The sequence below is a fragment of the Luteimonas sp. MC1828 genome (assembly GCF_016461615.1).
Taxonomy (GTDB): domain Bacteria; phylum Pseudomonadota; class Gammaproteobacteria; order Xanthomonadales; family Xanthomonadaceae; genus Luteimonas.
The window spans coordinates 281167-388581 of the sequence record NZ_JAEMNY010000001.1; the positions used below are offsets into that span (position 1 = coordinate 281167).

Genomic DNA, 107415 nt, shown 5'->3' on the forward strand with positions numbered 1-107415 from the left:
CCAGCAACGGCCGCCGTGGCACGCATCGTGCTTCTCCGTGGCCGGGGACAGGAGGAACATCGAATGGAATCTTTCACCAGCGTGGCGATGGCTGCGGCTGCAGCGATATGTGTCTTGGCCGGCTGCTCGGAAGCCGCGCAGCCTGCGCAGCCACGCCCGCAACAGGCCGGCAAACCGATGGACCCGCTGCGCACGGCCGGCCATCTGGCATCCATCCGCGGGTCCGCCCTGGTGGGCGACCAGGAGGGCGTGCACGACGGCCTGATGGCAATGCACGAGGACTTCCGCAAGGCGATCAAGCTCGCCGACCCTGCGCGCCGTGTGGACCGCGAGGCGGCACGCGCGGCGCTGCACGGGGTGGAAGGCCTGGCATCCGTCGTCTGGCTCGACCATGAAAACCTGTTCGTGCTGGTGGACCGCAATGAACTGCGCACGCAGGCCGTGATAGACGCGATCTGCATCCGGCTTGAACCGCTTGGCGACACGCTGGGCGTGGTGGTCAACCTGCAGAGCACCGCCGCCCGCACGGGTGAGGAACAGGCAACGCTCAGCCGCAATTGCCAGCTGCTGCCCGGCGATCGGGCCTTCTTGCAGCGGGAGCGACAGGTCGACGTGGTGCCCGGGCACATCCGTGCCCAGCAGCAGCGCGCGCAGGCCCAGGCCGACGCGCGGGGCGACCGCAGCCGGCAGGCGCAGGCAAGCCTGGAGATCCTGATGGAGTCGACGCCGGAACTGCCCGCCGATCCACGGAGGCAATGAGCGGCGGGCTGATGCCTCGCTGTAATCGCTTCCGGAAAACGTAATTGGTTCGTCAGTCAATCAAGGGGAAATGGATGAGTGCTCAAGTAGAAGCGGTACCGCAGCCCGCAGTGGAACAGCGTGGCATCGTCGCAAGCGTGGTCGGCTTCTTCGAGACCTTGGTAGGTCTGGTTATGGTGGCTTTGATCGTGGTTGGACTGGTTGCCTTGACGCTGACCTGGCGGACGAGCGACGTCGAGTTCATGAGCGGCGGCAAACTTCGTATTACTCAGCACACCTGGTGGGGTCTGCAGGCGGATGTCAACGTGATTCATGCCTCACCGTCCGACGGCTGGACGATCGAACGTCCGAACGAGGACAGGGTGCCGATGAAGACTCAGGCGATTCGTTTGCGGAACTGAAGGGCGTCACGAAGTACCGAGAACCGCCGTATACCGCCGCTGCATCTCCTCGGGGCTGACGGTCTCGAGATGGTGACCGATGTTCCAGCGGTGGCCGAAGGGGTCGCGGATCGCGCCGGAGCGTTCGCCGTAGAACGCATCGCTTGGCGCCATCAGCAGGGTGGCACCGGCGGCGACCGCGCGCGCGATGACGGCGTCCGCATCGTCCACGTGCAGGTGCATCGTCGCGCTGTAGCCGCCGGCCGGGTCAGGGCTTCGGATGTCGAACTCGGGAAACTCGTCGCACACCATCAGCGTGGTGCCGTCAAAGTCCAGTTCCACGTGGCCGATGCGGCCGGAGGGCTCCTGCAGGCGGAAGAGTTCGGTGGCGCCGAATACCTGGTGATAGAAATCGATGGCGGCGGTGGCGTCGGCGACACAAAGGTAGGGAAACAGTACCTGGTTACTCATGACAATCTCCCGGGTGGCGTCCGCCGACAATACGCCCTGGGCCCCGTGGTGCGGACCGCTTCCCCGCAGGCGGCCCGTTTAACCTGTCGATCCACACGCAACGTCCGGGCACGGCTCCCGCAGCCGGCATTCGACGGAGGCTCGCAATGCTTCAATTCATTCCCGGCCCCGACAACGTCATCGCGGTGTCCATCGAGCATCGGCTCACCAGCGCCGATCTCGTCGCGGTGATGGACCGGCTGGATGCCTGCCTGGCAGCGCACGACACGGTGCACGTGTTCGTGGAAACCCGTTCGCTGGATGCCATCGAGGTCTCCGGCCTGGGCGCGTACATTGCCCGGGCCATGCCTCTGTTCGGCCAGCTGCGACGCTTCGGGCGGGTCGCGGTGGTCGCCGACCAGGCTTGGGTACGCGCGGGCACGCGCATCGAGAGCGCGCTGCTGCCGTTCGTCAGCTACCGGGTGTTCAAGCCGGAGCAGCGTGATGAAGCGCTGGCCTGGGTTCGCGAAGGCTGAGCCGCGTTGCCAGGGTGGCGCGCCACTACCTCCTGATTTCCAGCAACTCCACTGCGAAGACCAGCGATGCGCCGGGCGGGATGGTCCTGCCGGCGCCCTCGGCGCCGTAGCCGAGGAACGCGGGGATATGCAGTTCCCGTGCCCCGCCAACCTGCATGCCCACCACGCCCTCGTCCCAGCCGCGGATGACCCGGCCCAGGCCGAGCTCGAACGCGAAGGGCTGGCCGCGATCGCGGGAGCTGTCGAACTTCGCGCCACGCTTGTCCGGCGCGTGCTGGTCGTAGAGCCAGCCGGTGTAGTGCACGCTGACCTCGTCACCGGCCACGGCCGCAATACCTTCGCCCGTCGTCACTTCGATGCGCTGCAGTTCGGCCACGTCACCGCCGCTGTAGGGCGGAGGGCCGCCGCAGGCGGCGAGCAGCAGCAGCACGGACAGGGTGGCGGCGTGGCGGAGCAGGCGATGGGTCATGGGATGCGGCGCCCCTCAGTCGCCCAGGATGCGCGCGACTAGTCCGGAGGCGAGTTCGATCATGTAGTAGGTGTCGTCCTGCGGATACGGGCGCACGTAGGTGTAGCCGGCCGGCGGCGCGTCCCAGCCGTAGCTGCGGTAGTCATGCACGTAGTAGCGCGGCTGCCGGTACTCGACGGGGATGTACTGGCCGCGCGCCCAGCGGCGGTACGCCTTCTCGTCTTCGCGGACGGCCTTCCTGTAGTCGCGCTCGGCTTTCTCGTAGTCCTTGCGGGCGCGCCTCTCGGCCTTCTGGCGGTCCTTCCAGTAGTCGCGCTCGGCCTTCTGGTCGTAGCGGTCATGGCGGTCATGGCGGTGGTTGTCCCGCGCTTCGACAGTACCGGCGGCGGAGACGGCAACGGTGGCGAGCGCGGCGGCGAGCAGGAGGCGTTTCATGGCAGCGACCTCATGGGGTGGACGGGATGGGTCCCATCCTGTCGGACGCAAGGTGAATGTACGGCCGACGGGCGCACGGAACTCGATCCGGGTGCAGGTAGCGGTCAGGTACGTCGAGGCGGGCGCGCCAGGCTCAGCACCACGGTGCTGGCAATGATCATGGCCACCACGGCCAGCGACCACAGCACCGGGATCTTGTACGCGTCGATCAGCAGCATCTTGGCGCCGATGAACACCAGCACCACCGCCAGGCCGTATGGCAGCAGGTGGAAGCGCTCGGCCATGCCGGCCAGCAGGAAGAACATCGCGCGCAGGCCCAGCACCGCGAACACGTTCGAGGTCAGCACGATGAAGGGGTCGGTGGTGATGGCGAAGATCGCCGGGATCGAGTCCACCGCGAAGATCACGTCGGTGATGCCGATCATCACCAGCACGATGAACAGCGGGGTGAATTTGCGACGGCTGCCGCTGCCCAGCCACAGCGCGCTGCCGTGATAGCGGCGCACGAAGGGCACATGTGCGGTGAGCCAGCGCAGCAGCGGATTGTTCTCCAGGTCGGGCTCCTTGCCCGCGGCAAACCACATCTTGACGCCGGTCAGCAGCAGGAACGCGCCGAACACGTACAGCATCCAGTGGAAGTGGGCCAGCAGCGCGGCGCCGGCGAAGATCAGGATCGCGCGCAGCACGATCGCGACGAGGATGCCGATCACCAGCACGCGCTGGCGCTGCACCTCGGGCACGGCGAAGTAGGTCATCAGCATCAGGAACACGAAGATGTTGTCGACCGCCAGCGCCTTCTCCACCAGGTAGCCGGTGAGGAACTCGAGGCCCACGCGCCGGGCCTCGTCGGGGCCGGCGGTCTGGCCGATGTACCACCACAGGGCGGCATTGAAGGCCATCGCCAGGGCCACCCAGCCCAGGCTCCACCACGTCGCTTCCTTGAACGTGACCTTGTGCGCGCCGCCATGGCGCATCAGCACCAGGTCGACCATCAGCGCGATCAGCACCAGGCCGGAGAAACCGGCCCACAACCAGGGATTGCCTATCGTTTCCATCGTGATTTCCGGGCAGGGGGAGAGGTCGGCCGCGGACGCAGGCGGCACGGAACCCTTGCTCGGAGATCCGGGGACGCACCTTCGCCATCGCGGCGAAGGTCTTGCTCACAGCCCTGTGGGCTGCCGTGGGACCGGAGCATCGCTGCTCGTAATGACGGCCTGCACGCTGGGAGCTACTCCCCTTCGGCGCGCATTGTGCGGTGCCCCGGCTGCGGCGCGCAACCCGCGTGGCCCGGGAGATCGTTCATGCGATCACAGCCGCATTGATCAGCATGCCGGCCAGGGCGTCCGCCGACACACGCAGCAGCGACGCGTTCACCTCCATCGCAAACCGGCCGGTGTCGGGGTGGCCGTGCGACAGCACAACGCCCTGCTTCGCGAGCCGTTCGCGGAACAGTTCCGGCGCGACCCCCGTCATTGTCATGAAGAACCGGCTGGTACCGCGTGGCAGCTTCTCGAACGAGAACCGGCGGTCGTCCTGCAGCAGTGCGATCAACCGGTCAGCCACCTGCCATGACTTCGCGTAGTCCTCCAGGTAGCCGTCGACGAACCGCAGTGCCACCGCGGCCTCGGGCCAGGCATGCGGCAGGGCGCCGCCAAACATGCGCCGCTGGTGGTACAGGCCCTCGATGAACGCGGCATCCCCGGCGAGGATCGCGCCCGAGGCGGCGTTGAAGTGCTTCCACAGCGAGACGTACACGGTGTCGAACAGCGCGCTGTACGCGTGGAGACTCTGGCCCGAGTGCAGTGGCAGGTTGAACATGCGCGCGCCGTCCAGGTGCAGGCGGATGCCGCGCTCGCGGGCGAGGGTGCTGGCGCGCTTGAGTGCATCGAAGTCGACCATTTCGTGATGGCGCCGACGCACCGGCGACTCGATCGCGATCACGCCGACGCGGGTCTCGACGCGGCCGCTGCTCGAGCGTGCCAGCCAGCGCTCCACCTCCTCGACGGGGAGGGTGCTGCCGCCTTCGGCCATGGGTACAAGGTTCAGCCCGCTCAGGGTCTGCGCGCAGTCGCCGCTGTCGTTGTAGAGGTGGCTTTCCGCCTGCACGAGCACGCGCCGATCATCCCCGGCGAGCTTGCGCACCGCGAGGTGGTTGGCCAGCGTTCCGGTGGGCAGGTAGATCGCGTCGTCCTTGCCTAGCAGCTTGGCGAACTTGCGTTCCAGTTGGCGGATGGCGCCGCCCTGCGAGTAGTAGTCGGGCTCGAAGCCGTCCTGCGCCACGACCTCGCCCAGCAGTGCTGCGTACTCGGCGGGGCTGAGCGCAAGCCCGTCGGACGCGAAGTTCACGCGCTTGAACAATGTCGTGGCGGCGTTTGCCGTGGCGGGTGTGCCCAGTGCGGCCAGCATCGGCGACGCGGCGGCAGCTCCACTCACGCCAAGGAAGCGGCGTCGATCCATGTGTGGTCCTCGGGGCAGGGCGTGCGGGCAGCTACGCCTGCCATGAAGCATAACCAACGCCATGACCACCTCGCCGCCACGCTGGATCGAGGGTGCGATGGCCGGCAGTTCCCTGATCGCGCGTTGCCTTTCTCTGGGCCACGCCGTGCCCGCCACCCAAGTGAGACCACTTAATGTCCATGCACACACGATGCGTGACCGGGCTGCTGCTGTGCGGATTCTTGGCCGCGAGCGGCGCCGTGCTGGCGGCGGACCCGCCCCCCGCCGGCCAGTGTTTCGTCGCGGCCATGAAGGCCGGCGATGCCGATGCCGTGGCCGCCTGCTATGTGGAAGACGGGATCATCTGGTTCCCGGGCGGGCCGATGGCACAGGGCCGGCCCGCGATCCGCGACGGGTTTGCGCACTACTTCAGCGAGCACGAGATCAAGGACGCCAGCCTGAGCCAGATGGGCGAGTCCGCCTCGGACGACACGCGTACCGCATGGGGCACCTACGCGATCACGGCCGTGCACAAGGCGACGCAGACGGCCTCGGTGGAGACCGGCCGCTATGTCGACCTGCAGAAGCTGGTCGACGGCAAGTGGCTGTACGTGGTGGACCACCCTTCCGGCGATCCGGCGCCGGTCGCGGATGACGCAACTCCGTAGCAACTTCGGAATTCACTCAATCAGGTCGCACCAGCTCCTGCACCGCAAGCGCCACATCCACCGCCCGCCGGTTCGTCATCGGCTGGCCTTCCTCGATCTCGTTGACCAGCATCGCGCCCATCTGGGCGAGGCCCACGGAGACGTTGCCGATGACCACCTGCGGTCCCACGGCCGACAGCTGCCCGCTGAAGTCGATGCGGCCGGACGGGAAGACCAGATGGCCGCCGAGTGCCTGGACGGCGGGATCGTCGACGGCCCAGCCGATGGAGCGCACCTCGGACTCGGACTGGGTGTCGAGGTCGGCGGTGACCATGACGCCGAAGCTGGCGGCCTGGATGGCCTCGAACGGGTTCTCCGACTGCGCGCGCGGCGACAGCCAGGTGCAGCTCACGCCGTGCTTGCGCTCGACGGCGCTGCCCCAGGGTCCGCTCTCGCCATCCAGCGTCCACCCTTCGAGGAATGCGCCCGCGGCCGCGGCGATGCGACTGCAGTCCGGCAGGTCGGCGGGCGCCGGCAGCGCGCTTTCCGGAGCCGGCCCGCTGACATTGCCGAGCGACGCCGCAGGAATGGCACCGCTGTCGGCGCCACACCCGACGAGCGCCAACGCGAACGGTGCGACAAGAAAAGGCAGGCGCGATGCGCGCTGCGACAGGCGAGGGTGGTGCACGGGCGCGTCCATGGCGTTCTTCTCCGATGCGCCCGGCAACGGTGCCTGGGCAAAATGACGACAGGGGAGTCTAGCCGGGCCCCGCCGTCCCTCCAGGCAACCCGCGTTCCACTTTGGCAATCGCGTCCGCCGCGCGCCCATGGCAGGCCGAAGGCAGTCCGCAGCAGCAGCCCCAGCACCAGCACCAGCAGCGGCAGGCCGTGCAGGGTTCACATGGCTGCGCGCGCGATGCGTTGCGCGCGTTATCCTCGCCCGACGCGGGCGGGGGCCCGCGCCAACCAGGGGATGTGCGATGCGTGGAATCTGGCAGGCGGCGCTGGCCGCGGCGGCGTTGCTGTGGGCGGGACAGGCCGGTGCGGTGCAGGGCACGTTCGTGCTCGCCGACGGCAGCTACTCGATCAACGTCGAGGAAGACGGCGGCAACCTGGTGGTGGTGGAGCCGAACAAGCGCTCGGTCTATACGCCCGACGGCAGCGGCGCCTACGTGTTCCACAACGCGAACACCGGGTCCAACTTCTACCTTCGCGTGCACGACGAATCGACCATCGAGGCGGGGCGCGTGGGGACCGACTCGCCGTGGATCCTGAAAAAGGTGGACGTGGCCGGCGCGATGGCGGCGCTGGAGACCAACGAGGAACACGTGGCGATCGCCGAGCGCTACGCGGCGCTGGCGGAGTCGGACCCGGACAACGCGCAGGCGTGGTCGATGTGCTCGGCCGTGGCGTTCAAGCGTGCGATGGACGACGGCCCGCAATTCGCCCAGTACGCGCAGCAGACCGCGCAGATGCTGCAGTTGATCATGACCAGCCCCGCGAATCCCTGCGACGACGCCATCCCCGCACGCTACTGGTAGGCCGGGACGCTGCTGGTGTGGCCTTCGGTGCGCGTGCAGCGGGCGGGACTGGCGGCGCTGGGGCTCTACACACTCGCACTGATGCTGTGACGTGCGGAAGCGTTCCCCGCCCTACGGACTGCCGGGGGCGGGGAGGCTGATCCGCTTGACCGCCACGTTGTTGGCCGGCCGCAGGTCGGCCGCGAACCGGTCGATGCGCGCCGTTCCGATGAGGAAGTTCCGCTGCGAGGTTGTGCGGATGCGGAAGGGAAACTCCACCAGGTGGTGCGCGCCCGCCGCGATCGAGGGCAGGCGGCAGGTGACCTCGAGCGCGCCGTCCTCTTCCGGCGGCCAGCACCCGTCCGGCACTGCCGTGGCGTGGACCGATCCGAGGCGCGCCTGGAGGTGGAACGTGACGTCGTACGAGCCGCTCGGGCCGGTGCCGAGGTTGTCGACCCGCACGGCGCCGGCGGCGGCGTCAAGCTCCAGGGCGATCGCCAGGTCGCTGCCTGCCACCGTGCTGCGGCCGGCCATGAAGGCCACCCCGCCGTAACTGCCCAGCAGCACCAGGTCCTGGATGCCGTCGCCATTGACGTCGCCCAGCGCGAAATCCCAGACCACGCCCACCTCGTGCAGCACCGGCGGCGCAAAGCCACCGTTGGGGCGCGCGAGCCGGGTCACCACCGCGCGATCAAGGGACTGGGTCAGCATCAGCAGGTCCTGGCGGCCGTCGCCGTCGAGGTCGTGGCCGCGCATGCTGGCGATGGTCCCACGCCCGCCACCCAGCGGCTCCCTGGAGCGATACCTGCCTTGGCGGTCCTGCGGATGGAGGACCATCGTGTGCCTTGGCCACCAATTGAGTGCGATGGCGATGTCGGCGCGGCCGTCCCCCGTGAAATCCGCGGCGGCGATGCTGGCGGTGTGTTGCGTCGTCAGCAGGGTGCGCGGGGTTGCGGAGAACCCGGTGCCGTCGTTGATGCGCGCTTGCACCACGCCCTGTGACTGGTAGACCAGGTCCAGCCGCCCGTCGCCGCCGACGTCGGCCAGCTGGAAGGTGGAGGGAGAGCTCGTGATCCCCAGCCAGGTCGCCTCGCCGAAGCGGGCGCCGCCGAGGCCGGGCAGGACGCCGATGGAGCCGTGGCCGTCGTCCCCGACCAGGTCCAGGTGACCGTCGCCATTGAAATCGGTGAACTCCATCCGGCCGAACGACTTGGTGGTGGGAAAGGATTCGCGGCTGAAGGCCCCGCCGTCGTTGCGGAGCACGGTCAGCATCCGGGTTTCGTAGTGGGACACCAGGATGTCCAGGTCACCGTCGGCGTCGAGGTCGGCCACCGCCATGTACCGGGCGTTCGCCTGGGTGCTCAACGGGTCGGGGTGGTATTCGATGGCCACGGGCGGGGCGAATCCGCTCGCGGCCTGGGCATACAGCACGACGCGGTTGCGGAAGTAGGAGGTGCCGGCGGCGAGCACCAGCACGTCGTCGAGGCCGTCCCCGGTGACATCGCCCACTGCCACCGACCATGCGCCCAGGGCGTCGGGCGCGATCGCGGCAATGGGTTCGAACCCATGTTCCGCGACGGCCGGCGCGCACGCGCAGGCAAGGACCATGGCGACCGCTATCAGCTTGTGCACTGCGCTTCTCCCCGTTGATTCACCGCGTGATCTCGAACACCGCCGACACGCGTTCGGTGAAGTCGATCGTCGGCTGCAGGTAGCGGCCGCTGTCGATGCGCGAGCCAGTCACCTGGATGCGGTCGAGGGTCGTGTTGCCGTAGCCGTCCGCCTGCATCGAGTTGAGGCTGTTGATGCTGTACACCGGTCCGAGGCCGCCGCCGAATGCCACGGCGAGACCTGCGGCCTTCTCGCGGGCGTGGGCGACCGCGCGTGCGCGCGCGTCCTCGCGCAGGCTGGCTTCCTTGCTGGACTTGAAGGTGACATCGGAGACATCGGTGAAGCCGGCGGCCAGTGCGGCGTCGAGCCAAGCGCTGAGCCTGTCGAGATCGTCGAGGCGCACCTTCACTTCGCGGCTGGCGACATGGCCACGCGACAGGGGGCGATCGTTGTCGTCGTAATCGATGTCCTCGCGCAGTGCGAGGTCGGACGCCGTCATGTCATCGGCTGCCACGTCGAAGCCCGGGGCCACCTTGAGCAACGCGTTGACCGCACGGTCCACCACCCGCTTGGCTTCGCCGGGATCGGCGGAGCGCTGGCGCACCACCATCGTGACGGTCGCCGAGTCCGGCGCCACGCTGACCAGGCCTTCGCCCTGCACGACGACATGCGGGGCATCAGGGAGCGGGGTGCCGGCCACTGCGGTGGCGGAGAGCAGGGAGAGGAGGACGGCGATCATCCATGGGTGCATGTCTGGACTCCGGGTGCAGTGGTTGCGGATCGGTCTGCCTTGCTCGGCGCGCTGGTTCAAAGCTCGGAAAGAATGCGTTGCTGCTGCGCCTGGTAGGCGCTCTCGTCGATAGCGCCACTTTCGCGCAGCTCTTTCAGCGCCGCCAGGCGGGCTTCGATCGTTTGACTGGGCGTCGCAGGTGCCGCGGGCGCCGGAACCGTCTCGGTCCTCTCTCCTGCGAGACCGGCCAGGACAACCGGCGAGGCAAGGAAGCGATCGAAGATGTCCTGGTAGAGCTCGGCATAACGCCGCTTGAAATGCTTCCACCCGCCCCTGGGCATGGGGTCGACGCCCTTGAAGTCCTGTGTCGCAAGCCAGTCGCCTTGCGCGTCATAGCTGTCGATGGTGACGTCGTGGGTGAACTCGGGGCTCGCGAATCCCTGGTCGTAGGACCACTCGCGCAGCGTGATGACCATGAGCAGCCCCGGTCCGTCGTGGCTCATGGCGCGACTGCGCTCCGCGGCTGCAGTGCCCTTCGGACTGGGCACAAGCGTGGCGGAGTACCCGGCTCGCTCGAATCCAAGGCGCAGCCGCTCGCCGATGTACATCGCCAGCGGCGTGCGGTCGGCGGTGTTGCGGCTGATCGGGATGCCATAGAGTTCGCGTGACATGCCCTCGTAGGATTCATCGCTGTCGCCGTCGAGCACATAGGGCCGACTGTCGATCAGCGTGATGCGGATATCCGTGCCGGGCGTGGATGCCGCAGGAACGCGCATGGCGTAGTCCTCCGCCACGATCTTGGCCGCGAAGGCCGGTGCGGCAACCAGGCATGCTGCGAGCAGCATGATTCGCAATGCAGTCTTCATGTTGGATATCCCCTGGATTCGTGGCCCCTTCCACATGCGAAGAGTAACCCGCTGCGGCGTCGACTTCAGGAGGGGGCGCCGTGTGGCGCCGGGCGCGTCGGCACTCACAGGATTGAAGCGCAATCTGCACTAGCGTCGATGCCCCCGCTTCCGGATGTCCGCCATGCACCTCGAAGGCTCCTGCCACTGCGGCAAGGTCCGCTTCCGCTGCCAGGCGTACGCGCCGGTGCCGTACCAGCACTGCTATTGCTCGATCTGCCGCAAGACCGCGGGTGGCAGTGGCAGTGCGGTGAACCTGGGTGCACGCGCCGACACGCTTGAGGTCGAAGGCCGCGAGCACGTGGCCATCTACCGGGCCCGGATCCGTGACGACGAGGGCCGCCACCGCCTCAGTTCCGGGCGCCGGCACTTCTGCAAGCACTGTGGCAGCGCGCTGTGGCTGTTCGATCCGGAGTGGCCGGAGCTGGTGCACCCGCATGCATCGGCCATCGACACGCCACTGCCGCGTGCCGTCGAGCGGGTGCACATGCTGCTGGATTCAAAGGCGAACTGGGTGGAGGTGCCCGACGGGCGTGGCGACGTGCACCTCGACGGGTATCCCGATGAATCGTTGGAGGACTGGCATCGGCGCCACGGCCAGTTGGACGAGAACGGCGCGGCTTGAGAGGCCGGTTGGTGCCGGTGTGCTCCTGCATACTTGCTGGAGGACCGCGGAGAGGGTGTTCTGGTCGTAATGATGAGAATGATCGTGCTGCTTGCGGCGTTGTCGGTTGCCGCCGGCTGTGCCGCCGTGCCCGGACCCGTGGCGGGTGCCCACGGTGCGCGCGAGACGGTGCAGCACCGGCTCTCCGGTCTCATGCCACGCACGGTGGTGCGCGCGAGGGAACCGTCAGCCGGCCACGCGCCGGCACCGGTCGTGCCGATGTTCGAGTACGCCTACACGCCACCGCACTCGCCCGGCCTGCAGCAGATCCATGTCCGCGTGCGCGACGCCGATCTGTTGCGCCGCCTGCCGGAAGTGCAGGCGATCGACGGCCTGTTCGTGCTGCCGCGGCGCCTGCGTTATGTCACCGCCGAGTGCGGCGAGTTCGGTGCCTTCTACCGGCCGGCCGAGGCCGAGGTGGTGCTGTGCTACGAGACCCTGCGCACGCTCTACGAGCGCGGCCGCGAGCAGCAGCGCATGGGCGGGCTGGGTGATGACCATCCGCTGCGTTACGTACGCGCCAACATCCGCTTCATCGTGCTGCACGAAACCGGGCACGCACTGGTGCAGCTGCTGGACCTGCCGGTCACCGGGCGCCAGGAGGATGCCGTGGACCAGCTGGCGGCGATCCTGATGCTGCGCTTCGCCGGCCTGGACGAAACCTCCGACCAGGTGATCGGCAACCTGCGCATGGCCGCGGACTGGCTGCTGTCGCGGAGTACAGGCGCCTACAACCTGGACGCGTATGCCGACGAGCACGCGCTGGGCGAACAGCGCTACTTCAACCTGCAGTGCCTGATCTACGGCACCGACCCGGCCGCGTTCGCCAACATGGTGGATGCCGGGGACCTGACCCCCGCACGCGCGAAGGTCTGCCCGCGCGAGACGCGGCTGGCCACCCGGGCCTGGCTGCGCCTGCTGTTGCCGCACCTGGCGCCGGGCTTCGAGCTGTACCTGGAGGAGGCGGCGCGCTACCTGGAGCGACAGGGGTGAGCCCTGGACGGTCGCGCGGTGGCGGCTTGCGCCCGGTGGGGGCATCCTGACCGGCCCACACCGAGTGCCCCCCGATGCATCCGAACCTGCTTTCACCCGTCCAGGCCGGCGCCGTGGCGCTGCCCAACCGCGTGCTGATGGCGCCGCTGACGCGCTCGCGCGCCGGCCAGCCCGGCGACGTGCCGACCGCCATGAACGCCGAGTACTACGCGCAGCGCGCTGGCGCCGGGCTCATCGTGTCCGAGGCGACGCAGGTCTCGCCGCAGGGCCAGGGCTATGCGCTCACGCCCGGCATCTACAGCGACGCGCAGGAAGCCGGCTGGAAGCTGGTGACCGATGCGGTGCACGCGCGCGGCGGCCGGATCGCGGCGCAGCTGTGGCACGTCGGGCGCATCTCGCATCCGCTGCTGCGGCCCGATGGCGCCGTACCGGTCGCGCCATCGGCGATCGTCGCCAAGGGCGCGACGTGTTTCGTGATCCAGGCCGACGGTACGCCCGCCAACCTGCCGTCGACCCTGCCGCGTGCGCTGGAGACCGGCGAGATTCCGGCGGTCATCGAGGAGTTCGTACAGGCGGCCCGGCGCGCCGACCGCGACGGTTTCGACATGGTCGAGATCCACGCGGCCAACGGCTACCTGCTGCAGCAGTTCCTGGCGACCAACAGCAACCGGCGTACCGACGGCTACGGCGGCTCGCTCGAGAACCGTGCCCGCATCGTGCTGGAGGTGGTGGATGCGGTGATCGCCGAGCTTGGCGCGGGGCGCGTGGGCGTGCGCATGTCGCCGCACTTCACCGGCCACGACATCGCCGACCTCGAGCCCGAGGAAAGCGCGCTGTACCTCGCGCGCGAGTTCACCCAGCGCGGCATCGCCTACCTGCACATCGCCGAGCCGGACTGGGCCGGTGGCCCGAAGCTGAGCGACTCGTTCCGCCGAGCTCTGCGCCAGGACTTCCCGGGCACGCTGGTGTTCTGCGGCGGCTACACGGCCGAAAGCGCCGAGGCGCTGATTGCGGGCGGCGTGGGGGATGCGGTGGCCTTTGGCCGCCTGTACATCGCAAACCCGGATCTTGTTGAGCGTTTCCGCACGGGTGCCGACCTCAACACGCCGGACCGGTCCACGTTCTACGGCGGTGATGCGCGTGGCTATACCGATTACCCGACGCTCGGCGCGTGAGCGGAACGCGCGGCGCTCAACCGCGGCGCGCCGCCTCGATCGCAGCCACGTCGATCTTGCGCATGGTCATCATGGCGTTGAAGACGCGCTTGGCGGCGGCGCGGTCGGTGCCGGTGTAGGCCTCGGTGAGGACGCGCGGAGTGATCTGCCAGGAGACGCCCCACTTGTCCTTGCACCAGCCGCATTCGCTTTCCTGGCCGCCGTTGCCGACGATCGCGTCCCAGTAGCGGTCGGTCTCGGCCTGGTCAGCAGTGGCCACCTGGAACGAGAACGCCTCGCTCTGCTTGAACGTGTCGCCGCCGTTGAGGCCGAGGCAGGGGATGCCCAGCACGCTGAACTCGACCGTCAGCACGTCGCCCTCCTTGCCCGACGGGTAGTCGCCCGGCGCGCGGTTGACTGCGGTGACGGCGCTGTCGGGGAAGGTCTTGGCGTAGAAGGTGGCGGCACCGAGTGCGTCGCTCTCGTACCAGAGGCAGATGGTGTTCCTGGCGATCATGGCTGTGGCTTCCAATCCGTCGCCGGGATGGTGTTGACCATCCACGGCACGCCGAAGCGGTCGACCAGCGCGCCATAGCCCGGAGACCAGAAGGTCTCGGCAAACGGCATGACCTGCTTGCCGCCTTCGGCCAGTTGTTCGAACCAGCGCCGCGCCTTGTCGATGTCATCGGTGTGCACGGTGACGTCGAAGCCGTTCTTGGGCTTGTCCACATTGGGCGCCCAGTCGACGTCCATGTCGGCGCCCATCAGCGCCTGGTCACCGACCTCGAGCCAGCAGTGCATCAGCCACGTCTTGTACTTCTCGTAGCTGATCGGCATGTCCGGCGGCGCATCGGCGTAGGGGAACGCGGCGGTGATCCTGCCGCCGAGCACCTTGGCGTAGAACTCGAACGCTTCGCGGCATTGCCCCTGGAAGCTCAGGCTGGTGACGATTTTCACGGGGTCTCCCTTGTGGTCGGCAGGGTGAATCGCCTTCGTACGCCGGCAGCCGTTAACGGGCCGCGAGAGCGTGCGCGAGGGCGCGCTGCGGGCGCTGCAGCACGCGCTGGGGCGCCATGCACGGGCCGGGACGGCGGGACCAGCGGCCGTACTTCGCGCGGCATCGCGTTGGCCCTTTGACCGCAACGCGAGGACGCCGCCGCATGAATCCCACCCGCCGCCTGTGCTCCCTGCTGCTGGCCAGCCTCTGCCTGCTGCCGACGATGGCGCTCTGCGCGCCGCAGCTGGCGCGCGTCAACGGCGTCGACATCGCCTGGACCGACGCCGGCAGCGGCGAGCCGCTGGTGCTGATCCACGGCTTTGGCGACTGCGCCAGCGTGTGGACCCCGTTTATTCCGGGCCTGTCGAAGCAGTACCGGGTAATTACGATGGAATTGCGCGGTCACGGCAGTTCGGGCGAATTCGAGGGGCCGTTCCTGTTCGAGGATTCCGCGGGCGATCTGTTGGGTCTGCTCGACCACCTGGGCCTGGAGCACGTCAAGGCGATGGGCATCAGCGCGGGCGGCATGACCCTGCTGCATGCGGCGGCCAGGCAGCCGGAGCGCATCGAGGCCATGGCGGTCATCGGCGCGGCGCACCACTTTCCGGAGCAGGCGCGCCAGATCATGCGCGGCACGCCGGGCAACCTCCCGCCGCCGGTGCGGGCGTTCTTCGACGCCTGCGCAACGCGTGGCCCGTCGCAGGTGGACGGGCTGCTGAAGCGGTTCCACGACTTCAAGGACAACGACGAGGACATCGGCATGTCAGCGCAGGAGCTCGCGCGGATCCAGGCGCGGACGCTGATCGTGCATGGCGATCGCGACGAGTTCTTTCCGGTGGACATCCCGGTGGAGCTGTACACCGCGATCCCCGACGCCCAGCTGTGGATCGTGCCCGGCGGCGACCACGTGCCGCTGTTCGACCACAACGCGCGTCCGTTCGAAGACGCGGCGCTCCGCTTCCTGGCCGACCCGGTGGAGTGAACCGCCGGGCCGCGCCAGCCCTGTCGCGCCGGCTAGCATTGCGCGACAGCCGAGGAGCACGCCATGCCCATGCCAGACCCGCGCATCGACGCCTACATCGCCCGCCAGGCCGACTTCGCGCGGCCGATCCTCAACGAACTGCGTGCGCGCGTCCACGCCGCCTGTGCCGACGTCGAGGAAGCCATCAAATGGGGCGCGCCGGCCTTCCTGTATCGCGGCAAGCTGATCGCGGGGATGGCCGGCTTCAAGCAGCACGCGGCCTTCAATCTCTGGCTCGGCAAGCAGGTGGTGGAGGCGAATGCCGCACTGGGGCAGGGGATGGGGCAATACGGCCGCCTCACGTCGCCCGCGGACCTGCCGGCGAAGCGCGAGACCACCCGCCACGTGCGCGCGGCGATGGCGCTGGTCGAAGCCGGCGGCGCCGCGCGCGCGGTGAGCGCACCCAAGCCGCCGCCCAGCCTGCCGGACGACCTTGCCGCGGCAATGGCGACCAACGCGGCTGCGCAACGCACCTGGGACGGGTTTCCGCCCGGCAAGCGGCGCGAATACGCGGAGTGGATCACCGAGGCCAAGCGTGACGAGACGCGCGCGCGCCGCGTTGCGCAGTCGGTCGAGTGGCTGGCGGAGGGCAAGTCCCGGCACTGGAAGTACGCCGGCTGCTGAGCAGGGACGCCTGTCTGGACAGGCGCGCGTTCCGCGGCCCGCATGCCCGTACACTCCGCCGACACCTCCGGGGGATAGGGCATGAGCGCAGCGGCGAAGTGGATGCTTGTCGTGCTGGCCGCGTTGGGCCTGTTGTCCGGAGGGTCGGCCGCGGTGGCGGGAGACGGCCATGGAGCCGGGGCCGCCGGAGTGGCCGATCCCGCCGTCTGGGGGATCTACGCCAGCCTTGCCGGCACGGAATGGAATGGCAGCGAGTCCGACGTGACGTGGCGCTGGGGGCCGGATGACACCCTCATCGAGGCCCGACCGTTCCAGATGAAGAGCGTGATCCGCCCCGGTGCCAACCGCGGCGACCTCGTGTCCACTTATGGCGGCGGCCTGCACACCTACGATGGCCGGATCGCTGCGGACGGCTCCGTGGTCTGGGTGCGCCGCGGACGCTTCCTGAAGCTGATATCGCGCGTGATGCTTGTCGACGGCATGTTCGTCGAGGAGATGGTCAAGCTCGATGACGCCGGCCAGGTCGTCAAGGTCAACAGTACCCAGCGCTTCGAACAGACCGGTGGCCCGCAGATCGCCGCGCGCGCAGCTCCCGTGCCAACGCCCGTCGCCCAGCCCGTCGCGGCAGTGGTCATTGCGGAAGCGCCCGCGCCGGCAACGACCGCGCCGCCCGCCGCCATGCCGGCTGCCGACGACCTCGACCGCAAGTGCGCGGCGAAGGACGCGGAATCGTGCTCGCGCATCGGCTACTACCACGTGCTTGGTGCGCACGGCCGCTCGGAGGATGCCGCCAGGGCCGTGCCCTACCTGCAGCAGGCATGCGAGATGGCTCCGCCCACGGGATGCTCCGGTCTTGCGGATGTCCTCCGGCGGGGAAAGGGCGTGCCGGTGGACGCGCCCCGCGCGCTGGCGCTGCACGTCAAGGCCTGTGAGCTTGGCGACGCCTCAGGCTGCTACGGGCAACTCGGCATGCAGTCGGACCAGCTGGCGCCGGTCGCCGACCCGGCGCGGAACGCGCGGCTGGTGGAGCAGGTGTGCCGCGCGGACCAGGGCTCCTGGATGTGCGTGGATGCCAGGAAGCTGGTGGCGAAGATCGCGCTGCCCCTCCCGGTTTACGAGGCCCGGCAATGCGACGCCGGTGAAGCGTACGTATGCCTGGCCATGGGCAATGCGCATGCCACTGGCCGCGACGGCGCGGTGGACCCGGCGTCGGCTGCCGTCGCCTACGGGAAGGCCTGTGATCTGGGACTTGCCATCGCCTGCAACGCCCTGGGCGAGTATGTCGCTCGCGGCTCGGGGGTCGCCCAGGATTTCGTGCGCGCAGTGCGGCTTTTCGAGCAAAGCTGCAATGAAAAGTCCGTCGACGGCTGTGCCAATCTCGGTGCGATGTACTTCAACGGCACGGGCGTTCCGCAGGATTACGGCCGTGCCGCGGCCCTGAACAACCAGGCGTGCGCGGGCGGCAACACCCGGGGCTGCGATTACATGGAGCGCGCCACCGTCGCGATCATGGGCACGCCCGAGCAACAACGTGCGGAGAACGCCGCGCAGGAACGCGAGAACAAGGCCCGGGGCGCCGAGGCCCTGCAACGCGCCGTCGCGGTCCACATGGGCGACCTCGCAAACCATTTCGAGCGCGAGGCGCGGACGCAGGCCGATGCCGACGCCATGCTCGATGGCATCCGCGCCAGGGCGAACGAGGCGGAGACGGTGCCATCGACGATGGATGCCCACCGCATCGCCGGCAGCCCTGGAGCCGACTCCGTGGAGTCTCGCGATGCCCCGGGTTCGCCAGCACCGCCTGTCCCTGTCCCCGGCGCCACGCCGGCGAGCAGCGCGTCCAGCTGCCCGTTCACGCCGCGCCGTCAGAGTGGCACGTCCGGGTTCCACGAGACCCGCGAAGCGGCCGAGGCACAGGCCAGGGACTACGTGCGCTGCGGGGAAGGGGGCGTCGCGACGTTGGACGCGCCGGTCTGCAGCCAGCACATGCAGTCCATTGTCACGATGACCGGCGGCAGGACGAGCACAGTCTCGACACCGCGGTGGAACTGCTCGGTCACGGCCACGTGCACGATCGGGACGCCCACCTGTGCGGATGACAACCGCGAGCGGGGGTCGTCGAGCCAGTAGCGGCGCGGAGTTCCGATCCCGCACGGTTGGCGGCACAAGGATCACCAGCGCTCACATCAATTTTGTTCTTGCCACGAAATTAAAGATCTGTTAAACGCCAAGCGAGCCGGTACGGGCAGGGGCGAACGGCGAAGTAGCGGTACCCAATCCATCCAAGCGAGAGGGAACTTCGATGACGCACTTGACTGCCAGGCGCTGCCTGGCGCGGCACTCCATGTCCGTGGGCGTCCGGCTCGCGCTGGCCACCACGATGTTGTCGGTCGCCGGCATTGCCAGCGCGCAGGCACAGGCGCCGGAGCCGCAGGATGAAGCAAAGCGGACCACCACCCTGGGTACCGTCTCGGTGCTCGGTTCGCGCACCAGTCCGCGGTCGGAAACGACATCGGCGGTGCCCATCGACATCATCGAAGGCGCGGACTTCCACGCCCAGCCTTCCGTCGACGTGCTCGACAAGCTGCGCACGCTGATTCCCTCGTTCAACGTCAGCACCGTGCCGATCGACGATGCCGCCACCCTGGTACGCCCGGCGAACCTGCGCGGGCTGCCGCCGGACAGCACGCTGGTGCTGGTCAATGGCAAGCGCCGCCACCGCGCGGCGGTCATCACCTTCCTCGGCCATGGCCTGTCCGACGGTTCGCAGGGGCCGGACATCTCGGTGTTCCCTTCGCTGGCGCTGGAACAGGTGGAAGTGCTGCGTGACGGCGCGGCGGCACAGTACGGCTCGGACGCCATCGCCGGCGTCATCAATTTCCAGCTCAAGCGCCTGGACACGGGTGGCACCGTGGAGGCCTTCGGCGGCCAGTTCTACGACGGCGACGGTTTCACCCAGCAATACAGCGCACAGCTGGGCCTGCCGCTCACGGCGAATGGCTTCGCCACGTTGACCGCGGAGTGGCGCGCCGCCGACCCGACCTCGCGCAGCGTGCAGCGTGACGATGCGGCGGCCACGGCCGCGGCGGGCTACCCCGGCGTGCTCAACCCGGTGCAGGTCTGGGGTTTGCCGGAGACCGACCACGACCTGAAGTTCGTCGCCAACATGGGCATGACGACCGAGGTCGCGGACTTCTACCTGTTCGGCAACTACGCCAAGCGCGAAGTGATCGGCGCGTTCTACTACCGTGATCCGACCTCGCGCGCCGGCGTGTACACCAACGACGAAGGCGCGACGCTGCTGATCGGCTCGCTCGACGGCGCCGCGTGCCCGACGATCGCGCTGCGCGATGCCGCCGGCAACCTGATCCCGTATGCCACGGTGGGCGCGCAGGTGGCGGCGCTGCCGGCCAACTGCTTCACCTTCCTTTCCGGCATTCCTGGCGGCTTTACCCCGAGCTTTGGCGGCGAGATGGAAGACCGCGCCGTCACCGCGGGCGCCAAGGGCATGTGGGCCGACAGCTGGAGCTGGGACTTCAGCCTGTCCTACGGCCGCAACAACGTCGACTTCTTCCTGCTCAACACCGTCAACGCGTCCCTGGGCCCGGATCAACCGGCCGGCCTGCGCTTCAATCCCGGCGGCAACGTGCAGACCGAGCGCAACGTCAACTTCGACGTCGGGCACGACATCGAGACCGGGTTCACCGACGGGCCGATCCGCCTGGCCATGGGTGCGGAGTGGCGCGAGGAGGAGTTCGAGATCAAGGCCGGCGATCCCGCGTCGTTCGGGATCGGACCGCTCACCGAGCAGGGCTTCAGCATCGGATCGAACGGCTTCCCCGGTTTCAATCCGCGCATCGCCGGCACCTTCAACCGTGACAACTGGGCGCTGTACGTGGACGCGGAGGCGCGTCTGACGCCGCAGTTCCTGCTGGCCGCGGCGGTACGTCACGAGGACTACAGCGACTTCGGCGGGACCACCAACTGGAAGCTGACCGGCCGCTACGACTTCAGCGAAGCGCTCGCCCTGCGTGGTGCGATCAGCACAGGTTTCCGCGCGCCCACCCCGGGCCAGTCCAACGTCAGCCAGGTCACCAGTTCGTTCATCGATGGCGAGCTGCGCGACACCGCCACCCTGCCGTCCACCAACCCGGTGGCCGTGTTTTACGGTGGCGAGCCGCTGACGCCGGAAGAGTCGAAGAACGTCTCGCTCGGCCTGGTCTGGAGCAGTGAGGGCTGGCAGGCGACGCTCGACGCCTACCGGATCGAAGTCAGCGACCGCATCGCGCGCAGCACCGACTTCACCCTCACCGACGCCGACCGCGCCGCGCTGATCGCGGCGGGCATCAGCGAGGCGGCCACCCTCAGCCGCGTGGGCTTCTTCGTCAACGATTTCGACACCACCACGTCGGGCGTCGACCTGGTCACCAGCTTCACCGGCGACCACTTCGGCGGCGCCACCACGTATTCGCTGGCGGCCAACTGGAACCGGACCGAAGTCGACAGCTTCACGCCGGGGATCATTTCCGAAGCGCGGGTCAAGAAGCTGGAGGATTCGCTGCCGAGCACCAAGGGCTACTTCAGCGTCAGCCACCAGCGCGAGGTGTTCAACGCCAACCTGCGGGTGAACTACTACGGCGCGTTCTACGAGGACCACCTCGACAGCGACGTGATCCTCGCCGAAGACGGTGGCCTGCCGATCTACGGCGACAGCGCCGTCACCGTGGATGCCGAGATCGGCTGGAAGTTCGCGTCAGGCCTGTACTTCAACGTCGGCGCGCAGAACATCTTCGACGAGGTGCCCGAAGAGAACCCGTGGGGCGGCGTCGCCGGTGCGCGCTACCCCGTGCATGCACCGTACGGCTTCAACGGCGGCTTCTACTACGCGCGCGTGGGCTATACGTTCTGATTCCGTCGGGCGGCGGCACGGAGGTGGCCAGCTGCTGGCTGCCTCCGTGCGCGCGGTGCGACCGGCCGCCCGGCCAATCCGTGCGACGACGCGATCTCGTCGCGGCACTGCTAATCAGGCCGTCGTCATCCGCGCCAGGAACACCAGCACGGTCGCGGTCGCCAGCATCATGAAATAGATGAAGCCGAGCACCAGGTATTTGAGCAGCGTCAGCCACCAGGCCTGGCCATACACCCGCTTCTGCATCAGCAGCAGGTAAAGCGGCATCCACAGCAGCACGGCCGCCATGCCCAGGCCGAGAAGGGTGTTCGCCGTGGTGGAGGCCACCAGGCCGTCCAGCACCGACAGCACGAACGCCAGCGACAGCATGATCAGCAGGAACACGTGGCTGTAGAGCGCCACGACCAGGTGCTCCAGGTACAGGCGCCGCGTGAACAGGTAGGCGACCTTCAGCAGCAGCGCGAACACCGGCACCAGCAGGAACAGCGCCGACGGTGCCGCGGACATCACCGCTTGCAGCCAGGTGTCGGCGCTGGCGCTGTCCAGCGACCGCATGTTCTTTTCGAGGTTGCCGATCTTGCGGTTGAGCCAGTCGTTGGCGAACCCGGGCCACCAGCCGACCACGACGGGGTTGTCCCGGGCATTCCACTCGCCGCGGTGCCCGAGCATGTTGAACTGCAGGCCTTCGGGGCCGGCCGGCGGCGCGCCCGCACTGGCACCGGCGGCGCCGGGCTTGGGTCGGCCGCCCAGTTCGACGACGCGGTTGGCCGCCGCCCCGCGAATCCGCACTTCCGCGGCCACCAGCGACGGCATCACGCCGGGGGTATTGCCGGCCGCCGTGCGCGCCCGCTCGATGTCCCCGACCATCCGGTCGCGAACACGCTCGACTTCTTCGACGGTGCCGGCCGAGGTGATCGCCTCGATGCCTTCCACGTCGACAGCACCCTCCTCGATGTGCACGGCCGCCGAGCCGATGAAGAACGTGAGCAGGCTGAGCACCACGAACAGCCGCAGCGGCGCGATGTAGCGGGCGCGGTGGCCGGCCAGGTAGTTGATCGCGACTCTTCCCGGCAAGACGAGGTCGCGCAGGGTGCGGAACAGCCGCCCGTCGAGGTGCCAGAAGGCCTCGAAGAATTCCTCCACCGCATGTCCGGCATGCCGGATGGGGTTGTGCATGGACTGCCCGCAGTCGTGGCAGAACGTGCCATGCAGTGCGGCCGCGCAGTTTTCGCACCAGGTTGGCGCAGGCAGCGCAACGGTCGGGATGGCCTGCTCTGTCACTCGCGTTTGCCCCAGGATCGTGAACGGCGGCGCACACGATAACGGGCGGCGGTGATCCGGCGCCAGAGGCGCGAATCGTCCGGACTCAGGGATAGGTGAATTCCAGGTCCAAGGTGCGATTTTCGTGGTTGTAGATCGAGTAGGCATCGTCTTCGACGTAAACGCTTCCCATGTACGAGAATCGCTCCCGTCTTTCTTCTGCTCGACATGCCTGCATGTCCTGCGGGTTCCACGAGAACTCGTCAAATGCCTTCGTGGGATGCAGGCAGACGTTTGCATCCTGGCCTCCGGCACCGCTGAAGTAGATCTGGGTTCCGCCTGCGACCAGCACGTGCAGCCAGATTTCGTAGTTCTGGACGTCCCGAAGCGTCATGGTGTTTTCGCAGCGGCCCGCCGGAATGGTCCACCAACCTTCCCGGCGCCAACCGGATGCCATCAATGCGGCGATGCCACGGGGCACCGCTTTGGTCGCGATGGCCAGTGCAACGTCGTAGGTCTGGTTCTTGTTGCAGATGATCAGGGCATCGCCGGGCGCCGCGGCTGCTGGAGATGTGGGTGCCAGCAGTGCCACGCTCAGCAGAGCGATGGTCCAGCGCATTGTCGAACTTGCGGTCATGACCAGTCTCCTTGCATGGCGGCGCGAGGTCAGTACTGCCGCCAACGCCGGAAATGTGCGGGGACGGACATGTGGCTGCTCGTCCCGCACCATGGGTAGCGCCAAGAGTCGCGACGGCGCGCTGCTACCGCCGCAGGCCTTTGATTACGCACCGACGACGCACAACACGGTCGCGCTTGCGGTAGACGATCTCTGCGGCGACGGCTGCCTTGGCGTGGTGGTCGGCCACGACGGCGGGTTCACGGTTTTCGTCAATCGAGGATGCTGCTGCACCTGATGTCACGCTGTCCGCACGGCTGGACCTGCGCTGTGGCGGCTTGTCGCTGGGCATCCTTGCTCCCCCGATAGGTGGACAGGCGCACCCGCCGGCCCATTTCCCCCGCGGTTGGCGTGTTTACAGCTGGAGGCGAGGGCTTCCGTCGCCCGGAGCGTCCATGGCCGCCAATCCCGACATGCCCCTGCTCGCCAGCAGCCTGGTGATCGGCGTGACCGGGCATCGCAGGCTGCGCGCGCAGGACATCGCCGGGCTTGAAGCCGATGTGCGGACGTTCCTGCAGGACCTGCAGGCGAGGTTCCCAGGATTGCCGCTGGTGGTGTTGTCGCCGATGGCCGAAGGCGCCGACCAGCTGGTCGCGCAGGTCGCGCTGGACCTGGGGCTGTACGTGGTCGCGCCGCTGCCGCTGCCGCTCGCGCTGTATCGCGAAGACTTCAAGGATCCCGCCAACCTGCAGCTGCTGGACCGCCAGCTGGCGCAGGTGGAAGTGCTGGAGCTGCCGCTGGAGCGCGGTGAGACGCCGGGGACGCTGGCGCTGCCCGGACCCACGCGCGACCGGCGCTACCGGCAGGCGGGGATCTTCGTGTCCAGCCATTGCCACGTGCTGCTCGCGCTGTGGGATGGCCGGCAGACGGGGCGGGTGGGCGGAACGGCGGACATCGTGCGCTTCCACATGGAGGGCGCGACGCAGGCCGACCCGGACAACCGGCGCGCCGCGGACACACTGCTCGGGCCGGACCAGGAGAACGTCGCCTACCACGTGCCCGCGGCGCGGGAGGGCAACGCGGACGTGGCGGATGCCCGCCCGCGCTGGCTGGCGGCCGGCGAGGACGCGCAGGCCGGACTGGCCTTGCCGGACGCGTTCGCGCGGATGTTCTCGCGGCAGGCGGCATTCAACGCCGACATGCGCAAGTACGCGGCACCGATCGCCGCGCAGCCCGCGCCGTCGCCCGCGGCCGCGGCGTGCCCGGTGTGGCGCACGTTCGTCGCAGCCGACTGGCTGGCGCGCATCTACCAGCGCCGCGTGGCGCGCGTGCTGCTGACGACCTACGTGCTGGTCGCGCTGATGGGCTTCGCGTTCTTCACCTACACCGACGTGGTGAGCAATGACCTGGTGATCTATGCCTTCCTGCTGCTGTTCGCCACCGGTTCGGTGGTGATGACGATCGCCAGCCGCCGCGAATGGCAGCGCAAGTACCTGGATTACCGCGCGCTCGCCGAAGGCCTGCGGGTGCAGTCCTATTGGCGGCGCGCGGGCATCGTGGTGGCGGGCGCGCGCGCGTTCGCGCACGACAACTTCATGCAGAAGCAGGACGTGGAGCTGGGCTGGATCCGCAACGTGATGCGCGGTGCCGGCATCGACGGCATGCGCGTGCCGCTGGCCGCGGACGGCGGGGATGTGCAGGGGGTGGTCGACGAGTGGGTCGGCGAGCCCGGCGGCAATGGCCAGCTGGGTTACTACGCCGGCAGCTCGCTGTACCGGGCGCGGCTGCATCGCCGCGGGGAAATGCTGGGGCACGTCTGTCTCGGGTTGGGGGTGGGGCTGTGCGTGGTGCTGGCCATCTTCGCCAGCCGGTTCGACGCCTCCACCAAGCAGGTGCTGGTCTCGGCGATGGGCATCCTGTCGGTGGCCGCCGCCGTGCACGAGGCCTACATGCACAAGAAGGCGGACAAGGAGCTGATCCGGCAGTACCGCTTCATGCAGCGCATCTTCACCTCGGCGTATCGCCGGCTGGCGGCGGTCGCGGACGTGGTGGGCCGGCAGCGCATCCTGGGCGCGCTGGGCGAGGCGGCGCTCACCGAGCATGCCGAGTGGACGCTGCTGCACCGCGAGCGTCCGCTGCCGCAATCGCGCATCTGAAGCGCATGGCCGTGGCCGGCGACGGAACGCGTTGGACCTCGGACGCCCGGGGTATTTCCCTACATGCGCTTTCGTGCTTTCCTGAGTTACAGCCATGCCGACGCCGCCTGGGCGCGCTGGCTGCTGCGACGACTGGAAACCTACCGGGTGCCGTCGCACCTGGTCGGTACGCAGGGGACGCACGGGGTCATCGGGCGCCGCCTGGGCAGTTTTTTCCTCGACCGCGACGAGCTGCCCACGGCCGGCGACCTTGGCGAGACGATCCACGAGGCGCTCGCAGGTTCCGATGCGCTGGTGGTGCTGTGTTCGCCCGCCGCCGTCGCCTCGCGCTGGGTCAACGCCGAGATCGAAGCCTTCCAGGACAGCGGCCGCGGCGACCGCGTGCTGTGCTTCGTGGTGGGCGGCGATCCGGGCGGCGCGGATCCGGCGCAGGCCTGCTTCCCGCCGACGCTGCTGCGACCGGCGGCCGGCGGCGCCGCGCACGAGCCCCTGGCGGCCGATGCCCGCCCCGAGGGTGACGGCCGCCAGCGCGCCTTCCTCAAGCTGGTGGCGGGGCTGCTCGGTGTCGGTTACGACGCACTGGCGCAGCGCGAAGCGCAGCGGCGCATGCGCCGGATGGCGATCGTGTCGGTGGCATCGGTCGCGGGCATGGCACTCGCGCTGGGCCTGGCGGCGACCGCGTACGTGGCGCGCAACGACGCGCAGCGCCGGCAGGCGCAGGCGGAGGACATCGTCGGCTTCATGCTCGGCGACCTGCGCGCGAAGCTGGCCACGGTGGGCCGGCTGGACCTGATGCGCGCGGTGGACGACAAGGCCACCGGCTACTTCGCCGCACTCGATCCGCGCGACATGAGCGACCGCACGCTGGAGGAGCAGGCGCGCTCGCTGACCGGCATCGGCGAGGTGCGGCTGGAAGGCGGCGACCACGACGCGGCGATGGCCGCGTTCCGCGAGGCGCACGCGCGCAGCACGCTGCTGCACGAGCGCGCGCCGGCCAGCGGGCAGCGCCTGTTCGACCTGGCGCAGGCCGAGTTCTGGATCGGCTACGTGGCGCTGCAGCAGGGACGCTACGCCGACGCCGGCACCTGGCTGCGCCGCTACAGGGACAGCGCGGAGCGGCTGGCGGCGATGGACCGCGACAACTTCGACTGGCAGCGCGAGGTCGCCTACGCCCACCACAACCTCGCCGTGCTCGACGAAGCCCAGGGCCGCCCCGCCGAGGCCGAGCGCGCACTGGGCCAGGAACTGGCCCTGTACCGCGGCTGGTTGCGCGCGCGACCGCACGACACCGCGCTGCGCGACGAGGCAGCCAACGTCGCATCGTGGCTGGGCACGCTGTCCGACCGCCGCGGTGCGCTGGCCCAGGCCGAGGCATTTCTGGCGGAGCACGTCGACGGCATGCGCCGCAACATGGCCGACGAACCGGAAGTCGCCGAATGGCGCGTGCAGCACGTGGACGCGCTGCTGTTGCTGGCGCAGGTGCAGACCAGGCGAGGGCGATGGGAGGAGGCGCATGCGAGCCTCGCCCTGGCGTCGCCGCGCGCCGCGGCGCTGGCGCGCCAGGATCCCGGCAACAACAGGTGGCAGGTCACCCTGGGCGTCACCCGCCTGCTGCAGGCGAGGCTGCAGGAGGCAGCAGGGAAGCCGGGAGCCGATGCGCTGGCGGCCGAGGCGCGCGCCATCCTGTCGCGCGCGCGGCAGGCGGAACCCGAGTCCGACCGGGTGCTGCACCTGCTGGCGGCCACGCACAGCCTCCAGGCCCAGCTGGCGCTGGGGCGCGGCGACGCGACCGCCGCGCGCGCGCACGTGCGCGATGCGGCGGCGCTGCTGGCACCCGCCTGGCGCGGCGAACGCAGCGAGCGATTGCGGCTGCTGCTTGCCTACAACCTGGACCTGTCCGCCGAAGCCGCCAGCATGGCGTCCGACACCGATGCCGCCCGCGCTGGCTGGCAACAGGTGCGCGACCTGCTCACCGCGGATGCCGGCGACGCGCCGCCGTTCGATCGCCTGGACCTGCTGGTGCGCAGCCTCCACCACCTCGGTTTCGACGACCAGGCGCGAGCCTACATGCAGCGCCTGGAAGCCGCCGGCTACGTGCCGTCGCGGCCATGGCCTTCAGATGCAGGCGGACGCCTGTCCCCCCTGGCCCCGGACGGCCCCCACGCAGCAGGAGTTCGTCATGATCAACGCCAATGAAAACTTCGACGTCACTCTCGACGTCCGCAACTCGCCAGCGCGCGGAAAAGACGGTTACACCACCACCACCGCCAGCAACGGAAAGAAGTACAGCTACCGCTACACCGGCGGCAGCGATGGCGCCGGAGGCGTGGAGCAGATCGCCGACGGCCACAGCGGGACGATCACCGTGACCGTGGGGCCGGACGCCCGCTACGAGGTCACCCGCGTGGACTTCAGCGGTGACATCGAGTCGCAGCTGTCGTGGGCCGTCGGGTCGTCGCCCCGCGTCGTCGTGATCACCGACCGCGACACGTCCACCGGCGAAGGCGACTACGTGGTCATCGTGAAAGACACGTCGGCCGACTGCACGGTGCCCTGCGACCCGCCCATCAAGAACAAGCCGGTCGCACAGACACAGACCAAGTGACCACGCCCCCGGCCGTGGCGCGCTGCGCCATGGCCGGGCGTTGATGGCCGCGGCGCACGCCGGCAGCGATGGTGTGGCAAGCTCGGCAGACTTCCACGGAGCTGCCCGATGACACATCGCATTGGATTGATGCTGTTGTTGCTGTGCGTTGCGGGCGCCGCGGTCGCGGTCGAAGCCCTGCCGGCCGTGCAGCCTGAAGGCAGGTACATCGACGACGACCTGGCGGCGACCTACCTTCCCACGCCGCCGGGCGACCGGGCGCGCTTCCGTCGTGCGATCAATGCGTCGATCCAGAAGAACCCGCGCAACGTCTCGGCGCTGTCCCACCGCGCCTATCTGTTCATGGAAGGCGGCGACCTGAAGCGTGCGCGCCGCGATTTCGACGCGGCGCTTGCTGCGTCGGAGCCGGGCGGTCCGCACGAGCGGCATGTGTTGTGGTCCAGGGGCTGGGCAAGCTACGACCAGGACGATTACGCGGCGACGTTCGCCGACTGGCAGCGTGCCATCGCGCTGCACGGCGGCGAGCCGTACTGGGCGGCCTACAGCCTGGCGCTCCTGTACTGGACGACCGGGCAGTCCGATCTCGCCATGCAGTGGTTCTCCACCGCGGCGGCGGCAGATCGGAAATGGCGGACAGCGGATGGCGTGGCCGACCAGATCAAGCGCTGGGCACCACCCCAGCGCGAGCGTATGCAGGCGCTGTTCGCGGCATGGGAACGGCGTTGAGGCGGGGCTAGCGCTCGAAGTCCCTGCGCGCCGCCGCCCAGCACGCGGGCACGACGACCAGCTGCGCAAACAGCCAGATGCCCGCCGCCAGTCCGGGCCACCTCGCGCCGGGAGCCATGAGCACCCAGGCGGCGAACACCAGCGTCACGCCCACCGGCGCCAGCACGATGGCCGCCGCGCGCAACGAGTGACCGAACGGCCCCGCGCGGAGGCTGCGCGCGATCGCAAACAGTGCGGGCCATCCGAACAGCATCGCGAGCACGACGCTCGCCAACAGCCGTTCACCCGCGCCCAGGTGCGCCTGGCCGGCGAATTGCAGCGCCACCAGGGCAAGGAACAGGACGAGCGCCAGCGGAGCCAGGACCGGGATCCGCACGAAGGCCGTGTCCAGCGTGCCGGTGTCACCGGTATCGGTCGGGTCATGGCCCGCGCCGTGGCAGTGGCGGCATACGCCGGGCGGGAACCGGCCGGAGCCTTTGCACAGGGGACAAAGCCGCTGCATGCGGAGTTCTCGTGTTGATGGAGGTGGACACACTGGCACTGCTGTCGCGGGTGTGGCGGCAAGCTGCGGAGACCTTCTCCTGCCCGGGCACTCCCATGCAACTCCAGGGGTCCGCAGCGCGTGCACATCCGCTGCGCGCTGCGGCGCCGAGCTGGTACCCGCCGTTGCGATCGCAATTACCCCGCGTTCACGGGTGCCGGTGCATATGGCAACTCTCGAAGATCTTCGGAGCATCTCCATGAACTACGCGATCCGCGGCATCGGGCTGGTGCTGGCCACGGGTGTCCTGCTGCTCACCGGCTGCGTGAGCCCGGGTGGTTATGGAAGCTATCCCGATGGTTACGGGCAGCCCGATCAGGGATACCGCTCGCAGTACGGCAGCCAGTTGCAGGGCACCGTCGACAGCGTCGACACCGCCTACGATCGCATCCTGCTGGTCGTCGACGACCCCCGCGCCGGCCGTGCACAGCGCACGGAAGTGCGCTACGACCAGCGTACCCGCCTGTTCTACCAGGGGCGCGAGAGTTCGGTGGAAGGATTGGAGCGGGGTGACGTGGTCCGCATCGATGTCACGCAGTCGGGGCGAGAACTCTGGGCGCGCCAGGTCGAGGTGGTGCGCAATGTGCGTGAAGGTGGCTACGGCGGCGGATACGGCCAGGACCTGCGTGGCTCGGTCGCGTCCGTCGACACGCGCGCAAGGCTGATCCGCCTTGATGGCGCCGGTGGGTACGGCAACAACGCGCAGCTGCGGTACGACGGCCGCACCACGGTTGAGTACCAGGGCCGCAGCTACCGCCCGGAAGACATGCAGCGCGGTGACCTGGTGCGCGTCCAGGCGCGGCAGGTCGGCAACAACGAATGGCTGGCGGAACGCATCTTCGTGGAGCGGTCGGCGGGGCGTTGAGCAGGCGCCTGCGCTTCGCGGGCGCTGTCGCGGATTAACAAACCATCCATATGGATGGTGCTAGGCTGGCGCATGCCATCCAAGAGCGTCCGTCCATGACCGACCCGCGCCCGCGTGCCATTGCCGACAGCGAGAAGATCACCATCAATCTCGGTGTCGTCGACCTGGGCCAGATCGACCTGCTGGTGCAGGAAGGCTTCTATTCCAACCGCACCGACCTCATCCGCACCGCCATCCGCAACCAGCTGGCGGTGCACGGTGACGTGCTGCGGACCACGGTCGCGCGCCGCACGCTGGTGATGGGGCTGCAGGACTACGGGCGCCGCGAGCTCGAAGCCGCGTGCGAAGCCGGCGAGCGCCTGCGGATCCAGGCCCTGGGACTGGTTCGTATTGCAGACGACGTCTCGCCGCAGCTGGCGCTTGCGGCCATCGAATCGATTTCGGTGCTCGGCGTGCTGCATGCAAGCGCCAAGGTCAAGGCCGCGCTGGTCGGCCGCATCCACTGATCAGGACACCCGATGACACCTGCAAACAACACCATGCGCCAGGCGATGCGCCTGATGCAGGCCGGCGATCTGCAGGCCGCGACTCGCACCATCCAGGACGCGCTTGGTGGCAACGCTGGCGCAGCTCCAGCCGCTTCCGAGGACGGCGGACATGACGTGCGCGGCAATGCAGCCGCGCGCGGGCCGTACATCGAGGGCGAGTTCCGCGTGGTCGAGGGCGGCAAGGCGCAAACCGCCGGGGTGCCAAGCAAAGCGCGTGGCGGCCGCGACTCGCGCCACCGCTTCTCCTGCGACGCAGGCGCGTTGGACTATCGGCTGCACATTCCCGCGGGCCTCGACACGGCCGGCGCGCCATTGCTGGTGATGCTGCACGGCTGCACGCAGACACCTGAGGATTTCGCCCGCGGCACGCGCATGAACGAGCTTGCGGGCGAGCAGGGCTACGTCGTGGCGTGGCCCGCGCAGTCGGCCCAGCGCAACCAGAACCGATGCTGGAACTGGTTCCGCGGCAGCGACCAGCAGCGCGAGCAGGGTGAGCCGGCGATCCTCGCCGCACTGACCAGGGACCTCGTCGCTTCCCATCGACTGGACGCCGGTCGCGTGTATGTAGCCGGCCTGTCCGCGGGCGGCGCGATGGCTGCGGTGCTCGCCAGCACGCACCCGGATATCTATGCCGCCATCGGCGTGCACTCCGGCCTGCCGATCGGGATGGCCAGTGACGTGCCGTCGGCGTTCGCGGCCATGCGCAACGGTGGTGGACGCAGTCGGGGTGCATCCGCCGCGGGCACTGCGCCCGTGCCTGCGATCGTGTTCCACGGCGACAGCGACACCACCGTGCATCCGGGCAATGGCCACGGCGTGGTGGAACAGAGTCTCGGCCGTGGCAGAGGAGCAGGCGGCGCAGCCGCGGCCAGCACTGTCGAACGCACCATCGCGCCGGGCGGACGCAGTGCGACCCGCACCGTGCATCGCACCGCCGATGGCCGGATCGCGGCCGAGCACTGGGTCATCCATGGCGCCGGCCACGCCTGGGCCGGCGGCGATGCGGCGGGCACATACACCGATCCGCAAGGGCCGGATGCCTCCGCGGAGATGCTGCGGTTCTTTGCAGGTTGCCGGAACGCTTAAAGTAGGCTTCCGCCGGAGCAGATGCCGCGATGCCGAGCTGGCCCTTCCCACGCGAAGTGCTTGAAGACAGCAATCCGCTCGCCGGCCTGCGCAGCGAACAGGTCGCCGCGCGCCGGCGGCGTTTCGGCGACAACGATGTGGCCGAGGCGACGCCACGGCGCTGGTGGACGGCAGCCGCGGCATCGGCGCGCGATCCGATGTTGTGGTTCCTGCTGGTGGTGAGCCTGCTGTTCCTGGCACTCGGCGACCGTGCCGAAGCGCTCGTGTTGCTGCTGGCGATCGTGCCCCTGCTGGGCATGGATGCCTGGCTGCACCGGCGTACGCAGGCGTCGACCGAAGGTCTGGCCAGCCGCCTGGCCGCCGAGGCACGCGTTCTGCGCGACGGCAGCTGGCAGGTGCTGCCGGCCCGCGAGCTGGTGCCAGGCGACGTGGTGGAGGTGGCCGCGGGCGACTGGATCCCGGCCGACGGCCTGGTGCTGTCCGGCGGCGATCCGCAGTTCGACGAATCGTCGCTCACCGGTGAGTCGCTGCCTGTCCGCAAGCGCGCGTTCGAGGTTGCCGGCGCGCTGCCCGACAGCGTCGATGCGGCGCACTGGGCACACGCCGGGACGCGCCTGCTCACCGGCAGCGCGCGCTTGTGGATCTTGCATACCGGTGCGCTGACCCGCTATGGCGAGATCGTGCGCCTGTCGCGTGCCGGCGTGCAGGCGCGCACGCCGCTTCAGCAGTCGGTGACGCGCCTGGTGCGCGTGCTCCTGGTCGCGGCGCTGGTGCTGTGCCTGTTGCTGGCGGCGGTACGCCTGGCGCAGGGACACGGGCTGGTGGACGCGTTGATCAGCGCCCTGACCCTGGCGGTGGCCGCGCTTCCGGAAGAGTTTCCGGTGGTGTTCACCCTGTTCCTCGGGGTAGGCGTCTACCGCCTCGCGCAGCGCCAGGCGCTGGTGCGGCGCGCGGTGGCGGTGGAGAACATCGGCCGGGTGAGCGCGATCTGCTCCGACAAGACCGGCACGCTCACCGAAGGCGAGTTGCGGCTGGTCGAGACCGTGCCGGCCGATGGACTGGATGCGGCCGGCCTGCTGGCGCTTGCGGCGCGCGCATCGGCCGCCGCCAACCACGATCCGATGGACCGCGCGATCCGCGAGGCGGCGCCGCCATCGGCGGACCGCGAGGAACGCCTGGCCACGTTTCCCTTCACCGAGGAGCGCCGTCGCGAAACCGCGCTGCTGCGTGGCGGTGACGGCGTGCTCGCCGTGGTCAAGGGCGCGCCGGAGACGGTGCTGGCCATGTGCACCCCGAGCCCCGAGGGCCACGACGCCTGGCGCGCGCAGCTGCACGCGCTGGCAGGGCGCGGCTGCAAGGTGATCGCCTGCGCGCAGCGCATGCTGCCGGGTAGCCACGACCCGGCGCGCGAGCCGGACTCGGGCTATGCCATGGCCGGGCTGCTGGCCTTTGGCGACCCGTTGCGCGAGGGCGTGCGCGAGTCGGTGCAGGCCTGCCTGGCCGCTGGCATCCGCGTGATCATGGTGACCGGCGACCATCCGCTCACCGCCGGTGCCATCGCGGGCGAGATCGGCATCGGTGGCGGCCAGCCCGTGGTGCTGAGCCTGGAAGGACGCCAGGAAGCGGACGTCGAGGCCGATGAACTCGCCGGCGCCGACGTCATCGCCCGCGCCGCGCCGGCACAGAAGCTGCAGCTGGTGCAGGCGCTGCAGGCGCGCGGGCACACCGTTGCGGTGACCGGCGATGGCGTCAATGACGTGCCGGCGCTGCAGGCCGCCGACATCGGTATCGCCATGGGCGAGCGTGGCACGCGCAGCGCGCGCGAGGCGGCGGCGATCGTGTTGCTGGACGACAACTTCCGCACCCTGGTCAACGCGATTGCCGAAGGCCGGCAACTGTTTTCCAACCTGCAGCGTGGTTTCGCCTACCTGATCCTGGTGCACCTGCCGCTGGTGCTGTCGGCGGCGCTGGTGCCGCTGCTCGGGTTTCCGCTGCTGTACCTCCCGATCCACATCGTCTGGCTGGAACTGCTGATCCACCCCACCGCGATGCTGGCATTCCAGCTGCGCAGCGACGCGCGCCTGGAAAGGCGTCCTCCAGCGGTCGGGCCGGTGCGCTTCTTTTCCGGGCGGGCGTGGCGGGCGCTGGGGGTTGCCGGTGCAGCCGCGACCGCGGCGGTATTGGCGGGCTACCGGATCGGCAGCGTGTCCGGGGCTGCGGGCGATCCGGCCGCGGACGGGCGTTCGCTCGCGCTTGCGGTGCTGATCCTGTGCAACGTGGCGTTCCTGGTTGTGCTCACCGCGCTGCGCGGGAGGATGCCGCAGGTCATTGCCGCGGCCGGGCTGGCCAGCGTCGTGCTGATCCAGGTGCCGGCGCTCTCGGGGCTGCTGGAGGTGCGGCCGCTGGGCGCGACCGGCCTTGCCACAGCGATCGCGCTGGCAGGAGTAGTGGCGCTGGCGGCGCTGCCGCTCCGGCGTGCGTTGGACTGAAGATTGCGGGCGTGGCTGAGTAGACTTGCCGCATCCCCACACCGCACCCGAATCCATGATCAACAATGACGTGCTGCGCAGCATCCGTTACATGCTCGACCTGGGCGACAGCAAGCTGGTCGAGATCGTCCATCTGGCCGATCCCGCATTTGCCCTCGAAAAGGACGACGTGCGCCCCTTCCTGCTGAAGGAAGACGAGCCCGGGCACGTTGCCTGCAGCGACGGGGTGCTCGCGCATTTCCTCGATGGGCTGATCCTGTACCTGCGCGGCCGGGACGAGAGCGTGCCGTCGCGGCCGGTGGAAAAGCGCATCAGCAACAACGTGGTGCTGAAGAAGCTGCGGGTGGCGTTCGAACTCAAGGACGTGGACATGCACGACATCTTCGCGGCGGCCGGGTTTCCCGTGTCCAAGCCGGAGCTGTCGGCGTTGTTCCGCCAGCCCGGGCACAAGAATTTCCGCCAGTGCGGCGACCAGCTGCTGCGCAATTTCCTCAAGGGGCTGACGCTGCGCGTGCGCGGCGCCTGATCCGCACGTGCCCGATGGGCGCGTCAGCGCTGGTCCAGTGCGTGATGCACCAGCACGACGCACTGCGACGCGAACAGCATCTTCGATCCCAAGGTGATCTTCTTCGCGCCCATGCGTTCGAGGCCGGGGATGGTCTTCCTGGGCATCGGGATATGGTCGGTCAGCAGGAAGCAGGGATTGGACCCGAACACCTGTTCAGCGATCGGCGTGCCCTTGGGATCCAGCAGGAACAGCTGATGGTCTTCGGCAAGCGCCTGCACCAGCCGCTCGAAGCTTGACGTGCGTACGGTGACGCCCGATTCCACCGGCCGCGCCTCGTCCTTGCCCATTCCATTCGAGGCATCCAGCGCTTTCGCGATCTTGCCCAGCAGCGCGCGTTCGTCGAAGCCACCGATCTCGTGCATGGCGTTGACGTCGAAGTGGATGGTGCGGGAAAAATCGCGGGTGCTTTCCAGCACCAGGTAGACCACGACATCCGGACGATGCGATTGCGCCACGAAAATCGCATTCATCAATGTATGCGCGAGGATTTCGGTGTGCGCATCCTTCCCGACCGAGGCCAGCAGTGCCTGGCTGTCGGTGGGTGCTGCGCGCGCTCTCAGTACGAAGGTTCGCATGGGTGTCCCGGGTGGAAGTCGTCTCGCGCGGCACACTGCAGGCCGCGCGGCCATTGTCCCGGCAAACCGGTTGGGGGTCGAATGGCCGATCGGCAGGCGCCGATCCGTTGTGTCGATTTGCAGCGGCGCGATCGTCAGCGCCAATCCCCCAACTGGAGTGCCCACATGACCTACGTCACCGGTTTCCTGGTCCCTGTCCCCAATGGCAACAAGGATCGCTACATCAAGTCCGCCGAGGCCGGCTGGGCGCTGTTCCAGAAGCACGGCGCGCTGAAGCAGGTCGAGGCCTGGGGCGAACACATCGAGGACGGCAAGACCACCGACTTCAAGCGCGCGGTCAAGCTGGAAGACGGGGAACAGGTGGTGTTCTCCTGGCTCATCTGGCCCGACAAGGCCACCGCCGACGCGGCTTGGGAAAAGATGCAGAACGACCCGGCCATGAAGGAAATGGACATGCCCTTCGACGGCAAGCGGATGATCTGGGGCGGGTTCCAGACCATCTTCGAAAGCTGACCCGCGACTCCCAGAAAAAGGCCCGGACAAGTCCGGGCCTTTTCAATTGATCGTGCGAAGCGCGGTCAGGCCGGCCCGAAGACCTTGGCGGCGTTCTTGTCGCGCTTCTCGGCCTTCTTTTCCTTCGCGGTCTTGGCCGGTTTCTTCTTCGTTTCCTTCTTCTTGTCCAGACCCTTGCTCATTTCATTCTCCTCGGCGCGTTGATAAGGCACTGCGGGTGCAGGCGGCCTGCCCAGTATGCGCCAGCCGCGGTCGCGTCACGGGCGCAGGTAGCCCGAGTACACCCAGTCCGCCACCTGGTTTCCCATGCGCAGGCCGGCGGTGCATCCCTCGAGGAAGTGCAGGCCGCCGTACACCCGGCTGAGCGCCTGCTCGTTCTCCGCCAGCGTGAGCCTTGCGTAGCCGCGGGTGATGGTCTTCGGCGGCAGCGCGGTCAGCGGTGCGGGCAGCGGCGTGGCCGGCGCAGTGACGGTCCGGGTGAAGGGAAGTACATCGGTGCCGAAGAAGCGCCGCAAGGTCTGCGTGACGGCGCCGGTCAGGCCGGTCGAGGCGCATGGGTAGTCCGGATACGGCGGCGTCTGCAGGAACGGCCGCCACCAGCGGTCGCTGTGGGTCCACGGGTTGCCGTCGTTGCGCCAGCGGATCGCGGTTACCGGGCGCCAGAAATTGTAGAAATACTTGCTCTCCATGTTGGTGACGTGGGTGTCGGAGGTGGCGATGTTGACCAGTGCGAACAGCCGGGCATGCTCCCAAAGGTCCAGGCCGCGCGGGGCGACCGCGAGGCGCACGTTCGCGTTCCATTCCAGCCCGCCGCCGGCCCAGAAGCGCGCGATGTCGCTCGGCTCGGAGTCGGGCTGCGCGCCGCGCACGCGCGCGTCGCCAACCTGTTTCACGAACGCGTACTCGGCGGTGTAGCGGACGCCGCGCAACCTGAAGATCGCGGCCCGCGGCGCGCGGAAGCGCGTGGCGCTGTCGAGGGCGAAGGGCGTGACCGCGGACCAGCCGGTGAAGGCAGGTGTGGTGACGGCGGGAAACTCCGGCGCCGGCGTGGGCTGGTGCACGCCCAGCCTGGGTGGCAGCGTGTACGGCGGCGAGTTGGGCGTGCCCGAGCCGTCGATCGGCACCAGGCCCGTGGCGGTGGCGTCATAGCGCAAGGCGATGATGGCGTCGGCCGCTTCTTCGCCCGCGGCAATGCCAGCCGCCTCGGGGAGGGTCGGTGCGCCCGGGCCGATCGCGGCCGCGTAGGCGGCTTCGATCGCCTGGATCGCGAGCGCGCGATTGGTGTCTTCAGGCGGCGTGGCCGGCGGCAGCGCCGACATCATTGCCAGCAGCGCGGTGCGTGCGGCCGCCGCGACGGCGGCGTCGGGCGCAGCAATCGGGGAGGCGAGCGGCAGGTCGTTATAGGTCTCGAAGCGCGGCTCGATGCTGTTCAACGCGTCGTGCACGGCGATCTGGGTGATCGCCATCATGCGGGCCTGCTGCTGCGGGCCGCCGAAACGGGGCCCGACCACGGGGCCACTGGCGAGCGCGTTCCAGTCGGTGACCGAGTCCGCCTGCACCGGAAGGGCGAAGGCGAGCAGCAGAGCGGTGGCAAGCAGGCCCCGGCGTGCGGGGCGGGCGGCGCGGGTGGGGGAGACGTTCATGTCGGAGGTTCCTGGCACGGGGGAGGAGAGCGCCTCCCCTGTGTGTCCGTTGTCCGGACCAGCGCACCTTGTCCAACGTCCAAAACCCGACGTTCCGGCAACCCGATGGTGAGGATGTCTCAGTCCTGCTCCCGGGACGCCTGGGCGGGGTCGAAGGCGAGCAGGTCGCCCGGCTGGCAGGCGAGCGCGGCACAGATGGCCTCCAGCGTCGAGAACCGGATTGCCTTGGCCTTGCCGGTCTTCAGGATCGACAGGTTTGCCAGCGTGATGTCGACGCGCGCGGCCAGCTCGGTGAGCGTCATGCGCCGCTCGTGCAGCAGCTCATCGAGGCGGACGAGGATGCCCATGTCACACCGTTCCTTCGAGGTCGCTGCGCATGCGCGCGCCCTCGGCGAACACGCGCGCGAGCACGAACAGCAGCAGCACCGCCAGCCAGGGCGCCACGGAGAAGTGCAGGTCGAGGTCCAGCTCCGGCATGGATGACGTGGTGGCCAGTGCGATCGCGCCGATCAGCAGCCGCAGGCCCTCGCCCGCAAGCACCCACCAGGCGATGGCCTCCAGGCGCCGTGCGTTGCCGGACACGAACGGGTCGCCGGCACGCACGGTCTCGACGATGGCCAGCAGCTGGCGCAGGACGCGATCGACAACCGCGGCGGCGGCTATGCCCAGTAACAGGATCGCGCGCAGGCCGACGACGATCCGGTCGCGGTGTTCTGCCGGGAACAGCATGCCCAGCGCGTCCCAGAGGATGGTCCCGGGAATCAGGCTCAGGACCAGCATCACCAGCACGCCGACGGCGTAGGCCAGGTTGAGGACGATCAGGACGCGGATCAGCGGCTGCGACCACGCGAGGGCAGCGGTCGGGGCATTCGGAACGTTCATGGGGCAGCTCCTGCGCATCGAGGATCGATATTAAGCATATCGAAAAACAATATGCAAGAGCCGCGTCGCGCATGTCTGAAAACGTGCTGCAGAGCAAGATGCACAACTGTTCATTTTGTGTACAGTCGTATATGAGTCGACCGCGAAGCCTTCCCCCGGTGTTCTGGCGGGGGCAGCCAGGTCGGACTCGGGGGTCAGGTTGTTCCTTGGTTTTCCGCGTTTTCGTGGTCCAACGACACAGCACTTAGGGGTACATCGAATGAATCGAATGGGAAAGATGGCGGTCGGCATCGCGCTGGCCATGGGCATGGCGTTTACCGGGGGCACCATGGCCGCTGGCGTTGAACGCGCCGCAAAGCCCGACGGCAACGTGAAGTTCTTCCTGGCGGATCCGGAGCTGGGCGTGGCCGGCGTTTACACCGTCAATGGCACCGAGCTGTACTTCGAGGCGCGCAGGACGCTGGACGCCGCCACCGGCGCGCCGGGTGCACTCAGCCTGCGGGTCATCGACAGCGAAGCCCGTACCGTGGCCCTGGGCGGCGAGCCCTACGCCAAGCAGTGGGAGCCGCAGCACGGCGAGTTCACCAAGTCCGACGGCTTTGCCTATTCCGACCTCCTGTCCGGGCTGGGCGGGGCGCTTGAAGCCGCCAACCTGCACGTGGCGCTGTCGGCCGAGAAATCGGCACTGGCGGACCTGGCGAGGCAGGCTGCGGGCGCCCCGGCGGCGCGCTACCCGGTGCGTGCGGGCGTGGATGCCCGGCGGTCTTCCGCTCCGGATGCAGCGCAGGTCGCCGATTTCTACGTGCGCTCGGCCAAGGACCTCGGGATCGCCAGGGAGCGCGACGGCACCATCCAGGCCAACCTGGGCAACGGCATCACGCTGCTGGGATCGCAGAAGTTCATCGCCGACGAGCCTGGCGCCGACGGGCAGATGGGCCGCATCGACGCCTATTCGATGGTGAAGGCCGCGGACGGCTACGTGCTGGCATCGGAACTCGGTGGCGACGAGGTGCCGAAGGGCTGGCTGGAGTCGATGGAAGCCGAAAACGCGCGCGACCACCACGCGCTGACCACGGATTTCGGCCGAGCGGCGACCGCGTTGAACGCGCTGGCCTACAGCGGCACGTGGGCACAGGGCGTCGCACAGGGCAATCCCGCCGAACAGGCGACGATGCAACGCCTGGCGCAGACCCTGGCCACGCACCTCCTGCCGGTACGCGATGACGCGGTGGCTGCGGGCGATGTCCGGCGCGCGGCCGGCGGCATGTACCAGACCTACATCCAGGTGTGGCGCAAGCCGTTCGTGGTGATCGCCGAGCATTCGGGCACGCGCGTTGGCAAGTGGCGTTACAACAGCGCGACCTCGACGGTGAAGACGCACCAGGGCTGGACCAGCTACTGCAACCACGGCACCTGCGCGGCCACCGAGAACATGACCCACAAGTGCACGTTCACCGGCCCGCGCCTGACGTACTACCGCGTGCCGGCGCGGCGCACCGATGCCGGCGGCCACACCTGTTCCACGCCGTACTGGGCGATCGCGCGCGGCGGGCATCACAACTGCCACGACGATTCCTCGACCCAGGTCAGGGCGGTCCGCGGTCAGGCGTACGGCTCCAACAGCTACCGCTGCAACGATTCCATCTACTGGATGTACGCGCCGACCTGCACCGCGCAGTAAGCAAGGTACTTCCCAGGTTGCATCGACGACGCCGGACACCCGTCCGGCGTCGTCATTTTCCGCCGGCGTGCATCGCGCGCGCGCCGATGACGATCATCTTGACCATCATCGTCAGGTCTTCGATCTGCTGCGGGTAGCGTTCGCGCGGCATGTCCATCGCGCTCGCACCCACCGCGAACACCAGACGAGTGATGGCACGGGCCACCACGGCCGGCTCGTGCAGCGGCACGCCGGTGACCTTGGCCAGCAGGATCAGGTCCACGCGCAGCTCTTCCTCGAAATAGGAGAGCTGGCGGTCCACCGCCTGCTTGTAGGCGTCCGAACCCGCGAGACCCTCGCGCAGCAGCAGCTGCAGCAGCTGGTCGTCGGCGCTCAGCTGGTCGAAGAAGGCCTCCACGGAGCTGCGCACCACGCCGTGGCCCGAGCTTGCGCGCTGGCGGCGCGCCTGGCCGATGATCGTGCGCAGTGATACGCCCGCGCGCTCGATCAGCGTGACCGCGAGTTCGTCGATGTCGCGGAAATGGCGATAAAAACTGTTCGGCGCGATGCGCGCTTCGCGTGCGACTTCGCGCAGGCCAAGCGTGGACACGCTGCGGTTCGGCCCGAGCAGGGCCAGCGCCGCGCTGATCAGGTCTTCTCGCGTGATCGAGGGCCTCCGGCCGAGGGCGGGGCGGGGAGGCAGGGCGGAATCGGGCACGGCGGAGTGGGCATCGCAGGTGGAGAGCCGACATCATGGCGCAAACCGCGATACATCTGTGCAGGAAGCTGAATCCGTGTTGCGCACGGCGAAGCCGCGGGGCGAGCCGATCCCGTGGCAGGAACATGAACCACTTCAGCAATTCCGGTGTCTTGCGTGCAATGCGTACACGCGGTTGTGGCGTGGGCATGGCTAGCCTCGACGCGTCGAATCCCCGACGCACGAAGCCAATCCTTCCCCACGAGAAGCCAGTCGACGATGAACTCCACCGCTCCGCGCCGTTGCCCACACGCCACCGCATCCGCCCACGTGCAGGCGACGCGGTCCCCCGTTCCTCCCGCCGCTGGCGCAATGACCGCGCGGTTCCTGGATTTCGTGGGCGCTCAGTCCTTCCCCTGCGTGGGCGCGAAAGGCGCGCTGGCGCGCGATGCGATCGACGTGCACGAGTTCGCTCGTCTCGGCGATCGCAGTAATGACGCATCGCTGCTCGATGCACTCGGCACGTTCGCGATGATGGTCGACGACGCCGACCCGGCAGACAGCACGACGTACTCGTTCGTGGCCCTGTTCGATGGTCCGCAGGATGCCGATGAGAGCCGCTTCGAGGCGCTGCTGTGGTCGCAACTGCAGCGCCTGCACGACATCGATGTGCGCCGTGGCACGCGTTGGGCCCCCGACGTGAGCCGTGATCCGGGAGACCCGCGCTTCAGCCTGAGCCTCGCGGGGCATCCGTTCTTCGTGATCGGCCTGCACCCCGGCGCGTCGCGCATGGCGCGCCGCTTTGCGTGGCCGGCACTGGTCTTCAATTCACATCGCCAGTTCGAACAGCTGCGCGCCGATGGCCGTTACCCGAAGATGCAGGCGGCCACGCGCGAGCGCGACACCGCGCTGCAAGGCTCGATCAACCCCAACCTCGCCGACTTCGGTGCCGCCGCGGAAACGCGGCAGTACAGCGGGCGCGAAACAGAGGCCGGATGGACATGCCCGTTCCGCGTGCGGAGCCCGAAATGAGCGAAGCCGCGACAGCCGAGCGCATCGCGCCCTGTTCCGGACGCGCGGTGGAGCTCGCGGCGGGCGACGTCCTGGTCGTCATCGACCCGATGGGCCAGCAGGTCAGCGACCTCACTGCGTTCTCGAAGGAGGATATGGCCGAATACCTCTCCTCCGGCCGCTCCATCGACTACGCATCGAAATTGTGGCTGAGCACCGGCGACGTGCTGTATTCCAACCGCAGCCGCCCGATGTTCACCATCCTCGAGGACACCTGCGGGCGACACGACTTCACGCTCACACCGTGCTCGAAGCGGATGTTTGAACTGCTTTACGGTGAGGCTGAAGGACGCCCCGGTTGCGAAGGCAACCTGGCGTCCGCGCTCGCCCCGTATGGCATCGGGATCGATCGGGTGCCCATCGCGTTCAACATTTTCATGAACGTCTCCGTGGACGGCACGACCGGGAACGTGGCGGTGCTGCCGCCGCTCAGCAAGGCCGGCGACTTCATCCGTCTGCGCGCGGAGATGCCGCTGGTGGTTGCGATGACCGCGTGTTCGGCGGGTCAGTCGAACAACTTCAGCTACAAGCCCATCGATTTCAGGGTGGAAAAGGGCAGCGGTCCTGCGCCGGGCGCCATTGGCCCGCCTGCCACGGATTGCTAGTCTGGCCGCCGTATCCGGATCGGCAGGCGGCAACTTGGACAGACGACTTTTCATCGGCACCGCGGCGCTCGCGGGCCTGCTGTTGCCGCTCGCAGGTGGGGGCAGGGCCATCGCCTCGCCGGCTGGCCGCCTGCTGCCGGTCGCGCTCAAGCGTGGCGACACCGTGGCGCTGGTCAGTCCGTCGTCGCAGGTGGACGACAGTTTCAACCTGCAGCTCGCGCGCGAGGTCATGGAAGCGCTCGGGTTCAAGGTGAGGACCGGGGCGAATTACGCCGCGCGGCGCGGCCACCTGGCGGGCAGCGATGCCGGGCGCGCGGACGACATCAATGCGGCGTTCGCCGACCGCGACGTCAAGGCCGTGATCTGCGTGCGTGGCGGTTCCGGCGCGGCGCGGCTGTTGCCGCTGCTCGATTACGGCGTGATCCGCGCCAATCCAAAAGCGCTGCTGGGGTATTCCGACATCACCGCGCTGCACAACGCGATCCACGCACAGACCGGCCTGGTCACCTTCCATGGGCCCAATGGCTCGGGCAGCTGGAACAGCTTCAATGCCGACCAGTTCAGGCGGCTGTTCTTCAAGCGCGAGCTGATGCAATACCGCAACGTGGCCGATGCCGGCGACGAACTGGTGCCGCGCAAGAACCGCACGGTCACGATCACCGGCGGCAAGGTGCGGGGCGAGCTGGTGGGCGGGAACCTGGCCGTGCTGACCGCGCTGGCGGGATCGCCATACCTGCCCGACTTCCGCGGCAAGATCCTGTTCCTCGAGGATGTGGAAGAAGCGCCGTATCGCGTCGACCGCATGTTCAGCACCTTGAAGCTGATGGGTGCGCTGGACCAGATCGCCGGCTTCATCTTTGGCGAGTGCACCGACTGCAATCCGGGCGACGGCTACGGCTCGCTGACGCTGCAGGAGATCCTCGACGACTACATCCTGCCGCTGGGCATCCCGGCCTACCGCGGCGCGATGATCGGCCACATCCGCCAGCAGTTCATCCTGCCCGTCGGCGGGCGCGTGGAGCTGGATGCCGATGCCGGCAGCTTCCGGTTGCTGGAACCGGTGTTCCAGTCCTAGGTCGGTGCGGGCGCGCACGAATCGCGCAAGGGCGGCGTATTGCGGGCATTCGAGCGGAGGTGGATAGTCGCAGCCGATGGCGATTGCATTCCACTGCACCTGCGGCGCGCTCCAGGGCGAGATCGAGCCAAGCCACGCGTATGCGCGCGCCACCTGCTATTGCCGCGACTGCCGGGCGTTCGCGCGCACGCTGGGGCGAGGTGGCGACGTGCTGGATGGCATGGGCGGCGTCGACATCATCGCGATGCTCCCGGCGGGCCTGCGCATCACCGCGGGGCGCGCGCAGCTGGCGTGCCTGTCGCTCAGCCCGAAGGGGCTGCTGCGCTGGTACGCGGCCTGCTGCAACACGCCGATCGCCAACACGCCGCGCGACCGCAAGTTGCCGTACGTCGGTTTCCTCAGCCACTGCATCGCGGCTGAGCCTGGTGACGTGGACGCGGCATTCGGGCCGTCGCGCATCGCGCTGAACACGGCGTCCGCCGAAGGCCAGGTGGCGGCCACGCCGGTGCGCACCGCGCTCGGCGTGCTGCGCATCATGGCGGGCGTGGCGGCGGCCAGGCTGCGCGGCCGCGGTGCGGCCAACCCGTTCTTCGCAGCCGGATCCTCCCGGCCGGTCGTCGAGCCCCGCGTATTGACGCTCCAGCAGCGTGCCGACGCCAGCAGGCCCTCCGGTCCGGCCTAGTCCACCGCGCAGCGTGCACTTCATTCGCGCTTCACCGGGACGCCATTCGCTGCTCACCGACCGCGGCGAAGATCACGTCATCACCCTTCGGAGGCATGGCGATGACAAGGACGACGGCAGCCGGGGCTGCCCCGCGCAGGAACAGCCTGCGGCCGTGGATGTGGGGCGGCGCGGCGTGCCTGCTGCTCTTGCCGGCACTGGCGATGCAGCTGGGTGCCCCCGGCGTGGTGTGGACCGCGGAAGACTTCGTGGCGATGGGGCTGATGCTGGCGGTCGCCTGCGGGCTGTACGAGCTGGGTGCGTGGCTCGATGGCGGCTTCGCGTTTCGCGCCGGCTTCGGCCTGGCGGTGCTGACCGCGTTCCTGACCGTCTGGGTCAACGTTGCGGTGGGCATGCTCGGTGACGAGGGCAACCCGGCCAACATGATGTTCGCCGGCGTGCTGGCCACCGCCGCGCTCGGCGCCATCCTGGGCCGGGGCAGGGCGCCCGGCATGTCGTGGGCGATGTTCGCAGCGGCGTGCGCGCAGCTGATGGCTGCAGGCGCGGGGCTGGCGATGGGCTTCGCGGCGCTGGAAGTGTCGCTGACCGCGTGCTTTGCGCTGCCGTGGCTGGCGGCGGGCCTGCTCTTCCTCTGGGCGAAGCCGGCCGCTCAGTCCGCGTCAGGCGCGCCGAGCGGGAAGTAGTTGCGGTAGGGCCGTCCCTCATCCACCGCACGCGCGAACGAGGGCCGGGCCAGCAGGCGCTCGCGATAGCCCAGGAGCGCGCGGTGTCGTTCCGGGATCGGATGGGTCCAGTGCGCGTAGAACAGGAATGGCGCCGCGCCGCAGTCGGCAAGGCTGAAGGCGTCGCCGGCGGCCCAGGTCCTGTCCGCCATGCGCGTGTCGAGCCAGGCGTAGGCGGTTTCCAGCATCGCCCGGGCTTCGCGCACGCCGTAGGCGTCGCGGTCGGCGGCCGGGCGGAGCGCGTCGGCCACGCACTTCTGCTGCGGCGTGGACACGTAGTTGTCGAAGAACCGGTCCATGAAGCGCACTTCGAGCGCGGTGTCGGGATCATCCGGCAGCAGCGTGCATGGACCGGGGTGCCGCTGCTGCAGGTATTCGATGATGGTGCTCGCTTCGATCACCGTGCGGCCGCGGTCCAGCAACACCGGGAACTTGCGCAGCGACCAGAGTGCGGCGAGCTGGTCCATGTGCCCGTCTTCTTCAAGATGGCGGTACTCGAACGCGGTGCCGTTTTCATACAGCGCCACCAGCACCTTCTGGCAGTACGACGAGAACGGGTGGGCATAGAGGATCGGCAGGGAGGTCATCCGGGTCACTCCTGCAGGCGTCGGCAGGAGTTTCGGCTATCGTCCCCCGGATGACCATCTTTCTCACTGAATTCGCCCGCGCCCGGCTGTTCCCGCGCGAACCACGCGGCAACACCATCCAGGACTGCACGCCCGAGGCGTTCGAACGCCACCTCAACGCCGAGCCGCCACTCGAGGTGCTCGACGGCTACGCGCCGTTCTGCAAGCTGCACGTGCACCGCAACTGGACGAGCACCCGCTGCCTCGCGGTGCCGATCACCGACGCCAACTCCCACCTGCTGCGCTCCGACTACGAAGCGCGCACGCGCGCCGAGCTGCCCGTGCTGGTGCGCTGGTTCGAAGGCCTGGAGCCGCCGGTCGCGGACTACCTGATCCCGATCCTCTACAGCCGCGAACAGCTGGCGAAGGAGGGCACGGTGATCGATGCCGACTGGGGCGTGGTGGGCTGCATGTACACCGCGGAGCCCGTGGAAACGCCGATGGCGCCGATCACCATGATGCGCAACGCGCTGGGCGTGGACGAAGGCGGCTCCGGCGTGCACATCGATCGCGAGGCCTACCGCGCCAGTGTGGAGTTCTGGCGCACGCACGCCAACTGGCGCGGTTAGGGCCGGCTCAGAAGCGCTCGCCCACCGGCAGGTAGCGCCAGGTGCCCACCGGCATCTTCGCCAGTGGCACCTTGCCGATGCGGATGCGGCGGATCGCCACCACGTCCAGCCCGACCTGCGCGCACATGTCGCGCAGCTGCCCGCCCTGCGCGCCCTTGATGGCGAAGCGCAGGCGGATCTCGTTCTGCCAGCTGACCTTGCACGGTGGCAGCGCGCGGCCGCCGTAGTGCAGGCCGTGGCACAGCCGGCGCAGGCCGTACGGCGCGATGTCGCCGCTCACCTCGACCACGTACTCGTGCTCGATCTCGTCGCCGTCCTCGGTCAGGCGCCGCCACACGCGGCCGTCCTGGGTGAACACCATCAGGCCGCTGGCGTCGGCGTCCAGCGGCACCAGCGGCGTCAGGCGGTGGAAGTGGCGCTCGAGCAGGCGTTCGCCGGACGGGTCGTCCTCCCAGCGCGTCTCCGGCTGCACCAGTGCCGCGGCGGCCCTGCGGCCGCTGATCGCGTCGTAGCCGACCGGCTTGTGCAGCAGGATGGTCGCCGGCTCCACGGCCTCGAGCTTCGCCGCGGGGTCGAGGTCGACGCTTTCGGTGGTCACCGGGTGCGCCGGGTCCTCCACCACGCGGCCGTCCACGGACACCCAGCCACCCTTGATGTACTGCTCGGCCTCGATGCGTGAGCAGCGGGCCAGGTCGGCCACGCGTTTGGCCAGTCGAAGCGGGTCGGACATCGGGAAACGCCGGAAGAATCTGGGCAGGCAGTGTAGCGATCCGCACGGGATTCAGTTTCATGAATCAGAGTGAGCCGCTTCGTCTCACGACGCGAGACGTTCCGCTGCGACCCTCCGCCGATGCAGCTCACCGACAAGCTCGCCGTGCTGGCCGATGCCGCCAAATACGACGCGTCCTGCTCGTCCAGCGGCGGGGCGAAGCGTGACGCGCGCGGCACGCCGGGCGGCATCGGCTCCACCGGCGGCATGGGCATCTGCCACGCCTATGCGCCGGACGGCCGCTGCATCTCGCTGCTGAAGATCCTGCTCACCAACTTCTGCATCTACGACTGCGCCTACTGCATCAACCGGCGCAGCTCCAACGTGCGCCGCGCGCGCTTCAATGTCGAAGAAGTGGTGCGGCTGACCATGGACTTCTACCGCCGCAACTACATCGAGGGCCTGTTCCTGTCGTCGGGCATCATCCAGTCCGGCGACTACACCATGGAGCAGCTGGTGGAGGTGGCGCGGCGGCTGCGCGTGGAAGAGAAGTTCCGCGGCTACATCCACCTCAAGACCATTCCCGATGCTTCGCCGGAGCTGCTGGCCTCCGCCGGACGCTGGGCCGACCGGCTGAGCATCAACGTCGAGATGCCCACCGAGGGCGGGCTGAAGGCGCTGGCGCCGGAGAAGGACGCGCAAGGCATCCGCCGCTCGATGGGCCGGCTGCGGCTGGGCATCGAGGAGGCGAAGGCCGAGAAGAAGGCGCCGCGCTTCGCGCCTGCCGGGCAGAGCACGCAGATGATCGTCGGCGCGGACGCCGCCAGCGACCGCGACGTGCTGGAAACCAGCAGCGCCCTCTACAACAGCTACCGGCTCAGGCGTGTGTACTTCTCGGCTTTCAGTCCGATTCCCGACGCCTCGCGCGCGCTGCCGCTGCGGCCACCGCCGCTGCTGCGCGAGCACCGCCTGTACCAGGCCGACTGGCTGATGCGCTTCTACGGCTTCGAGGTGGGCGAGATCGCGCCGCCGGGCGCAGACGGCATGCTCGATCTCGACATCGACCCCAAGCTTGCGTGGGCGCTGCGCCACCGCGAGCAGTTCCCGGTGGACCTCGACACGGCGCCGCGCGAGATGCTGCTGCGCGTGCCGGGGCTCGGCGCCAGGACCGTGCACAAGCTGCTGGTGATGCGCCGCCACCGCCGCCTGCGCTACGACGACCTAGTGCGCTTGCGCGTGGCGATGGGCAAGGTGTCGCCCTTCATCTGCACGCCGGACCATCGCCCGCGCGGCGACGTGGAAAGCGCCGTGCTGCGCGCCGCGATGGCCGCGCCGCCGCGCCAGCCGGATCTGTTCGGACACTGATGCGCCGCGTCACGCTCGACGACGGCGCGGACCTCGCGCAGTGGCGGGATGCAGCGCGCGCGCTGCTGGCCGATGACGTGCCGCCTGCCGAGGTGCTGTGGCAGGGAGGAGCGCAGGGCGACTTGCTCGGTGTGATGGCGATGTCGGCGACGGCTGCCGGCATTGCAGGCACGCCGGCAGCCAGTCGCACGCCGGACGCGGCAGGCACCCCGCGCGTATCCCGCGGGTTCCTCGCGCTCGCCACGCTGGTCATCGCCCATGCCGACCCGCAGCGCCACGCGCGGCTGTATCGCCTGCTGTGGCGGCTGTTGCACGGCGAACGCGCGCTGCTGGCGATGGCGACCGATCCGGACGTGGCCTGGGCGCACGATGCCGCCAAGGCAGTGAGTCGCGAGAAGCACAAGATGAAGGCCTTCGTGCGCTTCCGCGAAGTCGCCGACGCCAGCGGCGCGGTCTACATCGCATGGTTCGAGCCCGAACACGACGTGCTGCCGCAGGTCGCACCGTTCTTCGCGCGCCGCTTCGCAGGCATGCGCTGGTCGATCCTCACCCCCACGCGCAGCGCGCACTGGGATGGCCAGGCGCTGCAACTGGGGGAAGGCGCGCACCGCGGCGACGCGCCCGATGGCGACGCACTGGAAGAGCTGTGGCGCGTGTACTACGCCAATATCTTCAACCCGGCGCGGCTGAAGGTGGACGCGATGGTCAAGGAGATGCCGCGGCGCTACTGGAAGAACATGCCGGAGACGGCGCTGATCCCGGCGCTGGTCCGCGATGCCGGCGCTCGCATGCAGCAGATGGTGGACGCGGCGCCGACGGTCCCGCGCAAGGCGTTCCCGGCGCCGGACCTGCCGTCGCGCCCGCTGCCCGCCGGTGGCCTGCAAGGCGTGCACCAGGCGGTGTCCGCATGCCGTGCCTGCGCGCTGTGGCGTCCGGCCACCCAGGCGGTGCCCGGCGAAGGCCCGGCCGACGCGCGGGTCATGGTGATCGGCGAGCAGCCCGGCGACCAGGAAGACCTCGCGGGCCGTCCGTTCGTGGGGCCGGCGGGCAAGCTCTTCGACCGCGCGCTGCGTGAGGCCGGCATCGGCCGCGACACGTTGTACATCACCAACACCGTCAAGCATTTCAAGTACGCCCCGCGTGGCAAGCATCGCCTGCACGTGCGCGCGGACGCCGGAGAGCAGGCCGCCTGCCGCCCGTGGCTGGAGGCGGAACTTGCGCAGCTGCGCCCGCGCTTCGTGCTCTGCCTGGGCGCAATGGCGGGGCAGGCGCTGCTCGGCCCCGGCTTCGCCGTGTTGAAGCAGCGCGGGCGCTGGCACTCGACAGGTGATGGCCCTGCGGTCCTCGCAACGGTGCACCCGTCCTACCTGCTGCGGCTGCCCGCTGCCGCGCAGGCGCAGGCCTGGGACGCATTCCTGGCTGACCTGCGCATGCTGCGGAGCGCGTTGGATGGATAGGCGCGGCGGCACGCGTCAGACCACAGGGGATTTCGCCCATGACCTCCACGCGCCAACGTGCCGTGTTTTCGATCGCGCTGGCGGTCGGCCTCGCCAGCCTTGCCGCCTGCCAGGGCGAGGAGGCATCGCTGGCGTTCGATGGCGCCGAGACGCGCTCGGCCGGTGTCGGCGACTTCGCACTAAGGTCGACCTCTTTCGCCGACGGTGAGTCCATTCCTCGGCGCCACAGCGCGTACGGCGATGACGTGTCGCCTGCGTTGGCGTGGCAGCCCGTGGAGGGCGCCGCGTCGTACGCGCTGGTGATGGAAGATCCCGACGCCGACCGGCCTGCGCCCTACGTGCACTGGGTCGCCTGGAACATCCCGGCAACGGCGACGGCGCTCGACGAAGGCCTGCGCGCGGATGCGCGGCTGGCTGCTCCAGCGGGCATGCAGCAGGGCCTCAACGACCGCGGGTCCACCGGGTACTTCGGCCCGAAGCCGCCGGCGGGCAGTGGGCTGCACCACTACCACGTGCAGCTGTTCGCGCTCGACACGACCCTCGACATCGCCGCCGACGCCGACCGCAACGCGCTGGTCAAGGCCATGCGCGGCCACGTGCTGGGCCGGGCGCGGCTGGTGGGCACGTACGCCGCGCCGGATACGGCGCGCCCCTGATCAAGCCTGGCATTGCGACTTGCGGACGCGCTACTGCGTCCCGATGTGCCGCGCCAGGAACGCCTCGAGCCGCTTGTAGAAGGCGATGTTGTTCGCGTCGCTGTAGAAGCCGTGTCCTTCGCGCGGCACCGACATCCACTCGGGCGGCCGCCCCGCGTCCTCCAGTGCCTTCTTCATCGCCACTGCCTGCGAATACGGCGTGCGTTCATCGATCTCGCCGTGGGCGAGGAACACGGGCGCCTTGATCTTCGCGACCAGGGAGGTTGGTGAATTGGCTTGCAGCATGGCGTCGCCGCTGCCGATGGCGCGCGCGAAGTAGGCGCGGCCCTGCGCGGTGGAGGCGGTGTCGCTCCTGGTGGTGAATACCTTGAGGTCGTACAGCCCGGCCAGCCCTGCGGCGCACTTGATCAGCTCCGGTGCGCGTGCGGCGGTCATCATCGCCGAGTAGGCGCCGAAGCTGGCGCCGTAGGCGCAGACGCGTTCGGGATCGGCGTGGCCCTGGGCGATCGCCCAGCGCACGCCGTCGATCAGGTCGTCCTGGATCCGCGTGCCCCAGTTGTGGAAGCCGGCCTGGCGGAACCGGTAGCCGCGTCCCAGGCTGCCGCGGTAGTTGACCTGCAGGACCAGGTAGCCGCGACTGGCGAGGAACTGGGCATCCGTGTCGAAGCCCCAGGCATCGCCGTCGACGTGTGGCCCGCCGTGGGGAAGCAGCACCATCGGCATCGCCGACGGCTCCGCGGTTCCGGCCGGAATGGTGAGGTAGCCGTCGAGCTCCATGCCGTCGCTGGCCTTGAAGCGGAAGTAGCGGCGCTCGCCCATCCGCGCGGGATCGATGCCCTCGCGCGAGGCGAACAGCAGCTTGGCCGTCGCCAGCTTGCGGTCGAAGAGGTACCACATGCCCGGGTCGCGATCGCTGTAGACATGCAGCAGCGAGAGGTTGCCATCGGCGCTGTGGTTGGCATAGCTGACATGGTGCGAGGGGAACAGGTCGCGCAGCATGCGGTGCTCCTGCGCGTCGGATGAGGCCTCGTCGAAATAGACGACCCGCGGCCGCCCGTACATCAGCGTCGCCGCGAACGGCTGCCAGGACGCGTTCCACTCGACGCCGCCCACGCTTCCGAAGTCGTCCCTGGCGAGGGTCTCGCGCCTGGCCCCCGACGGGTCCGCCCTGACGAGAAACGAGGGCCCGTTGTCGACGCTGAGTGACGCGAAGACGGCGCCCCCGTCGGGGGTGATGGCGAATGGCGCAAACCGTCCCCCGGTGCGTTCCGCGGGCACCTGTTGCCAGTTCCGGCCTTCCGCGTCGGCCTGGTACAGCCGGAAGTTGTCGTGCTCGTCGGTGCCGGCGGCGAATCGCGGAACGCCCGCCTGATCGAGCACGAAGCCAAGGTCCTTGACGCCGATGTCGGCAACCAGGCGGTGGGTGGAGCCGCCGGTCGCTGACCCAGTGCATCTGCACCGGCAGTTCGTAGCGGGGCAATTTCAGCAGCGCGGTCTGCGCCATGTCGGCCACCCGGTGCACCACGATGGCGTGGTTGCCCTCGCCCAGGTTCGTGGACACCGCCACGTGCATCCCGTCGGGGGACAGGCGCGGCGAACTCCGCTTGTCGGCCACGGCGAACGCCTCGACCGGCACCGCGTCCGCGGCCTGGGCCCAGGCCGCTGCAAGTCCGAACATCGCCCCCACCACCACCGCTTGCCGCCAGCGTTCCATGTGTACCCCTGCGTTCCCGTTCCCCGGCTCGGGAGTGTCACCGAAATAGCGGCAGCCGGCACAGGGTCCGACCCCCTGCCGGCCGGCATATTGGAGCGCGCTCGGCCGGGTGCTCTACTGCGACGGTTTTCCATCCGCCTGTCCGACACCCAAGGAGTTCCACATGCAACGATCGCTGATCCCCGTCGCAGGCCTGGTGCTTGCCATGTCCATTTCCACGGCGCTGGCGCAGGCGACGCCCACCGCGGCCGAGCGCATCGCCGGCGTCGAGCTGATCAAGCGCGAGGCGCTGTTCGGCAACCCCGAGCGCGCGGTGGTGATGATCAGCCCGGACGGCAAGACCTTGAGCTGGGTGGCGCCGGTGGATGGCGTGATGAACGTCTGGGTGGCGCCGGCCGACAATCCCGCCGCCGCGCGTGCCGTCACCCAGGACACCGCGCGTGGCATCCGCAACTATTTCTGGTCGTACCTGCCGGACACGCTGCTGTACCTGCGCGACAGCGGTGGCGACGAGGACTTCCACCTCTTCAGCGTCAACGTCGCCACCGGCAAGACCACCGACCTGACCCCGTTCCCGAAGACCACGGCGCAGGTGACGGGCGCGAGCCACGCGCATCCGGGCACGCTGCTGGTCGGCATGAACGACCGCGACCCGAAGTGGCACGACCTCTACAAGGTCGACCTGGCCAGCGGCGAGCGCACGCTGGTGGAGAAGAACGACGACGAGATTGGCGCATACCTGGCCGACGACGAACTGCAGGTGCGCTACGCCACGCGCGCGCGCGCCGACGGCGGGCAGGACATCCTGCAGCCGGACGGCAAGGCCGGCTGGAAGGTGTACTCGGATATTCCCTTCGAGGATTCGATGACCACCCAGCCTGCCGGCCTGACCGCCGACGGCAGCACGCTCTACATGCTGGATTCGCGCGGGCGCAATACCTCCGCGCTGTACGCCGTCGATGTCGCCAGCGGCGAACGCGCGCTGGTGCTGGAGGATGCGCGTGCCGACGTGGGCCAGGCACTGCCGCACCCGGTCACCGGCAAGGTGCAGGCTGTCGCGGTGAACTACCTGCGCGAGGAATGGCAGGCGGTCGACCCGGCCATCGCCGCGGACCTCGAAAAGCTGCAGGCCATCGGCCCCGGCGAGATCGGCGTCAACGCACGCACGCTTGATGACAGCACCTGGATCGTCACCTATTCGGCCGCCGACGCGCCGGTGGTCTATTACCGCTACGACCGCGCGGCCGGCGGCACGCTGACCAAGCTGTTCTCCGCGCGCCCCGCACTGGACGGCAAGCCGCTGGTGCCGCAGTGGCCGCAGGAGATCACCTCGCGCGACGGCAAGACCCTGGTCAGCTACCTGTCGCTGCCGAAGAGTGCCGACGCCGACGGCGACGGCAAGGCCGACGTGGCCGTGCCCTTGGTCCTGCTGGTGCACGGCGGCCCTTGGGCGCGCGACGAATACGGCTACAGCGGCTTCAACCAGTGGCTGGCCAATCGCGGCTACGCCACGCTGGCGGTCAACTTCCGCGGCTCCACCGGATTCGGCAAGGAGTTCACCAACGCCGCCAACGGCGAGTGGGCCGCCAAGATGCACGACGATCTTCTGGACGCCGTGCAGTGGGCGGTCGACCAGGGTGTCACCACGCCGGACCAGGTTGCGATCATGGGCGGCAGCTACGGCGGCTACGCCACGCTCACCGGGCTGACCTTCACACCGGACACCTTCGCCTGCGGCGTGGACATCGTCGGCCCGTCCAACCTCAACACGCTGCTCAGCACCGTGCCGCCGTACTGGGCCAGCTTCTACGAGCAGCTGGCCAAGCGCATGGGCGACCCGCGCACGGAAGAAGGCAAGGCGTGGCTGACGGAACGTTCACCGCTGACGCACGCCGACCGCATCAGCAAGCCGCTGCTGATCGGGCAGGGCGCCAACGACCCGCGCGTGAAGCAGGACGAGTCCGACCAGATCGTCAAGGCGATGACCGCCAACAACATCCCGGTGACCTACGTGCTGTTCCCCGACGAAGGCCATGGCTTCGCGCGGCCGGAGAACAGCAAGGCGTTCAACGCCGTGGCAGAAGGCTTTCTCGCCAAGTGCCTGGGCGGCCGCGCCGAGCCGATCGCCGGTGACTTTGCCGGTTCCAGCATCAGCGTGCCCACCGGTGCCGAAGGCGTGCCGGGCCTGCCGGAATCGCTGAAGGGTCACGATCAGGTGATCCGCAAGTAAGCGCTGATATGGTGCCCCTGCCATGGAGGGCGGGGGCCCAAACCGGTGACTGAAGCAGACGACACGCAGGTGGCCGACGGCGCCGCCGCCAACGGAGTCCAGCACACGATGAGCGAAAACAAGACCAGGGCGACCGACGCGAGCGTGTCGGCATTCCTCGCGGCCATCGAAGATCAGCAGCGCCGCGAAGACTGCCAGATGCTGCTCACCATGATGGCCAGGATCACCGGCAAGCCGGCGGGGATGTGGGGGCCGAGCATCGTCGGCTTCGACAGCTACCACTACCGGTACGAAAGCGGCCGCGAGGGCGACATGGCGGTCACCGGGTTCTCGCCGCGCAAGAACGACATCAGCGTCTACCTCACGGCAAGCGGCCCCGACCAGGGCGAGCTGCTGGCGCGGCTGGGTCGCCACAAGATGGGCAAGTCGTGCCTGTCCATCCGCAGGCTCTCCGACGTGGATCTCGATGTGCTCGAGAAGCTGATCTCGGGCTCCGTGGCGGAGGTCAAGCGCCTTCACGGCTAGATCGTCGCGCATCGCGCGACAGATCCGCTCCTGCTCGCTGCCTTCGCCATGACGCTCTCCCTACGCCCGGCCGACGCCCATGACTTCGCCTTCTGCGAATCGTTGAGCCGCCGCAACATGGCCACGTACCTTGCGGTGCGCGGCATTGCCTGGGATCCGGAGCGCTTCCGCTCCAGCTGGGTGCAGTTCGAGAACCTGGTGATCCTGGCCGGTCCCGACGCCGTCGGCCTGCTGCGGCTGCTGTCCGAAGACGACGCCCTCGGGCTGCGCGACCTGCAGCTTGTCCCTGAACGCCAAGGCCAGGGCATCGGCACGTGGGCGCTACGGCAGGCGCAGGCCTTTGCCATCGGCCGCGGGCTCCGCTGCGTGCAGCTGCGGGTCTACGCGGAGAATCCGGCCCGCGCGCTGTATGCACGCCTGGGATTCGCGGTCGAAGCGGTGGTGGACGGCACGGTGCACATGGCCTGGCCGGCGCCGCGGCGCTGCGCGGGCTGACACCCCGGCCGGCTCGCTAGCCGGTAGTCGAACTCCCGCAGCACTTCTTGTATTTCTTCCCGCTGCCGCAAGGGCACGGCGCGTTGCGCTCGGGCGTCGCTTCGCGGCGGATGGGCTCACGCGGGGTGAGCGCCTCGACGCGGTGGTGGTTGAGGTCGGCCAGCATGCCCGGCAGCCCGACAATGATTTCCAGGCGCTCGCGGTAGCTGATCGGCGTGGCCGGCGCGGACGGATCTTCGGCGTCGATGACCTCGCCGCTGGCGAGCCGGTCGAGCAGGTCGAAGATGTCCTCCATCCAGTCGTTGTCGTCCAGCCAGGTGTCCCATTCCTGCTCGCGCAGCCCGACCGCGGCGAAGAAGCCCAGCGCCCAGTCGTGGCCGACGTCGAGCTCGTCCTCGCGCATTGCGTCCTCGCCGGTCAGGTCCGGATCTTCCGGCAGCCACATGAGCGGCGCGAGGTGGTCGGGCAGGTCGTCGTCGCCATGGCGCACGCGCGCGCTGCACATGTTCCAGTGGCCCATCAGCAGGTCCTGCACCTGGGCCTCTTCCTCGGCCGTCTCCCAGCGCCGCGGCTTGCCGCCCCAGACCACCGGCTGCCACTCCTCGGGCGGTACTGCCGACGGCCCGACCACAAGCGCCGACAGGAACCCGTCCAGCGCCTCCAGGTTGAAGCCCTTGAACGGGACCGCGCGCTGCTCAAGCAGGGCGGCAAGGCGCTCGATCTTGTCGTCGTCGAGGTAGGCGGGGGTGGTCATGGCGGGCATCGTGGCAGTCGGGGGAACGGGAGGCGCGCATGGTAGTCCGTAAGGCTCATTGCTGCCTTTGAATCGCGTCCAGCGTCTCATGCAGGGCCACCGCATCCCGGAAATGCGGTGCGCTGCGCGTGCCATGGCGGATGTCCCCGGCGATCAACGCATACATGCGCGCCACGTTGCGCGCCACGGCGTTGTCGGGCCAGCCTTCGTAGCTGCCGGGCGGCGGCATGAGCGCCGTCATCGCCGTCGCGTCGCCGTTCGCACCCGTCACCGTGAGCTGCTCCAGCTGGGCATGGCCGCTGGCGGCCGTCACCAGGATGTCGCCTTCGGTGCCGTTGATTTCCCAGAGCAGGTTGGTGCCGCGCGACATGCCGCCGCGGTAATGGATGGAAAACGCGGCGCCGCTGTCCAGCGTGCCCTGCACCAGCACCTGGTCGGGCGTGGTGGTGGGGATGGTCGTGCCGGTGTCGGTGACGTCGACGGTCTGGCGGCGGTTGACCAACCGTGCGGACAGGTGCCGGAAGCCGCCAAGCACGTCGCGGAAGCCGGCCAACGTGTGCCCGAGCGGGATGCTCAGCAGCGTGGCGCCGTTGTCGACGTCATAGAGATAGGCATGCGCGGCGTCGGTCATGGCGCCCCACTGGCCGCCGCTGCCCACCAGCGTGGTCGACAGCACGTCGCCCACGTATCCGCCGGCGACGAGGTCGCGGACGTGCTGCAGCTCCGGCGCCACGCGCATCTGCGTGCCGACCGCGGCCACCACGCCGCGTGCTTCGGCCAGGTCCGCCAGTTCTCGCGCTTCCTCCAGGCCGTTGCCCAGCGGCCACTCGCAGTACACGTGCTTGCCCGCGGCCAGCGCTGCGGTCACCAGGGCATGGTGGTGCGGCACCTTCACGGTGACCACCACGAGATCGACGTCGGGCGAGGCCACCAGCGCCTGCGCATTCTCGAACGCATGCGCAAGGCCGAAGGCGGTGGCGGCGCGTTCCGCGCTGGCCATGCTGGTGTTGGCCACGCCCACCAGCTCGAAATCACCGGGCAGTGCCGCCAGTGCCGGCACGTGCGCCATGGCGGCCCAGTGGATGCCGGGGTTGAGGCCGATGATGCCGACACGGATGCGCGGGTTGCTCATGGAGACTCCTGTTGCCGGCAGCGATGCGCCGATGGGGATCCGAGTCTGGCATGGTCGGATTACCGCCCGTGGTAGCGCTTCGCGTGGTGGCGCTCATGGCCTGATCCGGCGGCGGATCGCGTACGCCTGATCGCAGGCGGGGGCGAATGGAACGCGCCGAACGGCGGTTCCAGGGGGGCTGTGCATCCACTGGTTTCGGGAACGACCATGGCAACTTCCGACCGCTATTGCATGCCTGTGGGCGACATCGGCCAGCCGGAGCTCGATCTGCTGGAGTGCCTGCTGTGCATCGACCGCGGGCAACCCGTCGATTCCCGCGCCGGCGAGCTGCTCGAGCGCCTGGTGGAAGCGGGCCTGGTGGACAGTTGCGAAGGCCACCACGTGCTGACGCTCGCCGGCATCGAACGCTGCCGGTCGCTGCAGCACCGCATCGCCGCGGACAGGGAGGCGGCCAAGGTGCTGGCGGCGCGGGGCCTGATCCTTTCCTGATGCAGTGGGCACCGCGGCGCGCGTGGCCGCCGCGGTGCCGTGCGGGCGCATCGTCTACAGGTCCCGCGTGGAAACGCCGGTGCCGCAAAGCTCGACAAGGACGGTGTCGTTGGGCGCATAGCCGGTCGCGCGGACCGGGCCCGAGATGAGGTCGCCGTCATGGCTCATCTGCAGGTCGCGGTGGATCCGCGTGTAGCCCGTGTACACGCCGTCCAGGAACTGGTCGAAGCGCACGTCGGCGACGTACCGTCCGGTGTTGCGGTTGTACGACCACGTCCCCAGCCCGTGCGAGCGCTCGTAGTGGCCGGTGGGAATGTCCGCGCCTCCCGGCGGGAACCGCGGCATGTCCACCCAGGTGCCGCCGGCATTGAAAAGCAGGGTGTTGCGGACCTCCTGGAAGGGCACGGTGCTGCCACAGGGCCGGACTTCGGCATGGGTCAGCCACACACCCGCGATCCGGTTGCCCGCCGGGTGCGGCGGGCGGATCCTCGAGGCGTCCGTCTCTCCGGCCACGACCGGATTGGCGGCGAGGCACAGCGGGGCGAGGGCGAGGGCGAGCAGGGTGGCTCGGATGTTCATGGCAGGACTCCTGTCGTTGGGGGGGTGCCCGCTTGACGGCGGGTATGCCGTTGTCGGCATTGCCGAGCTTCGGCCCGTCCCTGTCGGGAAGTCCTGCTAAATTCATGAAAAAAGCTGAAACCGCCGCTTCCGGAGCCGCCATGCCGGGCTCGACTGCGCGCCATCGCCACTTCGGCCCGTATTGCCTGGACATCCAGGCACGGGAGCTGCGCGCGCGCGACGGCAGCGTGCTGCCGCTCACCGCCCGGGCGTTCGACACCCTGTGCTGCCTGGTGGACAACCGCGACCGGGTGGTGAGCAAGGACGAACTGCTGGCCACCGTCTGGGCGGGGCGCGTGGTGGAAGAGAACAACCTCACCCAGGCGGTGTCCACGCTGCGCCGCGTGCTGGGCGGCGGGCGCTACATCGCCACGGTGCCGGGGCGCGGCTACCGCTTTGTCGCTGACGTGGCCGACGGCGATGGCCACGCAGCCGCGCCGGTGCCGATGCCTGCGCCGTGGTGGGCCCGGCATGTCGCCGTGCCGGGCGCCGTGATGTTCCTGGTGGCGCTGCTGGCGGCGGTGGCGTGGTCGCTGTGGGACTGGCCGCCGCGGGCCGCGTCGCGCCCGGAAGCCGCGCTGGCTGTGCTGCCGTTCCGGGCACTCTCGGCGCCGGATGACGAGCTGCTCGGCCTCGGGCTGGCGGAAACCCTGATCACGCGGCTCGGCCGCTCCGGTGAGCTGCGCGTGCGTTCGCTCGCGTCATCGCAGCGCGTCGCCGGCGCGCATCCCGACGCGCAGCAGGCCGCAAGCCAGCTCGGCGCCACGCATGTCATCGAAGGATCGACCCAGCGCGTGGGCGGCAGCATCCGCGTCAATGCCCGCCTGGTCGCTGCGGACAGCGGTGCCATCGTCTGGGCGGATACCTTCGATACCGACGCGCAGCGCGTGTTCACCCTGCAGGACCGCATCGCCGGCGCGGTCACCGACGCGCTGGCGCTCTCGCCGATCGTGCTGCCGGAACGCGCTCGCAGCGCCTGCGACGGCGCTGATCCGCAGGCCTATCGCGCCTGGCTGCGCGGCCACCACCTGCTGCAGCGGCCCGATGCGGCCCGGCTGGAGCAGGCACTGGCGGCGTTCCGCAGCGCCATCGATCTCGACCCCGCCTGCACGCGCGCCTATGCCGGCCTGGCGCTTGCCTGGCGCGGCCTGGTGCATACCGATCGCGAACCCGCCGAGATGTTCCCGTTGGCCAAGGCGGCAGTGGCGCGCGCGCTGGAGATCGATCCGGAATCACCCGAGGCGCTGGTCGCGCAGGGGCGCAACCGCCATCTGTACGACTGGGACTGGCCCGGGGCGGAAACGTCGCTGCAGCAGGCGATCGCCTTGAATCCCAGCCTGATGGAAGCGCGCTTCGCGTATGCCCATCTGCTGGTGGACCTGGGCCGTTTCGAAGAAGGCCTGGCGCAGGCGCGCCAGGCAAGCGAGCTCGATCCGCTGTCGCCCATGATCAGTGCCCTGGAGGCCGGTTTCCTGACCGCGGCCCGGCAGCCGGAGGCGGCGCGGCTGCAGGTGGAACGTGCGCTCGCATTGCAGCCCGACTCGTGGATCGCGCTGCTGGTGCGCGGCGGCATGGCGCTGGATCGCGGCGACAGCGCCGCTGCGATCGCAGACCTGGAACGTGGCGCCGAACGCGCGCAGCGCACCAGCCAGATGCTCGCCGCACTGGCCGCCGCCTACGCCGCGGCGGGCGATCACGCGGACACCCTGGCCCTCCTGCGCGAGCTCGAGTCGCGCGCCGCGAAGGGCTATGTGCCCGCCACCAGCCTGGCCGCGGTGCACGTGGCGCTGGGCGACCGCGATGCCGCGCTCGACTGGCTCGAACGTGCCTGGCGCGAGCGCGACATCCGCATGGCGTTCCTCAAGGTCGACGCGCGCTGGAACGACGTGCGTGATGAGCCGCGGTTCCAGGCGCTGTCACGTCGGCTCGGGCTGGAAGGCGGGCAGGCGTACGGCCGCTACTGAGGGCTCGCCGGTCGCGACCGCATGGTAAGGTCGCCGGTCTTTCTGGCCGGGTGATGCGGGTCATCCCGCGCGGCCATCGATGCCGGCCGATTCCCTCGGGGGGGAGCGAGATGTCGACACTGATCGCCGCCTGCGGACCATGACGCGCGCATGAGCCGGTACTGTTGCGTCGCCCTGCTGTGGCTGGCACTGGTCGGCGCGCCGGTGTTCGCCGCGGACGCGCCGGAGGCGGCGGTGGCGGAGATCGAGCGGCTGGGAACCACGGCGCACTGGCGCGAGTCCGATGTCAGGATCGCGGCGCTGGCTTCGCGGCCGCAGGCCTTGACCGCTGAGCAGCGGCAGCGGATCGACCATGTGCGCCTGCGCAACCTGGCCCTGGCCGGCCAGCAGCCCGCCGCGCTGGACGGTCTGGTGGAGTTGCTGCGCCAGGACCTGCCCGCGCCGCTGCGCGTGCGCGTGTACACCACGGCCATCAGGGTGGCCGCCAACCTGGAGCGCTGGACGCTGGCGTTTGGCTTGCTCGGCGAGGGCCTGACGCACCTTCCGCAGGCACCGGCGGAATCGGCCCGATTGCTTGGCGCCGCGAGCTACCTGCACACCCTGGTGGGCGAAACCGGGAAGGCGCGCGACCTTGCCCTGCGTGCCCTTGCCCATGTCGACGCCGACGGTGACCCCGGCGCGCTGTGCCGGGCCGTGACGGACGTGGCGATGGCCGCGGACCACGCCAGCGATCCCCGCGAAGCCGAAGCGTGGCGACATCGCCAGATCGATGCCTGCACCCGCGCCGGCGACCTGGTCATGATCGCCAACGGCAAGCTCGGCGTCGGCAAGACGGCGGCCCGCCAGGAACGCCATGCGGAGGCGCTGGACTGGTCCCGCCGGGCGCTCGCGGACTTCGAGGCCGCCGGTTTCGAGGCCGGCGCCTGGAGCGCGAGGCTGGCAGTGGCGGAGGGCCTGATCGAATCCAGCAGCGGGCCTGGGGAGGCGGAGGCGCTGCTGGCCGACACACTGGCTTATTACAGCGACCATGACGCCCACTTCGCGATAGCCGAGACCGAACAGCTGATCGCCCGCCTGGCCGAACGGCGCGGCGAGCCTGTCCAGGCGCTCGCCCATTTCAAGCGTTCCATGGCGGCATCCGAGGCGGCCGAACGCGATGCCCGCGAGCGCCGGCTGGCCTACCTGCAGGTCGAGTTCGATACCCGGTTGAAGGAGCAGCAGATCGCGCTGCTCGAAGCCGAGAAGGAGCTGGCCGCGGTGCAGGCCACCGCAACCCGGCGCCGGCAGCTGTTGCTGGCCGGCGGAATGGGCGGGATGCTGGTCATCGCGATCCTGCTGTTCGGCCTGCTGCGCCGGTCGATCCGCGAGCGCCGCCGCTACCGCTGGCAGTCCCAGCACGATGGGCTGACCCGCCTGTACAACTATCAACAGGTGCGCAGGCTCGGCGCGAAGGCATTCACGCGTGCGCGCGGCGATGGCCGCCCGTTCACCGCGATCGTCGCCGACATCGACAAGTTCAAGCAGGTCAATGACGATTACGGACACGCCGCGGGCGACGAGGCGCTGCGTTCGCTCGGCGCATGGATCACCGACATCGTCGGCGGGCAGGGCATTGCCGGACGCAGCGGCGGCGACGAGTTCACGATCCTGCTGGACGCGGATGCCGCGACCGCCGGGGCGCTGATGGAGCGCCTGCGAGCGCGGATCGAACCGGTCACGGTGTTCGGGCAGCGCGTCGACTTCAACGTCAGCGCGGGTATCTGCCAGGACGATGGCGAGACCGCGTCGCTGGAACAGCTGATCCACCGCGCCGACCGCGCGCTGTACCGCGCCAAGCACGGAGGGCGCGACCGCGTGGTGCTGGCGCGCGCCCCAGGCGCGGATGCGACCGCCGGCTAGGCGGTGCAGCCGGGTTTCAGTCGCGTTCCAGCAGCGGCTTGCGCGGCATGCGCTCTTCGCGCGTGGCCGCGTGATAGACGAACGAGGCGACGATGGCGGCGGCCTGCTTGAGGTCTTCCGGCTCCACGTGGTCCCAGGTGTCGAGGTGGCTGTGGTGGACGTTGGTGAAGTAGTCCAGCCGGTCCTGGATGAACTGGAAGCCGGGCAGCCCGACGCGGTCGAACGGAATGTGGTCGGTGCTGCCGGTGTTGCGCGTGGCCACCGTGGTGGCACCCACGTCATGGAACGGCGCCAGCCAGGCCTGGAAGATCGGCACCGCGGCCAGGTTCTCCTGGGCGTAGATGCCGCGGAAGCGGCCCGAGCCGTTGTCCATGTTGAAGTAGGCCGAGAAGCGCTCGTAGTCGCGCTTTTTCTGCAGCGGGCCGGTGGGCTCGCGCAGCGAGCCGGGCAGTGCCTGCTGCGCCGGATCGACAGGTTCCGGGTACGCGGCGAAATGACGCGCCACATGCGACTGCGAGCCGACCAGGCCCTGTTCCTCGCCGCTCCACAGCGCCACGCGGATGGTGCGGTCGGGCCGCGCGCCCACCGCCTTGAGGATGCGCATGGCCTCCATCATCACCGCGACGCCCGCGGCATTGTCGGCGGCGCCGGTGCCGGTGTGCCAGGAGTCCATGTGCGCACCGAGCATGACGATCTCGCCGGCCTTGCCGCCGCGGCCGGGGATTTCGGCGAGCGTGTTGTAGCCGGGCTGGTCGGCTTCGTCGGTGAAGCGTGCGTCCACGTCGACGCGCAGCTTGACCGTCTGTCCGCGCTCCACGGCGCGTACCAGCGGGTTGTAGTGCTCGGCCGCCATGGCCAGCTCCGGGATGCCCGCCGATTCGCCGGCCTTGCGCGAACCGCCGCCGCCAACGCGGATGATGCCGTTGTCCCAGCCGCTGATCGACAGCGCAGCCAGCGCGCCTTCGGCGACGAAGAATTCGTTGGTCGCCTTGGCCAGCTCGGTGCGCTCGGTGTATTCCTTTGCGCGCTTGGCGCGGCTGTCCTTCTCGTCCTTGGGCACGGAGAACGCCTGCAGCTCGGCCAGGCCGGCGTCGTCGTGACGGTGCGAATCCGCCTTCTCGCCGCGCACGTACTCGCGCGCTTCGCTCAGCAGCAGGATCTTCCCCGCCAGCTTGCCCTTGTACTTGTCCAGGTCCTCGCGCTTCTTGATGGCGACGACCATCGCCTCGCCTTCGACCGGACCGGCGGTGCCGGGCGTCCAGGCCTTGGGCAGCGCGTGCAGCGGCTGCGTGCGCGGGCCGAGCATCTGCACGCTGGCGTGGCTGAACTCCCAGCCACGGCCAAAGCCGTCAAAGGCCTCGTCGCGCACGTTGGCCAGGCCCCAGGCGTTGAACCTGCCGCGCGTCCAGGCGTTGGCTTCGGCCATCTGCGGGGAGTTGGTGAGGCGCGGGCCGATGGCCTCGGTGAGGTGGCTGAAGGTCGCCATCACCTGCGAATTGTGGAACGCCTCCTGGCGGATACGGCTGACCATGTCCAGGTCGACCGGCTCGCTGGCCGTGGCCAGGCCGTTGGCTGCAAGGCAGAGCAGCATCGCGCAACGCTTCAACATTCAGTACCCCTGGCGCCCGGGAAGGGCGCGCCAAAGGCAACGACTGTAGCGGTCGCCGGCGCGATGCTCGCCGGTCGTTAGTCACGCCCGGCCGGAGATCTCGCGCACCGCGCGCACGGCACGTTCGACTTCGTCGGCGGTATTGACCAGGCTCGGCGCCAGCCGCGCGTAGGTGACGGCATACGGGCTCGTGCTGGCGACGATGTTGCGCGCGAACAGTTGCCTGACCACGTCCGCGGGGCTCACGCCGGCCACTTCGAACGCCACCAGGCCGGCCGAAAGCCCGGGCGAGATCGGCGTGTGCAGCTTGACCTTGGGGTTGGCTGCCAGGCCGGCCTTGCACTGGTCGTTGAGCTCGCGGATGCGGCCGGCCACGCGCGCGCGGCCCATCTGCCGGTGCATGGCGAATGCGGCGGCGGTCGCCCACTGGTGTTCGAACGCATGGAAGCCGCCGGGCGCCATGCGGTCGGCGTTGGTGGGAGACGCCACCGGGGCCTGTCGCTCCCAGGCCTGGTACTGGTCCAGGTCGCTGAAGCTCGGGATCACCGGGCGCAGGCGCGCCCAGTTGTCGGCATTGGCCCAGACCAGACCGGTGCCGCGCGGCGCGAACATCCATTTGTGGGTGCCGGCGCAGAAATAGTCGCAGCCCAACCCGGCCACGGTTTCGTCGGTGGAGCCAAGGCCGTGCACGCCGTCCACCACCAGCAGGAGCGGCGGGCCGCTGCGCGCGCGCAGCGCGGCGGCAAGCTCGCGGATCGGCAGGCGCATGCCGGTGCTGGAATGCACCCAGGTCAGGCCCACCACGCGCGTCTTCGGGCCGATGCCCTTGAGCAGGGCGTCGACCATGGCATCGGTGCTGGCGGTGGCCGCGTCGCTGTACAGCGGCACCATGCGCATCGTGGCGCCGGAGCGCTGGTTGGCCAGCCGGATCGACTCGTGGTGCGAGTAATGGTCGTGGGTGGTGCACAGCACTTCGTCGCCGGCCTTGAGCGGCAGCCCGTGATAGACGAGCGCGAGCCCGGTCGTGGTGTTGCCGGTCAGGCACACGTCCTGCGGGCGCGCGCCGAGATAGTCGGCGACCTCGGCCTGCACCTTCATCTGCACGTTGTGTTCGGCTTCCGCGAACAGGCCGTGTTCGACCACGTGGAACGGGTTGCGGTCGATCGCGCGGCGGTAGCCTTCGATGGCGTCGCGCACCGGCGCTGGATGGCTGGCGATGAAGAAGCTGGCGAAATGCATCAGGGCAGGGTCGAGCGAGAACTGCGCGCGCACGCGCTCCCAGGTGGACAGGTCGGGGGCCGCTGGGGTCTCGGCCTGCAGCGCGGCCAGCAGCGCGCCCGGCAGCACCGCGGCGGCGAGTGCGGCGTTGGCCGCGAGGAATTCACGTCGTGTCACCTGCATCGACCATCCTTCGTGCCGGGAGTCCAGACAGGCCAACGCGGTACCGCGCGGACGGCGGTCAGGCCGCGCTGCCGGCAGTCGGCAGGGATGGCTAGAATTGCCGGCCCACTCCTCCCGAGCGCCCCGATGCGGATCGTCCACTCGCCCTTGCACCTGCGCCACGACGGCGGCATGGAACTCCATCGCGGCGCGCTGGTGCCCTGCTACGAGATGCCGGCGCGCGCCGAGTACATCCGCGAGGCGCTGGTGGATGCCGGACATGCGCTGGTGGCGCCGCGCGATTTCGGCATGGACGCGCTGTCGGGCGTGCACGATGCGGGCTTCGTCGAGTTCCTGCGCACCGCCTACCCGCGCTGGCGCGAGGACGGTCGCGACGGCTTCATGCTGCCGAGCGGCTTCCCGGCGCGGGGCCTGCGCCGCGACCGCGTGCCGTCCGGCATCAACGGCGCGATGGGCTATTACGCGTTCGATGCCGGCACGCCGATCGTCGAAGGTACCTGGGATGCCGCCTTTGCCGCGGCGCAGTGCGCCATGACCGCCGCCGCGCTGGTCGCCGAAGGGGAGCGATCCGCCTACGCGCTGTGCCGCCCGCCGGGCCACCACGCCGGGCGCAGCGTGTATGGCGGCTACTGCTTCCTCAACAACGCCGCGCTCGCCGCGCAGCAGCTGCGCGAACGCGGCTTCGGCAAGGTGGCGTTGTTCGACGTCGACTACCACCACGGCAACGGCACCCAGGACATCTTCTGGGAGCGCGACGACGTGCTGTTCGTGTCCATCCACGGCACGCCCGAGACCGAGTATCCGTACTTCCTCGGCTATGCCGACGAGACCGGCGCCGGCGCGGGCGAGGGCTGCACGCTCAACCTGCCGCTGCCGCGCGGCACGGACTGGGAGGCGTACAGCGCCGCGCTCGACACCGCGCTGCAGGCGATCACGGACTTCGGCGCGGACGCGCTGGTGGTGTCGCTGGGCGTGGACATCTACGAAGGCGATCCGATCAGCGAGTTCAAGCTGGGCCCGGAGCGCTTCCCGCAGCTGGGCGCGCGGCTCGCGTCGCTCGGCCTGCCGACGGTGCTGGTGCAGGAAGGCGGTTATGCGGTGCGCGAGATCGGCACCAATGTCGCCGGTGTGCTCGGCGCCTTCGGCCCCGCCTGATCGAGGCGCACGCTCCACCACGCCACCGCGAGTCCGGCAACCGTCAGCAACGCGGCAACCCACGGCACCGCGCCCAGGCCCGGTCCGTGCACGATCACCATGCCGCCCAGCCACGCGCCGATGGCATTGCCCAGGTTGAACGCGGCGATGTCGAAACCGGCCTTCAAGTGGTGTTGCCCGGTTTTCCGCTGGCCGACACCGGGATCCATGCGGTGATGCCGCAGCGCAGGCTGGTGCCGCCGCGGGTGCGTGCGTTCGTCGACTTCCTGGCCGAGCACCTTGGCGGAACCCCGCCCTGGGAGCGGTGACGTGGCCGCCTTGCGTATCATTCCGCCCTTTCCGCCTTCGAATCCCTCCGTGATCGAGTCCGCCATGCACATGCCGTCCGCCCACGCCGACTCCGATCCGCGCGCCTTCGTCCACGGGCAGGGCCGCTGATGGCGTGGCTGCGCGCCACCGTGGTGTTCGTGCTGGTCGCGCTGAACACCGTGGTGCATGCGACCCCGCTGCTGGCGGTGGGGGTGTTCAAGGCGCTGCTGCCGTTCAAGCGCGTGCGGCTGGCCTGCAACCCGCTGCTGACCGGTGCGGCGGAAAGCTGGATCGCGGTGAACTCGGCGCTGGTCGAGCGTTTCAGCGGCACCCGCTTCGATGTGGTGGTGGACGCGAAGCTGCAGGTGGACGGGCATTACCTGGTGCTGGCCAACCACCAGAGCTGGGTGGACATCGTGGTGTTGCAGAAGGTGTTCAACCGGCGCATCCCGCTGCTGCGCTTCTTCCTCAAGCGCCAGCTGTTCTGGGTGCCGGTGCTGGGCCTGGCGTGGTGGGCGCTGGATTTCCCGTTCATGGGCCGCTACACGCGCCGCCAGATCGCGAAGAACCCCGAGCTGGGGCGGCGCGACATGGAAGCGGCGCGACGCGCCTGCGAGAAGTTCCGCGACATCCCGGTGGCGGTGATGAACTTCGTGGAAGGCACGCGGTTCACACCTGAAAAACACGCCGCGCAGGCCTCGCCGTACCGGCACCTGCTGAAGCCGAAGTCCGGTGGCGTGTCGTACGTGATCGACGCCATGGGCGAGGGGCTGCATGCCGTGCTCGACGTGACCATCGCCTATCCCGGCGGTCGCCCGACGCTGGTGGACCTGATGGGCGGACGCGTCCCCGCGATCAACGTGCTGGTGCGACAGCGCGAGATCCCCGCCGGCCTGTCCGGCGGCGGCTCGCGCGACGACCGCGCCGTGCGTGCCCGTTTCCAGCAATGGATGAACGGACTGTGGGACGAGAAGGATGCCGACATGGGACGGATGCTGGGAGAGCAGGGCGGCTGACCCATGCCGCGGTGCCTCACCGCCGCGTCGAAGTCAGCTTCAGCAGCGCGCCCTTGCCCTTGCGGGTACCGTCCTCGAGCAGCCAGATGGCGCCATCCGGGCCCTGTTCGACCTCGCGGATGCGCCGCCTCATGTCGAATCGCTGCGCTTCACGCGCGGTCTCGCCGTTGAATTCAACACGCACCAGCGACATCGACGACAGGCCGCCGATGAACCCGTTGCCCTTCCAGGCCGGGAACATGTCGCCGCTGTAGATGATGAAGCCGGCCGGCGAGATCACCGGCGTCCAGGTGATCACCGGCGCGCGGAATTCGGGGCGCGTGGCGTGATCGGGGATCGGCTTGCCGTCGTAATGGTCGCCGTTGGACACCAGCGGGTAGCCGTAGTTGGCACCCTTCTCGATGCGGTTGAGCTCGTCGCCGCCCATCGGCCCCATCTCGTGCGCCCACAGCTGGCCGCTGCCGTCGAATGCCAGGCCGAGGATGTTGCGATGGCCGAGCGTCCAGGCCTGCGCGGCCACGCCGCCCTGGCGGGCGAAGGGGTTGTCGGTAGGCACGCTGCCGTCGTCGTCGAGGCGCACGATCTTGCCGAGATTGGTGCCCATGTCCTGCGCGGGATCGAACTCCTTGCGCTCGCTGGAGCTGATCCACAGCTTGCCGCCTGCATCGAAGGCGATGCGGTAGCCGAAGTGGCCGTCGCCGCTCTTCTTCGGCGACTGGCGCCAGATCGTCTCCACGTCCTGCAACGCACCGCCGCCGCTGTCGTCCAGTACCAGGCGTGCGCGCGCAACCACCGCGCCGAGCAGCCCGCCGTCGCCGGATTCGACGTAGCTGAAATACACGCGCTGGTTGCTCGCGTACTGCGGGTGCAGCACCACCTCCCCCAACCCGCCCTGTGCGACGTGCGAGACCTCTGGAACGCCGCTGATGGTGCCGGTGGTATTGCGGGCCGGGTCATACAGGCGCAGCGCGCCGGCCATCTCCGTGACCAGCAGGCGGCCGTCGGGCAGGAAGGCCATGGCCCATGGCGCATCGAAGGTCGCCGCTTCCGTGATCGCGAACGGAGTCGCAGTGCCGGACGTGCCGCTCTGCGGCTCGTCGCGCTGCGCGTCGTCCATGCCCGCACAGCCAAGGGCCAGTCCGGCCGCGAGAGCGGACAGCAACGCATGCTTCAGCTGGACCATGTCGGCGGCCGGTGGTTGGAAAGGATGAATGCTTTGCGCGCGATGTGGTGAAAAGCGGGTGAACTCCCGCGCGATACGGGGGTCGGACCTGGCTTGCCGTCGTCGGGAGAGCGACCGATCCCCAGTTTGAAGAGGTACTTGCCCACCATGTCATTGCATAGACCCCTCTATCCCTGCGTCCTTGCCACCGCGCTCTGCTTCAGCGCCAATGCCAGTGCCCAGGCGCCTGCATCGTCGCTGGAGCAGCGCATCCGCGAAGACACGGCCGCCATACAGCCGCAGCTGGTCGAGTGGCGGCGCGATATCCACCAGCATCCCGAACTTGGCGAGCAGGAAACACGCACCGCCGGCCTCGTTGCCGATCATCTGACGCGCCTCGGCATGGACGTGCAGACCGGCATCGCCGGGACCGGCGTCGTCGGCGTGCTCAAGGGCGGCAAGCCGGGACGCACCGTCGCGCTGCGCGCCGACATGGACGCACTGCCGGTCACGGAGCCCGCGGGCCTGCCGTTCGCGTCGAAGGCACGCGGCATCTATCACGGCATCGAGGTCGGCGTGATGCATGCCTGCGGCCACGATGCGCACACCGCGATGCTGATGGCCGCGGCCGAGGTGCTGGCGGGCATGAAGGAGGAACTGGAAGGCACGGTGATGTTCGTATTCCAGCCGGCAGAGGAAGGGTCCAGCCTGGTGATGCCCGGCCCGGGTGCGAGCTGGGGCGCCAGGCGGATGCTGAAGGAAGGCGTGTTCGACACGCTGAAGCCCGATGCGGTGTTCGCCGTGCACGTCATGCCGGGCCCGGCGGGCCAGCTGAGCTGGCGCAGCGGCGCCACCACCGCGGCGAGCGACATGCTCAACATCACCGTGACCGGCAGTCAGGGCCACGGCGGCATGCCCTGGAACACGGTCGACCCGGTGGTGACGTCCGCGCAGGTGATCGGCGGCGTGCAGACGGTCGTGAGCCGCAAGGCCAACCTGGCGCGGTCGCCCACCGTGGTGACCATCGGCACCATCAACGGCGGCACCGGTCCGAACATCGTGCCGGACAGCGTGGCGATGACCGGCACCATCCGCACCTATGACGAAGGCGTTCGCGCGCAGGTGGGCGACGACCTCAGGCGCAGTGCGGAAAAGATCGCCGAAGGCGCCGGCGCCACGGCCGATGTCTCGATCGAGCCGATGTACAGCTCGATCTTCAACAACGCGGATCTCGTGGAACAGATGACCCCGGTGCTGGAACGCGCCGCCGACGGCAACGTGGCGACGGCCGAGCTCCCCGGCGCCGCCGAGGACTTCTCGTTCTTCTCGCAGCAGGCGCCCGGCCTCTACATGTTCCTGGGCGTGACGCCCGAGGGGCAGGACCCGGCCACGGCGGCGCCCAACCACAACCCGCGGTTCACCGTGGACGAAGCTGCGCTGGAAGTGGGCGCGCGGGCGATGGCCATGATGGCCGCGGATTTCCTCGGCAGCGACAGCTGAGGCATGTCGCACCGGCTGCCGCCCCGTGCGGCAGCCGGATGCGCGGCACGGTGCTACCCTTTTGCCGCACCCGCCACGGAAACCGAGATGTCGACACGCGTACCCGACGAGGCCAGGCTCGACCGCATCGTGGCCGACGCCCGACGCAGTGCAGAGCAGCGCGACCAGGGCTACCGCGAGCGCGCGCTGAAGATGTACCCGTGGATCTGCGGGCGCTGCGCGCGCGAGTTCACCCGCGCCAACCTGCGCGAACTCACCGTGCACCACCGCAACCACAACCACGACGACAACCCGGCCGACGGCAGCAACTGGGAGTTGCTGTGCGTGTACTGCCACGACAACGAGCACTCCCGCCAGCTCGACCACACCGGCGTCAGCGCGATGTCGGCCGAAGATGCGCCGCCGTCGGCCACGTCCAATCCGTTCGCCGGCCTCGGGGCGCTGCTCAAGCGCGACGGTTGAATCAGCCGCGGCGCGGTCGGCCGGCCGCGTCGACCACCAGCCGCGCGCGCCGGGTGCCATGGTAGAAACTCGCGCGATAAAGCCCGGCGTCCTCGCCCGTGCCGCGCTCGCACAGCACCGAGATCTTCCCGTCCGCCATGAGCTGGCGGAATGCCTCGACCTCGAGCTCCAGTTCACGCGCAACGAGCGCGGCATCGATCTCGACGGAGGGATGGCTCATGGCCCGTCACTCGCTTGGGGTGGTGCACAGTCTCGCGCAGGTGGCGCGCATCCGCCTTGACCACGATCAGGCCGGGGCGACCGGCTGCTAAGGTGCCGGCATGTCCGTCCACAAGCCGAATGCATGATGATGATGACCACATCTTCCTATCCCATCGGTACTCCCGGCGAGCCCTGGGGCGACCGTGAAAAAGCCGCGTGGCGCCAGCGACAGCAGGTCGTGCGCAGCTACGCCGGGGACGTGGCCACCGCCATCGATCGCCTCCGCAACCGCTTCGACGTGGAGCAGTACGGCACCCTGGACTACCAGGACGATGGCGAGTATCCGCTGTTCGCCGTGCGCAGCCGCGACTGGGACGAGGCGCTGCCCGTCATGCTGGTCACCGGCGGCGTGCATGGTTACGAGACCAGCGGCGTGCAGGGCGCACTGCAGTTCCTGCAGCAACGCGCCGCGGATTGCGCGGGCCGCGCCAACCTGCTGGTGGTGCCGTGCGTCAGCCCCTGGGGTTACGAGCGCGTGCAACGCTGGAATGCCGATGCCATCGATCCCAATCGCTCATTCCGCGTCGACAGCCCGGCGCAGGAATCCGCGGCGCTGGTCGCGCTGCTGGCGCCGCTGCGCGACCGGGTACTGATGCACATCGACCTGCACGAGACCACCGACAGCGACGAAAGCGAGTTCCGTCCAGCGCTGGCCGCCCGCGACGGCAAGCCGTTCGAACCCGGCGGTATCCCGGACGGTTTCTACCTGGTGGACGACAGCGTGGAGCCGCAGCCGGCGTTCCAGCAGGCGGTGATCGATGCCGTGGCGCAGGTCACCCATATCGCGCCTGCCGATGACAAGGGGGAAATCATCGGCTCGCCGGTGGTGGCGCCCGGTGTCATCCGCTACCCGCTCGCGTCGCTGGGGCTGTGCGCCGGCATCACCGGCGCACGCTATACGACGACCACCGAGGTCTATCCCGACAGCCCGACCGCCACGCCGGCGCAGTGCAACGCTGCCCAGGTGGTGGCGGTGTGCGCGGCGATCGGATTCGCGTTGTCGCACGCAGGCTGACCGCGGGCCGTGCCCCCGGGCGCGGGCCGGGCGCTCGGCGCGGGGGCAGGCTAGCGTCCGGCGGCGTCCAGCTTGGCGATGGCACCGGCCGGCAGCGACAGCGTGGCGGCACCCATCAACTCGTCGAGCTGCGCCACGCTGGTGGCGCTGGCGATGGGCGCGGTGATGGCCGGGCGGCCCATCACCCAGGCCAGCGCGACCTGTGCCGGCGTGGCGCCCAGGTCGCCGGCGACTTCGCGCAGCACGTCCAGCAGCTTCAGGCCGCGCGCGTCGAAATACCCCTGCAGGAATCCGGCGCGGGCGCTGCCCTGCAGATCCTCGACCCTGGCGTACTTGCCTGTCAGGAAGCCGCTGGCCAGCGAGAAGTAACTGACCACGCCGAGCGCGTGCTCGGTGGCCAGGCCGGCCAGTCCGGATTCGAAGTCGCTGCGGTCGTAGAGGTTGTAGTTCGGCTGCAGCACCTCGTAGCGCGGCAGCCCCTGCGCCTCCGAAACCCCCAGTGCCTGCGCCAGGCGCCCGGCGCTGTAGTTGGAGGCACCGATGGCGCGCACCTTGCCGGCCTGCACCAGCCTGGCGAACGCGCCCAGCGTTTCTTCCAGCGGCACCTCCGCGTCGTCCATGTGCGCGAAGTACACGTCGAGATAGTCGGTACGCAGGCGCCGGAGCGAATCGTCCACGGCCGCCTCGATGTTGGCCTCCGACAGTCCCTCGCGCGGCGTCCACTTGCCGACCTTGGTCATCAGCACGATGTCGTCGCGGCGCCCGCGCCGGGCCAGCCAGTTGCCGAGCACGGTTTCCGATTCGCCGCCGGTCAGGCCCGGGCCCCAGGACGAATAGACATCAGCGGTGTCGATGGCGTTGAAGCCGCGTTCGACGAAGCGGTCGAGCAGCGCGAACGACGTCGGCTCGTCGGCGGTCCAGCCGAAGACATTGCCGCCGAACACGAGCGGCGCGATTTCAAGGCCGGAACGGCCCAGTTGACGCATTTGCATGGTGGTTTCCTTGTGTGGGTCTGGTCGCGGTAAGCGCGCCGGCCTCAGGCGATGCTTTCGACGATGCCCCCTTCGACCCGCAGCGCGGCGCCGCTGGTGGCGCTGGCCTGCGGAGACGCGGCGTAGACGCACATGTTGGCGACTTCCTCGGGCGTGGCGAAGCGCTTGAGCAGGCTGGAAGGGCGGTTCTCGGCGAGGAACAGCGCTTCCATCTCCGATGCCGGCACGCCGCGTTCGGCGGCCAGGTCGGCCATCATCGCGATCGCGCCCTCGGTGCGCGTGGGCCCCGGCAGGATGGTGTTCACGGTGACTCCGGTGCCGGCCAGCACCTTGGCCAGCCCGCGAGACAGGCCCTGCAGCGCGGCCTTGCTCACGCCGTAATGCACCATTTCGGTGGGGATGTTGAGCGCCGACTCGCTGGAGATGAACTGGATCCGCCCCCAGCCGCGGTCGCGCATGCCGGCGGCGTAATGGCGCGCCAGGCGCACGCCGCTGAGCACGTTGACCTCGAAGAACTCGCTCCACAGCGCGTCGTCGATGGCGAAGAATTCCTGCGCGCCATAGATGCCGAGGTTGTTGACCAGGATGTCGGCGTCCGGCCGCGCGGCGATCAGCGTCGCACAGCCGTCCGCCGTGCCGACGTCGGCGACCACGCCGCTCACCTCGGCACCGCCGGCGTGAGCGCGCAGCGTGGCCAGTGCGTCATCCACGCGTGCCTGCGTGCGGCCGACGATGGTGACGCGCGCACCGGCGCCCGCCAGGCCGCTGGCGATGGCCAGGCCGATGCCGCCGGTGGACCCGGTGACGATGGCTGACTTGCCGGAAAGTTCGATCTTCATTGCATGCTCCTCGTGTGCCGCGGCGATTGCTCAGCCGAAGCGGAATGCGGAAATGGTGGTGGCCATGACGGTCTCCGAATAGACCTTGCGGCCCTCGGAGCCGGCCGCCGCGCCGGCAGCAACAAGCAGTGGAAGTAGGTGCTCCTCGGCGCGCGGCGGATGGCACAGCCGCGCGTGCGGCGCCTGCGTCCAGTCGGCGAGCAGCGCGTCGCGCTGCGCGGGTGCCTGTTCGACCGCTGTGGTCAGCCAGTGGTCGAATTCGGCGGAGATGGGCGTGAAGCGCGGATCGCCATAGCCGCGCATGTTGTGGAAGCTCATGCCGCTGCCGATGATCAGCACGCCTTCGTCGCGGAGCGCCGCCAGCGTGCGGCCCGCTTCGAGGTGGGCACGCGGATCCAGGTCGGCGCGCAGCGACAGCTGGATCACCGGGATGTCCGCCGCGGGAAACATCAGCTTGAGCGGAATGAACGCGCCGTGGTCGAAGCCGCGGTCGCCGTCCACCCGCGCCGCGGCGCCGTCCTGGCCAAGCAGCCGCACAATCTGTTCGGCCAGCGCGGGGCTGCCCGGTGCGGGATACGCCAGCTCGTAGGTGTGCGGCGGAAAGCCGGAATAGTCGTAGATGAGCGGCGGGCGGGAGCTGCCGGTGACGCTGAAGCCCGGCTCCAGCCAGTGGCCGGAAACCAGCACGATGGCCTTGGGCCGCGCCGGCAGCGTCGCGGACACGCCCTTGAGGAAGGCGGCCATTCGCGTCCAGGTATCGGCCGGATTCCAGTCCATGAAGAAGCACGGGCCGGCGCCATGCGGAATGAAAAACACCGGCATCCGGGCGTGCTTGCCGGCATCCGGGCGGTTGTCAGTGGTCATCGTGGGTACCTTCGCCTGAGTCATGACGCCAGTATGGGTCGCGACTTGAGGTTGGAGAACCGGCTAATATCGACCAAGACTTCATACCAAGGGTAGGATCTGGAATGGATCGCATCACCAGCATGCGGGTGTTCGTCCGCGCCGCCAGCGCCGGCAGCCTGTCCGCAGCCGGGCGCCAGCTGGGCATGTCGGCCGCCATGGCAACCAAGCATGTCAACGCGCTGGAGGCGCGGCTCGGCGTCAAGCTGTTCCACCGCACCACGCGCCGCCTCGGGCTCAGCGAGGCCGGCGGCACTTACCTCGAGGCCTGCCAGCGCATCCTTGCCGAGATCGACGAGGCCGAAGCCGAGGCCGCATCGCAACGCGTCAAGGCCAGCGGCCTGTTGCGCATGAACGTGCCGCTGTCGTTCGGCAGCCGCTTCATCGCGCCGCTGATGCCGGCGTTCGCGCGGCTGCATCCCGAGGTGCGGGTCGAGCTCGGGCTGAGCGATGCGCAGCTCGACGTGATCGCCGACAACTGGGACCTGGCGATCCGCATCGGCCGGCTCGCGGACAGTCCGCTGCAGGCGCGGCGCCTGGCCGACTGCGCGATGCGGGTCTGCGCCGCTCCTGCCTACCTCGATCGCCGCGGCGTGCCGCGTCGCGTCGCGGAACTGGCGCAGCACAATTGCCTGAGCTACACGCTGTCGGCCATGCAGGACGGCAGGCAGTGGGCGTTCGGAGCACGCGGCGAATTCCGCGTGGCTGCGTCGGGCGACCTGCTGGCCAACAACGGCGACGCGCTGCTGGCGGCGGCGGTGGGCGGGCAGGGCATCATCTACCAGCCGGATTTCATCGTCGCCACGGCGCTGGAGCGCGGCGAGCTCGTGGTGCTCGAGCTGGACCGGCCTGTCGTCGAGCTTGGCGGCATCAACGTGCTGTATCCGCCGGACCGGCGCCCGCCGGCCAAGGTGCGGGTGATGATCGACTACCTGGTCGAGGCCTTCGCCCAGGCCCCGCGATGAAGGGTCTGGCGGGAAGTCAGCCTGCGTCCCGTACCGTCAGGGTGCCGGGTGTGTTCGCGCCGGTATCGAGGGTCAGGCCGAGGAGTTCGAAGCCGAGGCCCGCGGCATGGAAGTCGTTGGCGACGACCTGGAATACCGCGTCGGGCGTGTCGGCCAGCGCCAGCCGCTCGATGAAGTTGGTGCCGCCCATGTCCTGCGATTCCAGCGCTTCCAGCCGCTGGCTGCGGTAGTCGTCGCCCTGCATGAACTCGCGCGCATTGGCGCGCAGCGCCATCAGCTGGCTTTCGGTGAATTCCAGGCGCACGTGCTGGTCGCCATCGAAGCGCGCCTGCTGCACGTCCTGCAGGTTGTCGGCATCGATCCGGTAGCTGTCCTGCAGCGAGCCCGCCGATGACGCGTCGTAGTTCGCGAGCACCAGGCCATAGTTCAGGCTGCCGGGCACGCGCTCGCCGGACGGATCGGTGGACCAGCTCACCTGGGCATGGTGGTCGTCGCCCATCTGCGCGGAATTGGTGAACTCGGCGCTGCCGTCGGCCCAGCGGGTCTCGACCAGGTTGAAGCCGCTGCTGTTGAGTTCGGTGCCCCAGCTGAAGCCGCCGAGCTCCACGCCGATGCGCGCGCTGTGGTCGCCGCTGAGGACCTGCGTGGTGCCCGACTGCGACACGCCCGGCGGCGACCAGCCCGGCACCTGGCCGGTGCTGATGAACGCCTGGTAGGCGGCCTGGCCCTCGGCGGTGCGCAGGTCGATGCGCGCCACCGACATCGAACGGTCCTCGAGGCTCTTGTCGACGCTCACGCCCACCGAGGCCATGCCGCGGTAGCCGAGGCCCGCGAACATGTCGTTCTCGACCGTGTCGATGTCGCCCGCCACCACCTCCACGGTGTGCGCGTCGATGCGCTGCACGCCGAAGCCCTGGCCCTGCAGGTCGCGTGATTCGCCGCTGAGGTGGAACGCCTTGTAGTTGGCCTCGAACTGGCTGCCGGTAAGCGCCTGGCCGCGGATCAACACGCCCGTGCCGACCTCCATCGCCATCGGGTCGAGCGGGTCCGGCGCGGCCGACAGGTCACCGGCGGCGATGCGCGTGCCCTGTTCGGGCGAAACCACGGCTTCGTAGGTGAGTCGCGTGCCGGCGAACTCGCTGTAGCTGCCGGCCACCGGGATCGGCAGGCCCTTCACCACGTTGCGCAGCAGCGGAGAGCCGTTGACCATGTCCTGCGCGCCCTGCGGCAGCGCGCCGAGCTTGCCGGCCCATTCGTACATGCGGTTGAGCGGGGTGCGGCCGAACGCCGCGGTGGCGGCCGACTGCAGCTCCACCGACATCTCGAAGGTCTGCGTCTGCGCGAAGTCCATGCCGGTCTGCACCCCGGACATGTCCACCTCGCCGATGACGCGGATGTCGGCGCTGCCGCGCACCGGCGTGGGCAGGGTGGCCACGCCGGCCACCGGCGTCTCGAAGCGCACCTGCTGGCCTGGGTTGATGGCCCAGGCAAACACGCCGTCGGGCAGGGTGCCGAGGATGTCGTAGCCCGCCTGCACCTGCCCGGCGGTGGGATTGGCCGGAAGCTCCACGCCGAGCACCGCCAGCGCGTCGCTCACCTGTCCGAGGTCGAGCCGCGCCGCATCCTGCGCCACGCCGCCACCCGACGTCAGGTAGGCGGGCAGCACCTGCGGCGAGGTCGTGGCCTCGTCGACGACGCGGCGCAGCTCCTGCACGTAGGGATCGTTGTTGAAACCGCTCAGCGCATCGCGATGCTCCATCGACGCGGTGGCGCCATTGAGCGACGCGAAGTCGGACAGCTGCGGCTGCATGCGGTCGAGCACCGCCTGCGCCTGGGCCGCGCGGCGCTCGTTGAAGCCTTCGACGCGCGCGCTGTAGATGTCGGCGCGATCGGAATCCGGCAGCCCCCGCGGCAGGTCGCTCGAGGTGGGCAGCGGAAGCGAATGGATCGCGTCGACCGCCTGTGCCGGCGTCTCGGCGTTGGCGAACGTCAGTGCCTCGGGCGCTTCCGCGGCCGGGGCGGGCGCTTCGGGTTCGGCCTGGATCTCTTCAAAGCTCGCGCGCACCGCCTGCTGGTCTTCCGGCGGCAGGCTGCGATAGGTCTGCGCGTTGATGCCGTAGATCTCGGACATGGGAGTGCCTTGCAGGTGACCGGTGCGGTCACGTTAGCCACTCCCTCTTGCTGGCGGCACCCGGGCGCGCCCTAGGTCACCGCGACGCCGTCCGTGGCGCCGCGGAGAACGCACGCGCGTCAGCCGACGCTGATCGTGCCCTTCATCATTGCCGCATGCCCCGGGAAGCTGCAGAAGAACACGTATGGCCCACCGCTCTGGAGCTTGGCCACCGGGAACGTGACGGACGTGCTCTGGCCGCCGCCGACCATCTCGGTGGCTGCGATCACCCGCGTGTCGCCGGCCTTGATGTAGTGCGCCCCCGCCCCCGCGGCAATGCCATCCGCGTTCACGCCCTGCATGTCGGACTGGCTGCTGATCACCACGTTGTGGCCCATGGCGGCGATCGGCAGCTTGCCGACGTGATTGAGGGTGATGGTGAATTCGCTGCACGAGGACGGTACGGCGATCGAGCCGACGTTGTACTGCATGGCGTCGTTGCCTTCGATCGTGGTCTTGCAGTTTTCGACCATGGCTGCCGGCTTGCCGCTCGTGTCCGCCGCGGCAGGCGCATCGGATGCAGCCGGCGGCATGTCACTGCCGTAGGTTCCGGCGTCGGTCGCCGCCGGGGGCGTTTCGGCCGGAGCGGGTGCGGGCTCAGTCGATGCGGGCGCGGGTGACGGGCTCGGCGTCGCGGTGGAATCCATGGCCGGTTCGTTGTTGCCGCACGCGGCCAGCGACAGGGCGCAGGCGGCGGCGAGCAGGGCGATCGGAGTCTTCATGTTCATCCTCGTTGGCGTACAGGTGTGCGAATGGTCCCCCCGCGCGTGGACAATGCGTGTGAAGGAACTCGCCGGCCCGGACACGGCAGATCGCCCGGGTCGCCCCGGCGCGTGAAACGGTGGGTTCCGGGCGCGCGCCGGGGGCGGTGTACCTTTGTTGGTCCCCATTTCCGGAGCACGCGGATGTCCGACACGATGACCGCCATTGCCATCCGCGGCGGCTCGGGCCCCGCCGAGGCCCTGCATGCGGTGACGGTGGCGCGCCCGCGGCCACGCGAAGGCGAGTTGCTGCTGCGCGTGCGCGCGGCCGGCGTGAACCGCCCGGACGTGCTGCAGCGCGGCGGGCGCTATCCGCCACCGCCGGGTGCGCCCGACACGCTCGGGCTGGAGGTCGCCGGCGAGGTGGTGGAAGCCGCTGGACGCTGGAAGGTGGGCGACCGCGTCTGCGCCCTGCTGGGTGGCGGCGGCTACGCCGGGTATGCGGTGGTGGACGCGCGCCACGCCCTGCCGATCCCGGCCGGGCTGGATTTCGTGCAGGCCGCGGCGCTGCCGGAAACGGTGTTCACCGTGTACGCGAACGTGTTCGAGCACGGCGCGCTGCAGCCCGGCGAGACGCTGCTGGTGCACGGCGCGACATCCGGCATTGGCGTGGCCGCGATCCAGATGGGGAAGGCCGCAGGCGCGCGCGTCGTCGCCACCGCGCGTGGAGCGGAGAAAGCCGCCGCCGCGCGCAAGCTTGGCGCCGACATCGCGGTGGACACCAGTCGCGAGGAATTCGGCGCGGCGGCGGTGGCCGCGGGCGGCATCGACGTGGCCGTGGACATGGTCGGCGCGCCGTACTTCGCCGCCACCCTCGACGCACTCAACACCGGCGGCCGCATCGTCTATATCGCCGCCCAGGCCGGCAACGAGCTGCACGTGCCGGTGGCCACGCTGATGCGCAAGCGCGCGGTGATCACCGGCTCCATGCTCCGCCCGCGCAGCGCCGACGAGAAGGCGCGGCTGGCGACTGAAGTCGAACGCGTGGTCTGGCCGTGGATCGAGGCCGGGCGCGTGCGCGCGGTGGTGGACCGCACGTTCCCGCTGGAGCAGGCCGCGGAGGCGCATGGCTGGTTGGAAAGCGGCCGGCATACCGGCAAGCTGGTACTGGTGGTGGCGTGATCGTCGTCGACACCCTGTGTCCGGCGTGACGTCCGCATTGTCGGGCGACGTGGCCGCCAGTCGGCTGCAGCTTCCGCCAGGTCCCTGGACGACGGTGCTCGACGCCCTGTGCGACCGGTTTCCCGCGATCAACCGGTCAACCTGGCTGGACCGTTTCGCACGCGGGCGCGTACTGGATGCCGAGGGCCAACCGCTTGCGGCGACCGCGCCGTACCGGACCGGTGCCGAGATCCGCTATTTCCGCGAAGTCGCCGACGAGCCGCGCATCCCGTTCACCGAGACGGTGCTGCATGTCGACGCGCACCTGGTGGTGGCCGACAAGCCGCATTTCCTGCCGGTGGCGCCCACCGGAGCGTACGTGCGCGAAACCCTGCTCGGGCGACTGGTGCAGCGGCTCGGAAACCACGACCTTGTGCCGTTGCACCGCATTGATCGCCTGACCGCCGGGCTGGTTCTGTTTTCGGCCAGCCGCGAGAGCCGCGCGCGCTACCAGGCGCTGTTCCGCGAGCGGCGCATCGACAAGGAGTACCTGGCCGTCGCGCCGCCGCTGCCGGCGCATGAATTTCCGCATGTGCGTTGCAGCCGCCTGGAACGCGGCGAGCCGTTCTTCCGCATGCGCGAGGTCGCCGGCGAGGCCAACAGCGAGACCTGGCTCGACGTGGTTGAACGCGGCGAGCATGCGTGGCGCTACCGCATGCGCCCGGTCAGCGGCCGCAAGCACCAACTGCGCGTGCACATGGCCGCGCTCGGTGTGCCGATCCTCAATGACGCGTTGTATCCGGAGCTGCGGGATGCCACGGCCGACGACCACGCACGGCCCCTGCAGCTGCTCGCACACGCGCTTGCGTTCGATGATCCGCTCGATGGCCGGCGCCGCGAATTCAGGAGCGCGCTGGCGCTCGCCGACCAGTGATTCACGCGCTGACGGCCACGGCCCGCCTACCTTAACGGCATGCCAGGTGACGCACCATCTGACGACGCCGCCACGATCTGGACGATCGGCCATTCGACGCTGGCGTTCGATGACTTCGTGGCGCTGCTTGCGCGTCACCGCATTGGGGCGATCCTCGACGTGCGGCGCTTTCCTGGCTCGCGCCGCTATCCCTGGTTCGCGCGAGAGGCGCTCGCCGCGAACCTGCCGGCGCACGGCATCGAATACGCCTGGTTGCCGCAACTGGGCGGGCGCCGACGGGCGCGTGCGGAATCGCCCAACACCGGCTGGCGGAATGCCTCGTTCCGGGGCTACGCGGACCACCTCGAGAGTATCGAGTTCGCCGAAGGCCTGGCGGCCACGCTGGCGATGGCGTCGCGCCGGCGCAGCGCGCTGATGTGCGCCGAATCGCTGTGGTGGCGCTGCCACCGCGCGCTGGTGGCGGACGTGCTCAAACTGCGCGGCATCCAGGTCCTGCACATCCTCGGCGCCGGCGCACCCACGCCGCATCCGTGGACTTCGCCCGCGCGGGTGGTGGATGGACGCCTGGCGTATCCGCCGGCGCAGGAATCGTTGTTCGGGGAAGGTGGGTGAGGGGGAAGCCCATCGCCGGCCGTCACTCCCCCGGCTTGCGCGCGATCGGCAGCTGCCATCCGCGCCTGATCGCGATGAAGCGCAGTACGAAGCACAGCGCCGCGCCGACCACCATTGCGGGGCCCGGCCGAAAGCCCAGCGCCACGCCCACCACCACGCAGGCTGCGCCGAGCACCGCGGCCACGGCATACAGTTCGCGGTGCAGCACCGCGGGGACTTCGGCCACCAGCACGTCGCGCACGATGCCGCCGCCGATGCCCGACATCATCCCCAGCAGTACCGCGCCCGTGCCGCCAAGCCCGAAGGCGAGCGCCTTGGCCGCGCCGGTGACCGCGAACAGCGCCAGGCCGACGGCATCGAACAGCTGCACCGGGTTGCGCATGCGCTCCACCTGCTCATAGCCGAAGAACACGGTCACGCCCGCCACCGCCGACACCGCCAGATAGCGCCAGTCGGCGAGCGCGATGGGCGGCGTGGCGCCGAGCAGGGTGTCGCGCGCGATGCCGCCTGCGGTCGCGGCGGCAAACGCCAGCACCATCACGCCGAAGAAATCCAGCCGCTTGCGCACGCCCATCGTGGCGCCGCTGATGGCGAATGCAAAGGTGCCAAGCAGGTCCAGCAGTACCACCAGCCACGGCGTCATCGCGCGCCTCCGTTGTCCCCTGGCGCACATCATGCCCCAGCCCGCAGCGTGCGAAGGGCGCGTGGCGATGGCGGCCGGAACGCCATGGCACGATGGCACCCCTGATGCCACGCCAACCGCCCACGACGTGCCCGGCATGACGCGCCTGCCACGGAGCTTCTTCGATCGCGATGTCCTCGACGTGGCGCCGGAGCTGGTGCACAGGGTCCTGCGCGTGGCCGACGGCCGCGCCGGCCGCATCGTCGAGGTCGAGGCCTATCGCGGGCGCGACGATCCGGCGGCGCACTCCTTCCGCGGCCCCACGAAGCGCAACGCCACGATGTTCGGCCCGCCGGGCCACCTGTATGTCTATTTCAGCTACGGCATCCACTGGTGCTGCAACGCGACCTGTGGCAACGGCTCGGGCGTGCTGATGCGCGGACTGCTTCCGCTGGCTGGCATCGAGGCGATGCGTGCGGCGCGGCCACGCGCGTCACGCGATGCCGACCTCGCCAACGGGCCCGGGAAGCTGACCCAGGCGCTGGGCATCGACGGCACGTTCGACGGCGAGGACCTGGTGGCCAGCGCGCGCGTGGGCATCTTCGACGACGGCTTTCGCGGCGAGGCGCCACCCCGGGCCACTGCGCGGATCGGCATCTCCAAGGCCGTGGACCTGCCATGGCGCTGGCTGGCGCGCTGAGTGCATGGTGCGGCGCCGCGCGCAGGTCAGGCATGTCAATCACCGAAACGCGAAGGGCACCGCTGACGCGGTGCCCTTGCGTATTGCGGACTGTGCGGCTGTGACCGATCAGCGGGCTGCCGGCATCGACAGGTCGGTATCCGGACGGATCGGGCCCGTCCTGGCCGGCTGCGTCATCAGGTCGTGATCCCAGCGGTCACCCGCGACCTGCACGTGTCCCGCCGCACCCAGTTCCACCGCCTCGATCAGGTTGTGGTTGAGGTACACGTGCAGCCCCGGCTGCAGGAACGTGTACAGCGCCGCGCCCGCCGAGCCGCCGCGGATGAACCAGGTCTCGAGGTCCTTCATCGGTGCGTTGTCGAACTTGCCTTCCTCCCAGACGTAGTCGCCGTGGCCGCCGATCAGGTGCGGACGCGTGTCGCGGTTGGCCTGCGAGTGCACGAACAGCACCGTTTCACCGACCTTCGACGTCATCGCGTTCTTGCCGGTCAGCGCGCCGACCGCGCCGTTGAACACGATGTGCGAGGGCGTGAGCGTGCGCATGGTGGCGAGCGTATCGGGCAGCGATTCGGCGGGGCTGGCATAGGAGCGGAAGTTGCCGTCGGCGTCGCGCGGGATGTAGAAGTCGGTCTCGCCGACGTAATAGGCGCGGTCGTAGCGCAGCGGCTTGCCGTCGCCGTCCTTCAGGCCGTCGCGCGGCAGCACCATGATCGTGCCGTGCATGCCCTGCACCACGTGCCACGGCGTCATCGAGCCACCCGGGGCGCAGTGGTAGATGAACGTGCCGGAGCGCGTCGCCTTCCAGCGCAGCGTGACTTCCTCGCCCGGGGCGACGACGGTGAAGTCGCCGCCGCCCAGCGCGCCGGTCGCGGCATGGAAATCGATGTTGTGCGGCATGCTGTTGCTGGCCAAGTTGATCAGCTTGAGTTCGACGTAGTCGCCCTCGTGCACCACCATCATCGGGCCGGGGATCGAGCCGCCGAAGGTCATCGCATGCATGCGCGTGCCCTTGTCGTCGATGACGATTTCCTTTTCCTCGATCGGCAGGGTGAACTTCACCAGCCGCGGGGCGCCGGGCGCGACCTGGTCGTGCTCGTGCACGAACGGCGGCCGCACCAGCTGCACCTTGTGCTCGGCGAGCGCCGACAGGTCGGGCGCCTGGTCGACGGTGGACTGCATGAGTTCAAGCGCATCCACGGCGTAGGCCGGCGGGGCGGCGAATGCGCCGCAGGCAAGTGCGATGGCCGCGGAGATCAGCGTGGTCTTCAGGACATTCATTTCCAGCTCCATGGGGGCCTTTCCCCCGTTGCCGAAAATTTTGCATGTGCCGCGACGCGCACGCCTTGACGCCAATCAAGTGTTTGAATGCATATCGTGGAAGGATTCTCGACACGCAAACAAACATGCCGGCGCGAGGCCGGCATGTCCGATGTGGAGCGAAGCGCGTGCGGTCAGGGCTTGACCACCAGCTTGCCGCGCATCAGCGCCGAGTGGCCCGGGAACGAGCAGAAGAACGCGTAGTCGCTGCCGGCCTTGAGCGCGCGGCCCGGGAAGGTGATCTTGGTGCTCTCGCCGCCGCCCAGCATCTTGGTGGCGGCGATGATGCGCTTGTCGCCGGCGGGCACGTAGCCGTTCGCGGCCCCTGCCTTCACCGCGGCCTGCGCCACCGGCGTGGCGTCGGCTTCGGTGGTGATCACCACGTTGTGGCCCATCGCCGTCTTCGGCAGCTTGCCGCTGTGCTTGAGTTCGACGGTCACCGTCGCGCAACTGGCCGATACTTCGATGCTCTTCTGGTCATACTGCATGCGGTCGTTGCTGTCGAGCACGATGCTGCAGTTGGCGGCGCTGGCCAGCCCGCCCGCGGACAGGAGTGCGAGGCCGACAAGGACGGGGATGGACTTCTTCATGACGATCTCCAGTGACGTGGTTTTTCGTGATGCGTGCAGTGTGCCCGGCACGCGCCGGTGCCTCCTTGACCTGCGTCATCCGGCGCCACGAAAAACGGTCGGGTCCACTTCCGGCTCATTCGCGGGTGGCGTGGCGGAGCGCCACCGCCGCGGGCCGCGTATCATCGTGGCGGCATCATGCAAGGGCACCGACATGCGCAATCCACTGCAGGAACAGCTGCTCAAGGCCGGACTGGCGAAGAAGTCCAGGGTCGACCAGGTGGCGCGCGAACAGACTCGCCAGCGACACGCGAAATCCCCGCCTCCCGTGGATGAGGCCAAGGCCGCGCTGGAACGCGCACGGTTGGAGAAGATCGAGCGCGACCGCGCGCTGTCCGCCGAACGCAACGAGCAGGCGAGGGCGCAGGAGCTGCGCGCGCAGGTGCGGCAGATCGTGGAGCAGAACCGGCTGGCCGTGGACGGCACGATGGACTACCGGTTTACCCATGCTGGCGTGATCCGCAGCCTGCTGGTGACCGATGCCGTGCGTCGCCAGCTCGCGTCCGGCAGCCTGGTGGTCGCCTGCCACGACGCCGGCTACGCCATCATCCCGCGCGCCGCCGCGGAGAAGGTCGAAGCCCGTGATCCCGCGATGATCGCGCTGGACCATGCGCGCAGCGCGCCGCCGCAATCCGATGCCGCCGACGATGACTGGTACGGCCGCTTCAAGGTGCCCGACGACCTGGTCTGGTAGGCGTTCATGGCCGGCGACCGGGTAATGCGAGAATGGCCGGCTTCGGCGCCATCCCGCGCCACGTCCCCAGGAACTGAATGAGAACCCCAGCCCCGCTGCAGGCGCTGATAGACGACGGCGTCATCGACGAGGTCGTGCGCCCCCTCAAGAGCGGCAAGGAGGCAGCGGTGTACGTGGTGCGCGCCGGCGGCGAACTGCGCTGCGCGAAGGTCTACAAGGACATGGCGCAGCGCAGCTTCCAGCAGCGCGTGCAGTACCAGGAAGGACGCAAGGTGCGCGGCAGCCGCGAGGCGCGCGCGATCGGCAAGGCTTCCCGCTACGGCCGCCGGCAGCAGGAAGAGGCGTGGAAGAACACCGAGGTCGATGCGCTGTACCAGCTGCGCGACGCGGGCGTGCGTGTGCCCGAGCCGCACGGCTTCCACCATGGCGTGCTGGTGATGGAAATGGTCACCGACGCCGACGGGTTCGTCGCGTCACGGCTGGGCGAGGTCGAACTCACCGCCGAACAGGCGCGCGCGTATCACGCGGTGCTCGTGCGCCAGGTGGTGCTGATGCTGTGCTGCGGGCTGATCCACGGCGACCTGTCGCCGTACAACGTGCTGGTCGGCCCGGACGGCCCGGTGGTCATCGACTTCCCGCAGGTGGTCAGCGCGGGCGGCAACAATGCCGCGCGCAGCATGCTGCTGCGCGACGTCAACAACCTCACCGCGGGCCTGGGCCAATGGGCGCCCGAGCTGCTGGATACCTGGTACGGCGAGGAGATGTGGGCGCTGTTCGAGGCCGGCGAGTTGCAGCCGGACTCCGTGCTCACCGGCACCTTCGTGCACGATGAGCGCGTTGCCGACCTGGACAGCGTGCGCGAGGCGATCAACGACGCGCGCGAGGAAGCCCTGATCCGCCAGCAGGGTCGCGAGGCGGCCGCCGAAGTCGACTGACCCGGCGCGGGCGCCTGGCCGTCAGCCGGCCGATTTCTTGGTGGCGGAAGGCGCGGCCGCGGCCGCGGCGCGCTTCGGCGTGCTCTTGGCGGCGCTCTTGGCAGTAGTGCTCTTGGAGCGGAACGCCGGGCCCTGGGCCTGCGTGCGGAGCGGGGTGGTGCCGAGGACCTCGATGCGGCCCCCGTGGGTCTTGAAGGCCGCGATATCGGCCGCGATGGTGTCGCTGCTGAGGCTGGCGTTCTGTGCACCGCGGGAGCTGGCGGCGAACACGCGTGAAGGGGTCGTTGGCTTGACTGCGGTCGGGGTGGGCTTGCTGGACATGCGTCTCCTCGTGCTGGTGGGTCCGCGTGGTGCAGACGTGCGGCCACGCCCCGTGAGGAGTGGCGGCGGCGGAAGGAGCGGCATTATACGATAACTGGCAGGAAACCGCCAGTTACGCCGCCGAAGTTCGGCCAACGTGCAGTGTTTGAACGTGGCTTGCTGGTAATTCGCGGGGTGCGGGGTGCCTGTCGCCGTTGCGTCGGCCACTTTGCGGGACCGCTCCCAGCGCAGACATCTGTTTGCGCGCGCGCTTGCTAGCATGCGGTGGCCATCGCCAACACCGGAGACCGCCATGTCCGCTCCGCGCAAGACCGCAGCCGACTTCCATCCCGCCGTGCTCGGGCTGTTCGGCCGCTACGTGCATGGCGACATCGACCGCCGCGCGTTCCTGGCTGGTGCCGCGCGCTTCACTGCGGGCGCCACCACGGCGGCTGGCCTGCTCGCGGCGCTGGCGCCGCAGTTCGCCCTGGCGCAGCAGGTCAAGCCCGACGACGCCCGGCTCGCCGCGCGCCTTCTCGAGTTCGATTCACCGCAGGGCTATGGCCGCGCCTGCGGCTATCTGGTGCGCCCGGCGGGTGCCGCAGGACCGCTGCCCGCCGTGTTGGTGGTGCACGAGAACCGCGGGCTCAACCCGCACATCGAGGACGTCGCCCGGCGCCTGGCGCTGGCGGGGTATATCGCGTTCGCGCCGGACGCGCTGTTTCCGCTTGGCGGCTATCCAGGCGACGAGGACGCCGCCCGCGCGCTGTTCCAGGGCCTTGACCAGGCGAAGACGCGCCAGGACTTCATTGCCGCGGCGAAGCTTCTCGATGGCATCGAGGGTGGCAACGGCCGGATCGGCGTGGTCGGCTTCTGTTACGGCGGCGGCATGGCCAACTACCTGGCGACGCAGCTGCCGGAGCTCGCCGCCGCCGTGCCGTTCTATGGCAGTGCGCCGGCGCTGGAAGACGTTCCGAAGATCCGCGCCGAGTTGCTGGTCGTGCTTGCCTCCGAGGACGAGCGGATCAACGCCGCGTGGCCGGCATACGAGCAAGCGCTGAAGGCGGCCAACGTGCGCCATGCGCTCTACCAGCCCCCCAGCACCCAGCACGGCTTCAACAACGACACCACGCCCCGCTACGATGAAGCAGCTGCCAGAGAGGCGTGGGCGCGGATGCTGGCCTTGTTCCAGCGCACGCTGCGGCAGGCCGCTTGAGTCGCCCGGACTCGCAGGTGGAGGCGCCGTGGGATTGCATCGTCGTGGGGGCGGGGCCGTCGGGATGGTCGGCTGCGCTGTACTTGGCGCGCTTCCGGCGCCGCGTGCTAGTGGTGCATGACGGACGCTCGCGCGCCGCGCGCATTCCGCGGACCCACAATGCACCGGGATTTCCCGACGGCGTAGCCGGTCCCGAACTGCTGCAGCGCATGCAGGCGCATGCCGAACGCTACGGCGCCGAGGTCCTCGAGGCCGAGGTCGTGGCGGCCGGGCACCAGGGCGAAGGCCGGGGGCAGGGATTCACGCTGGCACTGAAGGACGGCCGGTCCCTTCACGCACGCACGCTGGTGCTCGCGACCGGGCTGCGCCTGGAGCAGATCCCGCTGCCGGATGATGTCCACGAGGCCGCGATCGCGGCCGGGGTGCTGCGCTATTGCCCGGTCTGCGACGGCTACGAGCACATCGGCCACCGCGTGGCGGTGATCGGCTGCGACGGGCAGGGCGCGGCGGAAGCGCTGTTCCTGCGCACGTTCAGCGACGACATCACCCTGCTGCCGCGCAGGTACGACGAACTCACCGATGACGAGCGCACGCAGCTCGCCGCCGCCGGGATCACCATCGTGGACCGGCCCGTGGTGCGGTATGACCCCTCACCGGGCCGCTTCGACATCCATGTCGAAGGCGTCGAATCGCCCCTGGCGTTCGACGTGGTCTACCCGGCGCTGGGTTGCCGCCAGCGTACCGAGCTTGCGGTGATGCTGGGGCTGGAGGTCGACGAGAACGGCAGCACCGACGTGCGTTCACCGTTCGGGACGCAGGTCCCGGGGCTCTACTGCGTGGGCGACATCGTCGATGGCCTCGACCAGATCAGCGTGGCCATGGGCCACGGTGCGATCGCGGCTACCCGCGCCCACAACTGGCTGCGCGAGCGGGATGGCAGCAGCCTCGACTGACCGCGATCGCCTCAGGTGGACTCGGGCGGTGCGTCTTCCGCAGACTGCTCCGGGGCGTCCGGCGCCTGCGGCTTGGCCGCCTCGCGCGCGGCGCGCTTGCGGGCGTCCTTCTCGTCCTGGGCTTTCTTCTTCGCCAGCTCGCGCTGGCGCTTTTCGAACGAATAGTTTGGCTTGGCCAAGGGATTTCCTTTTGCTGGGATTCCCGACAGTGTAAGCCCTGGCGCGTGCGGCTACCTGCCGTCGAGCGCGGCCACCGCCGCCAGCGTCTCCGCGACGTGCCGGTTCGGGTTGGAGTCCGAGTAGGCGTGGACGATCTCGCCGGACTTTGAGATCACGTAGGACGTGCGGCTGGACATGTCCGGCCTGCTATCCATCACGGCGTCGTACTTCGCGGCGATCACCGCGCCCTGGTCGGCGGCAACCGGGAACTTGCCGGCGCAGGTTTCCGTGTCCGCCGAGAAACCCGCCAGCTGCTCGATATTGCCGGCCGTGACGCCGATCACCGTGGCGTGGTGCGCCGCGAAACGATCGATCGCCTTCGAGAACAGGCTTGCCTCCAGGTTGCAGCCGGGTGTGCGCGCGGCCGGGAAGAAGTACACGACCACCGGGCCCTTGCGCAGCGCATCGGCCAGCTTGAAGGTGAACGGCTCGCCGGCCATGAACGCCGGCGCGGTGAAGTCGGGGGCCGGATCACCGGCCTTGAGCGCGGCCATCGACGGTGCGGCCAGCAGGACGGTGGCCGCGAGTGCGAAGGCAGCCAGCCTGGACAATGCGTTCATCGCGCTGCTCCTGGAGATGTGGGGACCTGCGTTATACACCGCGCGCCGGCGGCACGGTTCAGGCCTTGCCTCGGCGCGGGGGCTTCACGGCGGGCGGGTCGGCCACGACGGCGGCCGGGGCGGCATCGCCGCCGATGCGCGTGAGCAGGCGGGTCGTGCCAAGCACTTCGATGTGCCCGCCGGTTGCGTGGAATTCGGCCATGTCGGACGCGATGCGCTCGCGCGTCATGCTGGCACCGCGATCGCCCGCCTTTGGCGTCTTGCCGACGGCGAAGATGCGGCTGGTGGCCGAGCTGGAAGAAGGTGGTGGCTTGCTGGACATGCGTGGCTCCGGTTTCAGTACATGACCAGGGGAATGCCCTGCGCCCTGCTGGCACTGTAATCCTCGCGGATCGCGCTGCAGTACGGGGCGCCCATGACGAAGCGACGGCATACCTCCGGTCGCGTTTCGTAGATCGAGCAATGCATGTGCGCGGGATCGACGGCCACGCACCAGCCTTCCTCGTCGCGGGCCATGACGTGCAGGCCGGCGCTGGTGGTGGTGGTGAGGTAGCCCGGTATGCGGTCTTCCGGCTGCAGCACGACGGTCAGGCGGCAGCAGACCGCGTCGCAGTGGGCACAGTCGTCGTCGCGCGCGCTCATGCGGCGCGCCGCGACGCAAGGGTGCGCCGGAAATGCAGCAGGCGGCAGCCTGGCGTGTCGTCCCCATCCCCGGTGGCTGCAGGTTCGTCGCCGGCCGTGGGCAGGAATCCGAGCGCGCCGAGCGCGCGGGTAAACGCGGCACCGTGGCCGCGGCCGGCATCGCTGACGATCACTTCGGCCTCGGGGAGCGTGTGCCGCGCGACCACTTCGGACAGCAGCGTGGCGTGGCCGCGCTCGTAGAGCACGTCACTGGCGATGATCAGGTCGAACATGCCAAGCGACGGCAGCGGCTCATCCCAGCGCATGTGACGGTAGTGCACGGCGGGCAGGGCGTTCAGCGCGGCGTTGTAGGCCAGGAACGCATCGGCCAGCGGGTGGATGTCGGAGGCGACCACATCGGCACCGCGACGTTGCAGCACCAGGCTCGCCAGGCCTATGCCGCAGCCGAGCTCGAGGATGCGACGGCCGGCGATGTCGACATGCTGCATGGCGCCTGCCAGCAGGCGGCCGGCCGGCCAGAGGTGGCCGAACAGGCTCCATTGCGCGGAGGAAATGCCGAGCGCGTCGGCATGGCCGTCGGGATCGGCGTATTGCTGGAGGTCGCTGAGCACGCGGAGCTGGAATGCCACGCCATCGACGTGGGTCACGAGATTGCGTGTGAGGTATCCGGGCACGGGCGCATCCATGGGGCGTCGCTCCGGGAGCGGAGCGGTGACGCGTGAGGGAGCGAGGCGGGCGACCGGGAGTCGCGCGGGACGCGCGTGCGGCGCAGGTTGGCCGATGCCGGCATCTTAGCAGGCGGCAGGCACGGGGCCCTGAACGGCCCGTGCCTGCCGCTGCGGTTCAGCGCTTGGCGAGTCGCGTGACCAGGTCGACGAAACCGTCCACGTAGGCCTGCAGGAAGGCGCGCGTGCCCGGATCGGTGAAGTCGCCGTCGGCGCCGATGAGGTCGGGCTTGAACTGGATGTAGGCCTCGCCGCCCTGGACCACGGCGCCGAGGATGCCGAGGATCTGGCGCAGGTGCTGCTGGCCGACCGCGGTGCCGATCGCGCCCGGCGTGGTGCCGGTGATCGAGGTGGCCTTGCCGCGCCAGATGTTGGCGTCCATCGGCTTGGAGCCCCAGTCGATCGCGTTCTTCAGCACCGCCGGGAGCGAACGGTTGTGTTCCGGCATGACGACGGCGACGGCATCGGCGGCGGCGACTTCGTCGGTGAAGCGCGTCACCGACGCGGGGCGCCCGCCTTCGAGGTCCATGTTGTACATGGGCAGGTCGTCGATGCGCGGATAGCTGACTTCGAAGTTGGCGGGCAGCAGCCGCGCCATGGCTTCGGCGAGCTTGCGGTTGATGGATTCGCGACGGTTGCTGCCGACGATGATGGCGAGGCGGTAGGTGCTCAAGGGACGTCCTGCTATTGGCTGGGGAGGAAGGAACTGGTGCGAGAGTAGCGATGCTTCAAGCAACGGGAAGGCGCTGCCGCCGTTTTCGCGCGGAACGATGCATCCCGACGCCATCGCACGAACGAAGCGTCCCATCGCCATGCCCGGAGCGGCACGCTGGCGGCCCATGGCAAGATGCGCGCATGCGCCTCATCCATTCGCCGGCGGTCCGCATCGGCCTCTCGATCGCCTTCGCCACCGGCTTGTACGGCCTGTCGTTCGGAGCGCTCGGCGTCGCCGCGGGTCTCGACCCGTGGCAGGTCGTCGCGTTGAGCACGCTGATGTTCACCGGCGGCTCGCAGTTCGCGTTCATCGGTGTGCTGGCTGGCGGCGGCAGCGGCTCGGCGGCGTTCGGTGCGGCCACCCTGCTCGGTGTCCGCAACGCGGTCTATGGCATGCAGATCAACCGCATGCTGCGTCCGCGCGGCTGGCGGCGCTGGCTTGCGGCGCAGGTCACCATCGACGAATCGGCGGCAACGGCCGCGGGTCAGGTCGAGCCGGACGAGCAGCGCCGCGGATTCTGGACCGCAGGCCTCGGCGTGTACGTGCTGTGGACGCTGTTCACCGTCGCAGGTGCGCTGCTTGGCGATGCGCTTGGCGATCCGCGCCGCTGGGGACTGGATGGCGCGGCCGTGGCCGCGTTCCTCGCGCTGCTTTGGCCGCGGCTGTCGGCGCGCGAACCGGTTGCACTCGCCGTGGTCTGCGCGCTGGCCACGGTGCTGGCGGTGCCCGTGGCCCCGCCGGGTGTGCCGATCCTGGTCGCTGCGCTGGTCGCCGCGCTCTGGGGCTGGTTCAGCCGTGGGCCGGCTGACGAGGGCCTCGAGCCCGATGTCGATCCCGCCGCGCATGCCGACGGCGCGCCACGGGGCATGTCGACGGGGGAGTCGCGCTGATGTCGATGTGGGCGTGGATCCTGCTGGCGAGCCTGGCCGCCTACGCGATCAAGCTTTCGGGCTACCTGGTGCCGGCGCGCTGGTTGGAAGCGCCGCGCATGCGGCGCGTCGCCGGCACCCTGACGATCGGCCTGCTGGCGTCGCTGACCGCGATGAACGCTTTCGCCAGCGGCCAGGCGCTGGCCTTCGATGCGCGCCTGGCCGCGCTGGCCGCGGCCGGCCTGGCGCTGCTGCTGCGCATGCCGTTCCTGGTGGTGGTGCTGGTGGGCGCCGCCGCGCCGGCCCTGCTGCGCGCCTGGCTGCAGTAGCCCGCACGCCGGTCCCGGTGCAGGCACGCCGGCTCCGGACCGGTGTCAGTCGTCGAGTTCGCGCTCGCGGCGGGGCCGTCGCATCGACCACTTCAGGCGTTCGTCTTCGCTGCGCCAGCGGCGCACCGTGCGCTGGAAGAACAAGCTGTTGGGGACGCGCAGCACGCTGCCCTGCGGCTCGCCGTCATCTCCGGTTTCCAGCAGGGTGGTGTAGACCAGGTTGATGTCGGTGACGCGGCCGCCGAGACCGGGCTTGTCGCCGCCTTCCAGCACTTCGATGTGGTCGTGCAGGCGGAACGGCCGGGTGGCCAGGATCAGCATCGCGCAGAAGATGTTCGAGAGCACGCTCCACGCTGCGAAGAACGCCACCGCGGCGACCGCGGCGAAGCCCGTGAACGCGGTCCACAGCACCATGCCGGACACGCCGAAGCGCTCCAGGATCAACAGGAACGCGGCCGAGGAGATCAGGAACGTGATCACGCGCCGCGCACCGATGGCGAGCTCGGCCGGCGCGTTGTAGCGGGCGCAGATGCGCTCGGTCACGCGTCGCGCGAGCATTCGCAGCAGCGCGGCGACGAGCACGATCAGCACCACCTGGCCGATCGGCACGATCAGTCCCAGCCAGTCCTGCATCCAGGGAGGAAAGCGTTCCTTCATGCGGATCCCGTCCCGGCACCGCGCCGGATCCGCGGGAAGTGTGTCAGATCGCGGTGTTCGAAGCGCTCGCACGCCAACGCGTGCGCCGAGCCGCGGCGGCGCGCGCGCGCGGGATTCCTATGCGTCTTCATGACTTGCGGGTGAGCGCTGTCGAGACGTCCCACAGCCGCCGCGCCATGGCCGCGTCGCGCTGGTGCGCGCCCTGTGCTGCCGCGCGGAAATCACGGAGGTAAGCGCCGCTGACACCGGTCATCGCCGGATGCACGGCCGCATAGCACGGCGTGGCCGCGCCCACCTGCGCGGTGCGCGCGTCGTCGCGGTAGGCATTGCCGACATCGCGCAGGATGTTGGTGCGGGTATGTCCCGGCGTGACGCAGTTGGCGGTGGCGGACGTGCCGCGCAGGCGGCGCGCGAGTTCCAGCGAGAACAGGCCGTTGGCGAGCTTGGAGTGGCTGTAGCGCGCATCCCAGCCCGCCCCGGACAGATCGTCGAACTGGATGCCGCCCGCTGGTGCACGCTCATGGTCGCCGCTGCCGAGCACCACCACGCGCCCTTGCGGCGCCGCGCGCACCTGCGCAAGCAGTTCATTGACTAGCAGGAAGTGGCCGAGATGGTTGACCACGAACTGCTTCTCGAGTCCGCGCACCTGCTCGAGCCGATCCAGCACGATCCCGGCATTGCAGACCAGTGCGTCCAGCCGCGGTGCCAGCGCCCGGACCTGCGCGGCGCAGGCGCGTACCGAATCGAAATCCGCCAGGTCGAGGACCACCGGAGTGATGCGTCCACGCATGCCCTGGCGCGCGGCATCACCCTTGTCGCGCGAGCGTGCGGTGGCGATGACATGCGCGCCGCGCAGGGCGAGCACGCGCATGGTCTCCATGCCGATGCCGGACGTCGCGCCGGTGACGAGCACGGTCCTGCCTGCGAGGTCGAGCCCACGGGTGGCCGCTTCGGCCGTGGTGGAGGTGCCGAAGCCGGCGGGTGGTTCAGGCACGACGTCCGCAGCGGTGGCGATCGCACGGGCGGGACTCAACGCCGTTGCCAGCAGGGCAAAGCCGACGGCCTGCACGACGTGGCGGCGCGAAAGATCGATTCGCATCGAGGAACATTCCGATGGCAGGCGGGCCGTGGATGGTCCAGCCCTCGCCAACCATGCGCAAGCGGCGGTTGCGGGGACGCGGCGGCACACCGTCCGTCACGGCTTCGCAATGCCTGTTCGGGCAGGCTGCCGCCAGCTTCAGGGAGGACACGACATGCCCGGAGAGACCATGCTGACCGGCGAGGTTTCCAACAGCAAAGTGGTCGCCGTGTTCGCCAGTGCGACCGCCGCCCGCGAGGCTGCGGCGAGCGTGCAGGCCACGCTTGGCCTGCAGCCGACCCAGGTGGATCTGCTGCTGCCCGGCGAAGCCCACCCGCGGCGCAAGCTCGAGCCGGAAAGCCAGGGAATCTGGAAGACCATCGTGCGTGCGCACATCCGCCTGGGCATCGTCGGCGCGGTGCTCGGCGTGGTGGCGTTCGCCGTGCTGTATTTCGCCGGCCTGCAGTTCGTCGTGCGCTCGCCGGTCGCCTCGGTGCTGGTGCTGCTGTTCTTCGGCACGACGGCGGGGTTGATGCTGGGCGGTCTGGTGGCGCTGCGGCCCGACCACGACCGCTTCGTGCAGCATGCGGTCACCGCGCTGGACGAGGGGCGTTCGTCGGTCGTGGTGCATGCCTTCTCGTCCGAGCAGCGCGCGCAGGCGGCGCAGGCGCTCGAGGCGCTCGGCGGCGAGACGACATCCACGCTGTAACCCGGTTGACGGAATTTCGTGCTACCCCTTCCCCGCGGCCGGGTTCCGTGGCGTAATCGGGCGCTCGCAGAGCGCGAAGGGGACGGCATGAGGTCGGAAGCGATCAGCCAGGAGTTCGGCATCACCGAGGAGCGGGCAAGGGAAATCATCGGGAGCGAGACGCGGAGGGCTCTGCTGCGGCGCTGGCAGGCCTGGGTGTGGTTGCTGGTGATGCTCGGCGCGGCCGCCGCGCTGTACGTGTGGCAGCCGGGCAATGCGCCGGGCGCCGTGGTCATCGGTGGCGGCGCGCTGCTGGTGTGGTACCAGATCGGCCGCTATTTCGCGGACCCGGCGGTACGCGTGGCGGCCCGCGCCACGTCCCCGATTCACGACGGGCGCACGCCACATGCGTGAACCTGCGTGTGCCGCATCCGCGGCGTGCAGGGAGTCGACATGATCAAGTGGGCCATCATCCTGGCCGTCATCGGCCTGATCGCCGGCGCGCTGGGATTCAGCGGTGTTGCCGGCGCCGCGATGGGCATCGCCAAGTTCCTGTTCTGGGCCGCGATCATCATTGCCGTGGTGCTGCTGGTCCTCGGCCTGACCGTGTTCAAAGCGGTCACCTGAGCACCGCCCGCGCAGGCGAGCCTATGGCGTGCCAGGGCAGGGCACGGTGGGGCGGGCGGCTACAATGGGCGGCCCCGACGCATCATGGAGCGCCCCATGCCCGCCATCCCAGCCTGCCCGCAATGCGGCCTCGAGAACACCTATGCCGATGGCGCGCTGTGGACCTGCCCCGACTGCGGCCATGAGTGGGCCGCCGGCGACGCCGACGGCGGCGTGACCGCGCTGGTGGTGCGCGACAGCAACGGCAACGTGCTCGTTGCCGGCGACACGGTGGTGGTGATCAAGGACCTGAAGGTGAAAGGGTCGTCGATCCCGCTCAAGCAGGGTTCGGTGATCCGCAACATCCGCCTGGTCGAGGACGACGCGGAACATATCGAGGGCCACTCGGACAAGATCCGCGATCTGGTGCTCAAGACCTGTTTCCTGCGCAAGGCCTGACGGCGGCATGTGTCCGCAACCGGCAGCCGCGGACACGCCGGCAATCCGCCGCGTGGCCGTGGTGGGAGGCGGTCCCGCCGGACTGATGGCGGCGGAAGTGCTGCGCGCGGCGGGCGTGGACGTGGACGTGTTCGAGGCCAAGGGCTCGGTTGGCCGCAAGTTTTTGATCGCAGGCAAGGGCGGCCTGAACCTCACCCACTCCGATCCCCCCGCGGTGTTCGCCGGCCGCTATGGCGCGCGCGCCAATGACGTCGCGCGCTGGCTTGCGGCGTTTGACGCCGACGCGCTGCGCGAGTGGGCGCGCGGCCTCGGCGTGGAGACCTTCGTCGGATCGTCCGGACGCGTGTTCCCGTCCGACCTCAAGGCCGCGCCGCTGCTGCGCGGCTGGGTGCGACGGCTGCGGACCCAGGGCGTGGCATTCCATGTCCACCACCGCTGGTGCGGCTGGGATGCAGATGGCGCGCTGCGCTTCGAAACGCCGGATGGCGCGCGTGTGTTCGGCGCGGACGCCGCGGTGCTGGCCCTTGGCGGCGGCAGCTGGCCGCAACTCGGCTCCGACGGCGCCTGGCAGGACGTGCTGCGCGCGGCCGGCGTGGCGCTGGCGCCGCTGCAGCCCTCCAACTGCGGCTTCGACATTGCCTGGTCCGCGCATTTCAGCGACCGCCACGCCGGAGCGCCGCTGAAGCCGCTGGTCCTGCATTGGCTGGACCTGGACGGCACGCCGCGTGCGCTGCAGGGCGAAGCCGTGGTCTCGGCCCACGGCATCGAGGGCAGCGTGGTGTATGCCGCTTCGGCCACGCTGCGCGACCTGATCGCGCGCGATGGCCGCGCAGCCGTCCACCTCGACCTGACGCCCGACCGCGACGAAGCACGGCTTCTGCAGGAACTGTCGCGCCCGCGCGGCAAGCGCAGCATCGGCGAACACCTGCGCCGCACGGTCGGCATCACCGGCGCCAAGGCCGGGCTGCTGCGCGAAGTGCTGGGCGCCGACGCCATGCACGACGCTGTCGTGCTGGCCGCGGCGATCAAGCGCCTGCCGCTCGTGTTGCGCTCGGCGCGCCCGCTGGAGGAAGCGATCAGCAGTGCCGGCGGCGTGCGCCTGGAGGCGGTGGATGCGGCATTGATGCTGGATGCGCGCCCGGGCACGTTTGTCGCCGGCGAGATGCTCGACTGGGAGGCGCCGACCGGCGGCTACCTGCTGACAGCGTGTTTCGCGAGCGGGCTGCTCGCCGCACAGGGTGCGCTGCATTGGCTGGGGATGGGCGCCGCGGAGCCTGCTTCCTGATCACGCGACGGGGCCGGGCTTCATGGCATGGTGCCGGCGACGTCCGAGGCGCGCGCCGGTCACGCGGGTGCCGGGACCTACCGGAAGGCATCTCGCCATGAACAACCGATTCCTGCCGCTGCTCCTGGTGTTGGCGCTGCCCGCGGCCTGTGACCGCCCGGCGGTGCCGCCGGCTCCCCCGGAGGTGCCCGACGCGCCCGAGGCGCCACCGGCGCCGGTCGTCTCCGATGCGTCGGCGGGGTCCGCACCCGACGCCGCCGATGCGGGCCGGGGCGGGTCGACCGTCACTGGCGCTGACGCGGACCAGGGCCTGCCGGACGCCTTCGTGGTTTCGACCAACGAGCCATTCTGGAATGCGCGGGTCGAGTCGGGGCACGTCGTGCTCAACGGTCCGGATGTGTCCGACCGCCGCTTCACCGTGGCTGGCGAGGAGAATTCGTCCGACGCACGCGCAGTGCGTGCCCGCGACGACGCGGGGCGCACGATCGAAGTGCGCATCGCCGCAGGGCGCTGCGAGGATTCGATGTCGGGGGCGGTGTTTCCCTATCGCGGGTCGGTCGCGGTGGAAGGCGGCGCCGCGGCCAGCGGATGCGCGCGCCCCGCCGGCATGCCGGCGCCGGTCCCGAGCGGCCAGTAACGGCATCGTGGGGCCGGGGCCCGACCAGCTGTCGCTGTCTCGGCCGCGGGGCATCGGTGGACAGGTCCTGGAGCGTTTGTGATGTGCCGGCCGCTCCAGCGTCGTACGGACCGGTCAGGGCCGGCGTGGCTCGATCAGGATGCTGTCGCCCCAGCCCTCCGGGAACACGATGGCGACCGCGCTGCCGGCCGCGGTGGCATCGCCCAGGGCCACGGCGTGCGCGGCCATCATCGCCTTGAAGCGGCTGTTGAACGTTTCATCGAAGCTTGACCCGCGGACGTGGAAGCCCGCGTCTACCAGCGTGATCTCGACCAAGGTCCTGCTCCGGCGGAAGGGTGCCCCGGCCCAGCTTTACGACTTGCTCAAGGTCGCGGCCATTCCTCTGCTGAGCGGCATCCGTGACCGGTGCAAGGCCGTGCTGCCGGGGCAGCGGCAATCTTGACGGTCCAGGCCCGGCCCGGCCGTCGGTGGGGACCTTGCACCTTTGTAGGATTCGACCCACCCAGCGCCGGCAGACGGCTCGCTTGGGCGGCCGCGCTCAGGTCGTCGCCGGGCGCTCGTCGGTGATCAGGTCTTCGTCGGCGTGCGCGAGCTGCTCCGCGGCCACCTGTGCGTCGATGTCGCGATTGACTGAGGTGTCCGCCGGCAGGCTGGTCGAGCCGGCCACCGGCATCGCGGCATCCTGCGGAAGCGGGCCCACGTAATACACGGTGCGCGGGCCTTCGATGCCGGCCTCGGCCAGCGCGGTGCGCACCACGTGGAGCGCTTCGCTGCGCACCTTGCCCGGATCGGCCTCGCGCTGGTCGACCCAGGCGAAGAATCGCAACGTGAGGCCGGAGGCGTCGTAGCTGCTGACCGTCCACGACGGCGCCGGATCTTCCAGCACGCCCGGGACCACACAGAGTGCATCCATGGCCACCTGCTGGGCGGTGCGGATCGACTCGCTCCCGTCCAGCGGGATGGTGAAATCGATCCGCCGGCGCGGGTTGCGGGTGTAGTTGAGCACCACCGACTTGAACACCAGTGCGTTGGGCAGGGTGAGCCGGTTGCCGTCGAGCGTCACCAGGACCGTCGCCCGCGAGGTCAGCGCCGCGACCTTGCCCTCGTAGCTGTCGATGCGCAGCATGTCACCGGGTGCGAAGGGCCGCCGCAGGCTGAGGAGGATGCCGGCTACGTAGTTCTCCGCGATGTCCTTGAACGCGAAGCCCAGCACCAGGCCGACCACGCCAGCCGAGCCCAGCACCGCCCCGACCAGCGCCGAGGCGCCGAGCAGGTCCAGCGCCACCAGCAGCCCGGCGAGCAGGGTCAGCCACTGCGCGAGACGCTGCACGAGGCTGGCGAAATACGGATTGTCGCTCCGCCACTGGCGGCGGCCGAAGCGGGCACCCACCAGCTTGCCCAGCCACCACGACAGCATCACCACCGCGATCGCGACCACCAGCAGCGGCAGCGCCGCCACCAGCCGCATCAGCTTGTCGACCGCGAGCCGGGTGGCGGTGTCGAAGCGGTCGGACAGCCGCGTGCTGAGCGCAAGCTGGTTGTCGACGGCGGAGATCCCGTCCTGCTGCCCGGCCACCTGTTCGGCGAGCGTGCGGTCGCCGAGGTCGATCACATCGCCCTGCAGCCGCGCCACGCCGCCGCTGACGGTGACCGTGACGTCCTGCAGGCCGTCGACTTCGCGCAGGCGCTGCGCCAGGCGCCTGCTGGCGACAAGATCGGCACCGGCGCCTGGCGTGCCTGCGGTCGCGTCCGCCGGGGTCGCATCCTGAGTGCCGGCAGCGTGGCTCGGGGCGATGGTGAGAAGGAGCGCCAGCACCAGGCTGGCAAGCAATAAGGGGGGCGAGGGGCGGCCGTGCATGCCGCAATCCTCGCATGGCGCAGTGGCGACGGCGCATGCAGAGGCGCTGCGATGTCGGGCATGGCGCGGATATGCGCCGGCCCGGCTCAGCGCGTGAATCCTGGCGCCACCGTGCCCGAGTGCAGCACCCGCGCGCAGTCCTCGCCGACGTCGGCGGGCGCGGCGCCCGCGAGCAGCGCCTGAACGCCGGTGCGGTCCGGGTGGGGCCCGGGCACCACGCCCACCCAGGCATCCTTGGTGCCGCGCTTGGCGGCATACAGGCAACGGTCGGCAAGGCCAACGCAGGCTTCCCAGTCGCCGACATCCGGGCACTCCGGCGCGAACGGCCACGGCGCGAAGCCGATCGAGCAGGTGAGCGGCAACACCAGCCCGGGTGCGACCCGGATCGGCTGGCCGGCGATCGCCTCGCGGATGCGCTCGGCAAGCTGGGCGGCATCGGCGACGCGGGTGAAGCGGGTGATCAGCAGGAACTCCTCGCCGCCCCAGCGCACCAGCAGGTCGTGGTCGCGGCTGAGCAGCCGCAGCCGGTCCGCGAAGTGCACCAGCACTTCGTCGCCCGCCTGGTGGCCATGGCGGTCGTTGACCTGCTTGAAGTCGTCGATGTCGATCATGAAGAACACCAGCCGCTCAAGCGGGCCGCCGGCCTGTTCGATCGCGGTACGCAGCGCACCAGCCTCGCGGCCAAGCCAGTCCTGCAGGTCGCGGCGGTTGGAGATGCGGGTCAGCGGGTCGCGGCGGGTGGCGATGTCGAGCTGGGCGTTGGTGGTGCTCAGGCGCAGGTTGGCCTCCTGCAGCTGCGCGGTGCGCTCGGCCACGGTGCGCTCAAGCAGTTCGACCTGGCGGCGCTCGCGACGCACCGCCGAGCCGGCGCGGCGCGCCACCAGGGCGGCCAGCAGCAGCGCCGCCAGCACGTAGCCGGCGTAGGCGAACGGGTGGCGCCACCACGGCGGCGCCATGTGCAGGTCGAGGCGCCGCGTATCGCCATAGCGGCCATCACGCCCGGCCGCCTCGACCTCGAGCACGTAGTCGCCGGGCGGCAGGCGGCTCACCGAGAACTCGGCGCGTGGTGCGCGCGGATAGACCCAGGCCTCGTGCAGCCCGCGCATCCGGTAGCGCAGCTGCGCCACTTCGGCGGCGCCGAAGTCGATCGACGTCATGGCGATCGAGAAGACCCTGTCGCGCCACGCCAGCGACACGCTGTCGGCATACACGATGTCCGATTCCACCGGGCCGGATTCGTCGCCGTTGGATTCGCCGGGCGAGAGGCTCAGCGTGGTCAGCACCGCGCGCGCCGCCGGGCTCTGCAGGGGCAGCTTGTCGGGATCCAGCACGTCCAGGCCACGCGTGCCGCCGAAGTACAGCAGGCCGTCCTGGTCGCGGAACGCCGAACCGCTGTTGTATTCGCGGTTCTGCAGGCCGTCGCGCGGGCCCAGCACCTGGATGGAATCTTCGCCCGGGGCGAGCACGGACAGCCCGTTGTTGGTGCTCAGCCACAGGCGCCCGACGCTGTCGCCGAGGATGGCGTAGACGACGTTGTTGCCCAGCCCGTCGCGGTCGCTGTAGTTGCGGATGGCGCCGCTGTCGCGGTCGATCCGGTACAGGCCATGGCTGTAGCTGCCCACCCACAGCGCCTGGTCGTCGGCTGTCAGCGACCAGAGCGAATGGTGCAGGCCGGTGTGTTCCGATGGCGCGGCGTCCGCGCCCGCGTCGAGCCGCCAGAGACCGGCGGCGTTGGTCGCGATCCACAGCGGGCCGTCGCGGTCACGCAGCAGCGCGGTGACCTGGCGGCCCGCAAGGGGTGCAAGTGTCGGGTCCGCCACCAGCTCCCCGTTGCTGACGCGTGCCAGGCCACCGCGGGTCGCCACCCACACGGTGCCGCCCTCGACCAGCATGGCGTCGATGCGCGGGTCGGGCAGGCCGGGGATGCGCCTGGGCGCGCCGGTGCCCGGCCAGTGCCAGAGGCCGTCCTGGGTGCCGATCCACCAGCCGCGATCCTCCGCACGGGCGATGGCACGCACCGACTGGCCTTCGAAACCGGCGACCTCCGTCCAGTCACGGCCGGCCGTGCGCCGCTCCATGAGGCCGTTGTCGGTGCCGGCCAGCAAGTGCTCGCCGGCGCGCCAGAGTGCACGCATGCTGACGCTCGGCCAGCCTTCCATGCGCCCGGCGTCGGAACGGCCGAAGCGGATGACGTCAGACAGCGGACGCGCGAAGTACAGGCCCGACGTGTACGTGCCGATCCACAGCGCGCCGGACGCGCCTTCGTACAGGGTCACGACCGGATTGCCGAGGTCGCGATCGAGGTGCAGTGGGGCGGGCGTGGCGCCCGCGGCAGCCAGCCGCGTCACGGAGCCGTTGCCGAAGCCGGCCAGCACGCTGCCGTCGCGCCTGCGCAGCAGGGCGGTGAGCACGCTGGCATCGGGCTGGAGTTCGCTGATCGCGTACCTGCGCAGCAGGCGCCCGTCGGCGGCATCCACCAGCGCCAGGCCGCCGCGTTCACTGGCGACCCACGCACCCTCGGGTCCGGATTGCAGTGCGATGCAGGCGCTGCCGTTGTCGCCGCCGCGCCGTGGCAGGGCCGTCATCGCCTCGCGCGTGGCGTGCCACAGGCGGCAATCGCGGCCCAGCGCGAGCGCGCCGCCCTGCGGCAGCGGTGCCAGGCCGACGATCTCGCCGCCGCCCAGCTTGCGCACATGGCGCGGTGCGATGCCGACGTGGTCGAGTCCGCCCGCGGTCCCGATCCATGCACCGCCCTCGGGGTCGACCAGGATCGCTGTGGTGCGGTCGTCGGACAGCCCGTCGCCGCGGTCGAGGCGGATCCGTTCCCAGCTCGGCAGATGGATGATTTCAACGCCGGTGTCGTCGGTGCCAAGCCAGAGCCTGGTCGCGGCGCGATCGAAGGCGAGGGCGTCGATGCTGCTGCTGGCAAGGCCCAGGTCGTTGCCGCGTTCGCGCCGCCACGACTGGAAACGATGGCCGTCGAAGCGCGCCAGTCCGTCCTGCGTGGCGACCCACAGGAAGCCCTGGTCGTCGCCGGCAAGCGCATTCACAGTCGATTGCGGCAGGCCCTCGTCCGGGCCGAACGCTTCCAGGCGCTGCGGGGTGGACGTGTAGGCCGCCAGTGCGGGCCATGTGCACAGCAGCAACAGGAGGCCCGCGATGGCGTTCGTGCTCAGGCTGGTGGCTGGTCGCGGCATTCCCTGTGGGCATGCAAGATGCGTGCCACTGTGGCTGCCGCCACTGCGTCTTGCTTGACCGCGATCATGGCCGGCGCCGCCTGGACGGCCGACGATGGCCGCATGGCGCGATGGGCGCCTGCGACTGGACAAGACCATGGAATACGAAATCGCGCTGCGCGGCCGGGTGGCCAACCTGGCGGCCGTCAACGAGGCACTGCGAGCCGCCGATCCCGCGGCACTGGCCGACCTGCACGCCAGCGGCTCGCCGCTGCGGGTCTCGACGTCCCTGGGCGTCGCCGAAGTGGCCGCCCTGGTGAGTTCCGCCGGCCTGGAAACGGCCGCGGCTGCCGTCGAGCAGCAGCCTTCGACCTGCTGCGGCGGCTGCGGCGGCTGACTGCCGCGGGGGCTTGCGTTAGGGCACGCCGTCCCGATAACTCCCGGGACGGCAACCACGACGCGGGGCACGACCATGGCCACAGGCTGGGCTGGAGACGGAGCGGTGCAGGACCAGATCGATGCCACCGTGAAGGATGGCATCGAGCGGGCGCGCAGCCGGTTGCCGCAGGGCCCGGGCCTGGCGCACTGCGAGGAGTGCGAGGCGGCCATCCCGGATGCGCGCCGGAAGGCCGTGCCCGGGGTGCGGCTGTGCGTGGCATGCCAGTCCGCGCACGACGAGGAAGACAGTGCGCAGGGCGGCTACAACCGCCGTGGCAGCAAGGACAGCCAGCTGCGCTGATCCAGCCGGATCAGTGGATCTGCTGCAGTACGAGGATCGTCGTCAGCACCGCCGCCAGGATCAGGTAGTCGCCGTCGTCGCCGCGGCGGCCGTAACGGCTGCGGTCGTAATAGCCATCTTCGTAGCCGCGCCGGAAGCCCTCGCGGAAGTAATAGCTGTACTCGTCCTGGTCGACATACCAGCCGTTGTACCCGTAGCTGGCATCCTCGTAGGCGTAGCTGTTGCGGTAGTCGGGCCGCCAGCCATCGTCGCTGTCCGCGCGTCCGGCGCGCCGGCCTTCGCGGTAGCCCAGGTCCACCGCCTGCTGAAGGAGGTCCGCAGCGTAGCGGCTCACCTGGTGGTACCGGCCATCGCGGTAGTAGCGGTGGCTGAGCGGCGCGCCGTACCACGCGTTGGTGTTGCGATACCCCTGTGACTGCCACACGAGGTGCTGTTGCTGCAGGCGGCGGTGGTAGTCACGCATGTAGCGCTGCTGCTGGGCGCGCTGCTGCTGCACCAGGCGCTGCTCGTGGCGGCGCTCGATGGCGCGCAGTTGCGCCTGGTGGCGCGCGTAGTCGGCTTCACGGCGGCGCTGGTCCTGCATCCGCTGCTCGCGCAGCCCGGCCTGGCGGCCGTCGTCGCGGAAGCGATCCTCGCGGATGCGCTCGCGTGCCTGCGACGGCCCAGGATTGCTGGCTTGGCGACGGTCGTCCCGCAGGCGTCGTTCGCTGTCGCGGACGCTTGCCTGCGCGCGCGCCGTGCGCGCGCGCGCTTCCGCCTGGATGCGCGCGCTGTCATCGCGTTGCCGCTGCAGGCGCTCCCGGGTCTGGCGCTGCACGTCATCGTCCCGTTGCCGGGCCTGGCGCCGCACGTCGTCGCCCCGTTCCCGGGCCTGGCGCTGCACGTCATCGCCCCGATCCCGATCCCGCAGCGCCGACCGGGATTCCGGCAGGGGTTGCTGCTCGCTACGCGGCTGACGCACTTGCGCCTCGCGGGGGCGCGACAGCTCCTCCATGCGCGGCCGGACCCTTGACCGGGGCTGCTGCTCCTGGCGTTGCCCGGCCAGCTGCCGAGGCTGTTGCTCCCGAGGCGGCCGGGCCTGTGGCCGGTCCTGCCGGCGTTGCCCCTGCCGCGCCTCTCGGTGCTGCTCGTCGCGCTGGGTGCGCTGGTCGCGCTCGGTGCGCGTCGCGTCGTCTTCGTCACGCTGCTGGCGCGATTCGCCGCGCGGACCACGTTCCTGGGCATGGCCCGCGACCGGAGCGAGCAGGCTGGCCGCGAGGAGGATCGAAGCGACAAGGTGGAATCGGCGCAGGCTCATGGCAGGCTCGTCGGAAGTCGGTACATGCGCACTTCAAACGATGGCGGCTTAACCGGTTCTGAGAATTCCGAGGGTGGCGACGGGACGTTCAGCAGGCGGTGTACGTCGCATCGGTGCTGACTGGTGAACCACTGCTGCGCTAGGCTGCCCGCGTTTTCGCAAGTGGAACGTGCGTGCAGTTGGATGACGGCCGATTCGGGCAGCGGATTGCGACCTGGCTTGCCGGTCTGCGGTGCCGCGTGCGTCCACTTGACCCGACCGGGCTGCCGCTGCGTCCGGCCCGGCTGCGGCAGGTCGGCGATTACACCGCGCTGCAGTTCACACGCGGCCAGACGCAGAGCCGGATGCTGGGGGGTTCCCCGGACCAGCTGCTGATCGACTACACCCGCACCATGCTTGCGGCGTTGCTGTGGCAACCGCGCCCGCGTTCGATCTGCATGGTCGGGCTGGGCGGCGGATCGCAGGCGAAGTTCATCCACCGGCACCTGCCGGAGGCGCGGCTGGAGGTCGTGGAGAACCATCCCGGCGTGATCGCGCTGCGCCGGGAGTTCCGCATTCCCGACGACGACGCCCGCCTGCAGGTCGTGCTGGATGACGGCGCGCGGTTCCTGGCGGCGCGCACCGCGCGCTACGACATGCTGCTGGTGGACGGCTATGACGCCGGCGGCATCCCCGCGGCGCTGTCCACGCCGGCCTTCCACGATGCCTGCCGCGACGCGCTGCGCCCCGGCGGGGTGCTCGCCACCAACCTGTTCTGTGCCGATCCCGCGCCGCACGTCGAGCGGCTGCGACGCAGTTTCGGCGCGGGCAACGTGCTGGTGGTGGAGGAGGCGCGAATGAGCAACCAGGTCGTGTTCGCGTGGACCGGCGCGGCACCTGCCGGCGACGAGGCGAGCCTCGCGCGCGTGCGCGCGTCCCTGCCCGCCGCGGCGCAGGCGGCGCTGTCGGCGTCGTTCGAGCGCGTCGCGCACGCCCTTCGCCTGCGCAAGGGGCACGGCGATGCATGAGCGCGTGCCGCTGCCTCCGGGGCAACTCGACGCGCTTCGCGCCGCGTACGCCACTCCACCACGCGCTTATCACGGCTTTGACCACGTCGAAGCGGTGCTCGCGCGTTTCGACGAAGTGGCCGACGGCCCCGGCTGGCATCGCCCGCGCGAGGCCTGGTTGGCCGTCCTGTACCACGACGCGATCTACGAGGCCGGCCGCAGCGACAACGAGTCGCGCTCGGCCGTGCTCGCCATCGACGCGATCGCGCGCTGGATGGCGGATGCGGGCATCGATGGCGCTCGCGTCGCCAGGCTGATCGAACTCACCGCGCGCCACGGGCACCTCGCGCCCGCGGACCTCGGTGACGGAGACGATGCCGACGACGCCCGGCATTTCCTCGACTGCGACATGGCCGTCCTGGGCGCGGCGCCCGCGGACTTCGATGCCTACGACCGCGGGATTGCCGAGGAGTACCGGGGAAGGGTGCCCGGATGGATGTTTCGCCGCGGGCGCAGGAAGTTCCTGGAGTCGCTGCTCGCCAGCGAGCGCATCTTCCTGAGTGACTATTTCCATGCGCGCCTCGACGCGCAGGCACGCGCGAACCTGCAGCGCGTGCTGGCCGGGCGGCGCTGAGTGCGGCTTGCCGCGCCTGTGGTCGCTGGGACGCCGCTGCGGGTGCTGCAGGCACGGGATGAAGCGTTGTATTGCGCGCTGTATGGCGATCCTGAAGCGATGCGCCACGTCGGCGCGGTGCTCACCGTCGAGCGTGCGCGCGCGGCGTTTGCACGCGTCATGGACCAGCTCGCCGCGCGTCCGCCGCGAGTCGCGTACTGGCTGCTTCCGCGGCGCGTCGATGCCGGCGTCGACGTGCCGCCCGCGGGACTCCTGGCGCTGCAGGCCGGCCCGGACGCTGACGACCACGCCGAAGTTGGCGTCCTGCTGCCGCGCGACGCACAGGGGGCCGGCGTTGCCAGCGCCGGCATCGCGGCATTGGCGGACGTGGTGTTCACCTCCACCGCGCTGCCGGCGTTGTGGACGCGCCATGCGCGAGGCAACGCGGCGGCGGGTGCGCTGATGCGGCGCCTGGGGTTCCAGGTCGCAGTGCAGGACATTGCCGGAGAATGCCGCTGGCAGCTGACGCGGGCGCGCTGGGCGCAGCTGCGCGGGAACCCGGCGGTGCAGGCCGGACGGGCGACTGGTACGGGGCGCGGGATGCAGGAGACGTGGTGATGTCGAAACGGGGAAGCCTGGCCTGCGTCGGCATCGGGATGATGCTGGGCGCCCACATCGGCGCGCGCGCGCGCGCCACGATCGAGCGTGCGGACGTGG

Annotated in this window: 117 protein-coding genes and 1 pseudogene (1 of these 118 only partly in view); 68 read left to right on the forward strand and 50 right to left on the reverse strand. The window is 69.7% G+C overall.

Going from position 1 to position 107415, the window contains the following annotated elements; translation table 11 throughout:
- Positions 1-15 precede the first annotated feature (15 nt).
- Both JHB91_RS01345 and JHB91_RS01350 read left to right on the forward strand, forming a co-directional pair.
- Positions 16-759, forward strand: coding sequence for a hypothetical protein (locus tag JHB91_RS01345; protein WP_199470908.1), 744 nt, complete (start codon positions 16-18; stop codon positions 757-759).
- Between the two features lie 74 nt (positions 760-833).
- Positions 834-1160 (forward strand): hypothetical protein, encoded by a 327-nt coding sequence (locus JHB91_RS01350; protein WP_199470910.1) that lies wholly within the window; start codon positions 834-836, stop codon positions 1158-1160.
- 6 nt (positions 1161-1166) lie between these two features.
- Here JHB91_RS01350 and JHB91_RS01355 read toward each other — a convergent pair whose 3' ends face one another.
- A complete protein-coding gene (locus JHB91_RS01355) occupies positions 1167-1610 on the reverse strand; it encodes a VOC family protein (RefSeq protein WP_199470912.1) in 444 nt (147 codons plus the stop codon).
- A gap of 146 nt (positions 1611-1756) precedes the next feature.
- Between JHB91_RS01355 and JHB91_RS01360 the strand changes: the two genes are divergently transcribed.
- Complete coding sequence (locus tag JHB91_RS01360; RefSeq protein ID WP_199470913.1) at positions 1757-2125, forward strand: STAS/SEC14 domain-containing protein; 369 nt, start codon at positions 1757-1759, stop codon at positions 2123-2125.
- A gap of 25 nt (positions 2126-2150) precedes the next feature.
- Here JHB91_RS01360 and JHB91_RS01365 read toward each other — a convergent pair whose 3' ends face one another.
- The 4 genes from JHB91_RS01365 to JHB91_RS01380 form a co-directional block, all read right to left on the reverse strand.
- The gene (locus JHB91_RS01365) at positions 2151-2594 is read right to left on the reverse strand and encodes an FKBP-type peptidyl-prolyl cis-trans isomerase (protein ID WP_199470915.1); all 444 of its coding nucleotides are present in this window, start codon (positions 2592-2594) and stop codon (positions 2151-2153) included.
- A gap of 15 nt (positions 2595-2609) precedes the next feature.
- A complete protein-coding gene (locus JHB91_RS01370; RefSeq protein ID WP_199470918.1) occupies positions 2610-3029 on the reverse strand; it encodes an RcnB family protein in 420 nt (139 codons plus the stop codon).
- A 104-nt stretch (positions 3030-3133) separates the two neighbouring features.
- The gene (locus JHB91_RS01375) at positions 3134-4084 is read right to left on the reverse strand and encodes a TerC family protein (protein ID WP_199470920.1); all 951 of its coding nucleotides are present in this window, start codon (positions 4082-4084) and stop codon (positions 3134-3136) included.
- A 244-nt stretch (positions 4085-4328) separates the two neighbouring features.
- Entirely contained in the window at positions 4329-5486 is a 1158-nt protein-coding gene (locus JHB91_RS01380; RefSeq protein WP_199470922.1) for a beta-eliminating lyase-related protein, read from the reverse strand.
- Between the two features lie 179 nt (positions 5487-5665).
- Between JHB91_RS01380 and JHB91_RS01385 the strand changes: the two genes are divergently transcribed.
- Entirely contained in the window at positions 5666-6133 is a 468-nt protein-coding gene (locus tag JHB91_RS01385) for a nuclear transport factor 2 family protein (RefSeq protein WP_199470924.1), read from the forward strand.
- Positions 6134-6149: 16 nt separating this feature from the next.
- Here the strand turns inward: JHB91_RS01385 and JHB91_RS01390 are convergent, their stop codons facing one another.
- Entirely contained in the window at positions 6150-6812 is a 663-nt protein-coding gene (locus JHB91_RS01390; protein WP_199470926.1) for a hypothetical protein, read from the reverse strand.
- Between the two features lie 280 nt (positions 6813-7092).
- On the opposite strand from JHB91_RS01390, the gene JHB91_RS01395 reads away from it, so the two are divergent.
- Entirely contained in the window at positions 7093-7653 is a 561-nt protein-coding gene (locus JHB91_RS01395; protein ID WP_199470928.1) for a hypothetical protein, read from the forward strand.
- A gap of 111 nt (positions 7654-7764) precedes the next feature.
- Here JHB91_RS01395 and JHB91_RS01400 read toward each other — a convergent pair whose 3' ends face one another.
- The 3 genes from JHB91_RS01400 to JHB91_RS01410 form a co-directional block, all read right to left on the reverse strand.
- On the reverse strand, positions 7765-9264 hold the full coding sequence (locus tag JHB91_RS01400) for an FG-GAP-like repeat-containing protein (protein ID WP_199470929.1): 1500 nt from the start codon (positions 9262-9264) through the stop codon (positions 7765-7767).
- A gap of 19 nt (positions 9265-9283) precedes the next feature.
- Positions 9284-9982 (reverse strand): SIMPL domain-containing protein, encoded by a 699-nt coding sequence (locus JHB91_RS01405; RefSeq protein ID WP_199470931.1) that lies wholly within the window; start codon positions 9980-9982, stop codon positions 9284-9286.
- Between the two features lie 68 nt (positions 9983-10050).
- Positions 10051-10839, reverse strand: coding sequence for an SHOCT domain-containing protein (locus JHB91_RS01410; protein WP_199470933.1), 789 nt, complete (start codon positions 10837-10839; stop codon positions 10051-10053).
- A 163-nt stretch (positions 10840-11002) separates the two neighbouring features.
- Here JHB91_RS01410 and JHB91_RS01415 point away from each other — a divergent pair, with 163 nt between their 5' ends.
- The 3 genes from JHB91_RS01415 to JHB91_RS01425 all read left to right on the forward strand — a co-directional run bounded on the left by JHB91_RS01415 (position 11003) and on the right by JHB91_RS01425 (position 13710).
- Positions 11003-11503 carry a GFA family protein gene (locus tag JHB91_RS01415; protein ID WP_199470935.1) on the forward strand — a complete coding sequence of 167 codons (501 nt, stop codon included), beginning with the start codon at positions 11003-11005 and terminating at the stop codon, positions 11501-11503.
- A 72-nt stretch (positions 11504-11575) separates the two neighbouring features.
- Positions 11576-12535 (forward strand): DUF4344 domain-containing metallopeptidase, encoded by a 960-nt coding sequence (locus JHB91_RS01420; RefSeq protein WP_305067886.1) that lies wholly within the window; start codon positions 11576-11578, stop codon positions 12533-12535.
- Positions 12536-12609: 74 nt separating this feature from the next.
- Positions 12610-13710 (forward strand): alkene reductase, encoded by a 1101-nt coding sequence (locus JHB91_RS01425; RefSeq protein ID WP_199470937.1) that lies wholly within the window; start codon positions 12610-12612, stop codon positions 13708-13710.
- 16 nt (positions 13711-13726) lie between these two features.
- Here JHB91_RS01425 and JHB91_RS01430 read toward each other — a convergent pair whose 3' ends face one another.
- Both JHB91_RS01430 and JHB91_RS01435 read right to left on the reverse strand, forming a co-directional pair.
- Positions 13727-14206, reverse strand: coding sequence for a VOC family protein (locus JHB91_RS01430; RefSeq protein ID WP_199470939.1), 480 nt, complete (start codon positions 14204-14206; stop codon positions 13727-13729).
- On the reverse strand, positions 14203-14646 hold the full coding sequence (locus tag JHB91_RS01435; protein WP_199470940.1) for a VOC family protein: 444 nt from the start codon (positions 14644-14646) through the stop codon (positions 14203-14205). Before JHB91_RS01435 ends, JHB91_RS01430 begins: the two co-directional genes overlap by 4 nt.
- A gap of 203 nt (positions 14647-14849) precedes the next feature.
- On the opposite strand from JHB91_RS01435, the gene JHB91_RS01440 reads away from it, so the two are divergent.
- The 4 genes from JHB91_RS01440 (at position 14850) to JHB91_RS01455 (ending at position 21240) form a co-directional block, all read left to right on the forward strand.
- Complete coding sequence (locus JHB91_RS01440) at positions 14850-15668, forward strand: alpha/beta hydrolase (RefSeq protein ID WP_199470942.1); 819 nt, start codon at positions 14850-14852, stop codon at positions 15666-15668.
- A 63-nt stretch (positions 15669-15731) separates the two neighbouring features.
- Positions 15732-16331 (forward strand): YdeI/OmpD-associated family protein, encoded by a 600-nt coding sequence (locus JHB91_RS01445; protein WP_199470944.1) that lies wholly within the window; start codon positions 15732-15734, stop codon positions 16329-16331.
- Positions 16332-16412: 81 nt separating this feature from the next.
- The gene (locus tag JHB91_RS01450) at positions 16413-18461 is read left to right on the forward strand and encodes a tetratricopeptide repeat protein (protein WP_199470946.1); all 2049 of its coding nucleotides are present in this window, start codon (positions 16413-16415) and stop codon (positions 18459-18461) included.
- Between the two features lie 214 nt (positions 18462-18675).
- A complete protein-coding gene (locus tag JHB91_RS01455; protein ID WP_233398497.1) occupies positions 18676-21240 on the forward strand; it encodes a TonB-dependent receptor in 2565 nt (854 codons plus the stop codon).
- A gap of 114 nt (positions 21241-21354) precedes the next feature.
- Here the strand turns inward: JHB91_RS01455 and JHB91_RS01460 are convergent, their stop codons facing one another.
- Together JHB91_RS01460 and JHB91_RS01465 are read right to left on the reverse strand one after the other, a co-directional pair.
- On the reverse strand, positions 21355-22416 hold the full coding sequence (locus tag JHB91_RS01460) for a DUF3667 domain-containing protein (RefSeq protein WP_199470948.1): 1062 nt from the start codon (positions 22414-22416) through the stop codon (positions 21355-21357).
- A 190-nt stretch (positions 22417-22606) separates the two neighbouring features.
- Complete coding sequence (locus JHB91_RS01465) at positions 22607-23137, reverse strand: DUF1036 domain-containing protein (RefSeq protein WP_199470950.1); 531 nt, start codon at positions 23135-23137, stop codon at positions 22607-22609.
- Between JHB91_RS01465 and JHB91_RS01470 the strand changes: the two genes are divergently transcribed.
- The 5 genes from JHB91_RS01470 to JHB91_RS01490 all read left to right on the forward strand — a co-directional run bounded on the left by JHB91_RS01470 (position 23136) and on the right by JHB91_RS01490 (position 28603).
- A complete protein-coding gene (locus JHB91_RS01470; RefSeq protein ID WP_199470952.1) occupies positions 23136-23414 on the forward strand; it encodes a hypothetical protein in 279 nt (92 codons plus the stop codon). The two genes, JHB91_RS01465 and JHB91_RS01470, sit on opposite strands and share 2 nt — an antisense overlap.
- A gap of 157 nt (positions 23415-23571) precedes the next feature.
- Positions 23572-25272: a DUF4231 domain-containing protein gene (locus JHB91_RS01475; protein ID WP_233398684.1), complete on the forward strand. Its 1701-nt coding sequence runs from the start codon at positions 23572-23574 to the stop codon at positions 25270-25272.
- Positions 25273-25335: 63 nt separating this feature from the next.
- Positions 25336-27468 (forward strand): TIR domain-containing protein, encoded by a 2133-nt coding sequence (locus tag JHB91_RS01480; RefSeq protein ID WP_199372932.1) that lies wholly within the window; start codon positions 25336-25338, stop codon positions 27466-27468.
- Positions 27452-27877 (forward strand): hypothetical protein, encoded by a 426-nt coding sequence (locus JHB91_RS01485; RefSeq protein ID WP_199372931.1) that lies wholly within the window; start codon positions 27452-27454, stop codon positions 27875-27877. The genes JHB91_RS01480 and JHB91_RS01485 overlap by 17 nt, the downstream gene beginning before the upstream one ends.
- A 108-nt stretch (positions 27878-27985) precedes the next feature.
- Positions 27986-28603, forward strand: a complete 618-nt coding sequence (locus JHB91_RS01490) for a hypothetical protein (RefSeq protein WP_199470954.1) — start codon at positions 27986-27988, stop codon at positions 28601-28603.
- 7 nt (positions 28604-28610) lie between these two features.
- On the opposite strand, the gene JHB91_RS01495 is transcribed toward JHB91_RS01490, so the two are convergent.
- The gene (locus tag JHB91_RS01495; protein ID WP_199470956.1) at positions 28611-29105 is read right to left on the reverse strand and encodes a hypothetical protein; all 495 of its coding nucleotides are present in this window, start codon (positions 29103-29105) and stop codon (positions 28611-28613) included.
- Positions 29106-29343: 238 nt separating this feature from the next.
- Between JHB91_RS01495 and JHB91_RS01500 the strand changes: the two genes are divergently transcribed.
- The 5 genes from JHB91_RS01500 (at position 29344) to JHB91_RS01520 (ending at position 34658) form a co-directional block, all read left to right on the forward strand.
- Positions 29344-30009 (forward strand): DUF5666 domain-containing protein, encoded by a 666-nt coding sequence (locus JHB91_RS01500; protein WP_199470958.1) that lies wholly within the window; start codon positions 29344-29346, stop codon positions 30007-30009.
- A gap of 95 nt (positions 30010-30104) precedes the next feature.
- Complete coding sequence (locus JHB91_RS01505; protein WP_199470960.1) at positions 30105-30515, forward strand: hypothetical protein; 411 nt, start codon at positions 30105-30107, stop codon at positions 30513-30515.
- A 12-nt stretch (positions 30516-30527) separates the two neighbouring features.
- Positions 30528-31643, forward strand: a complete 1116-nt coding sequence (locus JHB91_RS01510) for a PHB depolymerase family esterase (protein WP_199470962.1) — start codon at positions 30528-30530, stop codon at positions 31641-31643.
- A gap of 29 nt (positions 31644-31672) precedes the next feature.
- Positions 31673-34132 carry an HAD-IC family P-type ATPase gene (locus JHB91_RS01515; RefSeq protein ID WP_199470964.1) on the forward strand — a complete coding sequence of 820 codons (2460 nt, stop codon included), beginning with the start codon at positions 31673-31675 and terminating at the stop codon, positions 34130-34132.
- A 55-nt stretch (positions 34133-34187) separates the two neighbouring features.
- A complete protein-coding gene (locus tag JHB91_RS01520; protein ID WP_199470965.1) occupies positions 34188-34658 on the forward strand; it encodes a DUF1456 family protein in 471 nt (156 codons plus the stop codon).
- A gap of 23 nt (positions 34659-34681) precedes the next feature.
- On the opposite strand, the gene trmY is transcribed toward JHB91_RS01520, so the two are convergent.
- A complete protein-coding gene (gene trmY, locus JHB91_RS01525) occupies positions 34682-35419 on the reverse strand; it encodes a tRNA (pseudouridine(54)-N(1))-methyltransferase TrmY (protein ID WP_233398498.1) in 738 nt (245 codons plus the stop codon).
- Positions 35420-35440: 21 nt separating this feature from the next.
- Between trmY and JHB91_RS01530 the strand changes: the two genes are divergently transcribed.
- A complete protein-coding gene (locus tag JHB91_RS01530; RefSeq protein ID WP_199372923.1) occupies positions 35441-35788 on the forward strand; it encodes a DUF1428 domain-containing protein in 348 nt (115 codons plus the stop codon).
- Between the two features lie 257 nt (positions 35789-36045).
- Here JHB91_RS01530 and JHB91_RS01535 read toward each other — a convergent pair whose 3' ends face one another.
- From JHB91_RS01535 to JHB91_RS01545, 3 genes are all read right to left on the reverse strand, one after another.
- On the reverse strand, positions 36046-37431 hold the full coding sequence (locus tag JHB91_RS01535; protein ID WP_199470967.1) for a vanadium-dependent haloperoxidase: 1386 nt from the start codon (positions 37429-37431) through the stop codon (positions 36046-36048).
- Between the two features lie 119 nt (positions 37432-37550).
- Positions 37551-37778: a helix-turn-helix transcriptional regulator gene (locus JHB91_RS01540; protein WP_199470969.1), complete on the reverse strand. Its 228-nt coding sequence runs from the start codon at positions 37776-37778 to the stop codon at positions 37551-37553.
- A 1-nt stretch (position 37779) separates the two neighbouring features.
- Positions 37780-38313 carry a DUF2975 domain-containing protein gene (locus JHB91_RS01545; RefSeq protein WP_199470971.1) on the reverse strand — a complete coding sequence of 178 codons (534 nt, stop codon included), beginning with the start codon at positions 38311-38313 and terminating at the stop codon, positions 37780-37782.
- Between the two features lie 268 nt (positions 38314-38581).
- Here JHB91_RS01545 and JHB91_RS01550 point away from each other — a divergent pair, with 268 nt between their 5' ends.
- Positions 38582-39994 (forward strand): hypothetical protein, encoded by a 1413-nt coding sequence (locus JHB91_RS01550; protein WP_199470973.1) that lies wholly within the window; start codon positions 38582-38584, stop codon positions 39992-39994.
- Between the two features lie 52 nt (positions 39995-40046).
- On the opposite strand, the gene fabR is transcribed toward JHB91_RS01550, so the two are convergent.
- On the reverse strand, positions 40047-40691 hold the full coding sequence (gene fabR / locus JHB91_RS01555; protein ID WP_199372918.1) for an HTH-type transcriptional repressor FabR: 645 nt from the start codon (positions 40689-40691) through the stop codon (positions 40047-40049).
- A gap of 258 nt (positions 40692-40949) precedes the next feature.
- Between fabR and gntA the strand changes: the two genes are divergently transcribed.
- The 5 genes from gntA to JHB91_RS01580 all read left to right on the forward strand — a co-directional run bounded on the left by gntA (position 40950) and on the right by JHB91_RS01580 (position 44786).
- Positions 40950-41702: a guanitoxin biosynthesis heme-dependent pre-guanitoxin N-hydroxylase GntA gene (gene gntA, locus JHB91_RS01560; protein WP_199470975.1), complete on the forward strand. Its 753-nt coding sequence runs from the start codon at positions 40950-40952 to the stop codon at positions 41700-41702.
- A complete protein-coding gene (locus JHB91_RS01565; protein ID WP_199470977.1) occupies positions 41699-42346 on the forward strand; it encodes an urea carboxylase-associated family protein in 648 nt (215 codons plus the stop codon). Before gntA ends, JHB91_RS01565 begins: the two co-directional genes overlap by 4 nt.
- A 34-nt stretch (positions 42347-42380) precedes the next feature.
- Complete coding sequence (locus JHB91_RS01570) at positions 42381-43421, forward strand: LD-carboxypeptidase (protein ID WP_199470979.1); 1041 nt, start codon at positions 42381-42383, stop codon at positions 43419-43421.
- A gap of 76 nt (positions 43422-43497) precedes the next feature.
- Complete coding sequence (locus JHB91_RS01575; protein ID WP_199470981.1) at positions 43498-44103, forward strand: DUF6151 family protein; 606 nt, start codon at positions 43498-43500, stop codon at positions 44101-44103.
- Between the two features lie 101 nt (positions 44104-44204).
- Positions 44205-44786 carry a hypothetical protein gene (locus tag JHB91_RS01580; RefSeq protein ID WP_199470983.1) on the forward strand — a complete coding sequence of 194 codons (582 nt, stop codon included), beginning with the start codon at positions 44205-44207 and terminating at the stop codon, positions 44784-44786.
- Here the strand turns inward: JHB91_RS01580 and JHB91_RS01585 are convergent.
- Positions 44753-45412, reverse strand: a complete 660-nt coding sequence (locus JHB91_RS01585; protein WP_199372912.1) for a glutathione S-transferase family protein — start codon at positions 45410-45412, stop codon at positions 44753-44755. The two genes, JHB91_RS01580 and JHB91_RS01585, sit on opposite strands and share 34 nt — an antisense overlap.
- A gap of 50 nt (positions 45413-45462) precedes the next feature.
- On the opposite strand from JHB91_RS01585, the gene JHB91_RS01590 reads away from it, so the two are divergent.
- Positions 45463-46020, forward strand: coding sequence for a DUF3228 family protein (locus JHB91_RS01590; RefSeq protein ID WP_199470985.1), 558 nt, complete (start codon positions 45463-45465; stop codon positions 46018-46020).
- Positions 46021-46027: 7 nt separating this feature from the next.
- Here the strand turns inward: JHB91_RS01590 and JHB91_RS01595 are convergent, their stop codons facing one another.
- Positions 46028-46750 (reverse strand): rRNA pseudouridine synthase, encoded by a 723-nt coding sequence (locus tag JHB91_RS01595; RefSeq protein ID WP_199372910.1) that lies wholly within the window; start codon positions 46748-46750, stop codon positions 46028-46030.
- A 120-nt stretch (positions 46751-46870) separates the two neighbouring features.
- Between JHB91_RS01595 and JHB91_RS01600 the strand changes: the two genes are divergently transcribed.
- Genes JHB91_RS01600 through JHB91_RS01610 form a run of 3 tightly spaced genes read left to right on the forward strand, consistent with a single transcriptional unit; the run spans position 46871 to position 50207 of the window.
- Positions 46871-48094: a putative DNA modification/repair radical SAM protein gene (locus JHB91_RS01600; RefSeq protein ID WP_199472619.1), complete on the forward strand. Its 1224-nt coding sequence runs from the start codon at positions 46871-46873 to the stop codon at positions 48092-48094.
- Positions 48094-49551: a UdgX family uracil-DNA binding protein gene (locus JHB91_RS01605; RefSeq protein ID WP_199470987.1), complete on the forward strand. Its 1458-nt coding sequence runs from the start codon at positions 48094-48096 to the stop codon at positions 49549-49551. Before JHB91_RS01600 ends, JHB91_RS01605 begins: the two co-directional genes overlap by 1 nt.
- A 38-nt stretch (positions 49552-49589) precedes the next feature.
- Positions 49590-50207, forward strand: coding sequence for a YbhB/YbcL family Raf kinase inhibitor-like protein (locus tag JHB91_RS01610; RefSeq protein WP_199470989.1), 618 nt, complete (start codon positions 49590-49592; stop codon positions 50205-50207).
- 30 nt (positions 50208-50237) lie between these two features.
- On the opposite strand, the gene JHB91_RS14075 is transcribed toward JHB91_RS01610, so the two are convergent.
- Positions 50238-51587: a prolyl oligopeptidase family serine peptidase gene (locus JHB91_RS14075; RefSeq protein ID WP_343225037.1), complete on the reverse strand. Its 1350-nt coding sequence runs from the start codon at positions 51585-51587 to the stop codon at positions 50238-50240.
- A gap of 497 nt (positions 51588-52084) precedes the next feature.
- On the opposite strand from JHB91_RS14075, the gene JHB91_RS01620 reads away from it, so the two are divergent.
- The 3 genes from JHB91_RS01620 (at position 52085) to JHB91_RS01630 (ending at position 55171) form a co-directional block, all read left to right on the forward strand.
- Entirely contained in the window at positions 52085-54151 is a 2067-nt protein-coding gene (locus tag JHB91_RS01620) for a S9 family peptidase (RefSeq protein ID WP_199470991.1), read from the forward strand.
- Positions 54152-54196: 45 nt separating this feature from the next.
- Positions 54197-54676, forward strand: coding sequence for a DUF1801 domain-containing protein (locus tag JHB91_RS01625; RefSeq protein WP_199470993.1), 480 nt, complete (start codon positions 54197-54199; stop codon positions 54674-54676).
- A gap of 117 nt (positions 54677-54793) precedes the next feature.
- Positions 54794-55171, forward strand: coding sequence for a GNAT family N-acetyltransferase (locus JHB91_RS01630; protein WP_199470995.1), 378 nt, complete (start codon positions 54794-54796; stop codon positions 55169-55171).
- Positions 55172-55187: 16 nt separating this feature from the next.
- Here JHB91_RS01630 and JHB91_RS01635 read toward each other — a convergent pair whose 3' ends face one another.
- Positions 55188-55925, reverse strand: a complete 738-nt coding sequence (locus JHB91_RS01635) for a UPF0149 family protein (protein ID WP_199470997.1) — start codon at positions 55923-55925, stop codon at positions 55188-55190.
- A 55-nt stretch (positions 55926-55980) separates the two neighbouring features.
- The gene (locus JHB91_RS01640) at positions 55981-57057 is read right to left on the reverse strand and encodes a Gfo/Idh/MocA family oxidoreductase (protein ID WP_199470999.1); all 1077 of its coding nucleotides are present in this window, start codon (positions 57055-57057) and stop codon (positions 55981-55983) included.
- 207 nt (positions 57058-57264) lie between these two features.
- Here JHB91_RS01640 and JHB91_RS01645 point away from each other — a divergent pair, with 207 nt between their 5' ends.
- Complete coding sequence (locus tag JHB91_RS01645; RefSeq protein ID WP_199471001.1) at positions 57265-57546, forward strand: hypothetical protein; 282 nt, start codon at positions 57265-57267, stop codon at positions 57544-57546.
- A 54-nt stretch (positions 57547-57600) separates the two neighbouring features.
- Here the strand turns inward: JHB91_RS01645 and JHB91_RS01650 are convergent, their stop codons facing one another.
- The gene (locus JHB91_RS01650) at positions 57601-58125 is read right to left on the reverse strand and encodes a hypothetical protein (protein ID WP_199372899.1); all 525 of its coding nucleotides are present in this window, start codon (positions 58123-58125) and stop codon (positions 57601-57603) included.
- A 140-nt stretch (positions 58126-58265) separates the two neighbouring features.
- Here JHB91_RS01650 and JHB91_RS01655 point away from each other — a divergent pair, with 140 nt between their 5' ends.
- Entirely contained in the window at positions 58266-60128 is a 1863-nt protein-coding gene (locus tag JHB91_RS01655) for a winged helix-turn-helix domain-containing protein (RefSeq protein WP_199471004.1), read from the forward strand.
- Between the two features lie 150 nt (positions 60129-60278).
- Entirely contained in the window at positions 60279-62027 is a 1749-nt protein-coding gene (locus JHB91_RS01660) for a GGDEF domain-containing protein (protein WP_199471006.1), read from the forward strand.
- Between the two features lie 16 nt (positions 62028-62043).
- Here JHB91_RS01660 and JHB91_RS01665 read toward each other — a convergent pair whose 3' ends face one another.
- Entirely contained in the window at positions 62044-63636 is a 1593-nt protein-coding gene (locus JHB91_RS01665; RefSeq protein WP_199471008.1) for a M20/M25/M40 family metallo-hydrolase, read from the reverse strand.
- 81 nt (positions 63637-63717) lie between these two features.
- Entirely contained in the window at positions 63718-65037 is a 1320-nt protein-coding gene (locus JHB91_RS01670) for an aminotransferase class V-fold PLP-dependent enzyme (protein ID WP_199471010.1), read from the reverse strand.
- A gap of 126 nt (positions 65038-65163) precedes the next feature.
- Between JHB91_RS01670 and JHB91_RS01675 the strand changes: the two genes are divergently transcribed.
- The 3 genes and pseudogenes from JHB91_RS01675 (at position 65164) to JHB91_RS01685 (ending at position 67517) form a co-directional block, all read left to right on the forward strand.
- Positions 65164-66192 carry a histone deacetylase family protein gene (locus tag JHB91_RS01675; RefSeq protein WP_199372894.1) on the forward strand — a complete coding sequence of 343 codons (1029 nt, stop codon included), beginning with the start codon at positions 65164-65166 and terminating at the stop codon, positions 66190-66192.
- A 161-nt stretch (positions 66193-66353) separates the two neighbouring features.
- Positions 66354-66500 (forward strand): annotated as a pseudogene (locus tag JHB91_RS13865) (LysR family transcriptional regulator); the annotation flags it as partial.
- 129 nt (positions 66501-66629) lie between these two features.
- A complete protein-coding gene (locus tag JHB91_RS01685) occupies positions 66630-67517 on the forward strand; it encodes an acyltransferase (RefSeq protein WP_199372891.1) in 888 nt (295 codons plus the stop codon).
- A 16-nt stretch (positions 67518-67533) separates the two neighbouring features.
- Here the strand turns inward: JHB91_RS01685 and JHB91_RS01690 are convergent, their stop codons facing one another.
- Entirely contained in the window at positions 67534-68634 is a 1101-nt protein-coding gene (locus JHB91_RS01690; RefSeq protein ID WP_233398571.1) for a PQQ-dependent sugar dehydrogenase, read from the reverse strand.
- A gap of 213 nt (positions 68635-68847) precedes the next feature.
- Between JHB91_RS01690 and JHB91_RS01695 the strand changes: the two genes are divergently transcribed.
- Entirely contained in the window at positions 68848-70179 is a 1332-nt protein-coding gene (locus JHB91_RS01695) for an amidohydrolase (RefSeq protein WP_199471016.1), read from the forward strand.
- Between the two features lie 87 nt (positions 70180-70266).
- Positions 70267-70641 carry a YajD family HNH nuclease gene (locus JHB91_RS01700; RefSeq protein ID WP_199372889.1) on the forward strand — a complete coding sequence of 125 codons (375 nt, stop codon included), beginning with the start codon at positions 70267-70269 and terminating at the stop codon, positions 70639-70641.
- A gap of 1 nt (position 70642) precedes the next feature.
- Here JHB91_RS01700 and JHB91_RS01705 read toward each other — a convergent pair whose 3' ends face one another.
- A complete protein-coding gene (locus tag JHB91_RS01705; RefSeq protein WP_199471018.1) occupies positions 70643-70861 on the reverse strand; it encodes a DUF6522 family protein in 219 nt (72 codons plus the stop codon).
- 129 nt (positions 70862-70990) lie between these two features.
- Between JHB91_RS01705 and JHB91_RS01710 the strand changes: the two genes are divergently transcribed.
- On the forward strand, positions 70991-71917 hold the full coding sequence (locus tag JHB91_RS01710; protein ID WP_199472620.1) for a M14 family metallocarboxypeptidase: 927 nt from the start codon (positions 70991-70993) through the stop codon (positions 71915-71917).
- 50 nt (positions 71918-71967) lie between these two features.
- On the opposite strand, the gene JHB91_RS01715 is transcribed toward JHB91_RS01710, so the two are convergent.
- From JHB91_RS01715 to JHB91_RS01725, 3 genes are read right to left on the reverse strand one after another with little or no spacing between them, the layout of a single operon-like run.
- Positions 71968-72909: an aldo/keto reductase gene (locus tag JHB91_RS01715; protein WP_199471020.1), complete on the reverse strand. Its 942-nt coding sequence runs from the start codon at positions 72907-72909 to the stop codon at positions 71968-71970.
- 44 nt (positions 72910-72953) lie between these two features.
- On the reverse strand, positions 72954-73748 hold the full coding sequence (locus tag JHB91_RS01720) for an SDR family oxidoreductase (protein ID WP_199471022.1): 795 nt from the start codon (positions 73746-73748) through the stop codon (positions 72954-72956).
- Between the two features lie 30 nt (positions 73749-73778).
- Positions 73779-74612 (reverse strand): class III extradiol ring-cleavage dioxygenase, encoded by an 834-nt coding sequence (locus JHB91_RS01725; protein WP_199471024.1) that lies wholly within the window; start codon positions 74610-74612, stop codon positions 73779-73781.
- Positions 74613-74716: 104 nt separating this feature from the next.
- On the opposite strand from JHB91_RS01725, the gene JHB91_RS01730 reads away from it, so the two are divergent.
- On the forward strand, positions 74717-75616 hold the full coding sequence (locus tag JHB91_RS01730; RefSeq protein WP_199471026.1) for a LysR family transcriptional regulator: 900 nt from the start codon (positions 74717-74719) through the stop codon (positions 75614-75616).
- 16 nt (positions 75617-75632) lie between these two features.
- Here the strand turns inward: JHB91_RS01730 and JHB91_RS01735 are convergent, their stop codons facing one another.
- On the reverse strand, positions 75633-77747 hold the full coding sequence (locus tag JHB91_RS01735; RefSeq protein WP_199471028.1) for a hypothetical protein: 2115 nt from the start codon (positions 77745-77747) through the stop codon (positions 75633-75635).
- A 119-nt stretch (positions 77748-77866) separates the two neighbouring features.
- Entirely contained in the window at positions 77867-78508 is a 642-nt protein-coding gene (gene azu / locus JHB91_RS13870; protein ID WP_233398499.1) for an azurin, read from the reverse strand.
- Between the two features lie 183 nt (positions 78509-78691).
- On the opposite strand from azu (JHB91_RS13870), the gene JHB91_RS01745 reads away from it, so the two are divergent.
- From JHB91_RS01745 to JHB91_RS01755, 3 genes are read left to right on the forward strand one after another with little or no spacing between them, the layout of a single operon-like run.
- The gene (locus JHB91_RS01745) at positions 78692-79669 is read left to right on the forward strand and encodes an NAD(P)H-quinone oxidoreductase (protein WP_199471030.1); all 978 of its coding nucleotides are present in this window, start codon (positions 78692-78694) and stop codon (positions 79667-79669) included.
- A gap of 25 nt (positions 79670-79694) precedes the next feature.
- Positions 79695-80582: a pseudouridine synthase gene (locus JHB91_RS01750; protein ID WP_343225038.1), complete on the forward strand. Its 888-nt coding sequence runs from the start codon at positions 79695-79697 to the stop codon at positions 80580-80582.
- Between the two features lie 39 nt (positions 80583-80621).
- On the forward strand, positions 80622-81194 hold the full coding sequence (locus JHB91_RS01755; protein WP_199471034.1) for a DUF488 domain-containing protein: 573 nt from the start codon (positions 80622-80624) through the stop codon (positions 81192-81194).
- A gap of 22 nt (positions 81195-81216) precedes the next feature.
- On the opposite strand, the gene JHB91_RS01760 is transcribed toward JHB91_RS01755, so the two are convergent.
- Positions 81217-81837, reverse strand: coding sequence for a trimeric intracellular cation channel family protein (locus JHB91_RS01760; protein WP_199471036.1), 621 nt, complete (start codon positions 81835-81837; stop codon positions 81217-81219).
- A gap of 31 nt (positions 81838-81868) precedes the next feature.
- On the opposite strand from JHB91_RS01760, the gene JHB91_RS01765 reads away from it, so the two are divergent.
- The gene (locus JHB91_RS01765; RefSeq protein WP_233348013.1) at positions 81869-82516 is read left to right on the forward strand and encodes a DNA-3-methyladenine glycosylase; all 648 of its coding nucleotides are present in this window, start codon (positions 81869-81871) and stop codon (positions 82514-82516) included.
- A gap of 108 nt (positions 82517-82624) precedes the next feature.
- On the opposite strand, the gene nirK is transcribed toward JHB91_RS01765, so the two are convergent.
- Both nirK and azu (JHB91_RS01775) read right to left on the reverse strand, forming a co-directional pair.
- On the reverse strand, positions 82625-83794 hold the full coding sequence (gene nirK, locus JHB91_RS01770; RefSeq protein WP_199372878.1) for a copper-containing nitrite reductase: 1170 nt from the start codon (positions 83792-83794) through the stop codon (positions 82625-82627).
- 173 nt (positions 83795-83967) lie between these two features.
- On the reverse strand, positions 83968-84423 hold the full coding sequence (gene azu / locus JHB91_RS01775; protein ID WP_199471037.1) for an azurin: 456 nt from the start codon (positions 84421-84423) through the stop codon (positions 83968-83970).
- Between the two features lie 193 nt (positions 84424-84616).
- Between azu (JHB91_RS01775) and JHB91_RS01780 the strand changes: the two genes are divergently transcribed.
- Positions 84617-85156 carry a DUF2058 domain-containing protein gene (locus tag JHB91_RS01780; RefSeq protein ID WP_199471039.1) on the forward strand — a complete coding sequence of 180 codons (540 nt, stop codon included), beginning with the start codon at positions 84617-84619 and terminating at the stop codon, positions 85154-85156.
- A 77-nt stretch (positions 85157-85233) separates the two neighbouring features.
- Positions 85234-86091, forward strand: a complete 858-nt coding sequence (locus JHB91_RS01785; RefSeq protein ID WP_199471041.1) for a PA4780 family RIO1-like protein kinase — start codon at positions 85234-85236, stop codon at positions 86089-86091.
- Between the two features lie 21 nt (positions 86092-86112).
- Here the strand turns inward: JHB91_RS01785 and JHB91_RS01790 are convergent, their stop codons facing one another.
- Positions 86113-86412 (reverse strand): hypothetical protein, encoded by a 300-nt coding sequence (locus JHB91_RS01790; RefSeq protein WP_233348012.1) that lies wholly within the window; start codon positions 86410-86412, stop codon positions 86113-86115.
- A gap of 292 nt (positions 86413-86704) precedes the next feature.
- Between JHB91_RS01790 and JHB91_RS01795 the strand changes: the two genes are divergently transcribed.
- A complete protein-coding gene (locus JHB91_RS01795) occupies positions 86705-87607 on the forward strand; it encodes a dienelactone hydrolase family protein (RefSeq protein ID WP_199471044.1) in 903 nt (300 codons plus the stop codon).
- Positions 87604-88560, forward strand: coding sequence for an NAD(P)/FAD-dependent oxidoreductase (locus JHB91_RS01800; RefSeq protein WP_199372873.1), 957 nt, complete (start codon positions 87604-87606; stop codon positions 88558-88560). Before JHB91_RS01795 ends, JHB91_RS01800 begins: the two co-directional genes overlap by 4 nt.
- An 11-nt stretch (positions 88561-88571) precedes the next feature.
- On the opposite strand, the gene JHB91_RS01805 is transcribed toward JHB91_RS01800, so the two are convergent.
- The 6 genes from JHB91_RS01805 to JHB91_RS01830 form a co-directional block, all read right to left on the reverse strand.
- Positions 88572-88739, reverse strand: coding sequence for a hypothetical protein (locus JHB91_RS01805; protein WP_199372872.1), 168 nt, complete (start codon positions 88737-88739; stop codon positions 88572-88574).
- 51 nt (positions 88740-88790) lie between these two features.
- A complete protein-coding gene (locus JHB91_RS01810) occupies positions 88791-89339 on the reverse strand; it encodes a redoxin domain-containing protein (protein ID WP_199372871.1) in 549 nt (182 codons plus the stop codon).
- Positions 89340-89397: 58 nt separating this feature from the next.
- Entirely contained in the window at positions 89398-89661 is a 264-nt protein-coding gene (locus JHB91_RS01815; protein WP_199372870.1) for a hypothetical protein, read from the reverse strand.
- A 14-nt stretch (positions 89662-89675) separates the two neighbouring features.
- Positions 89676-89981 carry a YkgJ family cysteine cluster protein gene (locus JHB91_RS01820; RefSeq protein ID WP_199471046.1) on the reverse strand — a complete coding sequence of 102 codons (306 nt, stop codon included), beginning with the start codon at positions 89979-89981 and terminating at the stop codon, positions 89676-89678.
- A complete protein-coding gene (locus JHB91_RS01825) occupies positions 89978-90667 on the reverse strand; it encodes a methyltransferase domain-containing protein (RefSeq protein ID WP_199471048.1) in 690 nt (229 codons plus the stop codon). The genes JHB91_RS01820 and JHB91_RS01825 overlap by 4 nt, the downstream gene beginning before the upstream one ends.
- A gap of 157 nt (positions 90668-90824) precedes the next feature.
- Complete coding sequence (locus JHB91_RS01830) at positions 90825-91379, reverse strand: NADPH-dependent FMN reductase (protein WP_199471050.1); 555 nt, start codon at positions 91377-91379, stop codon at positions 90825-90827.
- Positions 91380-91561: 182 nt separating this feature from the next.
- On the opposite strand from JHB91_RS01830, the gene JHB91_RS01835 reads away from it, so the two are divergent.
- A complete protein-coding gene (locus JHB91_RS01835) occupies positions 91562-92311 on the forward strand; it encodes an AzlC family ABC transporter permease (RefSeq protein WP_199372866.1) in 750 nt (249 codons plus the stop codon).
- Positions 92311-92619, forward strand: a complete 309-nt coding sequence (locus JHB91_RS01840; RefSeq protein WP_199471052.1) for an AzlD domain-containing protein — start codon at positions 92311-92313, stop codon at positions 92617-92619. The genes JHB91_RS01835 and JHB91_RS01840 overlap by 1 nt, the downstream gene beginning before the upstream one ends.
- A gap of 45 nt (positions 92620-92664) precedes the next feature.
- On the opposite strand, the gene JHB91_RS01845 is transcribed toward JHB91_RS01840, so the two are convergent.
- Positions 92665-93276 carry a mechanosensitive ion channel family protein gene (locus tag JHB91_RS01845; RefSeq protein WP_199471054.1) on the reverse strand — a complete coding sequence of 204 codons (612 nt, stop codon included), beginning with the start codon at positions 93274-93276 and terminating at the stop codon, positions 92665-92667.
- 127 nt (positions 93277-93403) lie between these two features.
- The gene (locus JHB91_RS01850; protein WP_199471056.1) at positions 93404-94375 is read right to left on the reverse strand and encodes an SDR family NAD(P)-dependent oxidoreductase; all 972 of its coding nucleotides are present in this window, start codon (positions 94373-94375) and stop codon (positions 93404-93406) included.
- A gap of 154 nt (positions 94376-94529) precedes the next feature.
- On the opposite strand from JHB91_RS01850, the gene JHB91_RS01855 reads away from it, so the two are divergent.
- The 6 genes from JHB91_RS01855 to JHB91_RS01880 all read left to right on the forward strand — a co-directional run bounded on the left by JHB91_RS01855 (position 94530) and on the right by JHB91_RS01880 (position 98029).
- The gene (locus JHB91_RS01855; RefSeq protein WP_199471058.1) at positions 94530-95063 is read left to right on the forward strand and encodes a hypothetical protein; all 534 of its coding nucleotides are present in this window, start codon (positions 94530-94532) and stop codon (positions 95061-95063) included.
- Between the two features lie 87 nt (positions 95064-95150).
- Positions 95151-95456 carry a hypothetical protein gene (locus tag JHB91_RS01860; protein ID WP_199471060.1) on the forward strand — a complete coding sequence of 102 codons (306 nt, stop codon included), beginning with the start codon at positions 95151-95153 and terminating at the stop codon, positions 95454-95456.
- A gap of 39 nt (positions 95457-95495) precedes the next feature.
- Positions 95496-95669: a DUF1328 domain-containing protein gene (locus JHB91_RS01865; RefSeq protein ID WP_199372860.1), complete on the forward strand. Its 174-nt coding sequence runs from the start codon at positions 95496-95498 to the stop codon at positions 95667-95669.
- A gap of 96 nt (positions 95670-95765) precedes the next feature.
- Positions 95766-96107, forward strand: a complete 342-nt coding sequence (locus JHB91_RS01870) for a zinc ribbon domain-containing protein YjdM (protein WP_199471062.1) — start codon at positions 95766-95768, stop codon at positions 96105-96107.
- A 7-nt stretch (positions 96108-96114) separates the two neighbouring features.
- Entirely contained in the window at positions 96115-97392 is a 1278-nt protein-coding gene (locus tag JHB91_RS01875) for a TIGR03862 family flavoprotein (RefSeq protein ID WP_199471064.1), read from the forward strand.
- Between the two features lie 97 nt (positions 97393-97489).
- Positions 97490-98029, forward strand: a complete 540-nt coding sequence (locus JHB91_RS01880) for a hypothetical protein (protein WP_199471066.1) — start codon at positions 97490-97492, stop codon at positions 98027-98029.
- 114 nt (positions 98030-98143) lie between these two features.
- On the opposite strand, the gene JHB91_RS01885 is transcribed toward JHB91_RS01880, so the two are convergent.
- From JHB91_RS01885 to JHB91_RS01895, 3 genes are all read right to left on the reverse strand, one after another.
- Positions 98144-98344 carry a hypothetical protein gene (locus JHB91_RS01885; protein ID WP_199471068.1) on the reverse strand — a complete coding sequence of 67 codons (201 nt, stop codon included), beginning with the start codon at positions 98342-98344 and terminating at the stop codon, positions 98144-98146.
- 223 nt (positions 98345-98567) lie between these two features.
- Positions 98568-99887 carry a mechanosensitive ion channel domain-containing protein gene (locus JHB91_RS01890; RefSeq protein ID WP_199471070.1) on the reverse strand — a complete coding sequence of 440 codons (1320 nt, stop codon included), beginning with the start codon at positions 99885-99887 and terminating at the stop codon, positions 98568-98570.
- An 86-nt stretch (positions 99888-99973) separates the two neighbouring features.
- Positions 99974-103084 (reverse strand): ligand-binding sensor domain-containing diguanylate cyclase, encoded by a 3111-nt coding sequence (locus JHB91_RS01895; RefSeq protein ID WP_199471072.1) that lies wholly within the window; start codon positions 103082-103084, stop codon positions 99974-99976.
- Between the two features lie 94 nt (positions 103085-103178).
- Between JHB91_RS01895 and JHB91_RS01900 the strand changes: the two genes are divergently transcribed.
- Together JHB91_RS01900 and JHB91_RS01905 are read left to right on the forward strand one after the other, a co-directional pair.
- Positions 103179-103460: a hypothetical protein gene (locus tag JHB91_RS01900; RefSeq protein WP_199372853.1), complete on the forward strand. Its 282-nt coding sequence runs from the start codon at positions 103179-103181 to the stop codon at positions 103458-103460.
- A 75-nt stretch (positions 103461-103535) separates the two neighbouring features.
- Positions 103536-103802: a DksA/TraR family C4-type zinc finger protein gene (locus JHB91_RS01905; RefSeq protein ID WP_199372852.1), complete on the forward strand. Its 267-nt coding sequence runs from the start codon at positions 103536-103538 to the stop codon at positions 103800-103802.
- Positions 103803-103812: 10 nt separating this feature from the next.
- On the opposite strand, the gene JHB91_RS01910 is transcribed toward JHB91_RS01905, so the two are convergent.
- Entirely contained in the window at positions 103813-105099 is a 1287-nt protein-coding gene (locus JHB91_RS01910; protein WP_199471074.1) for a hypothetical protein, read from the reverse strand.
- Between the two features lie 239 nt (positions 105100-105338).
- Between JHB91_RS01910 and JHB91_RS01915 the strand changes: the two genes are divergently transcribed.
- The 4 genes in view from JHB91_RS01915 to JHB91_RS01930 are tightly spaced (at most 18 nt apart) and all read left to right on the forward strand, a layout consistent with a single transcriptional unit that may run on beyond the window.
- Entirely contained in the window at positions 105339-106106 is a 768-nt protein-coding gene (locus tag JHB91_RS01915) for a transferase (RefSeq protein WP_199471076.1), read from the forward strand.
- Positions 106099-106719: a hypothetical protein gene (locus tag JHB91_RS01920; protein WP_199372849.1), complete on the forward strand. Its 621-nt coding sequence runs from the start codon at positions 106099-106101 to the stop codon at positions 106717-106719. The genes JHB91_RS01915 and JHB91_RS01920 overlap by 8 nt, the downstream gene beginning before the upstream one ends.
- Before the next feature lie 18 nt (positions 106720-106737).
- Positions 106738-107316, forward strand: coding sequence for a GNAT family N-acetyltransferase (locus tag JHB91_RS01925; RefSeq protein ID WP_199372848.1), 579 nt, complete (start codon positions 106738-106740; stop codon positions 107314-107316).
- Positions 107316-107415 carry the beginning of an SAM-dependent methyltransferase gene (locus JHB91_RS01930; protein WP_199372847.1) on the forward strand. Its footprint extends 719 nt past the window's final position, so only the first 100 of its 819 coding nucleotides appear in the window; it begins with the start codon at positions 107316-107318; the stop codon falls past the right edge of the window. Before JHB91_RS01925 ends, JHB91_RS01930 begins: the two co-directional genes overlap by 1 nt.

What these genes read in the sequence shown, in the direction of transcription:
- JHB91_RS01845 (WP_199471054.1), bottom strand. Translation starts at nt 93,276, where the DNA reads ATGAAGGAACGCTTTCCTCCCTGGATGCAGGACTGGCTGGGACTGATC.
- JHB91_RS01905 (WP_199372852.1), top strand. Translation starts at nt 103,536, where the DNA reads ATGGCCACAGGCTGGGCTGGAGACGGAGCGGTGCAGGACCAGATCGAT.
- JHB91_RS01765 (WP_233348013.1), top strand. Translation starts at nt 81,869, where the DNA reads ATGCCCCAGCCCGCAGCGTGCGAAGGGCGCGTGGCGATGGCGGCCGGA.
- JHB91_RS01445 (WP_199470944.1), top strand. Translation starts at nt 15,732, where the DNA reads ATGCCCATGCCAGACCCGCGCATCGACGCCTACATCGCCCGCCAGGCC.
- JHB91_RS01780 (WP_199471039.1), top strand. Translation starts at nt 84,617, where the DNA reads ATGCGCAATCCACTGCAGGAACAGCTGCTCAAGGCCGGACTGGCGAAG.
- JHB91_RS01665 (WP_199471008.1), bottom strand. Translation starts at nt 63,636, where the DNA reads ATGTTGAAGCGTTGCGCGATGCTGCTCTGCCTTGCAGCCAACGGCCTG.
- JHB91_RS01455 (WP_233398497.1), top strand. Translation starts at nt 18,676, where the DNA reads ATGTCCGTGGGCGTCCGGCTCGCGCTGGCCACCACGATGTTGTCGGTC.
- JHB91_RS01360 (WP_199470913.1), top strand. Translation starts at nt 1,757, where the DNA reads ATGCTTCAATTCATTCCCGGCCCCGACAACGTCATCGCGGTGTCCATC.
- JHB91_RS01355 (WP_199470912.1), bottom strand. Translation starts at nt 1,610, where the DNA reads ATGAGTAACCAGGTACTGTTTCCCTACCTTTGTGTCGCCGACGCCACC.
- JHB91_RS01745 (WP_199471030.1), top strand. Translation starts at nt 78,692, where the DNA reads ATGTCCGACACGATGACCGCCATTGCCATCCGCGGCGGCTCGGGCCCC.
- JHB91_RS01725 (WP_199471024.1), bottom strand. Translation starts at nt 74,612, where the DNA reads ATGACCACTGACAACCGCCCGGATGCCGGCAAGCACGCCCGGATGCCG.
- JHB91_RS01545 (WP_199470971.1), bottom strand. Translation starts at nt 38,313, where the DNA reads ATGAACGTTCCGAATGCCCCGACCGCTGCCCTCGCGTGGTCGCAGCCG.
- JHB91_RS01460 (WP_199470948.1), bottom strand. Translation starts at nt 22,416, where the DNA reads ATGCACAACCCCATCCGGCATGCCGGACATGCGGTGGAGGAATTCTTC.
- JHB91_RS01370 (WP_199470918.1), bottom strand. Translation starts at nt 3,029, where the DNA reads ATGAAACGCCTCCTGCTCGCCGCCGCGCTCGCCACCGTTGCCGTCTCC.
- JHB91_RS01475 (WP_233398684.1), top strand. Translation starts at nt 23,572, where the DNA reads ATGGCCGCCAATCCCGACATGCCCCTGCTCGCCAGCAGCCTGGTGATC.
- JHB91_RS01380 (WP_199470922.1), bottom strand. Translation starts at nt 5,486, where the DNA reads ATGGATCGACGCCGCTTCCTTGGCGTGAGTGGAGCTGCCGCCGCGTCG.
- JHB91_RS01660 (WP_199471006.1), top strand. Translation starts at nt 60,279, where the DNA reads ATGAGCCGGTACTGTTGCGTCGCCCTGCTGTGGCTGGCACTGGTCGGC.
- JHB91_RS01575 (WP_199470981.1), top strand. Translation starts at nt 43,498, where the DNA reads ATGGCGATTGCATTCCACTGCACCTGCGGCGCGCTCCAGGGCGAGATC.
- JHB91_RS01565 (WP_199470977.1), top strand. Translation starts at nt 41,699, where the DNA reads ATGAGCGAAGCCGCGACAGCCGAGCGCATCGCGCCCTGTTCCGGACGC.
- JHB91_RS01470 (WP_199470952.1), top strand. Translation starts at nt 23,136, where the DNA reads ATGACCAGTCTCCTTGCATGGCGGCGCGAGGTCAGTACTGCCGCCAAC.
- JHB91_RS01840 (WP_199471052.1), top strand. Translation starts at nt 92,311, where the DNA reads ATGTCGATGTGGGCGTGGATCCTGCTGGCGAGCCTGGCCGCCTACGCG.
- JHB91_RS01865 (WP_199372860.1), top strand. Translation starts at nt 95,496, where the DNA reads ATGATCAAGTGGGCCATCATCCTGGCCGTCATCGGCCTGATCGCCGGC.
- JHB91_RS01430 (WP_199470939.1), bottom strand. Translation starts at nt 14,206, where the DNA reads ATGATCGCCAGGAACACCATCTGCCTCTGGTACGAGAGCGACGCACTC.
- JHB91_RS01350 (WP_199470910.1), top strand. Translation starts at nt 834, where the DNA reads ATGAGTGCTCAAGTAGAAGCGGTACCGCAGCCCGCAGTGGAACAGCGT.
- JHB91_RS01495 (WP_199470956.1), bottom strand. Translation starts at nt 29,105, where the DNA reads ATGCAGCGGCTTTGTCCCCTGTGCAAAGGCTCCGGCCGGTTCCCGCCC.
- JHB91_RS01790 (WP_233348012.1), bottom strand. Translation starts at nt 86,412, where the DNA reads ATGTCCAGCAAGCCCACCCCGACCGCAGTCAAGCCAACGACCCCTTCA.
- JHB91_RS01705 (WP_199471018.1), bottom strand. Translation starts at nt 70,861, where the DNA reads ATGAGCCATCCCTCCGTCGAGATCGATGCCGCGCTCGTTGCGCGTGAA.
- JHB91_RS01485 (WP_199372931.1), top strand. Translation starts at nt 27,452, where the DNA reads ATGATCAACGCCAATGAAAACTTCGACGTCACTCTCGACGTCCGCAAC.
- JHB91_RS01645 (WP_199471001.1), top strand. Translation starts at nt 57,265, where the DNA reads ATGGCAACTTCCGACCGCTATTGCATGCCTGTGGGCGACATCGGCCAG.
- JHB91_RS01825 (WP_199471048.1), bottom strand. Translation starts at nt 90,667, where the DNA reads ATGGATGCGCCCGTGCCCGGATACCTCACACGCAATCTCGTGACCCAC.
- JHB91_RS01595 (WP_199372910.1), bottom strand. Translation starts at nt 46,750, where the DNA reads ATGTCCGACCCGCTTCGACTGGCCAAACGCGTGGCCGACCTGGCCCGC.
- JHB91_RS01640 (WP_199470999.1), bottom strand. Translation starts at nt 57,057, where the DNA reads ATGAGCAACCCGCGCATCCGTGTCGGCATCATCGGCCTCAACCCCGGC.
- JHB91_RS01835 (WP_199372866.1), top strand. Translation starts at nt 91,562, where the DNA reads ATGCGCCTCATCCATTCGCCGGCGGTCCGCATCGGCCTCTCGATCGCC.
- JHB91_RS01375 (WP_199470920.1), bottom strand. Translation starts at nt 4,084, where the DNA reads ATGGAAACGATAGGCAATCCCTGGTTGTGGGCCGGTTTCTCCGGCCTG.
- JHB91_RS01450 (WP_199470946.1), top strand. Translation starts at nt 16,413, where the DNA reads ATGAGCGCAGCGGCGAAGTGGATGCTTGTCGTGCTGGCCGCGTTGGGC.
- JHB91_RS01855 (WP_199471058.1), top strand. Translation starts at nt 94,530, where the DNA reads ATGCCCGGAGAGACCATGCTGACCGGCGAGGTTTCCAACAGCAAAGTG.
- JHB91_RS01465 (WP_199470950.1), bottom strand. Translation starts at nt 23,137, where the DNA reads ATGACCGCAAGTTCGACAATGCGCTGGACCATCGCTCTGCTGAGCGTG.
- JHB91_RS01715 (WP_199471020.1), bottom strand. Translation starts at nt 72,909, where the DNA reads ATGCAAATGCGTCAACTGGGCCGTTCCGGCCTTGAAATCGCGCCGCTC.
- JHB91_RS01590 (WP_199470985.1), top strand. Translation starts at nt 45,463, where the DNA reads ATGACCATCTTTCTCACTGAATTCGCCCGCGCCCGGCTGTTCCCGCGC.
- JHB91_RS01700 (WP_199372889.1), top strand. Translation starts at nt 70,267, where the DNA reads ATGTCGACACGCGTACCCGACGAGGCCAGGCTCGACCGCATCGTGGCC.
- JHB91_RS01785 (WP_199471041.1), top strand. Translation starts at nt 85,234, where the DNA reads ATGAGAACCCCAGCCCCGCTGCAGGCGCTGATAGACGACGGCGTCATC.
- JHB91_RS01670 (WP_199471010.1), bottom strand. Translation starts at nt 65,037, where the DNA reads ATGCAGGTGACACGACGTGAATTCCTCGCGGCCAACGCCGCACTCGCC.
- JHB91_RS01500 (WP_199470958.1), top strand. Translation starts at nt 29,344, where the DNA reads ATGAACTACGCGATCCGCGGCATCGGGCTGGTGCTGGCCACGGGTGTC.
- JHB91_RS01440 (WP_199470942.1), top strand. Translation starts at nt 14,850, where the DNA reads ATGAATCCCACCCGCCGCCTGTGCTCCCTGCTGCTGGCCAGCCTCTGC.
- JHB91_RS01530 (WP_199372923.1), top strand. Translation starts at nt 35,441, where the DNA reads ATGACCTACGTCACCGGTTTCCTGGTCCCTGTCCCCAATGGCAACAAG.
- JHB91_RS01695 (WP_199471016.1), top strand. Translation starts at nt 68,848, where the DNA reads ATGTCATTGCATAGACCCCTCTATCCCTGCGTCCTTGCCACCGCGCTC.
- JHB91_RS01620 (WP_199470991.1), top strand. Translation starts at nt 52,085, where the DNA reads ATGCAACGATCGCTGATCCCCGTCGCAGGCCTGGTGCTTGCCATGTCC.
- JHB91_RS01410 (WP_199470933.1), bottom strand. Translation starts at nt 10,839, where the DNA reads ATGAAGACTGCATTGCGAATCATGCTGCTCGCAGCATGCCTGGTTGCC.
- azu (WP_233398499.1), bottom strand. Translation starts at nt 78,508, where the DNA reads ATGAAGACTCCGATCGCCCTGCTCGCCGCCGCCTGCGCCCTGTCGCTG.
- JHB91_RS01860 (WP_199471060.1), top strand. Translation starts at nt 95,151, where the DNA reads ATGAGGTCGGAAGCGATCAGCCAGGAGTTCGGCATCACCGAGGAGCGG.
- JHB91_RS01675 (WP_199372894.1), top strand. Translation starts at nt 65,164, where the DNA reads ATGCGGATCGTCCACTCGCCCTTGCACCTGCGCCACGACGGCGGCATG.
- JHB91_RS01610 (WP_199470989.1), top strand. Translation starts at nt 49,590, where the DNA reads ATGACCTCCACGCGCCAACGTGCCGTGTTTTCGATCGCGCTGGCGGTC.
- JHB91_RS01850 (WP_199471056.1), bottom strand. Translation starts at nt 94,375, where the DNA reads ATGCGAATCGATCTTTCGCGCCGCCACGTCGTGCAGGCCGTCGGCTTT.
- JHB91_RS01815 (WP_199372870.1), bottom strand. Translation starts at nt 89,661, where the DNA reads ATGTCCAGCAAGCCACCACCTTCTTCCAGCTCGGCCACCAGCCGCATC.
- JHB91_RS01730 (WP_199471026.1), top strand. Translation starts at nt 74,717, where the DNA reads ATGGATCGCATCACCAGCATGCGGGTGTTCGTCCGCGCCGCCAGCGCC.
- JHB91_RS01405 (WP_199470931.1), bottom strand. Translation starts at nt 9,982, where the DNA reads ATGATCGCCGTCCTCCTCTCCCTGCTCTCCGCCACCGCAGTGGCCGGC.
- JHB91_RS01600 (WP_199472619.1), top strand. Translation starts at nt 46,871, where the DNA reads ATGCAGCTCACCGACAAGCTCGCCGTGCTGGCCGATGCCGCCAAATAC.
- JHB91_RS01480 (WP_199372932.1), top strand. Translation starts at nt 25,336, where the DNA reads ATGCGCTTTCGTGCTTTCCTGAGTTACAGCCATGCCGACGCCGCCTGG.
- JHB91_RS01690 (WP_233398571.1), bottom strand. Translation starts at nt 68,634, where the DNA reads ATGGACGACGCGCAGCGCGACGAGCCGCAGAGCGGCACGTCCGGCACT.
- JHB91_RS01540 (WP_199470969.1), bottom strand. Translation starts at nt 37,778, where the DNA reads ATGGGCATCCTCGTCCGCCTCGATGAGCTGCTGCACGAGCGGCGCATG.
- JHB91_RS01655 (WP_199471004.1), top strand. Translation starts at nt 58,266, where the DNA reads ATGCCGGGCTCGACTGCGCGCCATCGCCACTTCGGCCCGTATTGCCTG.
- JHB91_RS01535 (WP_199470967.1), bottom strand. Translation starts at nt 37,431, where the DNA reads ATGAACGTCTCCCCCACCCGCGCCGCCCGCCCCGCACGCCGGGGCCTG.
- azu (WP_199471037.1), bottom strand. Translation starts at nt 84,423, where the DNA reads ATGAAGAAGTCCATCCCCGTCCTTGTCGGCCTCGCACTCCTGTCCGCG.
- JHB91_RS01510 (WP_199470962.1), top strand. Translation starts at nt 30,528, where the DNA reads ATGACACCTGCAAACAACACCATGCGCCAGGCGATGCGCCTGATGCAG.
- JHB91_RS01810 (WP_199372871.1), bottom strand. Translation starts at nt 89,339, where the DNA reads ATGAACGCATTGTCCAGGCTGGCTGCCTTCGCACTCGCGGCCACCGTC.
- JHB91_RS01870 (WP_199471062.1), top strand. Translation starts at nt 95,766, where the DNA reads ATGCCCGCCATCCCAGCCTGCCCGCAATGCGGCCTCGAGAACACCTAT.
- JHB91_RS01755 (WP_199471034.1), top strand. Translation starts at nt 80,622, where the DNA reads ATGCCAGGTGACGCACCATCTGACGACGCCGCCACGATCTGGACGATC.
- JHB91_RS01515 (WP_199470964.1), top strand. Translation starts at nt 31,673, where the DNA reads ATGCCGAGCTGGCCCTTCCCACGCGAAGTGCTTGAAGACAGCAATCCG.
- JHB91_RS01425 (WP_199470937.1), top strand. Translation starts at nt 12,610, where the DNA reads ATGCATCCGAACCTGCTTTCACCCGTCCAGGCCGGCGCCGTGGCGCTG.
- JHB91_RS01875 (WP_199471064.1), top strand. Translation starts at nt 96,115, where the DNA reads ATGTGTCCGCAACCGGCAGCCGCGGACACGCCGGCAATCCGCCGCGTG.
- JHB91_RS01650 (WP_199372899.1), bottom strand. Translation starts at nt 58,125, where the DNA reads ATGAACATCCGAGCCACCCTGCTCGCCCTCGCCCTCGCCCCGCTGTGC.
- JHB91_RS01900 (WP_199372853.1), top strand. Translation starts at nt 103,179, where the DNA reads ATGGCCGCATGGCGCGATGGGCGCCTGCGACTGGACAAGACCATGGAA.
- JHB91_RS01490 (WP_199470954.1), top strand. Translation starts at nt 27,986, where the DNA reads ATGACACATCGCATTGGATTGATGCTGTTGTTGCTGTGCGTTGCGGGC.
- JHB91_RS01710 (WP_199472620.1), top strand. Translation starts at nt 70,991, where the DNA reads ATGATGACCACATCTTCCTATCCCATCGGTACTCCCGGCGAGCCCTGG.
- nirK (WP_199372878.1), bottom strand. Translation starts at nt 83,794, where the DNA reads ATGAATGTCCTGAAGACCACGCTGATCTCCGCGGCCATCGCACTTGCC.
- JHB91_RS01505 (WP_199470960.1), top strand. Translation starts at nt 30,105, where the DNA reads ATGACCGACCCGCGCCCGCGTGCCATTGCCGACAGCGAGAAGATCACC.
- JHB91_RS01685 (WP_199372891.1), top strand. Translation starts at nt 66,630, where the DNA reads ATGGCGTGGCTGCGCGCCACCGTGGTGTTCGTGCTGGTCGCGCTGAAC.
- JHB91_RS01635 (WP_199470997.1), bottom strand. Translation starts at nt 55,925, where the DNA reads ATGACCACCCCCGCCTACCTCGACGACGACAAGATCGAGCGCCTTGCC.
- JHB91_RS01520 (WP_199470965.1), top strand. Translation starts at nt 34,188, where the DNA reads ATGATCAACAATGACGTGCTGCGCAGCATCCGTTACATGCTCGACCTG.
- JHB91_RS01605 (WP_199470987.1), top strand. Translation starts at nt 48,094, where the DNA reads ATGCGCCGCGTCACGCTCGACGACGGCGCGGACCTCGCGCAGTGGCGG.
- JHB91_RS01585 (WP_199372912.1), bottom strand. Translation starts at nt 45,412, where the DNA reads ATGACCTCCCTGCCGATCCTCTATGCCCACCCGTTCTCGTCGTACTGC.
- JHB91_RS01720 (WP_199471022.1), bottom strand. Translation starts at nt 73,748, where the DNA reads ATGAAGATCGAACTTTCCGGCAAGTCAGCCATCGTCACCGGGTCCACC.
- JHB91_RS01390 (WP_199470926.1), bottom strand. Translation starts at nt 6,812, where the DNA reads ATGGACGCGCCCGTGCACCACCCTCGCCTGTCGCAGCGCGCATCGCGC.
- JHB91_RS01420 (WP_305067886.1), top strand. Translation starts at nt 11,576, where the DNA reads ATGAGAATGATCGTGCTGCTTGCGGCGTTGTCGGTTGCCGCCGGCTGT.
- gntA (WP_199470975.1), top strand. Translation starts at nt 40,950, where the DNA reads ATGAACTCCACCGCTCCGCGCCGTTGCCCACACGCCACCGCATCCGCC.
- JHB91_RS01550 (WP_199470973.1), top strand. Translation starts at nt 38,582, where the DNA reads ATGGGAAAGATGGCGGTCGGCATCGCGCTGGCCATGGGCATGGCGTTT.
- JHB91_RS01890 (WP_199471070.1), bottom strand. Translation starts at nt 99,887, where the DNA reads ATGCACGGCCGCCCCTCGCCCCCCTTATTGCTTGCCAGCCTGGTGCTG.
- JHB91_RS01795 (WP_199471044.1), top strand. Translation starts at nt 86,705, where the DNA reads ATGTCCGCTCCGCGCAAGACCGCAGCCGACTTCCATCCCGCCGTGCTC.
- JHB91_RS01580 (WP_199470983.1), top strand. Translation starts at nt 44,205, where the DNA reads ATGACAAGGACGACGGCAGCCGGGGCTGCCCCGCGCAGGAACAGCCTG.
- JHB91_RS01920 (WP_199372849.1), top strand. Translation starts at nt 106,099, where the DNA reads ATGCATGAGCGCGTGCCGCTGCCTCCGGGGCAACTCGACGCGCTTCGC.
- JHB91_RS01760 (WP_199471036.1), bottom strand. Translation starts at nt 81,837, where the DNA reads ATGACGCCGTGGCTGGTGGTACTGCTGGACCTGCTTGGCACCTTTGCA.
- JHB91_RS01820 (WP_199471046.1), bottom strand. Translation starts at nt 89,981, where the DNA reads ATGAGCGCGCGCGACGACGACTGTGCCCACTGCGACGCGGTCTGCTGC.
- JHB91_RS01735 (WP_199471028.1), bottom strand. Translation starts at nt 77,747, where the DNA reads ATGTCCGAGATCTACGGCATCAACGCGCAGACCTATCGCAGCCTGCCG.
- JHB91_RS01630 (WP_199470995.1), top strand. Translation starts at nt 54,794, where the DNA reads ATGGCCACGTACCTTGCGGTGCGCGGCATTGCCTGGGATCCGGAGCGC.
- JHB91_RS01415 (WP_199470935.1), top strand. Translation starts at nt 11,003, where the DNA reads ATGCACCTCGAAGGCTCCTGCCACTGCGGCAAGGTCCGCTTCCGCTGC.
- JHB91_RS01365 (WP_199470915.1), bottom strand. Translation starts at nt 2,594, where the DNA reads ATGACCCATCGCCTGCTCCGCCACGCCGCCACCCTGTCCGTGCTGCTG.
- JHB91_RS01910 (WP_199471074.1), bottom strand. Translation starts at nt 105,099, where the DNA reads ATGAGCCTGCGCCGATTCCACCTTGTCGCTTCGATCCTCCTCGCGGCC.
- JHB91_RS01880 (WP_199471066.1), top strand. Translation starts at nt 97,490, where the DNA reads ATGAACAACCGATTCCTGCCGCTGCTCCTGGTGTTGGCGCTGCCCGCG.
- JHB91_RS01895 (WP_199471072.1), bottom strand. Translation starts at nt 103,084, where the DNA reads ATGCCGCGACCAGCCACCAGCCTGAGCACGAACGCCATCGCGGGCCTC.
- JHB91_RS01385 (WP_199470924.1), top strand. Translation starts at nt 5,666, where the DNA reads ATGCACACACGATGCGTGACCGGGCTGCTGCTGTGCGGATTCTTGGCC.
- JHB91_RS01395 (WP_199470928.1), top strand. Translation starts at nt 7,093, where the DNA reads ATGCGTGGAATCTGGCAGGCGGCGCTGGCCGCGGCGGCGTTGCTGTGG.